Consider the following 112,276-nt stretch of genomic DNA (forward strand, 5'->3'; position numbering starts at 1 on the left):
ACTTCGCGTTCCCCGTTCCCGGCTCCTCGGCGAGCGGCCTTCCGAGTAGTTTCCCGGCGGCGTGATGACCGAACCTGTGCTGACCTCGCACCGGCCCGTCCGGCAGTGGACCGGACCGCGCAGCGACACTCTCGCCGATGTGCTGGAGCGTGTGCTCGACAAGGGCGTGGTGATTGTCGGCGATGTGGTCGTCAGCGTGTTGGACGTTGAGCTGCTCACTCTCAGGCTCCGGTTGTTCATCGCGTCCGCTGACACCGCCCGGGAGATGGGCCTCGACTGGTGGCTGAATGATCCCTTCTTCTCTTCCAAGGCTCCCGCGCGCAGGTCCGAGCAGGGAGCGGATGACCTGGCCGAGGAGAACCGTCAACTGCGCGAGCGCCTCGACAAGCTGGAACGCGCGTTGGGCCACCACGAACGGCCCGCCGCCCTGGCGGGAGCGCGGAACGAGCGGGACGTGTTGGAGGGCCAGGTCTTGGGCGAGGCCGAGCCGGCCCGCCGGGCCAGCGTGGGCGGTGACCAGACCGGGGCGCCCGAAGACCGGACTGAATCGAGGAGACCGTGATGGGGCCGGTGGGGCCGGTGGTCGGCGGTGCTCGCGCGCTCGCGGCAAGGCTCGCTCCTGACGTTCTCGACGAGGCCGTGGCGGACGCACGGGTGCAGGCCCGCGTGCGGCTGGTCGCGGCGCTGGCGGATGAGATCGTCGCCGCGGCGCTCGCCACTGACACCGCGCCAGACCTCGCCCGCCGCCCGCCGCGGGACCAGGCGCCCACCGAGACGCTCCCCAGCCGTCCGACAAGCGGACGGCCCGCGCCGGCCGAGCCAGTCGCGGAATCGATGGCTACGCCGACTGCCGAGCCGCAGGTCGACGCGACGCCCGCCCGTACCGGGCTGTACGCCTACGGGATCACCGACGCCGCGGCCACCACCGGCGACATCATCGGGCTCGACGACCAGACCCCGGTGGAGACGGTGCGGGTCGGCCCGGCCGCGCTGGTCACCTCGACGATCGACCTGGACCTGCTCGCGGGCCTGGAGCAGGAGGTCTCGGAGGCGGGGCAGCTCTCCGAGTCTGGTCGCCTCGCCGACCTCGCCGGCCGCCACGACCGGGTCATGCGCATGCTCCTCGACCGAGGGCCCGTGCTGCCGCTGCGGTTCGGCACTGTCCTGCCGGACCGGTCGCGGGCCGAGCGGCTGCTGCGGGCGTCGGCCGATGAGCTGGCCGTCGAGCTGGACCATGTCCGCGACCATCACGAGTGGGGCCTGCGAGTCACGCCTCCAGACGAAGGCGTCGCCCGCGAACAGGCCGACGACACGCCGGAAGCGAGTCCACCCACGGAGGGGAGCGCTGCCGGAACCGCCTACCTGTCCGCCCGGCGCGACGAACTGCGCGTCGCCGCGCTGCGAGAGGAACGTCTGACTGGTCTGACCCGGCGCGTCCACGGTGAGCTCGCCGCTCTCGCGTCGGATGTGGCGATGCGGTCTGGCCGTCCGGGTGCTGGCCGGCTCAACGCGGCTTACCTGGTGGCCAGCGCCGCGGAGGACGTCTTCCTCGACGCGGCCGACACCGCGACGCAGGAGCTGGTGGACGCGGGGTGCGAAGCCCGCTTCACCGGCCCCTGGCCGCCCTACTCGTTCGTCCGGCTGACCCTCGGGGAGGCCTCTCATGACTGAGCTGGCCCGCCAGGTCGCGTCGACGGCGGGAGCGACGAATGCTGGGCGCCCCGGTCGCCGTGCGTCGCTTGGCTCCGGGCGCGGGCTGTCCGATCTCCTGGACAGGCTCGTGGACAGCGGCGCTGTGGTCACTGGCGACGTGATCATCGGCCTGGCCGGCGTCGACCTGATCCGGCTCGACCTGCGGCTGCTCCTGATCGGCGCGCAGAGCGCGATCGAGGCCGGCGCAGGGGCCGAGCTCCGACCCGGACCGGCGCCGCCAGGCCGGCCGCGGCCGGACCACGCGGGTGAGGTGGTCGAGGGGGCGGTCGTCCGTCCTGCCGGGGCGGACCGCCGCCAGACCGGTCCGGCGGCCGGCGGGAGGGCCGAGCCGTGACGAAGCGAGGGCGCGCGGTCCGCCTGACCGCCGACCCGCAGGAGGTTGGGCGCGGGCTCGGACAGGTCGTCGTCGTGCTCCTCGAGCTGCTGCGGGACCTGCTCGAACGCCAGGCGGTGCGCCGGGTCGACAGCGGCACGCTGCCGCCGGCGCAGGTGGAGGAGCTCGGCCAGGCGCTGATCGAGGTGCGGGACGCGATCGCGCAGGTGCGGGACTCCCTCGGAGTGAGCGCCGAGCAGACCCGGGCGGCGACCGCGCGAGCCCGGGAGCTGGTCGGGGACTGGCCGCCCGCCGACCTCGCCGCCGACGTCGAGCCGGCCTCTGGCGCCTCCCGCGGCGCGGCCGCCGGCGGTGGCGGCGAGCGCCGGTCGAACCACGCCGGTGGCCACGGCACGCGCCGCCGGCCCAGCGGAACTCCGGCCATCGGCCGCCTGCTCGAAGCCGGCCGGTGGCGCCACGAGCAGGGGCGGCCCGCGGCCGGTGTCCGCGGCCCGGCGCCGCCCGGATAGGACAGGTCATGACGGTCGCGACGCAGTCGATCGGCCGGGCCCCGCGCCCGAGCAGCCTCGCGGACGTGCTCGAGGTGGTCCTCGACAAGGGGATCGTCATCGACGCGTACGTGCGGGTCGCGTTGGTCGGCATCGAGATCCTCACCATCGACGCCCGCATCGTCATCGCGAGTGTCGACACCTACCTGCGCTTCGCCGAGGCGGTGAACCGACTGGACCTGCAGTCGCGCGAGAAGGAGCAGGTCACCGGCGTCCCCGGGCTTGTCCGGTCGGTCAGCGAAAGCGGTTCACGGTACAAGGCGAAGGGCGCGTTGGAAGGGGTCAAGGACACCGCGCAGGACTTCGTCGCGTCGCTGCGCGGAGACGGCGACGAGGACCGCGACGAGTTCGCGGTGAGGCGGGACAGCAGGGCCGAGCTCACTAGCGGTGCCGCGGACCGCGGCCTGCCGCCGGGCCGTGGGGCTCCCGCGGACCGGGCCGGAGCCCGGTCAGGCTCGGACGGGGCCTGACATGGCCGCGCTGCTGCTCTACGCGGTGGTCCGTGCGGGGCATCCGCTCGCCGACCCGCCGCCGCTGGGCGTGGGCGAAGCGCCAGGGCCGGTCCGGCTGATCCGCCGGGGCGACGTCGCTGCCGTCGTGAGCGCTGTCCCCGAGCCGGTGAGCCTCGCCGACCGGGACGCGGAACGCCACCTCGACATCCTTCTCGACCTACTTGCCGACGGCCCGGTCATCCCGCTGCGGCTGGGATCGGTCGCGCCGGACGAGGACGCCGTCCGTGACGAGGTCCTCGGCGAGCTGGCTCCGGACCTGAGCACACGGCTCGACGCGCTCGACGGCTTCGTCGAGGTGCACGTCGACGCGGACGAGGACGAGCTGACGGCGATCCGGGCAGTGCTGGCGACGGATCCGTCGCTCGCCGGGGCCCGGGCCGCCGCCAGGGACGCGGCCGACGTCCAGGTCCGTATGTCGATCGGTGAGCAGGTGGCGGACCGCGTCGTCACCCGCCGGGCCGAGAAGGCGGAGACACTCCTCGAGGAGCTGCGCCCGTTCGCCGTCGGGGACACCGGCCGAGGGCCGATGGGCGGACCGGAGGACCCCGTCCTGCGCTGGGCGTTCCTCGTCCGGCGCGACCCGGAGCCCGGCCACCGTGACCTTGCGCGTTTCGACGAGGCCGTCGAACGCGCCCGCCGTGACCATCCCGAGCTCGTGATCGGGTACGTCGGCCCACTGCCCGCCTTCCACTTCCTGGGTCCCGTCGAGACCGCCGACGAGCCCCAGGCCAGCAGGTGGGGCTGGTGAGCCAACAGGCCCGCCACCGGGCCGGAAGGAGAGCACGATGAACGTCAAGGTGATGCTGGCCGGTGGGGTCGGCTACCTCCTCGGCAGGACCAAGAAGGGCAAGGCCGCCCTGAAGTTCGCGCTGTGGGCCGGCGGGCACGACGCCAACGTCAAGGACCTCGCCCGCGCACAGGCGCTGAAGTTCCTCGACAGCGACGAGGGCCGGAAGCTCGTGGCCCAGCTGCGCGGGCCGATACTCGCCGGTGGCAGGAAGGCTGCCCTGTCGGTATACGAGCGTCGCGTCGGGTCGCTGACCGAGAACCTCTCGCACCGCACCGCCGAGTTGCGGCACTCGCTCGACGAGACGCCCGCCGAGCTGGGCGGAATGGCCGGCACGCTCACCGGCACGCTGAACGACACCCTCAGCCGGTGGAGCACGCCCCACGGCGAGGAGCCCGACGGCGACGCGCCCCGCGCGCAGTCCGAGCAGGCGACGGCGGACTCCGACGAGGAGCGAGAGCAGGAGACGGCCGCTGCCGAGGGCCGCGAAGCGGCCAGCGGCGAGACGCCCGACAGCGAGGCCGTCGACAGCGGCGCTGCCGCGTCCACGGAAGAACCGGACAGCCCGCGGGCGGCCGAGGGTCGTCCGGTGCCACGCCGACAGGCCGCGCTGGCCGGGAGCCGCCGGCCGCCGTCCCGCCACCCCGGCGTGCGACCGGCGTCCGAGCGACCCGAACCGGCGTCGGTAGCGAGCAGGAAGCGAGCCCGAGCCGCCTCGCCGGCCCGGTAGGAGGTCGATCGATCATGACAGCGGCGGACACCGACCGGCACGCAGGCGGCCTCGCGGGCGCGCTCCTGCATGACCAGGCGACCGAACAGCTGATGCGGGAGGTGAAGAGCTTCCTCGCCGCCGAAGGGCAGAAGGCCGTCCGGCAGGTAGGCGAAAAGCTCGGATCCGCGACAGGCGGGCTGGGCCCGGCCGGCGAAGGGATCAAGAAGATCGCCGCCGGCGAGTCGCCGGGCAAGGCAGCGACGTCGACCGCGCTGAGCATGCTGAAGGAGAAGGTGAAGGGCGCCATCGGTCTCGGCGGCGGCGTAGGCAGCGCGGGCGGTTCGGGTGAGGCCGGACCCCCGAAGGTCACCCACATCGCGGAGAGCCTGGACGTCGCGGTGCCCGTCTCCACCGCCTACGACCAGTGGACCCAGTTCCAGGAGTTCCCGAAGTTCATGAAGGGCGTCGAGGGCGTCGACCCGAAGAGCGAGACCGAGCAGAACTGGCGGGTGAAGGTCTTCAAGTCCCGCCGGACCTGGCAGGGCAAGACCCTCGAGCAGATCCCCGACCGCCGGATCAAGTGGACTACCGAGGGCGGTAAGGGCACCACCAAGGGCACGGTCACCTTCCACCCGCTGGCCGACGACCTGACCCGCGTCGTGCTGACGATGGAGTACTACCCGAGCGGATTCATGGAGAAGATCGGCAACATCTGGCGGGCAGGAGGCCGCCGCGCCCGCCTCGACCTGAAGAACTTCCGCCGCTTCATCACCATCCAGGGCGAGGCCACCGGTTCCTGGCGCGGCGAGATCCGCGACGGCGAGGTCATCCACCAGCCCGACGAGGAACCTTCCGGCGCCGAGCCCCGGGAGGACACCCAGGCTGACACGCCCGAAGCAACATCCCAGCAAGAGGGCGAAGAAGGCGAACCCGCGGACAACCCGGACCAGGAAGACCCGGGCAGCCAGACAGCGCAGAGCGCGCAGCCCAAGGAAGATCAAGGCGCTGGCAAGTCCGAGGACGCCTGAGGACTCGCGGCGGTGCTTGGTGGCTCACATGATGCGTCGCTTCGCTCTGCACGGAAGCGATCCCAGAACGTGTCGTGCGCGGTCTGGCCCTGCTCCATACACGCCAACGCGAACCTACATGGACGAGAAAGAATCTACCCCGCAGGTCGAGGGGGCTCGTCGGCAGTGGTTCGCGCTGGCGCTGGGAAGTGGCTGCGCACGACGGTTTCAGGGGGTGCCGGCGTGCGCGAATCGGTTCTGTCAGAAATAGTGCTTACGGCCGCCCACGGCGCGCCCGGTCTGGCCGAGCACGAGCAGGACGAGGCCGACGATGACCAGGATGATACCGATCGTCCACAGAATCGGGATTCCGAGCAGGAACCCGAGGAGCAGGGCGATGATGCCTGCGGCAATCATGGTGATGCCTCCGATGTGACGGTGCCGCCCCCGTGCTTCCAGGAAGCTGCGAGTCGCGAGGGGTGACGACCTTCGCGTCCCCTGACGGTTGGTCGTCGGGGGCCGGGGGACCGGTATGGGCTGCCTGCCCCCTGCGGCGCGCCCTACACCTCGGCCCACCTGCCGATCTCCTTCGGGGCCCTCCAGCCCGCTCACCCGGGCCTCTCCGACCTACCGGAACAGCCTGGGCAGCTGCTGGTTTGACGGAGACGAGCCGCCGTGTTCAGCGCTGACGGGTCACTGATCGCCCCCACCACGACCGCACCGGCAACGCCGACGCCGACGCCGACGGGGCAGGCTCGACTGTGGGTATCGCCGGGGCGCGCCGATGGCGTCAGGCCCGGGTGGGTCGCTTGGTCGACGTGCCGCGACTACCTAAGGACGGCGTCGACAGTCTTCTTGAGCGCGCTCGGCGCGGCGAGGCTGTGCGGGGCCTTCTCCTTGGCCGCCAGCAGCCGTTCGCCGATCTCGGAAAGCTGGCGGCGGCCGAGCTTCTCACGGACCTGGGGAAACCACTCCGTTTCCTCTTCCTCGATGTGGTGGGTGACGTTCTCGATGAGGACCGTCGTCTTCGCGTCGAACCGCTCGGCCTCGGGGGCCAGGGCGGCGAGCTCCATCGCGAGCAGGTCCGCGACGTGGTGCTCCTCGTAGGACTCGAGGATGTCCTCGGTCAACTCGGGTACCAGGCCGCGTACCTCCGGGTACATGACCTCGTTCTCGATGTAGGTGTGCACCGTGAGCAGTTCGATGATCTTGTCGACGAGCTTGCCCTTCGTCGCCGTGGCGCCCTCCCCCGCCTCCTGGAACCGCTTGAACGCGGCCTTGATCTCCTTGTGGTCCGCCTTGAGGAGCACGATCGCATCTGTCGACATGATTCCTCCAGAATCGGTTGCGGTTCGGGCGCCAGACGTAGCGCCCCTCCCCCAGGTCACGACCTTCAAACTCGATCTCCAGTCGCCATGAAAAACATGCGATCAACCGTCGATAGCCTGCGACCTTCCTGATCCGGAAACGTTCGGAGAGAACGGCCACCCTAAAGTAGGTGTGCTCGTAACGGACAGCTCTGACCGTCAGGGCCGCCGCGGGAATGTGAGATGAATTGATCACGGCCGAGCGGGGCCCGGCCGCGCCAGGGCAGGCCCGACAAGAGGGACGCCCGGCGCGGGCGCGGTCGACAGGTGACCCAGGACGTGTCGGGCCGGCCCGGGAGCCGCGCGAGCGAGGCTTCGTAGGCAACCACGAGCGGCATCTCACCAGAATGCCCAGCTACCGGCGGTTGGGAACGTAGGACAGGGGAACGCGACAAGTACGGACTAATCGGCTGGAAATCCAGCGAGAGGAGTCACGACGATGAGTGACGCCGACGTCGAGCGCGCCCGCGCCGCCGTGCTGCCCGAGGATGACGTGGTGGGGATGCTACTCAACCAGCATGCTCGTATCCGTGACCTGTTCGCGGAGGTGCGGACGGAGTCGGGTCAGCACAAGCAGCACGCATTCGACGAGCTGCGGGCCCTGCTCGCGGTGCATGAGACCGCCGAGGAGATGATCGTGCGGCCGGTCACCACCCAGGTCGACAAGTCGGTCGCCGACGCCCGCGACCACGAGGAGGACGAAGCCGGCCACGTGCTGCGGGCGCTGGAGAAGATGGACGTCAACAGCGCCGAGTTCGACCGTGAGCTGGCCGAGTTCGAGCAGGCCGTCTCCCATCATGCCGAGCACGAGGAAAGCGAGGAGTTCCCGCGGGTACGCGGGGTCCGTAACGAGGAGGAGCTCGAGAAGATGGGCCGGCGGCTGCGCACAGCCGAGAAGATCGCCCCAACACATCCGCACCCGTCGACGGCCGGTTCCACCGCGGCGCAGTGGACGGTCGGACCCATCGTGTCGATCATCGACCGCGTCCGCGACGCCGTGCGATAGCCGCACGGCCAGCGAGACCAGGTCTGCCGGTTTGGACGGCCGAGGCCGGCGCCGTGCTTCGCTCGTCTTCTCATCGGCGAGCGGACCGGACGCCGGCCTCACCCACGTCCACCGCGCCTGGTGGCCCAACCGCTCGGTCAAGCGGCGCGACCGGACAGCCGCCGGGGCCTGAGCCACATGGGGCAGGCCTACTGGGATGTCCGTCTCACTACCGGCAGCGATCGGGAGTCAGCCCGGCCGAGCAGCACGTTCACAGCTTCCTGGAAATCCCGCCATTCGCCGCCGTCGCGACTCTCGGCTGCGCCGTCCGGACTAATCGGCCAGCAGATCTGCCAGTTGCCGGGCGTTGACCTGGGCGTAGTCCGTGTAGCAGTTGTTCATCAGCACGTGAGTGGTATCCGCCTGCTCGGCGAGCTCGCGTAGCCGGGGCGCCCATTCCCGTAGCTCCGCGTCGCCGTACCGGTAGCCGAACCGTTCGTGGATGTCCTTGCTGGTCCACCTGTCGCTGTGGCCGTGGAAACGCATGACGGCGAGGTTCGCCGTCGCCGCGACAACGGGCGGGATCGACGTGGGATAGCCCTGGGGCATGTCGACGCAGACGTACGGCACGGCGTAGGAGGACAGAAAGTCCAGTGTCTCGCGCTGGTTGCGGTCCTCCATCCACGTCCGGTTGCGGAACTCCACGCAGACCGGGAGCGGCGCGCAGCGGCGCTGGCATTCGAGGATGTACTTCTTGTTCGCCGATCCGATCGGGAACCACTGCGGGAACTGGAACAGGATCGCACCGATTTTCCCCGCCCGCGCCAACGGCTGCAGCGTCACGAGGAACCGATCCCATACCTCATCGACCAGATCCGCGGGAAGGTCTCGGGCGTAGAGGTTCTTGCGATCGGACGGCACCCTGTCGCGCAGATCGGCGTACAGCGCGGCCGGCCGGGTCGGATGCTGGGTCAGCAGTGAGAACGCCTTGATGTTGAAGGTGAACTCGGCCGGGCTGCGCTCCACCCACGCGCGCACGGCGTTGTCGCTCGGCGGCGCGTAATACGTGGCGTCGACCTCGACCAGCGGGAACTGGCGCGCGTAATAGCGCAGCCGCTGCTCCGCCGTCTTCGCCTCCGGCGGATACCAGCCGGAATCGATCAGAGTCCTGTCCGTCCACGACGCCGTCCCGACGAGAATCTTTCCCATGTCCAGCTCACTGCCACCGTGATCGGGTCTTCTCCGCGTCCTCGTACGGATCGACGTCAGGGACTTCCTGAGAAAGCTGCTCGTCCAGCGACGAGCCGGCCCGTCCTTCCGTGGCCGTCGGCCGCGCCCGGGTCCCAGCGCTCAGCCGGTCGGGCGCTTCCCAGTCATCATCGAGCGGGTCGCGGCCCGCGTCGGTGTCGCCCAGGTCATCGCTGTCCAGGCTCTCCTCGACGCTCAGCGGCACGTCGTCAAGAACGCCAGCCTGGTCGTCATCCGCGGAACGCTTCTCTGTCTCGGTCATCGCTGCCTCTCGCTCCCAGACAAGGGCTTTGATCGGCGGGCGGCCCGGGGGCAGGATCCGCCGTCTGAGGGTCCGGTGCCCTCGCTCCGCCGACGGCAACCGGCGGCGGGCGCCCGACCAGCAAGCCGGTTCTAGGGCATGCCGCGCGAGAATGCGTCGCCTCCGACAGATCGCCGCCAACCCGCCAGCGTGAAGATCGTGCTCAAATCCCAGCTCGCCAGCCTCATGCTCAAGGCGGCGGGGACCCCGCCGGCGGCGTTGATCGTCGCGGGATGAGGATCCGTGCGCTATGCGCGTAGCGATCGTCGGAGCCACCGGGAACATCGGCCACGCCCTGCTGTGCACCCTGCTAGCAGGCACGCCGGCTGGCCCGCCACGCGAGTCAGGCAGGCCCAGCAGGTGCTGCTGACCAAACACCGTGCCCTGCTCGAACAGACCGCCCGGCAGGCGCCCCTGGGACGGCCCGCTGCGTCCAGGATCTCGCGCCGACCGAGGTGCTGGTCACCGCTCTGCTCGCCGATCCCGACGGTTCGCATCTACGCGACGGGGAGCGTCGCTTCGACGCGCCGTGAGGCATCCAGGTCGGGATGGGTTCGGGTAGCTGGGCGCGGCCTCGTCGAGTCAGGGCTCAGCTCAGAGTCATGCCTGGGCGCCGACCGGCCCGGTCGGCGCCCAGGCGTCTGAGGCTGTTACGGCCGGTCGACCTGGCCGCGCCACGCACCGGACTCGGTACCGCGCTGCTCGATGAACGCCTTGAAGCGCTTCAGATCGGCCTTGACCCGTCGGTCATCCGCACCTACCACCGAGCCGACCTTCTCGGCCACACCTTCGGGCTGCCAGTCCAGCTGGACCGTCACCCGGGTCTGGTCCGCGGCCAGCCGGTGGAAAGTCACCACACCGGCGTGGGTCGGCCCATCCGTGCTCTTCCACGCGACCCGCTCGTCCGGCAGCTGCTCGGTGATCGCCGCGTCGAACTCCCGGTCCTGGCCGCCGACCTTCACATGCCAGTGGGTGTGCGTGTCGTCGAGCTGCTCGATCGACTCCACACCGTTCATGAAGTGCGGGAACGACTCGAACTGGGTCCACTGGTTGTAGGCCGTGCGAACCGGTACCGCGACGTCGATCGACTCCGCGACTGTGGTGGCCATCAGATCTCTCCTCCTGTCGCTGATCTAGACCACCCCGGCCTTCCCCCGCCGGCCAGCGACAACACCAGCCGAGGGGTGCCGTTCGGAACGCGACGGTCGCGAAGCATCGCAAGATGGCCAGCCGTGCGGCTTCCGGGGCGGCCCGGACCAGCGCCGAACTGCGGTGTCGCTGGGGAGCGCGGCCGCCGTACCCACTGGGCTGCGGACGATCTGATTAACGCAGCCCGCAGACGGGTACTGCGCCCTCACTGACATCGGAGGTTTACGACGGCTCTCATTCTGCCGCCTCTGCCTTTCGGCGGTTTGGGCTTGCTTTCCACGCGAGCCGTCTGGGGGCGGTCAGAAACCCCGACCCGCCCGCTGCGTCTAATCAGTCGGGGGGCCGTGCCGGAATTCCGGACGTCGGCGCTGTCAGATAGAGCCAGGCCCGTCTTGAACTGTTCACCTACGCCCGCATGTGCCACTGCACGAGCGGCCACGACCGGAAGGTGCGAAATGGTCGGGACGACCGAAACCGATGACAAGGCCGTGGCCACCGGCCAACATCCGGAGCGCCACGATGGCAGCCTCGCCGCGCAGTTCGCGGCCCGCCCAGAGGCAACTGACGGACCTCGGGCACCGTACCGAGGGAACGCAGGGTCCTGGGTCGCGGTCTCCCTGATCATTGTCGGGTTCGCGCTCGGCGCGGTCGCTCTCCCGGTCCACTCACTGATCCTCTGGATCGCCACAGGCCTGGTCCTGATAGCAGGCGGTGTACTGGCGCTCAGCTCGCGAATCATGGAGCAGGCGCACTAATGCCCGAGTGCGAGGCCCACCGGTGAGCGCGAGGCCCTTCTGACCGAGCTGCGCGATGTCGCCCCGACCCTGGTCGCGATCTGCGGCGACCTGACCCAGACCGCGCGGGCGCAGGAATTTCAGGCCGCCCGCGTTTTCCTCGACGCCCGCTCCGGCGCTCGTCGTGCCCGGCAACCACGACCTGCCTGGATGGCCGGTCTGGACCCGGCTTGCCCAGCCGTGGCGACCGTGGCGACGGCACATCGGCACCGATCCACGCGAGGCCACGACGTACGCGGCCGAGGGGTTGATCGGTGTAGGAGTCACCACCGCCCGGCGAGGAAGCGTGCATCTCGACTGGTCGCGAGGCCGGATCAACCTCCGACAGGTCGACACGACCGTCCAGGCGTTCGAGGACGCCCCCGACTGCGACCTGCGGGTGCATGTCGCGCACCATCCGTTTCTGCTGACCGGGTCGGGCGTCAGCCGCGGCTTGGTGGGCCGGTCCCAGCTGGCCCTGCGACAGCTGCGCCGGCGCGCGGACCTGCTGCTCGGCGGCCATCTCCACCAGGCCTACAGCGGCGTGGTCGACGGCCTGGTCGTCGCGCAGTGCGGCACCACATTCTCCAACCGGCTCAAAGGCGAACCGAACAGCTACAACGTCATCGACGCCGAGGGCGACCGAATCTCGATCTCGACCCGGCGATGGAACGGCGACCGATTCGACACCGACCAGCACTGGCAGTACACCCGTCACGACCACACCTGGGCCCCTGCCTAGCCTTCGGAGCGACTCGGTCGGGCTGCCTGTGGTTTTTCATCCGCATGCTGTGGGAATGCGCCGTCCAACACCGATCACGGGACCCGCCAACGGGCGGGCGACGGCACGGTCCTGGACATGCAGGTAAGGCGGTTCGCGTTGGCCGTTGTCGAGCTGAGGGGGCGGCCGGCGCCGCGGACTCGGACGAGAAGAAGGTCGCGCCAGGCACAGCGTTCAGCTGTCTGTCGGGAGTCCGTGGTGACCGCGGCGGATGGGGTGCGGCTGCATGTCGAGGAGACCGGACCACCGGACGCGGAACTCACGGTGGTGTTCGTGCACGGCTTCTGCATGACCTCCGACGCGTGGGTCTTCCAGCGACGGGGCCTGGCTGATCTGGGACGCCTGGTTTGCTACGACCAGCGCGCCCATGGCCGCTCCGGCCCGTCCGAGGCCGGGCAGTGCACCATCACGCAGCTCGCCGACGACCTGTACCGGGTGCTGAACGACCGGGTGGCGACGGGGCCGGTCGTACTCGTCGGCCATTCCATGGGTGGCATGACGATCCTCGGTCTCGCCGACGCACATCCGGATCTGTTCCGCGACCGGATCGTCGCGGTCGCCCTGCTGTCGACCAGTGCCGGCGAACTGCCGCGGCTGGCGTTCGGGCTGCCCGCCGCGATGACGACGGCGGTACGGCACGTCCTGTCGCCGATGGCCGTAGGCCTGCGCCACACGCCGTCAGTACTGGAACGGCTGCGTGGCAAGGGCGGCACGGTGTCGCGGGCGCTGACCCGGCGGTTCGGGTTCGGCCCGGACGCCGTGCCGGAGTCGACCGTCGACCGCCTGGAGAAAATGATCGCGGCGACGCCGGTCCCCGTCCTCGGCGCGTTCCTTTCGACCCTGCTAGACCATGATCGCCTAGAGGCCGTCGGGGCGTTACGCGCACTGCCGACCCTGCTGCTCGTCGGAGACGCCGACGTCATGACGCCGATCGAACACAGCAAGGTTCTGGCCGACGCCCTCCCGGACGCCGAACTCGCCATCGAGAAAGGCGCCGGGCACGCGGTGATCCTCGAACGCCCAGACGCCGTCAACGCCCACCTCCGAGCCCTCGTCCACCGGGCACAGCACGCGACCCGCCGCCCCAACCGCGCCTCCTGACAGAAGACAGCCCTTCTCGCCTACACCGTCGGACGGACATCAGGGAGTGGCTCGAATGAATGGTCGCGCAAAGCCGCGGCGCGGTTCGTGGGCACGGAACGTCACCCGGGTCGCTGCGGGTGCCGCGATGGTGACCGCCGGGACCGGCCATCTCTCGTTCGCCCGCGAGGACTTCCAGGCTCAGGTCCCCGACTGGGTTCCGCTGGACAAGGACACGACCGTCCTCGCCTCCGGCGTCGTCGAGATCGCCATGGGCGCGGCCCTGATCGGCCTCCCACGCCACCGGCGTCTCGTCGGCGCGACCTTGGCCGCCTTCCTCGTCGCTGTCTTTCCGGGCAACATCAGCCAGTACACCGGTCACCGCGACGGACTCGGTCTCGACACCGACCGCAAACGCGCGGTCCGTCTGCTGTTCCAACCATTGATGGTCGCCGTGGCGTGGTGGTCCACCCACGACAGCGGCGCGTCCTGAACGGACGATCACGGCCCGACCCGGGCGCCGGCGACCGACCCCTGTCCAACCGCCCCACCGTCGTCCTAGCGGCCGCCCCACCGTCGCTGTTGGCCCCAGCGACCGCCACATTCCTGAGCCATGTGCGACGTTGCGCCAAAGTGGGATTTAGGCGGACCCGCGCGGGCAAGTGGGGGTTCGTGAAGACGATTCGGGCCTCCGCTCAACACGTCGCCGATCAGGTTGCGGGCCTCGTCCGCTCGGAGGCGGGCGAGTACTCCGGTGCAGAACCCCGTCCGCTCGGTGGCTACGTCGTCACCCTCGCGGCCTACGGAGGGCTCTGCGCCTCCATGGTCGGGGTCGCGAAGCTGGCCGGCGCCACACCCCCCGAACGCACCAGCCCCGCGGATCTTCTGCTGATCGCGACCGCGACGCACAAGCTCAGCCGGATCCTCACCAAGGATCCGGTCACGAGTCCGCTGCGGGCGCCGTTCACCCGCTTTCGCGGCGTCTCCGGTCCCGCCGAGCTGACCGAGGACGCCCGCGAGTCCCCCTCCCTGGTGCACAGCACCGGAGAACTGCTGACCTGCCCGTTCTGCACGGCGCAGTGGGTGGCGACCGGATTCTTCTTCGGGCTCGTCGTCGCCCCGCGCTTCACCAGGCTGGCCGCCTCCGTCTTCACCGCCGTCGCCGGAGCCGACGTCCTCCAGTTCGCCTACAGCCGCCTCGAACAGACCGCCGAATAGGACCAGCCGGGTGGTCGTCCGGACTGGGAGAGGACGCGGCGTCGAGACGCACGCTGGGTGGGCCGGCAGGCGCGATGCTGGGCGGCAGGGCGGCGGACACGGAGTGAGGCGGGCGTGAGGCGGGACCGACGGTGGATCGGCGCCGCGGTGTGGGTGTTCGTCGGCGCCGCGGTCTGGTTGGTCTCCCTGGCGTCCCTCGCCGCGGTGTCGGTAGCCGAGTGTGTCGCCGCGCTGGTGGCGGGCGTTCTCGGCGCGACGGCCGCGGCCCTGGGCCGTCGCGCGATCGGACAGGCCGGCCCGGGCTCCGACGCAAGGGGGCGGCGGGAGCCGCACCCGCGGGCTCGTTGGCGGCTGGTGGCCCGGCTGCCGGCCGCTGTCCTGGCCGATACGGGACGCGTCTTCGTCCAGGCGGCGCGGCGCGACTCCGTCGGCGGGCTTCGGGTCCTGTACCTCGACGCGGCCGGCGAGGGCGCCCATGCCGCGAGAAATCGCGTCGCGGCCACGATGCTGCTCGGGGTCACGCCTGGCACCTACGTCACCGACGTCGACCGCGACACGGGCGTCGTGACGATCCACGCGCTCGTCCCGCCGTCGGCGACCGAACGCGCCCTGGATCGGTCGGCGACCGGACCGCCGGCCGATGGCGAACGAAGGGAGACACGGTGAGCGGATTCGGCTGGTGCGCCTGCGCGCTGCTGATCGGCGGGGTCGGCCCGGCGGTGGTGCTCGCGTCCCGGGGCGACGCGGCCCGACGGATGGTCGGCCTGCAGCTCGGATCCGCGGTGACGGTTCTGCTGTTGATGCTGCTGGCGCAGGCGTTCGGTCAGCCGTCCTATCTGGTGGTGCCGTTCGTGGCGGTGCCGTTGTCGGTCGCGGGGACCTTCGTGTTCACCCGGCTGCTCCCGTCGCGGCGGTCCTGATGCACGTCGGGGCGCTGTGCTGTGTCGCCGTCGGCACCGGGGTGATCGTCGTGACCGCGATGCTGGCGCTGGTGACCAGGGGCCGGTTCTTCGTCCGGCTGCATCTGGTGACGCCGGTGACGTCGTTGGCCGGGCCGCTGATCGGCCTGGGGCTGGTCCTGGAGAACGGTCTCGGCTTCACCGCGGCGCAGATCGCCGTGATCGTGCTCGCGTTGGCGGTGGCCAGTCCGGCGATGCAGGCGGCGACCGCCCGGCTCGGGGCGATCGAGGCGGGCAGCGCGGCCCCGGAGCCGGCCGAGTGAGCGCGCTCGACGTGCTGCTGCCCGCGGTGCTGACGCTGCTGGTCGTGGGCGCGTTGGCGGTGGTGCTGACCGACGACCCGGCGAGGCAGGCGGTCACTCTCTCGGTCTATGGGCTGCTGCTGACGATCCTGTTCGTGCTGGTCCAGGCGCCTGACGTCGCGTTGAGCCAGGTGGCGGTCGGGACGGCGGTGGTGCCGCTGCTGATCCTGCTCACCCTCCGCAAGATCCGGAGCCGGCGTTGAGTGGCGAGGCGGCCGGCCGGGGGCGGCGCGCCCGGTTGGCGATCTTCTGCGTGGGTGGCGCGGGGGTGGCTGTGCTGTTCGGGCTGGCGGTCTTCGGGCTGCCGGCGCCGGGTGGGGACGACCATCCCTACCGGGATCGGGCGGTGCCGGCGGCGGTGTCGCACGGGACCGCGAACGTGGTGTCGTCGGTCAATTTCGACCTGCGCGCGATGGACACCCTCGGGGAGGAGGCGATCCTGTTCGCGAGCGTGCTCGGGGTCGCGGCGCTGGCGCGTCCCACCACCGGGGAGAACGAACGACGGCTGCGTGCCCCGCGCGAGCAGGTCCTGGACGCCGCCCGGGCGACGGCGGCGGTGTTCTTCCCGGTGACGCTGGTCGTCGGGCTGGATGTCGTCCTGCACGGCGCGCTGACCCCGGGCGGCGGTTTCCAGGGCGGGGTGATCCTGGGCACCGGCATCCATCTCGTCTACATCGCCGGCGGCTACCGGGCGCTGCTGCGGGTCCGCCCGCTGGACGTGTTCGAGCACGGCGAGGCGGTCGGCATGGGCGCGTTCGTCGCCGCCGGTGTCGCCGCGCTGCTCGTCGGCGGGTCGTTCCTGGGCAACGTCGTGCCGACCGGCCGGCTGGGGAGCCTGACCTCGTCGGGAACCGTCGAGCTGCTCAGCCTCGCGGTGGGGGTGGAGGTCGCCTCGGCGGTCGTCGTCCTGCTCGCCGCTTTCCTGACCCAGCTCCTCGAGATCGGCGACCGCCCGGAGGCCGACCAGTGATCAGATACGCGTATCTCGTCGCGGTGGCGATCATGCTGATCGGCGCGTTCGGGATGGTCCGGGCCAAGAACCTGATCAGTCTCGTCACCTGCCTGTCCGTCGCGCAGTCGGGCACCTACGTGCTGCTCGTCGCGGTCGGGTTCCAGCGCGGCGCGCCGGCGCCGGTGTTCGGCGAGCCGGCGAGCCCGCCGACGATCAGGGTCACCGACCCGCTCGTGCAGGCGATGGCGCTGACCGACGTCGTCGTCTCCGCGACCGTCACCGCCCTGCTGCTCGCCCTGACGATCCAGGTCGCGAAGACGCACGGGACGATCGACCCGGACGAGCTGTCCTCGCTGCGCGGCTGAGCCGCGGGCAGACCGACGCCGTGCCATGAGCTGGGCCGATCCCGCGCACCTCGCGCCGCTGACCGTCGCGCTGCCGCTGTTCGTCGCGGCCTTGGTCGTCGGCCTGCACCGCTGGCTGCCACGGTGGGCGCTCGACGGCCTGACGCTGCTGGGCGCCGCCGGGGCTGGGCTGATGGCGCTGCGGCTGGCGTTCGCCGCGGCCCACGCACCTGTCGTCGCATGGATCGGCGGCTGGACCCCGGTCGACGGGTACAGCGTCGGGATCGTCCTCGTCGCCGACCGGGCGGGCGCCTGCGCGGCCGTGGGCGCGGCGGTGCTGGTGTGCGCGTCGCTGATCTACGGCTGGCGGTACTTCGACGCCGTCGAGGGCCGCTACCACGGCCTCGTGCTGCTCCTGCTCGCCGGTATGGAGGGCTTCGCGCTCACCGGGGACCTGTTCGACCTGTTCGTGTTCTTCGAGCTGATGGGCGCGGCGTCCTACGCGCTGACCGGCCTGAAGATCGAGGACCCGCCCGCCGTGCAGGGCGCGCTGTCGTTCGGCGTCGTGAACAGCCTCGGCGCGTACATCGGGCTGATGGGCATCGCGCTGCTCTACGGCCGGACCGGGACGGTGACGCTGGCGAACCTGGGCCCGGCGCTGGGCCGCCATCCCGCCGACGCGCTGACCCTCGCCGCGTGCGCCGCGGTCCTGACCGCGTTCCTGGTCAAGGCGGCGGCGGTGCCGTTCCACTTCTGGCTCGCGGACGCGCACGCCGTCGCGCCGAGCCCGGTGTGTGTGCTGCTGTCCGGGGCGCTGGTGCCGCTCGGCCTTTACGGCGCGTTCCGGGTGTACTGGACGACGTTCAGCACGGTTCTCCCGCCGGGGCACATCCGGGTCGTGTTCCTCGTCCTGGGCACGGTGACGGCGCTGGTCGGCGCGGTCATGTGCCCGTTGCAGCGGCATGCGAAGCGGCTGCTGGCCTACTCGACGATCGCCCACGTCGGCCTGCTGCTGCTCGCCGCCGGCTGCCTGACCGGGATCGGCACCGCCGGCGCCGCGATCTACGTCGCCGGGCATTCGGCGGTGAAGGCGGCGCTGTTCCTGATCGTCGGGACGCTGCTCAACCGCTACGGCACCGTCGACGAGCACGATTTGCACGGCCGGGGGCGTGCCATGCGGGTGCTGCCCTGGCTCGCCGTCGCCGGGGGCCTGGCCCTGGCCGGGCTGCCGCCGTTCGCTACCGCGCTGGGAAAGCAGTTCGGTGAGGAGGCGGTCGGCGAGGTCGGCCAGCCGTGGCTGGCCGCTGTGTTCGTCGTCGTGTCGGCGCTGACCGGGGGCGCCGTGCTGCGCCTGGCCGGACGGGTGTTCTTCGGCTTCGGCCCCCGTCCCGAGACCTCAGTCGACCCGGAGGAGACCAGCGGCGCCGAAGAACCGGAGGCGGCGACCTCGACGATCCGGGTCACGATGCTCGTCCCGATCGTCGTGCTGCTGGCGGTCGCCCTGGTCCTCGGGGTCCTGCCCGCGACAGGCGGCGCCGCCGGGCGGCTCGCCGCGGCGTTCACCGACCCCGCCGGCTACGCGACCTGGGTACTGCACGGGCACGCACCCGCAGGACGACCCGACCCGACGACGGCGAACAACGTCGGCGCGGGCTGGACCATCGCCGGGATCCTCGCTGGCGGCCTGTCCACGCTGCTGGCCTTGGCGTTCGCTGCCTGCGCGCTGTGGCTGCCGGCCGCGGCGCGGCGATCGGAGCCGGTGCGGGCCGCACTCCAGGGCCTCGACGGTGCCAGCCGGCTCGTCGTCGGTCCGCTGCGCCGGGCACATTCCGGCCATGTCGGTGACTACGTCGCGTGGCTGATCAGCGGCGTCGCGGCCCTCGGCACGCTGCTCGGCCTCGCGGCCCACTGACCGCCTTGGCCCCGCCGGGTACTGTAGGCAGTCGGCTCGCCTTGCAACACAGCAGGAATGACCGGCAACTGCGCGCTGTCGGGCGGCTGGCGCAGGGGCATGGCGTGAGGCGTCCCGATCGTCGCTGACGAAGGAGCGGTGTGGCGAACTCGCTTTCCGAGTCGGTGATTCCGATCGAGGTGCTCCTCGTCCAGGACGACCCCGGCGACGTGTTCATGGCCCAGGCCGCGTTCGACGACCACAAGGTCATGAACAACCTGCACGTGGTCGCCGACCGCGTGGCGGCGCTGAGCTTCCTGCGCGGCCAGGGCGAGTACCGCGACAGGCCGCGGCCGGATCTGATCCTGCTCGATCTGAACCTGGGAGACAGTCGACAGCTCCTGGCCGAGGTGCGGTCCGACGACGAGCTGCGCCACCTCCCGGTCGTGGGCCTGACCTCCTCCAAAGCGGAACAGGAAGCGCTCCGCGACGACCTGCACGCCGACGCCTACATGACCAAGCCGGTCGACTTCGAACGGTTCGTCGACGTCGTCTGCCGTCTCGACGCGTTCTTCCTCAGCGTCGTCCGCCTTCCCCGCCGCTGACCCTCACCCCGTCACCGCGCGGCGACGGCCTTTCCTCATGCGAGGGAGGCGGCGCCGGCGCGGGAGCGCAGAGGGCCGGCCAGTTCGGAGTGGAAGAAGTCCAGGAAGTCGTCCGGGTCGGGGCCGGCGTTGAGCAGGACCAGCGTGTCGAACCCGGCGTCGAGGAACTGGTCGGCGACCGCGAGATGGCGGGCCGGGTCCGGGCCGCAGGCGAAACGTTCGGCCACGTCGTGCTCGGTGATTGTCGTCGTCGCGGCGGCGAAGTTCACTGGGTTGGGCAGTTCGCTCATCACCTTCCAGCCGGTCAGCGCCCAGCGGGTGGTTTCCAGCGCGGCCCGGGCCGCGGTCGTCTCGTCGGGCGCGTAGGCCAGCGGGATCTCGGCGTAACGCGGACCGTCGCCACCGGCGGCGCGGTAATGGTCGACGATGGCGGCCTTCGGCTCGGTCGCGAACAGCGCGTCGCCGCATTCGGCGGCCAGCCGGGCTGACGGCTCGCCGCTGGCCGCGACGGCGATCCGCGGTGGAACCGGCGGCAGGTCGAAGACCCGGGCGTCCTCCAGGCGCAGGTAGCGGCCTTCGTAGGACTGGTAGCCGCCGCTCCACAGCAGCCGGATGATCTCGATCGCCTCGCGCAGCATCGCGTGTCGCCGCGTCACCGCCGGGTAGCCCTGGCCCACCACGTGCTCGTTGAGGCGCTCCCCCGAGCCGAGCCCGAGCATGAAGCGGCCATCGGAGAGCAGGGCGACCGTCGCCGCGGCCTGCGCGATCACCGCCGGGTGGTAGCGGATCGTCGGGCAGGTCACCCCGGTCGCGAGCCCGATGCGGTCGGTGGCCTGCGCGATCGCGCCGAGCAGCGACCAGGTGAAGGCCGAGTGTCCCTGACTGTCGAGCCAGGGATGGAAGTGGTCGCTGAGCTCGACGAAGTCGAAGCCGGCGGCCTCCGCGGCGACGGCCTGCCGGATGATCTCCTTCGGCCCGAACGGCTCGGTCGCCAGTTTGTAGCCGATCCGCATCGAAGCTCTCCCTCCGCCGGTCGCGTGCCTGGATGGCACTCCCTAGCCGCCACCGTTCCCAGCAGGAGCGTGGGAAATCAGGTCTGGGATGGGGCGCCGGGTGGCCATCGCCGCGCGGCATGCGCCAGCGGCTCGGACACACGACACGGGCCGTATCGGTCAGCAGGCGTCAGGCCGGCCGCGCGGGGGAAGATGACCGATCATGACGGGCGCGGACGAGGCAGCGTCGGGCGACGACCGGACACCGCCGGACGGGGGTTCCGGCCGCGAGCGCGGCGAGTCTCCGGAGGCGCGGCGTAACCGGAACTGGGGGGAGATCCTCCAGGAGCTGCGGGTCGTGCAGACCGGGGTGCAGCTGATCACCGCTTTTCTGCTCGCGCTGCCGTTCCAGAGCCGGTTCGCGACGCTGACCCGTTCCCAGCAGTCGCTGTACCTCGCCGTCGTGAGCCTGTCCATCCTCGCGACCGGCCTGCTGGTGACCCCGGTCGGGCTGCATCGCGCAATGTTCCGCAAGAAGGAGAAGGAAACCCTCGTCATCGTCGCCAACCGCCTCGCGCAGGCCGGTCTGGCCGTGTTCGCCGTCGCGGTCGCCGGCGTCGCGGCCCTCATCTTCGACGTCACGCAGGGCCGCACCGCCGGCGCCGTCGCCGGCGGAGTCACGCTGCTGCTGCTCGGAACGCTGTGGGCCGGCGTGCCCGCCATGATCCGGTCGACGCAGGCGGAAGCGGAGGAACAGCCCCGGCCGCGCTGATCGGGGGAGGGCAGGTCTTGCCCCGACCGGCTGCTACGCCTGGGCCGGTGTGCTGACGTCGACAGGGTTGACCCGCAGCGCCCTCTCTTCGCGGCGGCGGACCTGGAGGCGGCCGTCCCGCGCGCGCACCTCGTACCGCGGCTGCGGGCGGGTCGCCGGCCCGCGTCGGACCGCGCCGGTGCCGAGCGCGAAGCGGCTGCCGTGCCAGGGGCAGACGACACAGTCGCCGTCGCGCTTGCCTTCGGACAGCGAGCCGCCACGATGGGTGCACCGGTCGGCCAGCACCACGATCCGGCCCTCCAGGCGAGTCACCAGCAGCGGGACCCCGCCGACGTCGACCCGTCGCGGGACGTCGGTGACGTCGGCGGCGGACCCGGCGTCCGTCCATTCGGTCGGACCGGCCTGGAAGGCTGTGGTGTCCACGCCGACACCCTGCGCGTAGGCGAGATGACCGCCAAGCCAGCCGCCGACACCGAGCACGCCGGCCCCCGCCAGGCCGGCGAGACGCCCGGACCTGCCCTGCCGGCGCTGCCACCACGACAGGGCGTAGGCACTCAGGCCGACGGCGTTGGACGCCGCGTGCACGACACCGACACGGCGTTCCGCCTCCTGCGTGTCCAGCCAGTCCGACCAGCCCGCCAGCGCCGCCGGCCCGGCCGCGAGCAATCCGAGGCCGACAAGTCGCCGCGCGCCACGGCGAGCGTCGGGTCCCCCGACCAGGTCCAGGGCGGTGGCGCTCAGGAGGGTGCCGGCCGGCACCAGCACGGCGGCCGGGTGCAACGGATGACCGAGCTGGCGGCCGCTCAGCAGATCGCGCAGCCGCTCTGAGGACAACGTCCGCGACCAGAAGCCGGCGAGCCGCTCGGCGAGGGGGTCGATTACTCGCGCTCCTTCGACTGCCTCGACGAGCCGTTCGGTCCGCGGGCCGGCCATGTCCACGTCCGTTCCCCTCTCTTCGCGCGGCGTCGACGTCTGCTCCCAAACGGCGCCTACCCGTTGGAATCCCGCGCACACTTCAGCAGCCGGCCGATCGGGGAGTCGTCGAGGTGGGCCAGCAGGTCGTCCGGACCTGTGTAGACGGCGCTCGCTCCGGCCTCGGTGAGCTCGTCGGCGCCGATCCCACCGGTCAGGACGGCCACACAGCCCAGGCCCGCCCGCCTGGCGGCCAGGACGTCCCAGCGGCTGTCGCCGACCATCACCGCGTTCGCCGGGTCGGCACCCGAACGCTCCAGCGCGACCTCGAGGATGTCCGGCGCCGGTTTCGAGCTGTCCGCGTCGGCCGGCGACGTCACCGCGCTCAGACAGTCCTCCACGTCGAGCGCGGAACGCAGCGCACGCAGCTCGGCGGCGGGCGCTGACGTCGCCAGCACGACCCGAACGCCGCGGCGCGCGACCTCGCGGACCAGCTCGCGAGCCCCCGGCAGCGGCTGGATCAGGCCGATGAACGGACGGTAGTGCTCGCTGCGCGCGGCGGTCAGGATCTCGTCCCGGGCGCGGTCGCGGTCCGGGAGCAGGGCGTCGAGCAGCCGGTCGGAACCCATGCCGATGTGACGGTGGATCGCCGCCATCGTCGGATGGTGGCCCTCCTGAGCGAAGGCGCGCGACCAGGCGATGGTGTGGCCGTAGTTGGTGTCGGTGAGCGTGCCGTCCAGGTCGAACAACACAGCACGAACGGGATCTGTCACAGCCATGGCCCTACCCCGCCGACCGGCGAATACCTCCCGGATTGCGGCAGGTCCGCGCGGACGGCGCTCACGGGACGAGAGTGCGTAGCGTGTCGCCGAAGCCGCCGGCGGCCCTGGCGTCGCGGCGAGCGCTGGTGACGACCCGCGGGCCGCGGGTCCGTAGGACGCGGTGGCCGGTCGCGACCAGGGCGTCGACGAGGCCGTGGTCCTCGGCGACGGCCAGCGGTGGGTAGCCGCCCGCCCGCTGGTACGCCAGGGCCGTCACTCCGAGGTTGGCGCCGTGAACGTGTGGGTGACCTGGACGCCGGTGGTAGTGGCGCGCGAAGACTCCCGGCAGGTCGGGCGAGTGCTCGCTCCAGTCGACGACCTTGATCTCGCCGACGACGGCGTCGGCCCCGCGAGCCGCGAGCGCGCACTGCCAGGTCAGCCACCCGGGTGGCACGACGCTGTCGGCGTCGGTCGTGGCCAGCCACGTGCCGGCCAGGTCGTCGGGCCAGCCGGCGAGGATCTCCCGCAGACCCGCCGCGCGGGCGAGGCCGACGTTACGACCGGTGACGCTGATCGACCGAACCCGAGGTGGACGGGCCCGGCCGGCGGCGGCCAGTACCGCGGCCGTCCGCGCCGCCGACCGCACGACGAGCCCTGTCTCGTCGGTGCAGGCATCGAGGACGACGACGATCTCGACGGGGACCGGTGTCGCGATCGCGGCGACGATCAGCCCTCCCAGACAGGCCGGCAGCAGGTCCTGCTCGTTGTGGGCCGGAACGGCGACACCGATGCGGCGCACCCGGCGGCTGCGCCTATGCCTGGTCATGCGGGCCGCGGGTGACGAACACGTCGAGCAGGAAGTCACGCTCCACGTGCTGGGACACCCGGGTCAGCCCGTCGGCGGCGGCGAGGGTCTCGTGCACGTCGTCGCCGGTCAGCGGGTATTCGGCGACCGGATGCCGCCAGTGCACGGCGACGAGGCAGCCGTCCGGGTCAAGCGACTGGGTCGTGGCCGCTACGACGCGGTCGAGGTCGTGGCGCTCGAAGTAGTAGCCGATCTCGCTGAGCACGACGAGGTCGAAGGTCTGTGTGGGCCACTGCTCCGGCACGACCAGCCGCCGGATCTCGACGTGATCGAGGGCGGCGACCCGCTGGCGCGCCGCGGCGAGCGGTGCCTCGACGATGTCGGTGGCCAGCAGCCGGTCGCACCGTGCCGCGAGCAGGCCGGTGAGCACTCCGATCGAGCAGCCTGGCTCGAACGCGGACCGGAATCGGGGGTTCGGCAGCGCGGCGAGGGTGAGCGCGTACTTGCGTTCCTCGTACCAGCGGGACGCGAAGCCCCACGGGTCGTCGGCGGCGGCGTACATCCGCTCGAAGTAGTCCAGCCGGACGCCGGGAGCACGAGCGGTGTCGCCCGAGAGGCCGTCGCTCACCGCGCCCTCCCCCGTGCCGACAACGCGGCGGGCCAGCCGTCGCCGGCGCCCCGGAGGCGAGCGGGAAGGAAGAGGGTCTCCTCGTCGCGTAGCAGCCGGGCGAGCGTCGCGGGGGTCAGGATCGTCTCGTCTCCGGGCTGGTCGGACAGTGGTTCCACCTGGCTGCGGAAACACGCGGCGGCCCGGCGCTTGGCCTGGGCCACCCGCGGTGGCAGCCGGACCTGGACGGCCCGGTCCCAGGGCACGCGAGGGTCGCCCGGAGTCGCCCAGTGCCAGGTCCACACCGGGTACTCGACCAGCGGGACCCGGCGAGCGAGGCAGGCGCGGGCCGCGGCGGCACCGACCGCGTCGTGATCGGGATGCCCGTCCGCGGCGAACGTGGCCAGGCAGGTCATGCCCGGGCGCAGCAGCTCCTCGATCAGGCCCGCGACCTGGTGGACGTGGCGGTCGACCGTGCCGTCCGGGATGCCGAGGCGGTGGACCTCGACGTCCGCCAGGCCGAGTTCGGCGAGCGCGTCCCGCCGCTCCCGGGCCCGCCTGCCGACCAGCTCCGTGGGTCGCACCGTCGGCGATCTCGGATGGGACGCGTCGCCGTCGGTCACGGCCACGACGGTCACTGTCGCCCCCGCGGCGCGCGCCAGGGCCATCAGGCCACCGACGCCCAGCGTCTCGTCGTCCGGATGCGGCGCGACGACGAGCAGGTCGGCTGTCCCGTCGATCCCGATGCTCTGGCACAGGGTTGGCCAATCCAGGGACGGCCAGCTCCGCGCGGACAGCCAGGTCTGCCAGACCGCTTCGGCGGTGCCCGCCTCGGTCAGCACCATCCCGGCTCCCCGGCGGCGACCAGGCCGCCAAGCGTGGCCAGATCCCGCTCCGCGTGGCTCTGCCGCAGGTAGATCGTCAGGTCCTCGACCCGTCGCGCGTGCTCCAGATCGCCCACCAACGGCCCGGGGCCCAGCGCTCGCCCCACTCGGCGCAGGACCTCGTCCGCCGCTCGCTCCACCACCGCCCGTACGCGCAGAGCCCGGCGCTGCGCCTGGCCGGCCTCGTCGCCCGGGTCGGCGTCGATCTGGGCGGCGGCCTCGCGCAGCAGGCTGGCCGCGGCGCCGAGTTCCGCGTCCACCGCGCCGAGGTGCGCCAGCGCGTGCGGGTCAAGCTCACGGCGGCCCGCGGCCCCGGACAGCGCCCGCGCGACACCGACCGCACCGCCGAACCAACAGGCGGCGACCCCCACCGCGCCATGCCAGAAACCGGGCCGCTCGAGATAGGCGCCCGGCGGCCCGACGGGCCTGGCCGCCACCTCGTCGAACGTCACCGTCGACGTGCCGGACGCTCGCATCCCGCTGAACGCCCACGCATCGTCCGCCACCCGAACCCCCGGCTCCGCCAACGAGACCGCGAGCAACCGGTTCCCGTCGGCAGCGGCGGCGGTGACCAGCGCGTGCGTGAGAAACGGTGCGCCGGAACACCAGGCCTTCGCTCCGGACACCCGCCACGACGCGTCCGGCGCCACCCGGCCAGGACCTGCTTCCGGCCCAGCTGACGACGTCGGTGCCGCCGAGAGCGTCGCGGCCGGGTGCTCGGCGGCCCACACGCCCCAGCACGCTTCCTGCCCGGCCCAGCTGGCGGTCGCCCCGCCGTCGTCGAGCTCGGCGAGGATCGCCACCGCGTCGGCGTGCGCCTCCACCAGGCGGCCCAGCGTCACATCCGCCGCGCACGTCCTGGCGAACGCGGCGAACCGGGCCGCGCTGTCACCACTTCCCGGCAACGGCAGATCGCCGATCCAGCCCGCGCGGACGGCAGCGGCCAACGCCGTCCCGACCTCCGCCGACGACGGGCGGCCAGTCGGCGCCGGGCCTTCGAGATCATCGTTGGTCCGGCCAGCGGACGAGGCCGGGCCGGGGAACACCGAGAGGCTCCCAGGAGGCGGCGGGAGCTGTCTCAACGTCGTCATGCCCGTCCCCTAGCCGGCCGGACGCTGGCCAAACCGAACGGCCGCTCCGAACTCTCGGCCTTCTCCGGCCAGATCACTACCCGGCCTCTATCGCGATGTAGAAGGAATGGGCCGCCGACGTGCGGATTCATGCTGTTTGACGGCCAATAGGTCGGGTAGCGACCGGGTCGAGACGTGTATCCGCGCAATGGCCGTCGTTCCCCTTTCATGACTGGACTACGGGCTGGGCAGGCCGAAGGTCGGGCGACTGTCCACGCCCCGGATCGCCTGGCGCGTGGCTGGGGCGATTTCCCGGCTACGCGCGGTGTACTGATCCGACGGATTTGACGTGGAGAGGAATCACCTCGTGGCGCAGACAGTCGCGGACATTCTGCTGGCCCGGTTGCGGGAGTGGGGCGTCCGCCAGGTGTTCGGCTATCCGGGCGACGGCATCAACGGGCTGCTGGCGGCGTGGGGCCGGGCGGACAATGATCCGCAGTTCGTGCAGGCCCGCCACGAGGAGATGGCCGCGTTCGAGGCGGTCGGTTTCGCGAAGTTCAGCGGCCAGGTGGGGGTGTGCGCGGCCACGAGCGGCCCGGGCGCGATTCATCTGCTCAATGGCCTGTACGACGCGAAGCTCGACCATGTTCCGGTCGTGGCGCTGGTCGGTCAGACCGAGCGTTCCGCGATGGGTGGTTCCTACCAGCAGGAAGTCGACCTGCTCAGCCTCTACAAGGACGTCTGTAGCGACTATGTGCAGATGTGCACGGTCCCGAAGCAGCTGCCCAATCTGCTGGACCGGGCGATCAGGATCGCGCAGCAGGAGCACGCCCCGACCGCGATCATCTTCCCTTCGGACGTGTTCGACCTTCCGTATGAGGCACCGGAGCACGCGTTCAAGCAGGTTCCGTCCAGCGTCGGGACGACACCGGCGACGGTGACGCCTGATGCGGCGGGCCTGCAGCGTGCCGCGGACATCCTCAACGCCGGCGAGAAGGTCGCGCTGCTGGTGGGCCAAGGCGCCCGTGGCTGCGCCCAGGAGCTGACCGAGCTCGCCGAGCTGCTCGGCGCGGGCGCGGCGAAGGCGCTGCTCGGTAAGGACGTCCTGTCCGACGAGCTGGGGTGGGTGACGGGCTCGATCGGCCTGCTGGGCACGACGGCGTCGGAGAAGATGATGCGGGGCTGCGACACGCTGCTCACGGTCGGCTCGAACTTCCCGTACACGCAGTTCCTGCCGGACTTCGGCCAGGCGCGCGGCATCCAGATCGACCGCTCGGCCAAGTGGATCGGCATGCGCTATCCGTACGAGCTGAACCTGGTCGGCGACGCGAAAGCCACGCTGCGCGCCCTCCTACCGCTGATCGTCCGTAAGGACGACCGCGGCTGGCGGGAGACGATCGAGAAGAACACCGCCTCCTGGTGGAACACCTGTGAACGCCAGGCCATGACGGGCGCCGACCCGGTCAACCCCATGCGCATCTTCCACGAGCTCTCCCCGCGGCTGCCCGGTAACGCGATCGTGGCGGCCGACTCGGGCAGCGCCGCCAACTGGTACGCGCGCCATCTTCGTTTCCACGGGAACATCCGCGGCTCGCTGTCCGGAACCCTGGCGACGATGGGCCCCGGGGTTCCGTACGTGATCGGCGCGAAGTGGGCGCACCCGGACCGGCCGGGAATCGCGCTCGTCGGCGACGGCGCCATGCAGATGAACGGCCTTGCCGAGCTGATCACGGTCGCGCACTACTACCACCAGTGGACCGACCCCCGGCTGGTCGTCGCGATCCTGCACAACAACGATCTCAACCAGGTCACCTGGGAGATGCGCGCGATGGAGGGCTCCCCGAAGTTCGCCGAGTCCCAGAACCTGCCCGACGTCGACTACGCCGGCTTCGCCCGGTCACTCGGCCTGATCGGCCTGTCGGTGTCCACGCCCGACGCGGTCGGCCCCGCCTGGGACGAGGCGCTGACCGCCGACCGGCCGGCGGTCCTCGACATCCGCTGCGACCCCGACGTCCCGCCGATCCCGCCGCGGGCGACCGCCGAGCAGGCCCTGAACACGGCCAAGGCCGTCCTGCACGGCGACGAGAACCGGTGGGGATTCGTCCGCCAGGGCGTCAAGGACAAGGTCCAGCAGTACCTGCCCGGCACGAAGGAGAACTGACGTGACCGTGGCCGCGGATCTCCCGGACGTCGCGCAGACCGTGCTGGCGGACGTCCGGTCGGGGCGGTTCGAACGCAGCCTGTCGGCGTTGACCGCCGTCGGCGCCGCCGTGACGGCCGGGGAGATCTACCTGTCGCACGACGGGGCGAGTTTCGGCAACAAGATGATGTGGTGGCCGATCGTGATCGTCCCGGCGGCGATCCCGGCCGGGATCGCCGCGGTGTTCTCCCGGCGGGCCGCCCGGACCGTGCTGCCGCTGGCGTCGGCCGCGATCGTCGTGAACGGACTGCAGGGCACCTACCTGCACTGGCGCGGAGTGCGGCAGCGGCCCGGCGGCGTCACCCGCTACAACCTGGAGTCCGGTCCGCCGGTGTTCGCGCCGCTGCTGGCGTCGGTCGTGGGCGGGATGGGGCTGCTCGCCTCGGTCCTGCGCCGTGAGGGACACCCGCCGCAGGGAGACCGGTAGATGCCGTTCCGAGCACCGGACCAACACGGCGTCACCCCGCAGCGCAAGGGCCGTTTCCCCGGCTTCAACGTCCTCGACAGCGTCGACGCCTGGGACGACGTCACCGCCGGGGTCGTCCTGCACCGGCTCGTGCCGCCGGCGGACCTGACGTTCTTCACACCACCCGAGGCGGCGATCGCCGGGCGGCTGCTCGACCTGCTCCTGGCCCAGGACGGCGAGCCGCGCGTCCCCGTGCTGGCGCTGGTCGACGGACGCCTCGCCGCAGGCGAGACCGACGGCTGGCACTACGACGACCTACCGCAAGACGCCCAGGCCTGGCGCGACACGCTCGGCTTCCTCGACGCCGACGCCCGCGACGCCCACGGCCTCGGCTTCGCGGAACTCGACGAGCCGGCGCAGGCAGCGATCATCCAGGCCGTGCAGGACCGGACCCGGGACGGGCAGGACTGGCACCGCTGGGCGGCGGCCCGCAGCTGGAGCCTGTGGACCCGCTACGCCTGCACAGCCTTCTACTCCCACCCGTGGGCCTGGAACGAGATCGGCTTCCCCGGGCCGGCCTACCCGCGCGGCTACCTCAACCCGGGCGTCAACGCGCGGGAGCACTGGGAGGTCGCCGAGCAGGACGCCCTCGACCCGGTGCCCTTCGCCGCACGGGTCGAACGCGAACGCCACGAACACCAGCGCCTCCTCACCCCGGAGGAATCCCCGTGAGGCGGCGGGAGAACGTGCGGGACCGCAACGCCTCGGCCTGGCTGCTGCCGAACGACGGCAGCCGCACCGACCACCGGCTGCGCGCGGACATGCGCCGGTTCGACGGCGACGACGAGGTCGACCTCGTCGTGGTCGGCGCGGGCGCGGGCGGCGGCGTGCTGACCCAGCGGCTGGCCCGGGCCGGCTGGCGGGTCGTCTGCCTCGACGCCGGGCCGTTCTGGGACCCCGACACCGACTGGGTCAGCGACGAGCGCGGCGCCCACGTCCTGTACTGGACCGAACCGCGCCAGATCGGCGGCGGCGACCCGGTGCCGCTGGGCTCGAACAACTCCGGCCGAGGCGTCGGCGGCTCGATGGTCCACTACGCCGGGTACACGCCCCGGCTGCACCCGTCGGACTTCACGACCCGCAGCGTCGACGGCGTCGGCGCGGACTGGCCGATCGGCTACCAGGACCTGCGGCCGTACTACGAGGCGATCGAGGCAGAGCTGCCCGTCGCCGGCCAGTCCTGGCCCTGGGGCGACCCCCACCGCTACCCCCATAGCCCGCATCCGGTCGGCGGCAACGGCGAGATCTTCCTACGCGGCGCAGCCGCGCTCGGGATCGAGGCGCGGGTCGGCCCGGTCGCGATCGCCAACGGCCGGTTCGGGAACCGCCCGCACTGCATCTACCGGGGCTTCTGCCTGCAGGGCTGCAAGGTCAACGCCAAGGCGAGCCCGCTGATCACCCACATCCCCGACGCCCTCGCGCACGGAGCGGAGATCCGCCCGGACAGCCACGTCAGCCGCATCCTGGTCGACGACCGAGCCGGCCGGGTCACCGGCGTGACCTACCTGCGCGACGGGCGCGAGCACGTCCAGCGGGCCCGGGCCGTCGCCGTCGCCGGCTACTCGATCGAGACGCCACGGCTGCTGCTGCTCTCGACAAGCCGCCGCTGGCCCGCCGGGCTCGGCAACGACCACGACCAGGTCGGCCGCTACCTGATGGTCCAGGGCGCGCCGCAGACCGCCGGCCGGTTCGACGACGAGATCCGGATGTACAAGACACCGCCGCCGGAGGTGTCCAGCGAGCACTACTACGAGACCGACCCGACCAGGCCCTACCGGCGCGGCTGGTCGATCCAGAACGTCAGCCCCCTGCCCATCACCTGGGCCGAACACGTCATCGCCCAAGGCCACTGGGGCGCGCCCCTGCGGGAGTACATGCGCGACTACGTCCACTGGGCCACCCTCGGCGCCCTGTGCGAGTACCTGCCCCGGGCCGACAACCGGGTGACCCTCGCCGACGAGACCGACCGGCACGGACTGCCCGTCGCGCACTTCTCCTACACCCGCTGCGACAACGACCAGCTCCTGCACAAAGCGGCGACACGCTCGATGGAGGCCATCCTGACCGCGGCGGGTGCGACCGAGGTGATGACGATCGACCGGTACGCCCACCTGGTCGGCGGCGCGCGGATGGCGACCCACGCGGCGGACGGTGTCGTCGACGCCGAGCACCGGGTCTTCGGCCTGCCCAACCTCTACGTCGTCGACGGCAGCGTCCTGCCGACCCAGGGCGCGGCCAACCCGGCCCTGACCATCATGGCGCTCGCGGCGCGAGCAGCCGACCGGCTCGCGGCGCACAGCCGGCGCGGCCTCACCGAGCACGAGCTGAGCCACGCATGACCCGCGACGACCCCCGCCTGGAGGGCCTGACCGCCGCCGTCTACCGGTTCCCGACCGACCGGCCGGAAGCCGACGGCACCCTGACCTGGGACGCCACCACCGCCGTCGCCGTGACCCTGCGCGCCGGCGGGCGGACCGGCGTGGGCTGGACGTACGGCGCGCCCGCCGCCGCCACCGTGATCGCCGACCACCTCGCCGAGGCCTTGCACGGCCTACGCGTCTGGGACATCGCGGCCGGCTGGTCGGCGATGCACCGCGCCTGCCGCAACATCGGCACCCGCGGCGTCACGATGATGGCGATCAGCGCCGTCGACGTCGCCTGGTGGGACCTGAAGGCCCGGATGCTCGGCGTGCCGCTCACCACCCTGTTCGGCCAGTGCCGGGAGGCCGTGCCGGTCTACGGCTCCGGCGGCTTCACCACGCTCGACGACGCCCAACTCGCCGAGCAGGTCGCCGGCTGGCAGGCCGCCGGCACCACCAGCCTGAAGATCAAGATCGGGGAGGCGGGCGGCACGCGGATCGACCGTGACCTGGCCCGGGTCGCCAGGCTGCGGGAGCTCGCCGGAGACAGCGCGCAGCTGATGGTCGACGCGAACGGCGGCTACACGGTCGGGCAGGCGCGCCGGGTCGGCGGGTGGCTCGACGATCTGGGCGTCACCTGGTTCGAGGAACCGGTCAGCAGCGACGACCTCGCGGGGCTGGCCGCCGTGCGCGCCGCGGTGCGCTGCGACGTCGCTGCCGGGGAGTACGCCGCCGACCTCTACGACGTCCAGGCGCTGCTTCCCGTCGTCGACTGCGTCCAACTGGACGTCACCCGCTGCGGTGGCTACACCGGTTGGCTGCGCGCCGCCGCCCTCGCCCAGGCCCGCAATCTGGAGGTCTCCGCCCACTGCGCGCCCGCGCTGCACGCCCCGGTCGCCGCGGCCGTCCCGAACCTGCGCCACGTCGAATGGTTCGCCGACCACGCCCGCCTCGAACCCCTGCTCGCCGACGGCGTCCCGCCCGTCGCCGCCGGAGCCCTCCAGCTCGCCGACCGCGACGCGGGCCACGGCCTGACGCTCGCGGCCGGCGCGGAACGGTGGCGCGTTGGCTGAGCAGACCGACCCCCGCGTGCTCTACCCGCCACGCGCGCTGCGTGACTACGCCTTCCTCGGCGACGGCGAACGCGGCGCGCTGCTCGGCCCGGACGGCGACCTCGCCTGGATGTGCGCCCCGGCGTGGGACTCCGACGCCGTGTTCGCCACCCTGATCGGCGGCGCCGGCTGCTACGCCGTCACACCGGTCGGCCGCTTCACCTGGGGCGGCTCCTACAACCCGCGATCGCTGATCTGGACCAGCCGCTGGGTCCTCACCGACGGCGTCGTCGAATGCCGCGACGCGCTGGCGCTGCCCGCCGACCCGCACACGGCGGTGGTCCTGCGCCGGATCCGGGTGGTCGAGGGCTCCGTGCGCCTGCGCGTCGTGCTCGACGTCCGCGCCGGCTTCGGCCAGCAGGCCATGGCCGCCGCCGCGGACACCGGCCGCGGCCGAACGGGCGGCGTGTGGACCGGCCAGTCCGGTCCGCTGGCCTTCCGCTGGTGGGGCGCGTCCGAGGCGACCCGCACCGGCGACGGCCCCCTGATGCTCACCCTGAACCTCCTGACCGCCGGCGACCAGCACGACCTGTGCCTGGAGATCAGCGACCGGCCACTCCCCCGCCGCCGGCGCGGCATCCGCCCCGACCAGCTGTGGGCGGCGACCGAGAGCGGCTGGCGGGAGCGGGCCGGCGTCCCGGCGGCGGGCACGCTCGCCCGCCGCGACGCCGAGCAGGCACTGGCAACCCTCACCGGACTGACCAGCTCCGTCGGCGGCATGGCGGCCGCGGCCACGATGAGCCTGCCCGAACACGCCGGCGCCGGACGTAACTACGACTACCGCTACGCCTGGATCCGCGACCAGTGCTACGCCGGCCGAGCCGCCGCGGCCCACGGCCAGCTCGCCCTGCTGGACACGACCGTCGACTTCGTCGCGCAACGCCTGCTGGCCGACGGGCCGGATCTGAGGCCGACCTACACCACCCGCGGCGGCCCGGTCCCGGCCGAACGCGCCCTGACCCACCTGGCCGGCTACCCCGGCGGCACGGACAGGGCCGGCAACCAGGCCAACCACCAGTTCCAACTCGACACGTTCGGCGAGGCCCTCGAGCTGTTCGCCCTCGCCGCCGGACACGACCGGCTCGACCTCGACGGCTGGAAGGCGATCCAGACCGCCGTCGACGCGATCACCCAGCGCGGACACGAGCCGGACGCCGGCATCTGGGAGCTCGACGACCGCCGCTGGGCCCATTCCCGGCTGACCTGCGTCGGCGGCCTGCGCGCCGTCGCCGGCCACGCGCCCGCCCGGCTCGCCCGCCGCTACACCGACCTGGCCGACGCGCTGCTCGCCGACGTCACCGCCGACTGCGTACATCCCACTGGCCGCTGGCAACGCTCCCCCGACGACCCCCGCGTCGACGCCGCCCTCCTGCTGCCCGCCCTGCGCGGCGCCCTGCCACCCACCGACCCACGATCGCGGGCGACGGTCGCGGCGGTCGAGGCCGACCTCGTCCACGACGACTACGTCTACCGCTTCCGCCTCGACGGCAAGCCCCTCGGCGAGGCCGAAGGCGCGTTCCTGCTCTGCGGGTTCCTGCTCGCGCTCGCCCGCCACTCCCTCGGCGACCCGGTCGGAGCCCGGGCCCTGTTCGAACGCGGCCGGGCCAGCTGCGGCAGCCCCGGCCTGTTCGCCGAGGAGTTCGACGTCGACCAGCGCCAGCTACGCGGCAACCTGCCCCAGGCGTTCGTCCACGCCCTCCTGCTCGAAACCGCCGCCACCCTCGCCACAGACCCGCCATCAGCAAGAAAAAGGTGAAGCCATGACCGAACGTCGCGTCGCGCTCGTGACCGGAGCCTCCGCGGGCGTCGGGCGCGCGACCGCCCTCGCCCTGGCCGACCACGGCTTCGACGTCGCGCTCCTCGCCCGCGGCGACGCCGGCCTACAGGCAGCCGCCCGCGACGTGCGCGACCGGGGCCGCCGTGCCCTCGTCCTGCCCGCCGACGTCGCCGACCACAAGGCCGTCGACGCGGCGGCGACCGCCGCCGAGGACGAGCTCGGTCCCCTCGACGTCTGGGTCAACAACGCCATGACCACGACGTTCGCACCACTCGCCGACACCGCACCCGAGGACCTCCGCCGGGCCATCGAGGTCACCTTCCTCGGCCAGGTCTGGGGCACGATGGCCGCACTCGATCGGATGCGCCCCCGCGACCGCGGCTCGATCGTCAACATCGGCTCGGCGCTCGCCTTCCTGGGCATCCCCCTGCAGGCCCCCTACTGCGCCGCGAAGTTCGCCTGCCGGGGCTTCTTCGAGGCCGCCCGGGCCGAACTGCTGCACGACGGCAGCCGGGTACGCCTCTCGATGGTCCACCTGCCCGCCGTCAACACCCCGCAGTTCAGCTGGTGCCACACGACGATGACCCGCCAGCCCCAGCCCGTCCCACCGATCTACGAGCCCGAAGTCTGCGCGAAGCACATCGTGCGCGTCGCCCTCGACGGCCGCCACTCCATGATCATCGGCTCGTGGAACAAGGCACTGGTCGCGGCCGGCTCGATCGCCCCCGGTTTCGGCAACCACTACGCCGCGCTCGGCGCCTGGGACACCCAGCTCACCGACGCCCCGCTGCCCACCAACCGGCCCGACAACCTGCGCCAGCCCGCCGACGACACCCACGACCACGGCGCGCACGGCATCTTCGACACCCAGGCCCACGGCGTCCGAACGCCAGCCTTCCTCAAGTCGCTGCCCCAGACCGGGCGCACCTTCGTCCGCGCGCTGCGCGCCACGGCCCACGACCGCCGCCGCCCCGGCGCCCACCAGGCGATCCGGGCCTGACGCACACCAGCTTGAACCGCCGGCCCACAAGGACCTGGCAGCTCGGACGCGACGCGGACGGAAGCGGAGGTGCGGGCCGCTGATGGCGAACCTGTACATCGGAACGTCCGGGTGGAGCTACGACCACTGGGACGGTGTCCTCTACCCCGCGGGAACGCCACCGCGACAGCGGCTGGAGATCTACACCCGCCACTTCGACACCGTCGAGCTCAACGCCAGCTTCTACCGGTGGCCATCCGACGCGGCGTTCGCGTCCTGGCGACGACGCCTGCCGGCCGGATTCACGATGTCGGTGAAGGCACCCCGCGGCCTCACCCACGCCAAGCGCCTGCACAGCCCCGAAGCCTGGACCGGGCGCATCATCGCCGGCTGGCACGAGCTGGGTGAACGCCGCGCTGTCGTCCTCGTCCAGCTCGATGCCCGCCAGACCAGGGACGACGCCCGGCTGGAGTACTTCCTCGCCGGCATCCCGCCCTGGCTCCGGCTCGCCGTGGAGCTGCGGCACGCGTCCTGGCACACCGAACCCGTCTATGCACTGCTGGAGCGACATCAGGCCGCCTACTGCGTCGTCAGCGGCGCGGGCCTGCCCTGCGTCCTGCGGGCCACGACGTCGTTCGTCTACGTCCGGCTGCACGGACCCGACCACGACGCGCTCTACGCGGGCTCCTACAGCGACGACGACCTACGGTGGTGGCGCGACCGGATCGCCGAGTGGCGCGCCGGCGGCCTCGACGTCTACGCCTACTTCAACAACGACGGACACGGCCACGCCGTCCGCAACGCCCGCACCCTGTCCGCACTGTGCGGTGTCCCCGCCCCCACCACGTAAAGGGCCCCCGTACTGCGGAAGCCCGCGTTCAGACCGCTACTCGACGGGTACGGCCTGATTCAGTGCGTTACCGATGGTACCCGCGCCCGGCCGCCCGATTTCGTACTCACGGGGCAGCTGTGCCGGCCAATCGGGAGGTGATGGCACATGGGTGTTTCGCTCGCTGGATCCACGCAGGGGCGGGTCATCACGAACGCCGTGGGATGGTTCGGACGGGCCGCGGGATCTCGCGGTGATCCCGGCGCCGACCGGCTGCTCGGGATCTATCTCAACGATCACCTGGCGGGTTCCACTGCCGGCCTGCGGCTCGCTCGCCGACTGGCGGAAGGGCACGACAGCACGGCACTCGGCCCAGCGCTCGCGTCGATCTCGCGGGAGATCGACACCGACCGGGCGGCGTTCATCGCGATACTGACGCGGCTGGGGATCTCGCGGCGCCGCTACAAGATGGTGGCCGGCTGGCTCGCCGAGTTCTTCGCACGCGCGAAGGCCAACGGCCGGATCCTCAGACGTTCGCCGCTCAGCTCGGTCGTCGAACTGGAGATGCTGCGCCTCGGCGTCGAGGGCAAGTCGCTCGGCTGGCAGACGCTGCGCACGGTCGCGCTGCATGACCCGGCCCTGGACCTGGACAGTGACGAACTCGACGTTCTCGCGTCACGCGCTCGCCATCAGGCAAGCCGTCTGGAGGAGCTGCGCACCGCGGCCATACGCGAGGCCCTGAGCCGGAACGCGGCCCACCTCGCCTAGCTGGTCACCGCTGGCGGGCGAGCCGGACGAGGTCCAGGAAGAAGTCGTCGATCGCGTGGACCGCGCCGAGGAAGCCGTCCAGCTCCCTGGGCTTGCAGACATAGGCGTTCGCGTGCAGCCCGTAGGCAGCCATCAGGTCATCGGGAGCGTCCGAGGTCGTGAGCACCACAACAGGGATCGCCCGCAACGCCGGATCGCTCTTGATAGCCGCCAAGGTCTCCCGGCCGTCCATGCGCGGCATGTTCAGATCGAGAATGATCAGATCCGGCCTCGGGCGCGCGGGGTCGCGCAGATACGCCATCGCCTCGACGCCATCGCCCACGACCTGGACATTCTGTCCGAGGCCGCGGATCTCGAAGGCCTCCTCGACCAGCAGGGCGTCGCCCGGGTCGTCCTCAGCGAGCAGAACCGTGTAGGGGCGGCTGGGCGCAGCGAGCATCAACAGGAATCTCCACAGATCGTTCGTATTACTCGCGCGACCCCCGAGCGCCGCGCCATCGTTGCACATCACGATCACCCACCCGATACCACCATGACCCTTTGCCTGGCTGATCGGCTGGGTAGGGCCTGGCTCATGTTCGAGGACTTCGTCGACGAGCGGATCGACGTGGGCGAGGTGGAGCTTCGGGTCAGGCACGCCGGCGACGGGCCGCCGCTGCTGCTGATCCACGGTCATCCGCGCACCGCCGCCACCTGGCATCGCGTCGCGCCCCCACTCGTCGAGCGAGGGTTCACCGTGGTCTGCCCGGACATGCGCGGCTACGGCGCCTCGGACGCGGCACCGGTGCGTCCCGACCACGCGCAGCAGTCCAAGCGCACCGTCGCCCAGGACCTGCTGCGCCTCATGCGATCCCTGGGACACCCGACATTCGCGGTTGCCGGTCACGACCGCGGCTGCTACGTCGCGTTCCGCCTCGCCCTCGACCATCCGCACGCGGTCAGCCGGCTGGTGGTCATGGACGGCGTCCCCATCAGCGAAGCCCTCGCCCGGTGTGACGCCACGTTCGCCCACGACTGGTACCACTGGTTCTTCTTCGCCCAGCCCGACAAGCCGGAACGAGCCATCCTGGCCGACCCCGACGCCTGGTACACCAGCGACCCGCAGGCCATGGGAGAGGCGAACTACCAGGAGTTCCACGCCGCCATCCACGACCCGGCGACCGTGCGGGCGATGCTGGAGGACTACCGGGCCGGCCTCGGCCTCGACCGAGAACACGAGGAAGCCGACCGCCGAGCCGGCCACGCCGTCCAATGCCCGACCCTGCTCCTGTGGTCGACCCGCGACGACCTCGAACGCCTCTACGGCGACCCCCTGGCGATTTGGAGCCCCTGGGCACCACGACTGCGGGGCCTGCCGATCGACTCCGGCCACCACATGGCTGAGGAGAACCCAGCAGCCGTCATCAACGCCCTCCACTACTTCCTCACCTGACCGCCCCACCGACCCGGTCGCCACCCGCCGCACGGGGCGCGCCAGGGTGAGCAGCCAGCCAAGGCATACGACCCACGCGACCGGGGAAGCGTTGACGTAGAACTGATCGCCCGCGCGGACGACGAGGAGGCTCGCATGTCCGTCACCCCGTTCAAGGACCTGCCGATGACCGATCGAAAGCGCGCCTGGAACGGTGCGGCGGCCGAGAAGCGGGTCCGCCGGTGGGCCGAGGCGCAGAACGCCCCGAACGGCAGGTACCGCGAAGCGCACCTCTGGTACGACCGTGACAAGAAAGACGAGTTCACCGGCTACAAGATGCTCATCGCCGACGTCATCGACGGGGAGCTGACCGTGGTACCGCGGGCGGTGATGGCGGCCGCGGCGGTCATGCAGGGTTCACGCGGCGGCGTCGACCTACCCACGGCCGATATCACCCGAGTCAAGAACCACCTGGCCAAGTACTACAAGAAGATGGGCGACCAAGCCCCCTGGGAATAACCTCGAAGATTCGTTACCGCCGCGGCCGAAATCTCAATGGGGGTACGTTGGCGTGGCGACGACGGCCGGAGCATAGTGAAGCAGGTGCGCCGGCCGCCCGCGTGACGGTTGGCCGTCGAGGGCTGGGTGGGCCGTTACCGCTCGCCTGCCCGACTCGGCGCGCCGTACACCTCGGCCCCCTCGGAATCCCATCAAGGCCCTCCAGCCTGCTCGCCCAGAACTCCCGACCCTCCCGGAACGCCTTGGCGAGGGCTCGCACGGCGGAGACGACTCGGTGATCAACGCGATGGCGATCACTATGGCCGAACGGGCCGGAGAGCGGTGAAGCCGAACCACATCAACGGTCATCTCCGTTCTGGTCAGATATCTGGCCAGCTGACAGGCGACCAACAGGTTGCCGGCGTGACGCAAGGAATCAGCGCGTGCTTGCCATGTAGCCGGCGACCTAGATCGCGATCATGTGGAAGACCCCGGCTCTGGTAGGTTCGGTCCTGCAGCACAGCGCTTTGCGGACGCGCAGGACGTCCACGGCGAGATCCGGTCGGATGCGGGTCGGCCGGTTGGGGTTCGATTCCCCTAGAGTGCGCGCCTGGTTGAGGCAGGTCAGGGCCCCGCAGCCGCCGACGGGTGGCGCGGGGCTCTGGCATTTTCGGACCTGCCACTACCTCCATCCGGCCAGGCTTTCAGGTCTCAGCAGTCCGATCTTGGATCTCAGTCGGTGTCGCCGGGTGGCCCGGCCGTGTCTTCGATTTTGGTGTGTGTGTCGCTGCGGAGCTGGCCGACGAGGGTGCGGGCGGTGCCGGCGCTGACGTGGAGTCGATCGCGCAGCGTCGCGGCGGAGATCGGGCGCCGATGGTGCTGCCAGTGCAGGACGTCCTCCGCGCGGGCGCGGTGCAGGAGATCCTGTTCCCGAGCCCCCGGCTCGGCCTGAGGCCCCGTCTCACCAGACGACGGGGCTTTCACCTGCCCGTTCCGACGAGCCTGTGCGGATACCGCCCGCTGATCGGACGGCATGGCGGTGGCGCCGACCACTGGCGGGCCTGGCGGGTGCGTGCTTGCCCTAGTCGCGTGCATGGCTTGGATCAGGCCAGGGGCGACCTCGGCCCAGCCGATCATCAGCAACGGGCCGACGGCGTCGAACGCCGCCTTGCCATACCGGCCAGCCAGCAGCGGCTCCGCGATATTCAGAGCCAACGTCACCAGACTGGCAAACACCAACAACCGCCGCGCCGACCGCCCCACCCCCGCCGGGTCACCGTGCACGGCCAGCTGGCGGAGTCCCAGCAGCAGGCCGACCACCGACAGATCCACCGCCGGCGCCACCAGAGGAGCGATGAAAACCGGCACCCCCAGCCGCAGACCCAGAGCGAACGAGTTCCCGAACCCGAACAGAAACGTCAGCCCCACAACGACCACGACCATCGCGGTGACGAGCCGCGCCGCATGGGGACTCCCAGCGATAGCCGGAGCAGTCTCGCGGGGCAGGACCGCCGATTCTTCTCTGTGCCGGTTCACCGGGTGACACCCTCGACTGGCCGCGAGACGGCGAACCCGATCGGCGAGACCCAGCAGACCGGCCCGCAATCATGGCCGACGAACCGACCGGCCTTACGTGCCGCGACGACCACGCACGCCAGAGGCCGATATTCCACCGCGACACACCCGCCGAGGTCGGCACTCCGGTCGACTCGGCCGTTGAGCTGGCGGCCCACGCGGATCGGCGCCACCATAGAAGCCGTGAACCGGCCCAGGTGTGCGCGACGTGTGCGCGCACACGCCATCCCTGCCCGGCACACACCGGCACCGACCGGCACCGGGAAGCGCTGACCACCGGACACATCGGGATAGGTCAGCACCAGACATCACCGACAAACACAACAATCAGCGCACTACGGATCAGAAGGTTGGGGGTTCGAGTCCCTCCGAGCGCACCGTGTGATGTCTCAGGACATCGGAGACAGCTGAACCCTCATCTCGGGGGTTCGGCTGTTTGGGTTTTGGGGGCGGGTCCGCGGGGTCGGCCCGTGGGCTGGTAGTCGCGGGTCGGGTCGATGGTGAGCTCGCGGATGATCTCGCCGGTGGTGGCGTGGATGATCCGGGCGTGCAGGTCGTGGACGAGCAGGAGTACGGGGGTTCGGGCGTGGGTTCGTCCGATCCCGATGTGGTGCAGCCGGCCGTTCACGCGCAGGGTGAGTTTCCCGTTGGCGTCGACGTGGTCGCGCCGGACGCGGTCATGGCTGTCGGCGCTGCGGTCGGTGTTCGGTCGGGCTTTCGGCCGGGCCTGATAGGCGACGGCAGGCGTGCAGCGGCCTGGTAGCGATCGATGCGGCCGGTGCTGGTTATAAGTCTCGACGAACTGGTCGATCAGCGTCTGCAGCGCGTAAGTGCTGGCCGGTTGAACGGGCTGCGCGGCCAGCCATTTTTTCAACGTCTGTTGGAAGCGTTCGACTTTCCCGCAGGTCGTGGGATGGTTCGGCCGGGAGTTCTTCTGCACGATCCCGAGGCGGCGTAGCTCTGCTTCGAACCCGGTCCGCCCGCCCGCGACACCGGCGCTGGCGAGCCGGACCGTGTAGACCATCCCGTTGTCCGTGAGCGTCGAGGCGGGGTAGCCGTGCAGGTCAGCGGCCTGCCGGAAGCTCGCGACCACGATCCTCCCAGTGATCTTCAGGTGAGCTGAGACTCGTAGGGCGAACCGGGAATGATCGTCCAGCCAGGTGAGAATTTCGGTGTCGATGCCGATTTTGCCGTTCGGCCGGGTCAGCCGGTAATGGGTGAAGTCTGACTGCCAGCATTCGTTCGGCTGGTCCGCCTGGAAACGGATGTAGGACGAGCGGGGCCGTTTCGCAGGCTCGGGTGTGACCGCCCCGGCACGGTTCAGAATCCGGTTGATCGTCGCCCGCGACAGCGTCGTGTCGTGGTGATGGGCGAGATGCCAGCCGATTGTGTCCGCGCCGGCGTCCAGGCCGGCTTCGGCCAACTCCTTACGTAACCGCAGCACGAGGTCAACCATCGCCACCGACGTTGCGGTCGGAGACGAGACCGGCCGTCGCGACCGCGGCTCGAACGCCACCTCCCCCTCAGCGTCGTAGCGGGCTTTCAGCTTGTAGACCCAGCCCCGACTCACCTCGTACCGGCGGGCGACCTGCGCCGCCGTCTGCCCCTCCACGACCAGAGCCGTGATCACCAACCGCGCCTTCGACATCGACCATGATCGAACTAGTCGGTCTCGTCTCCGATGACCCGAGACACGTGTCGCCTATGTCCTGAGACACCTGTCTCCTATGTCCTGAGACACCTGTCTCCTATGTCCTGAGCCAGCACACCTCCGAGCGCACCGGGGCGGGTTTGTGTGGTCGGTGACCTTCGGTCGCCTTCCCACGGCCCGCAATATTGCCCCGGGGGCGACCCCCGGACCCTACGGCCTGGGACTTCGTCCCAGGAAACAGGGCCGCTGAGCAATCCCGCAGTGTCTGGTTGAGACAGGTCAGAGCCCCGCAGCCGCCGACGGGTGGCGCGGGGCTCTGTTCTTTCCAGGGTCCGTACCGCAATGGGTTCGATCAAGGTCTTTGTCTGGGCAAGGTCCCGCCGCGTCATCGCTCGGCGTAGCGCCGCCGGGCAAGCCGAATCCTGATGGCGTCTTGTCAGAAGGTCATGGACTCGAACCGCATCGATCTGCCAACCGATCGGCCGGAAGGTCCGTACTTGCGCCCAACCCTCTACACAGTCGACCGTCCAGGTCCAGGCAGCTTGAGCATCACGGCGAGGCCCCGAGGGCTCGACTGGATCGACGATGAGATGGTCGCGCTGGCTACGAGCGGCGTTGACATCCTCATCTGCGCGCTCACCCAACCTGAACTCGACGCGCTCGGCCTCGCCGGAGAAGCGCAGGCAGCGCGCACATCGCCACGCACTGCCGCTACGGGATCGGGCGATCATCGTTGATCACAGCTGCACTCCTGGTTTTCGACGGCGCTTCCGCCCAGATCGCCTGGACGCAAGTCGAACAGGCTCGCGGTCTGCCCGTACCCGACACCGCAGACCAACGGGAATGCACGCACCAGCTGACTCCCCGCCCGTGAGTCGCGGCTGAGCACCAGACCGTCATCCGCCCACAGCACTTTGGAGTCGAGGCCGAACCTTTCGGCCTTCTCCTTGGCTTCCTGCTTGACCTGGTCCTGTCGGCGCCCGTGTTCGCGGAGCACCGCGACGAGCATTTCGGGCAACGCGAGGACCGCTTTCGAACCTCTGGTCTTGAGGTTCTCGTCTTCGATCAGTCCCAGCGCTGTTTGCCGGTTTCCGGGTGACGAAGGCCCGCCGCCGCTGCCTGCGGACGATAGCGACCGTGCCCGGGTCCAGACCGAGCGCGTCCCAGCGCAGCGCGAGCGCCTCCCCTTTTCGCAACCCGCGCAACCCCGCGCAACCCGAGGGCCAAGAGCACGAGCCACAGCGGCGCCATCCGGTCGACGAGCGCGAGCGCGACCGCGACGACCTTCCGTGCCTCCTGGTCATCGACTGACCGGATCGGCGCGTCTGCCTTCCCGGGCGGTTGCACGAGCGCCGCGACGTTCCGCGTGATGGGTTCGTCGCCGAGCGCCGCCGTGCGGATCGGGAGTCGGTGAGACGATCAGCTCGGCTCGGTGGCTCTGGGTGTTGAGCCGCCGCAGGGCGCGTTCGGTGGAGGAGGCGGATAACGCACGGTCACCAACACGAGCAAGAAGAGTAGTGGCGCACAATGGTGTCGACATCGTGCGCCATTGTCTGTGCGTGGACAAGAAGGGCTAACGAGCAGGGTTTTCCGGCGTTTCACGCCCTTGCGCCTAACCAAGCCCAATGATATATGCTCTGCATACATTTTTGGATACCGAGCGTCACCGCTTGTTGAGGATGGTGCTGGCCGGGTGGGTCAACGGAGGAAAAAGACGGTGTTCGTTCCGGTGCTCGCGAGATCGTAGGGCCAACTGTGCCACAGGGACTTTCCCTCCTTGACCCCGTACAGCCCGACGGTGTATGGCACCTGCGCGGCGTCGTCGAGAATCACCAGGTAAAAGCGCCCCTGGGTCGTCTTCACTGGCAGATCGGCCCGCATTTCTTCGGTATCGACGACTCCTACGGTCAGCCGATCCTCGCGCGCGCCTACTACGATCCGTATCAGGACGACGACCCTCGGGCGCGTGGTGACGTCGACTTTCTGGGCTACCAGCAGTTCGTACAGGTTCTCTTCGACGGGGTACCGGTCCCGCCGGACTCCTACGGGGGCCAGTTCGCCGACCGCGGGCCCTACGCCGCCGCCGATCTCAGCTTCGTGGACTACATGGGCCCCGCCGACGCCGTGGCCTCGGCCCATGCGACGCGCCAGCCGTTCTACGCGCTCACCGGGGCGCTGCCCGTACCGGTCGCCAGCGCGCGGGACTTCGGGACCTACCCACGGCGCAACGGCGTGCTGCTGTTCCCGTCGGCGCCGGCGACCCCGAACCAGGCGCGGTGCGCGTCGCTGGTCAGCGCCGTCTCGCCGGGGCTGCTCACCGCCGGCGACCTACGCGACCTGCTCGCGCCCATCGCGCCCTACCGCTCGCTGAGACCGACGGCGGCCGACGTGGCGCTGCGGGGCGTCTTCGACATCGCGCTGTCCGAGCTGGTCCCGAAGGGCCAGTCCGGGCAGCGGTACAGGGACCTGGCCGGCGAGGTCGTCGGTCCGTATCTCCTTGTCCGGCAGGGCGCGCAGTGTTTCTGCGTCGCGCCGGATCCGGCGGGCACCCGGATCGAGATCTACCGGCTGGACCCGGCGGACGTCGAGTCGGCCCGGCAGTCGGCGGTGCTGCGCGGCATGTGGAAGATGGCCGAGCTCGTCCCGCTCGGCGACGGGGTGGACAGCCGGCGGGTGGTCGCCGACCTCGACAACTCGGTGCTGCCCGAGCTCGGGCCGATGTGGACGCCCCGGTCTCCGGCCGCGGGCGGAGTCACGATCGCGCCGTTGGAGTTCGGCCCGACGGATCTCGCGGTCGAGTGGCGGTATACGACCTATCTGTTCGCCGCGAGGTCCCACCCACCGGGTTCAGCCGGAAACCCGCTCGGCGAGCTGATCGGCCTGCACGGCTTCACCTGGTCGATCCTTCAGAGTTTCGACATCTTCGCCAACGAACTGGTCGCGACCTCGGTCCGCGCACCGCGTCTCCTGACCGAGTTCCCGGCGCTGCCGGCGCTGCGGCACTACCACGAGCAGATCGCGCGCTGGTCCACCGACCCGTCGGCTGTCCCCGGCATCGGCGTCGACGCCTTCACGGCCGCCGGAGTCACGCCGCTGGACTTCGGCGCTGGACGGAAGCTGACCGCCCTCGACGAGAGAGCCGCCGGATGAGTGACGACCTGCCGGCCCCGGACCTGCGCGTGACGTCGTACAAGAGCGGCGTGCTGCTCAGCTGGACGCCGCTCGCCGGCGTCAACTCCCACATTCTCAGGAGCGATGCCCCCGACGGCACCATCAACATGGGACCGGCCGGAGGGACGTCGGTCTACTTCGCGATCGACCCCTCGTCGCAGCAGGTCGGCGTGTACCACACCATGGTCCAGGCCGTGCGCCACGTCACGCTCAGCCCCTGGAGCGCTCGTGTGGCGTTCGACCTGTGGTCGCCCGAGCCGCCCCTCGAGCTGCTGCGTGATCGGCTGATCGCCCATCGCACCAGCGTCGACGGGTCAGGTACGTCGCACCGGTACGCCTTCGACGCAGAGGTCTTCCTCGCCGGGCAGCCCGCGCAGGCGGACAGGGTGGCCACCGAGCTGGCCGCGGCGTTCGGGCGGCTGATCGTGATCGACTCGTCGACGGGCCCGACGCTGGCCGACGACGGCACCACCCTCACGTTGCACGGCGCCCTCACCCCGCCGACGGACGAGGCGGTGACGTTCGGATCGGCGCCCCTGATCTGCACGTTCACCGCCGCCGTCGGGACGGACCGGGCTCTGCGCGGCCGCCTCACCGTGAGCCTTCCCGCCGGCTGGACCTGGGGCGCGGGCTTCGGTGTGCTTGCCGGCGATGCCGCCGACGGTGTCGTCTTCCGGTCCGCGACCCTCACGGCCTCGACGAGTCCCGGCGCCGCCGCGGACCTCCAGTTCGAGGGCGTGACTACCATCCGCACCAGGGTGGGCGTGGCCGTCGATGCCGCCACGGCGGCCAAACGGACGCCGGTCACGCTGCGCGGCGCGGTACGGCTCGACGCGCACGGCCGTCCGGCGTTCGCCCTGACCTCCACCAGCCAGCTCGACCTCGTCCTCGGCCGCGCCGGCCAGGACCCGCTCACCCTGACGGCCGCGACCGTGACGTTGCGCACCGACCCCCCGGGCGAGAGCGCGGCGCCGGGAGCCCCGAACACCAGCACCTTCCTGGCTGTCGGCGTGCTGTCCGGCCTGGGCGGGGAACCGGTGCGGGCCGAGGTCGACCTGCCGCATGCCTGGTCGGGCACCGTCGTCGTCCGGGTCGGTACCGAGGCGGGATTCCCGGCGTTCGGGTCCGTCGGTGCCGCGCTCGCGGTCACGGCCACGCCCGACCCGGTGCTGACCGCGCTGCGGACCCTGCCGGCGCTGCCCGGCCCCGCGACGATCAACGGTCTTACGATCACCACCGACGCGAGCGGTCGCGGGCCGACCCGTACCGAGTTCTCGGTCGCGGTGCCGCGGACACCCTGGCGGATCGTCTCGGCTCCCGAGCTGCACGTCGAGGGCACCGCGTTGGCGCTCACGGTCACCAGGCGACCCTGGTCCGCCGGGACTGCGGAGGTCTCGCGGACGACGTTCGCCGCCGCCGCCACCGGCACGGTCACCCTGGGCGGCGCCTCGTATCCGGTCAGGGTGCGGTTCGGCGCCCAGGCACCGGCGACGGTGGAGTTCACCGAGCCCGCGCGGCTGCCGGCGCTCGCGACCGCCGCGGCCAGCGCCGGGCTCACCGACGGCGCGGCGCTGGGCTCGCTGCCGGCGACCCTGGTGGCCCGCGGCCCGATCACGCTCGACCAGGTCGTCCTCGACGTCGACCTGAACGCGCGGACGGTCACGGGCGTCCTGCCGCGCTTCCGCCAGTCCCAGCCGTGGAAGTTCGCCGGCAGAGGCACCGATGGTTTCGAGCTGTCCGACTGGACGGTCGATCTGTCGCTGCAGCGCGGCGGCGGCCGTTGGTCGCCGTACGGCACGATCACCGGCACGGTCGCCTTCCGCCGTGGGGCCCGGCGGGTTTCGCGGTTCGGCCTCGAGGCGAGGATTCCCGCCGATGCCGAGACGGGCCTGTGGACCTTCGCCCTGGCCTCGGGCGAGAAGATCCAGCTTCCGTCGATCGGTGACCTGACGAGGCTGCTGGGCGGTGGGAGCACCACCCTGCCGACCGGCCTCGCGAGCCTTGGCAGTCTCGACATCGTCCAGCTCGCGCTCGACCACGACCCCGCGGCCGGCCAGCTGGCCTCGCTGAGCGTCGGCATCCGGCAGTCGGCACCCTGGACGATCATCATGGGCCAGCTGGTCGTGTCGGACCTGGAGGCGAGCCTCGCGCTGCGGCGCACCACCGCGGTCGGCACCCGGCAGGGCAGCGGCATGCTCTCCGGCGTCGTCACGCTGGGCGGGCACTCCGTCGACGCCGCGATGATCAAACCCGACTTCGACGCCGACTGGTACCTGCGGATCGCCTGGAACAAGCCCGCCGTCTTCGCCCGCACGGGTAGCCTCGACGGCTTCGCGCAGCTGGACCACTGGATGGCCCCGGCGGAGATCCGCCGGTATCTGCCCGCCACGCTCCCGCTGGCGCAGGGGTTCGAGCTGTCGAAGGTCGTCGTCCGGTTCCGCGGTACCGACGGTGCGCTGGCCGGATTCGCCGCGCAGATCGCCGTCCCCGACCTGTGGACGGTCATCCCGGGCAGGCTGTCGATCACCGAGGTGCGGGCCGAGATCGACGCCGACTTCCCGGTTCGCCCGGGACGGCTCACCGGCGCGGTGGTCGGCACCGTGACGGTCGGCGCCGTCACCTTCCAGGTCCGGGCGGCCAAACCGGCCAGGCAGGGGCCCTGGGAGTTCGCCGGCTCGCTCACCGAGGAGGTCGAGCTCGACCTCGTGGCAACGGCGAACGACCTGTCCGACCAGGCGTTCGCCGTGGCCGCCGGAAACGGGTCGCCAGGCGCGCTCCCCGCCAGGATCACCCTGCGGACCGCCGACCTGGTTGCCGTCCCCGACACCGGCCGGTTCCACGTCGCGGGAAAGGCCGGCTTCGACTGGCATCCGCGACTGGGCGCGATGACGCTGGCCGTCGAGGAGCTGCGCGGGGCGGTCGACGTCGCGCGCACCGGCGCCCCGGTGCAGGTCACCCTCGCCGGAGCGCTGAGCTTCGCGGGCCTGCGGACCACGGTCGGCCTGCGGCTCGGGACCGCGGCGACACCGCTGATCCTCACCGGCACGGTCGCCCCGGCCGAGGCGGCCCAGCTCAGCCTGCCCACGCTCACCGACGACGTCTCCGGTGCCGCGCCGGGCCGGCGCTGGGCGGACGTGCTGCCCGTCGGCCTCACCGCGCCGGCCTTCAGCTCGGCGACGCTGTGGGCCAACCTCACCGCGGGTGATCTGGTGCTGCACGGCCGGCTCGCGAGCTCTGGCGACGCGGTGCTGCTGACGACGGACGCGAGCTTCGTGCTGGCGGTGGCGCTCGACGACGGGTTCGTGTTCAGCCGGCTGTTTCCGAGCCTGGGGGTCGACGACGTTCTCATGGTCCGCGACGCCCGGCTGATCGTCGCGAGCCTACCGACCGGCGAGACGCTCAGCGCGGTGGCCGCGCGCATCGGCACCGCCCTGGCCGCGGCCGCGCCCGAGCTCCCCTCGCCGGTCGCCGACCTGGTGGGCTCGCCGCTGGAGCTGACCGACGGAACGCTGTTCACCGCCGAGCTCGACGTGCGCAACGCGGCACCGGGGACGCTGTTGCGGTCGGTCATGGAGATCTCCGGGACGGGCGGGACGCCCTCGATCCGGCTCTTCGCCCGGATCGACCACGCCGACGCGGCGAACACGCTCTTCCTCGCCGAGCTCGCGGACATCGCCCTGTTCGGCGGGCGAGTGCGGATCACTCATCGGGCCAGCCTGCCCGCGGTCCGCCTCGCCTACCGGCCCGCCGCCGCGCACGAGTTCACCCTCGACGCCCGCGTGGTGCTGACCCTGTTCGACCGCTCCTACGGCTTCGACGTCACGCTGCTGGGCGACGACGACCACCTGACCACCGCCGCGGAGCTCGCGCCCACCGGCCAGTCGGTCGTGCCGTTCGGCCTGCCCGGCACCGAGATCGACGGACTCGCGCTGGTCCTGCGCATCGACTACGCGAGACCCGCCGCCGCGGCGACGCCCGACACACCGGCGGTCCGGGCGAGGGGCCGGTCGGTCCGGCTGGCGCTGCGGGGGCGAGCCCTCCTCGGCCCCAGGCCCTCAGCCGGGCGTCCCGACACCCGGCTCGCGCTCGCCGCCGAGCTGGACACGGTCAACGGGCTCCCGGCGCTCGCCAGCCTCACCGTCGAGAGCCGCTTCTCGTTCGCGTCGTTCCTGGAAGACTGCGTGCCCGGCCCCGGCGCAGGCTGGGGCTCGTTCGTCGACATCGCCCTGCTACCCGGCTCGCGGATCTACTACTACCGGGCCAGCGCCGACCCGTTCCGCGCGCTCACCGGGCCCGACGGCAAACACCTGCTCGACGGCTACCACCTGGCCGCGCGGGTGGCCGTCCGGCTGGTCGCCGAGGTCACCGTCGACGCGGCGATCACCGTGGCGACGGACCGGACGACCGGCGCTCCGGTCGGGGTGAGCGGCACCCTCGCGTTGACGGAGCCGGTGGACCTGCGGTTCGCGCAGCTCGCCGGTTCCCGGCAGGACACGGCACGGCTCGCCTACCTCGGCGGGCCCGAGATCACGTTCGCCACCGGAACGCACGCCTCGTTCGTGCTCGCGACCGGCGTCAACTTCCTAGGCGCGGCGTTCGGCACCGTCACGGTCGGCGTCGCCCAGGATGCCCACGGCACGCGAACCTTCACCGGACAGCTCGCGTCCGCCCGTCGGCTCCCCGTCTTCGGGAAGCTGACCTGCGGATTCACCTACACCGTTCACGCGGACGGCACCGACCGCTTCGAGATCGCGGACTGGCCCACCTTCACCTGGGCCCGCGACCTGGTCGACGTCCTCGCGGCGATCCGCTCGGTGTTCGACGCCGCCCTTGGGGACGGGTGCGGGGCGTTGGCGGACTTCGCCGTGGACCAGGCGTTCCGCACCTCCTGGACGCTCACCCCGACGGTGCGTTCGGACGGGGACTTCCTGGTCTTCTCCTGCACCGGTACGTGCGCGTTCACGCTGACCGGCCAGGCGAAGCCCTTCCTGACCATGGACTTCGCGCCGTTCGAGGCCCGGGTGGCGAGCGCCACCCGTTTCCACGACCTGCCCGACGCGCTGGCGAGCGCGGCGGCGGGCGGGGCAGCGGACCTCGTGTCGAGGCTGCTCCGGGATCCAGCGAAGATCGCCATCTTCGCGGGCCTGGTCTTCGGCCCGCGGGCGGCCGGCTATGTCTCGACCCTGCTCTGCAAGGGCCTCGTCGACGCGGCCGCGGTGGCCGCGGCGGAGGCCGCCGCGACCGCGCTGGCCACCGCCGCGACCATCGCCGCGGGAACCGCGGCGGCGGTGGTGGCGGTCGCGACCAGCGTCGCCGCGGCCGGCGGCGGCGGGGAAAGCACGGGGGGAGAGCCGCCGACAGCCACGCCGACGCCGGCGACGCCGACGGACGTCCACCTCACGTACGCGGACGGTCAGTTCAGCCTGAGCTGGCCGCCGGAACGCTACGCGGGCGGCTATGAGGCCGAGCTGCGGTCACACGACGCCGCCGGGCCGCTCCTCGCCCGCGTGACGCGCCGTGCCGAGGACTGGCCGCTCCAGCTGACCCACGCGGCACCCGCCGCCAGCCTGCCCGCCGGCGACTTCCTCGGCCGGGTCCGCGCGCAGCGCGCCGAGGCGCGCAGCGACTGGGCGACCAGGTCGTTGACCAAACTGTCCTCACCCGCGGCTCGCGCCGCCGTCCGCGACGGCCACCTCACCGTCACCTGGGACGGCCCCGCTGGCGACTACGAGGTCGAGGTGACCGGTCCGGACGGCGTGGTGTCCACGGCGACCGACACCGTCGCCGAGCCCGGGCCAGGCGGCGCGGCCCCCCAGGGCGAGGCGATCGTCCCGGTCGACGACCCGGTCGCCGGCGACTACACGGCCCAGGTGTCGCGCCGCGGCGGCGACATCCCGGCGGACCCTGGTGCGCCCGCGACCGTGACCGTCCGGGTCCTCGCGGCCCCCGCGGGCCTGACCGTCGACGCCCTTGACGGCGCGCTGAACGTCGCCTTCTCAGCCGTGCCAGGCGCGGCGGACTACCGCATCGAGGTGACCAGGGTGGACGGCGTCGACTTCAAGCCGGTGACGAGCGTCGTGGAGCCGGCCGGCAGGTCCGACCCGTCCACCGGCGGGTCCGGCCGCGTGACCGTCGCGGTGCGGGCGCCGGCCAGGCTGCCCTACCAGCGGGGCGTGACCTACGCCGTACGGGTCCGGGCCGATCGTTCGGACAGCCTGAGCACCTGGGCCGCCCGCGTGACCGTCGTGTACCTGCCCACGCCCCAGTCCTGACCCCCGGTTCTGACGGACGGTGCCAGGAGAACGGTAGACGATGTCAATACCAACCGTACCCGCGGATATCTCGGCGTTGGACCGGCCTGCGCTCCTGGCGAGCTATCGCACCATGGTGGACGCACGACTGCGGTACATGGATCGCAACAAGCCACCGGGCATGGGTGACAACCCGGGTTTCTCGACCCAAATGCAGTATGTGGCTGACGGGTGGCGTTCGCTGAACCCGAACGTGCCGCCGGGCGAGCTGCAGCAGGGGCTGACACGTGGCGTGGCCATGCTCCTGCGCCTTCAGGGCATCTTTGCCAACTGGAGTCCCCTGCCGGAGACGCCCCCTAGGAATGCCTTGGAGAAGGGTCATCTCGACGTCCTGACCGAGGCCGTCGACCTGATCAAAAAGATGAACGAGAGCCTTCACAGTAGCAGTACCTTCAGCGGCTGGAAATCTCTCGTCCACGAGGCGTTCGGTCCGCAGAGCGACCATGCGCTGCACGTTTTTCGGGAGACAACGAAATCCCTCGAAAGGCTACTCAAAGACTCCGAGGTGGGCAAGGAGAACGCCGAAAAAGGATTCGTACTGTCGTCGGGACTGCCGAAAAGCATGGCGGCGCTCGCGGTAGGGGCGGGAGCCAATGCCTACATCCGAATAAGACCGTTCGCGCCGACCGGGGTAAACAGGTCGGAACTGGTCAATAAGCTGGTCCCTTCGCTGGTGCACGAAGGTACTCACACCATCAAGCCAGGGGCGACGGCCGACCTCGTCTACCGCAAGAACGGCCTGCATGCCGCGCTGCCGTACCTGTTGCGCCCCGCGAACGCGGCTAACTTCGAGCAGCTCGCGATCGACTGGATCGCCCCGAGCCGCGAGCAATGGGCCGGTATCGCCGCCAAACCGCCGACGCTCAGCCGCGCGGACAAAGCGTTGGCGATTATGCGAATCAAGGTTTCCAGAGCGTGGGTATGCGCCTACAACATTCGGCAGGCGACGTACGGCGACGAGGGCGCGGTTACCTTCAAGTACCCGGAGTGGCAGTCGAGCGTCTCCAGCCTGATCGGCGCGGAGGCCGACGTCGTCGGCGCCTTGATGGCGCAGGGTCGCCTCGACGAGCTCAACGACGCTGCCGACGCCCTGATGAAAGTGGTGGGCGACGAGGAGTTCGTCCTGACAGACCCGCCCCACGCCAAGATCAAGATGTCTGGTCGCGAGCTCGGCGTCGTTCCGGATCCCGTGGCGACGGCCGGTCAGCTGGCCTCAGCCGCCCTGCAGGTCGTCGTGGCGGACCTGACCAGCCGAGGCCTCGTCGCCTTTCCCGAGGAACTTCTGACCTGGGTCAGCGTGGTCATGCAGAGCGACAAACTCCTGAACGAGGCCCTGCTCGGTGCTGTCAACGACTTTCTCGCGGAGCTGGCGGCGAGCTAGTGCCTGGGAACCTTTTCCATTGCCGCCCGCGGGCAGGTGCGATCCTGAACATTCGACCTGTAGATGGAAAAGGTTCACTATGAGGCTGTCCACCGTGCCCCCGGTACCCGCGGATCTCTCGGGGCTGGATCTGTCGGTTCTCCTGGAGAACTACCGTGCCATCGTCGGCGCGAGGCTGCGGTACATGGACGACAGGATGAGCGACTCCACGTCGTTCCCCGGCGCTTCTCGGACAGTGTCCGACTGGTGGAGCTCGCTGGACGCGAGCGGATCGGCCGCCGGACTTCGGCGCGGCTTGGACGATGGAATGAAAAGGCTGGCGCGCCTCCAGCACCTGTACGTTACCCGGCATCCCGCGGCAGCCCCGGCCGCGGCAGCGCTCACCGAGGAGCACCTGAACGTCCTGCGGGAAGCCGTGGCGTGGATCTCCATGATGGACGAGAACCTGCAGAGCGACTGGAGACACCTGGGCTGGAGAAGCCTCGTGGAAGAGGCGTTCGGCAAGGGCGTCGGCACCACCGCCGCCCTCGCGTGCTTTTCGGAGACCGCCGCGACCCTCGAGCGGCTGGTGCTCGAGTCCGAGGTCGGCAAGGTCAACAGCGGGAAGGGGTTCGTACTCGATCCGGGACTGCCGGACAGCATGGCGGCACTCGCGGTGGGGAGAGGACCAGAGTCGTACATCAAGCTGAGGCCGTTCATGGTGACCGCGGCGACCAGGGCGCAAGTGGTGGCGGGACTGATCCCCCCGCTGGTGCACGAAGGTACCCACGCCAACGAAGGACGCTATACGGTCGACCTGATCTACCGAAAGCAGGGCCTGCAGGCCGCGCTGACACCAGATCTTCGCCTCAAGAACGCGGCCAACTACGAGCAGCTCGCGGTCGACTGGCTGAACGCAGGCATCTGGCAGAGGATTGTCGGCGCCAGCCCCCCGAAGCTGACCCGCACAGAACGAGCAGTCGTCATCATGAGACTGAAGGTCGCTCGCGCGTGGGTGTGTGCGGACAACGTGAAGGTATATGAGGTCCGCGATGGGAGGATGCGCTTCAAATACAAGAACTTTCGGGCGGTAGCCGCCCAGTTGATCGGAGCAGAGGCGGCCACGGTCGGCGAGGTCCTGTCGCAGGTCCTGTTCGAGGAACTAAGTGACGCCGCCGATACTCTGATGAAGATAGTCGGCGACGTCAGGCTCGAAATCACCGACCCTCCCACTGTCATGGTGAGCGTGGACGGCCGCGTCCTCGGCTCCATTCCAGATTACATCTCGACGGCCGGTGAAATAGCCTCGATCGCGCTGCGGCTGGTGGTGACGGACCTGGCCAGGCAGGGATGCGTTGCCTTCCCCGTCGCCCTTCTGCGGTGGGTTGATAAAGTCGTCGACGAAGATCCTTTTATCGCTAGCTTCAGCACCGCCGTCACCGATTTCATCAACGGCCTGGCGACGAGCTGAGTCCGCCGAGGCGCAGACAGATTCCCGGTAGGAACGTCATGGGCGTGGGTGGCTCGACCGGCTGGGCTCCGCGTCACGACATCGACGTCTCTGCACGGGGTCCTGGTACCGGGGGACCTGCACGGGGAATTGTGACCAGACCACGACGCCGCCGCACTGCGCAGGTAGGTATCCCATCGCCTTGTGAGCACTTCGATGAGTGGCGAGGTCACGGCTATGCTCGTCGACCGACCATCCGTCGGTGTCTGGACCATCCTCGCGAGCACGATCGGGACGGTCGCGGTGGTCGGCGCGAAGCGCACCATGGACACACGTGGTGGGGGTCGGTCGGGTCGTCAAGGGCCCTCCCGTACCGCGAGGCCTGAGAACCCCTTTGGAATACGATTTGCCGCCGGTTGGTGCCGGGCTGTGGGCGCAGATAAACGACCGGTATATCGTGATCGCCAGGCTCAGCGATCCGGAGAGTGGGATCCCGTTCTTCCAGATTCGGGTCGTCACGGGCCGTGCAGGATGCTTCGAGCCCGGCGCGAGGGAGGCCTTCGACGGCCGAGACCCGCGGGTTCCCGGGACCGAGCACCTCTCCAGCGAGTTGTACCCCACGTCTGCCCCGGACCGGCGGCCGGCGGAGCGCCTGCTGGCGTTCACGGTGGACACCGCCATCGACGGCGCCCACTTCGGCCGCGTGCCCGCGGCGCCGAACGTTATTGCCGGCCGCCGTGGAGGCTCCCGGGCTGTCTTCACACGAACTGTGACCAAAAGGCCACGGTCGCCACGGACCCGTGGTGGATTGGTTCGCCCTGGAATTCGAACTGGAACTCGGCGGCTAGGTAGTCGGCGAGGTCGGCGCCGTAGATGATGATGTCGGTCTGGTGCATGGAGAGCACCGGGTGCCCAGTGACGGCGCCTGACGGAAGGTACCGATGGCCGTAGACCGGCACCATGACCGGCACCTGGCGGAGACAATCGCGGGCGACATCGACAGCTCGCGCCATCTCTTTCGGCCGAGGACCCCAAGATTCATCCCAGAAGCCATTGCGCTCAACGTCGAAGAGCGTGCCGTCGACGGGCCACGCCAGCCGGTCGCGTAGAGAACTCTCAGAGCCGTGGCGCCAGTTCGGCCACGCTTGCCCGACAGGCAGGCCAGCGGTCAGCAAGGTCCGATGCTCGGGCGCGAACTGGAGGCCGTACCGGGACTCGACCGCGTCGAACTCGGCCGGGCTCAGCCCCGGTTCGAGGCGGGTGGGCAGCCGCGCCAACAGCGCGACGGCCTCCTCATCGGTGAGCGGATCGTCCGCGGTGATCGGATGCACCGCACGACCGTAGCCAGGGTCCCGCTCTCGCGCTGCCGGGCCGCGACCCGAGGGCCTCGTCCGGCATGACAGCCAACCTGCAAGGCAAGCCCACCGACGACGGTCCGCTGCGCACCGGCTCGGGTTGGTCGCATCAACCTGCCGCTACGCCCATCCGCGTCCCGAGCTTGCTCGCGCTGACAGCCAACGATCGCGGTGGTCCTCTCGACGGCCATGTCGGTCCTCTCGTCGCTGAAGCGCGGCTTGACACTGGCCGAGTGTGGCGCGCACCATCCCATTAATCAAACGATTGATTTGGGACACCGGCACGATCGGTCCAGTGCTGGGCTTGGCATGGACGTGATCGGCGCGGTGCCGCCCGCTGCCTCCGAGGCGCGGCGCCGGCCCCGCCGTAGCGCGGCGGTCCGGACCTGCCCCCGCCTGTCCGCGGTCTGCGCCGCGCCGCACGGCCCCCCGCACAGCACCTTCGACCCGCTGACTCGCCCCCGCGTGAGGAGAACGGACTGATGACGATCGAGGCGACACGACCGACCCTGCCGGGCGACTGGCTGGACGATGCCGAGCTCGGCCTGTCCGGCCTGGACTGCGAGGCGGGCGAGCTCTCCTGGAAGATCACGACCGAGCGGTACACGTCGCCCCAGATCGCCGCCCGCGAGCGGGACCTGATCTGGATGAGGACCTGGCAGGTCGTCGGCCGGGTGGACGAACTGGCGAAGGCCGGCGACTGGAAGACCTACCAGCTCTTCGACCAGTCGTTCATCATCGTGCGCGGCCGCGACGACGTCATCCGCGGCTTCGTGAACGCCTGCCGCCACCGCGGCAACCTGCTCTGCGCGCAGCGCAAAGGCAACTCACGACAGTTCCTCTGCCAGTACCACCTGTGGTCCTACGACCTGCGGGGCGACTGCCGGGGCATCCTGCGCGAAAGCCGCGCCGGCGTCGACAGAAACGACGTCTCGCTACTGCCAGTGCCGGTGGACACGTTCGGCGGGTTCATCTTCCTCAACCCGGACCCGGACGCGAAACCCCTGGCCGAATACCTCGGCCCCGAGGTAGTGGAACTGCTCCAGCCGTACCGGATGGAGCAGTTCGTGACGGTGATGGACGTCGAGGAGGCGCTGGAGTGCAACTGGAAGGTCGTCATGGACGCCTTCCAGGAGGGCTACCACCTCTGGGGCGTGCATCCGCAGCTGCTGAACGTGATCTACCCGGACCCCGAGAAGGGCCGCTACTGGTTCCTCGGTGACCACGGTGTGGCCACTACGCCGTTCGACGTGCCCAGGCCCGCTTCCGGCCCCGACGGCGCACAGGGCGAGACCTTCGGCCCGGAGGAGCAGGTCGCCGGAATCCGCAAGCTTCCCGACACCTTCCCCGCGGTCCCGTTGATGCTGCCGCGCTTCGAGGAACTCGTCGCCGAGTACCGCGGCGACGACGGCGTATTGGTCTTCCCGGACGGCGTCACGGCGCGCACGCTGCTGCAGCGGGCGACCCGCGACACCCTGACCGGCATGGGGCTGGACGTCGGCGAGCTGACGGACAACCAGATGACCGACAACCAGGGCTGGGTACTGTTCCCGAACTTCTTCATGACCGTCCGTGCCGGCGAGTGCCACATCGTCATGCCCACCCCGCACTCCTCCGGTGACCCGAACAAGTGCGTCTGGCATGTCGCCAGCTACATGTACCTGTCCGATGACCTGGCCGCACTGGCGAAAGCGGAGCCGGTCGTCGTCGAGGAGCCGGGCAGCTACACCTACTTCGAGGCGCTGCAGCAGGACTACGAGCAGATGCAGCGCCAGCAGGCCGGCCTGCGCAACAACAGGCTGACCCACGAGACGATCACCCGCGAGGAGATGGTGGTCGCGAGGTTCCACCACGTCCTCGACCGGTACCTGACCGGCGCCGAATCCTGACGTCTCTCGACGGGACGAGCCAGGCGCGGGTCCCCACCATCCGAAAAGACATCGTGACGAATCCCCACCCGCACCCCCGGAGCAGGGTTATGGCGCCAGCATTACGCGATCTCGATGAGGTCATCGACGACTACACGGGTCTCGCTCGGGTCGTCCTGGACTACACGCAGCTCATGAAGAAGATCGTCGACGGTGGCAAGGATCCCGGGTTCTCGGAGAAGAACTGGGCGCCGGTCGCCGAGCTGGTCGCGGTCGACTCCTTCGAGCGGATCGGCCCGTTCAAGGAGGTCATGAACTGGCCGGAGTACGCCGCCTTCCTCACTCAGTGGGCGCGTTCCTCCGAGTGGGAGTGCTCGTTCCGGCGAGTCACGGAAGTCGGCGATCTGGTTCTGCTGGAGCTCGAGGAACGCAGCACGGTAGGTAGCTTCAGCAGCGCCGTGAACTCCGCGACGACCTACCAGTTCGACGCGGCCGGCAAGGTCGTCCATCTCGCGGTGTACCTGCAGATGCAGCTACCCGACCCCGAGACGCTCAAAAGCTACGAGGGCATCCAGATAACCGAATGAAACAGGTCCCCGGGCGTCGCGGCCAACGGGCCGCGACGCCTGATCTCGCCCGCGCCGAGACCGTCGTGAGCCAGACCCTGCTCTTCGCGCGCACCTCGCGCTTCTGGATCGACGAGGACAGGCACGGCCCGGCGGGTGCCAGGAGGTTCCGTTACCTGCCGACCTTCATGCTCCGGGGATGACTCGCCTGCACATCGCCTACGACGAGTGATTCGCCCGCGTCCATTCGGACCGGGACCACGGCATGGAAGTCGCCCTGGTCCACGTGATAGTCCCCCTGAAGGGAGCGCCCGTATGGCGCGTGTCAACCCGCTGCCGCCGGGCCAGTTCCCGCCCGAGATGCACGCCGCGCTCGCGGCCATGGTCCCCCCGAATCCGCGTCATGACATGCCGGCCGCGGACGGACAGCCCAGGCCGATGGGCATGCTGGGCACCTTCGCGCACCATCCGGAGCTCGCGCGGGCCTTCTTCACGTTCAACGGCCAGGTCCTGCTCGCGACCACGCTGACACCCCGGCAACGCGAGATCCTCGTGCTGCGCGTCGCCGCGCGTCGTTCCTGCGGCTACCTGTGGGCGGAGCACATCCATCTCGCCGCCGCCGCCGGCCTCACGGCCGAGGATGCCGCCCAGATCTCCACCGGCCCGGCCGTTTCGTACTTCGGGCACCTGGACGCTGCCCTCCTGACCGCCGTCGATGAGGTCCTCACCGCCGGAACGGTGACCGACGAAACCTGGTCGGTCCTCAGCGCGGCATTCGACGTGAAACAGCTGCTCGACGTCATCTTCACGATCGGCGCCTACGAGACCGTCGCGTCCATGCTGCGCAGCTTCGGGATCGAGCCCGACGACCCGATCTCGCCGGGGTGAGCGCCGCCTCGCGGCACGACGGCGGCAACCCCGTACAGGGACAGGGTGAGACACCGGACGACTGATCGCGCGTGTGACACTCGGGTGACACGACAGCGAGGAGACCGTGGTGAGCACCCCGCCACTGCTGGGAAGGCCGGTCGGCGCCCGCGGTGACCAGACCCGGCAGCGCCTCATCGACGCGACCCTCCGCTGTGTCGCCGAGGTCGGCTACGCGCGCGCCACCATCCGCCAGATCGCCAGGACCGCGGGCATGACCAGCGGCAGCCTTTACCACTACTTCCCCAACAAGGGAGAACTGGTCAAGGAGACCTTCCGCGAGATCGCCCAGCAGACCGTCCCGCGGTTCACGGCGGCCGTGGCCGCCGCCGACGGCGTCCTCGACAAGCTCATGGCCGTGCTCGACGAAGCCGACCAGATGGTCCACGACAGTCCGTACGCGGTGCCCTTCGACCGCGCGATCCGCGTCGAAAGCGCCGCAGACCTCAACCTGGCGCAGAACAGCGACACCATCGTCGCGTCCATCCACAGCGTCGTGACCGGCATCCTGCGCGACGCCGACGAGCAGCACGTACTGGCCGACGGCATCGACCTCCAGGCCGCCACCAATGTCATCGGCGTACTGCTCATGGGCCTCTACGAACAAGCACTGACGGCACCCACCGCCGAGTACCACAGCACGATCCAGGCGCTGAAGCTGATGATCCAGGGAAAGTTCTGGGCCACGCCCGGCCACCAGACCGCTGACGGCGCGGACCTCGCGCCATCGAGCCGCGCACGGGCACAGTCACCTCCGTTGTAAGCCCGGCCGACGCGGAACAATCGTCGCGGCGACGAGACCAACCGAAGCCCGGCGGGGCCTGCGTCGCGACGCTCTGGTCCGACGGCCGACCCGCGCGTCCTTGCGAGTCGACACGTGCCGCCGTCCGCACAGGGAGCCTGAGCGCACGAGGCCACCCCCGCCGACGGCAGCGACCAGGCGGGGTTGGTTGCGTCAGCGCCGCCCATCTGTTAATCATCTGATGATTAATTCCGACGGCGCGGCGACGCGGAGGACGGACGAGCACACACCCGAGGGACACCCTGAGAAGGAAGGCCGCCATGAATCGGGGCGAGAAGATCGCCTTACACCAGCAGGTGGCGGCCCGCCGCCGGACGGCTACCTCCAGCAGGGCGACATGGACGTGCGAGTTACCACCGGCGGAGGTTCGCAACCGCAGCCAGTGGCGACGGCCGTCCGTTCAAACCCTCCATGACAAAAGGAGCTGAGGCCATGACGGGACGGTTTAAAGGCAAGGTAGCGCTCATCACCGGCGCCGGCTCGGGCATAGGCCGGTCGATCACCGTCCGGCTGGCTTTCGAAGGCGCCGCCGTGCTGGCCGCGGACATCAACGAGGACGGCCTGGTCGAGACGAAGCGCCTCGCTCAGGGGGCGGTCAGCGTCCGCCCGGTCGACGTCGCCGACCCGGAGGCATGCGCGACCGCGGTGGCGGCGGCGGTCGCCGAGTTCGGCCGGCTCGACGTGCTCGGCAATGTCGCGGGTATCTACACCCCGGCGCACACCACCGAGACTTCTGTCGACCTTTACCGGCGGACCCTGGCGGTCAATCTCGACGGCCCGTTCTTCCTCTGCAGGGCCGCGATCCCGCACCTGCTCGCGTCGGGCGGCACCATCATCAACATCGCGTCGAACGCGGGCATCCAGGGTGTGCCGTACTCGGCGGCCTACGCGGCCAGCAAGGGCGGGATCATTGCGCTCACGCGGTCGCTGGCGGTCGAGTTCATCAAGACGCCGATGCGGGTCAACTGCATCGCGCCTGCCGGAACGTTAACGAACATCGCGAAGAGCGTGACATTCCCACAGGACCGCGACGCTGATCTCTCCCGCCGCATGGCCGGCTACCGCGGCGTCGCCATGCCGGACGAGATCGGGGCCCTGTTCGCCTTCCTCGCCTCCGGAGAGGCGAAGTCAATCACCGGAGCCGTCTACGCCGTGGACAACGGCCTGACCATCAGTTGACCCGGCCCACCCGCCGCCCGAGGAAGAGGAAACCCATGGACCTGCAAACGCTCTCGGACAAGCTGGAGATCCAGGAGCAGCTGGCGCGCTACGCCCGCGGGGTGGACACGAACGACTTCGAGCTGTGGAAGTCGGTCTTCACCCCCGACGCCCTCATCGACTACACCTCGACGTCGAGCACGCTGCCCGTCTCCACACGTGACGACATGGCGACCTACCTGGAGCAAGGTCTCGGCAAGATGCCGATGAAAATCCATTACATCACGAACATCGAGATCACTCTTGACGGCGACACAGCCAAGGTGATCGCCCAGTTCTTCAACCCGATGCAAGTGCCCGGGATGGCCGAACAGAGCTCCTGCGGTGGCTACTACTACCACGACTTCGTGCGCACCCCGAACGGCTGGAAGAGCAAGAATCTCGTGGAGAAGCTCGTCTGGTTCATCAACCGGCCCGCGGCGGCCTGAACCGTCCGCGTCGCCGGTAGCGGCCCGTGTTCGAGTCTGGTGCCGCCGGCATTGGCCAGTCCGACCGGCGCGCCGGCCCCGAGGCCGGCCGTGCGGCACCGGGCGGGTCAGGCGGCCTCGCTGGCGCTCACGGTCGGGGTGAGCATCGCGGCGAGCGCAGCCATCGCGTGGGGTACGGGCCGGTAGTAGGCCCAGACGCCGCGTTTCTCGCGGCTGATCAGGCCGGCGTCGACGAGGACCTTCAGGTGGTGGCTGACGGTCGGCTGGGTCAGGCCGAGGGGTTCGGTCAGCTCGCAGACGCACGCCTCGCCACCGTCGCGGGCGTAGATCATCGACAGGATTCGCAGGCGGGCCGGCACGGCGATGGCCTTCAGGACAGCGGCGAGCTGGTCGGCCTCCGCCGCGGACAGTGGCTCACGAGCCAGCGGCGTGCAGCAGGCGGACATCGCCCCGAGCAGGCCGGGTCCCGGCTCGGGCTCGCCGGTCGCGTCGAGCCTCGTCTCCATGGGGGATGTCGTCGCCATGGACCCAGCATGCCTCAAGGCATTGACAGGCGTCTATCTCACCCGCCATCCTCGTGCCGTCAGACATAGACGGTGGTCGATGTTAGGGGTGGTCGTATGGCCAGGGTGCAGCTGGCGTTGAACGTCTCGGACGTGGACGCGGCGGTGCAGTTCTACGGGAAGCTGTTCGGCGTGCAGCCGGCGAAGCGCCGGCCGGGGTACGCGAACTTCGCGATCGACACCCCGCCGCTGAAGCTGGTGCTGATCGAGAACCCCGAGGCCCGGGGCGCCGGCGTCGCGGGCGCGCTGAACCACCTGGGCGTCGAGGTCGAGACCACCGACGAGGTCTCGGCGGCCACCGCCCGGCTGGCGGGGGCGGGGCTGGCGACCGCCGTGCAGGAGAACACCGCCTGCTGCTACGCGCTGCAGGACAAAGTCTGGGTCGACGACCCCGACGGCGCACCCTGGGAGGTCTACACCGTCCTCGCCGACAGCGAGACCGCTCGTCCGGGATCGACCTCGTCCGCGGCCGAGCGGCTCGCCGGGACCGAGCCCGGCGACGTCTGTTGCACGCCGGCCGCCGCGGCGGCGGTGCCGGCGGGCGTGGTGAATCTGCTCGCGGGTGAGCCGGTCTCGACCGGCCACTGCTGCTGAGCGCCCGCCGGTGACAGACCTTCTGGGCGGCCAGCCGCCGCTGGTGCGGCGGGTCGCCGCCGAGGCGATCGGCAGCCTGCTGCTCGCGGCGCTCGTCGTGGGCAGCGGCATCGCGGCGCAGCAGCTGAGCCCCGGCCAGGTGGGTCTGGAGCTGGTCGAGAACGCGGCGGCGACCGCCGCCGGCCTCTACGCGATCATCCTGATGGTCGGCCCGGTGTCCGGAGCGCACTTCAACCCGGTCGTCACCCTGGTCGACGCGGCGCTCGGTGGGCTGTCATGGCGGGATGCCGCCGCGTACCTGCCTGCCCAGGTCGCGGGTTGTGTCGGCGGCGCCGTCCTGGCGAACCTGATGTTCGCCCGGCCGGCGGCGTCGATCTCCACCCACCACCGGGCATCCAGCGCGCACCTGCTCGCCGAGGTGGTCGCGACCGCCGGCCTGATCCTGCTGATCTTCTCGCTGGCCCGGTCCGGCCGTGGCGAGAAGGCCCCGGCAGCGGTCGGCGCCTACATCGGCGCCGCGTACTGGTTCACCAGCTCGACAAGCTTCGCGAACCCGGCGATCAGCGTCGGGCGGATGTTCTCCGACACGTTCGCCGGCATCGCCCCCGCCTCCGTACCGGCCTTCGTGGCCGCCCAGCTGGTCGGCGGCGCGGTCGGCCTGGGCCTGGTCCGCCTGCTCTACAGCTCCACGCCGGCAGGGCAGGAACAGGTCGCCGAGGTGCTGCCGCCCCCGTCCACGGTCGCCGATGACCACGCTCTACCCGCGCCTCACACCGTCTGACCTGCTGCGGCAGCCCGGCCAGGCTGCCTAGAAAGGACTTCGCTGTGTCCGACCTCCCGTCGGTACTGTTCGTCTGCGTCCACAATGCCGGCCGCTCCCAGATGGCCGCCGGCTTCCTGACCCACCTCGCCGCCGGCCGGGTCCAGGTACGTTCCGCCGGGTCCATGCCCGCGGACCAGGTCAACCCGGTCGCGGTCGCCGCGATGGCCGAGGTCGGGATCGACATCGCCGCCGAGATCCCGAAGGTCCTCACCATCGACGCGGTCGAGGCGTCGACGGTCGTCGTCACGATGGGCTGCGGCGATACCTGCCCGGTCTTCCCCGGCATCCGCTACGAGGACTGGAAACTCGACGACCCCGCCGGCCAGGGCCTCGACGCCGTCCGCCCGATCCGCGACGCGATCCGCGCCCGCGTCGAGAAACTGCTCGGCGAACTCCTGCCTGCCGCCTGATCGCGGCATCGCGGTCCCACCCCGCGCGACGAGCAGTGGCCGGCCCGATCCGGGCCCTGGCCAGCGGCGCGGGTGACCCGCGTCCTTGCCGCCGGCCCTGGAAGGGGCTGTTTGTCGCGCACATCGGCGCGATCGGTGGCAGCGGCGCCGGCGTCTCCGCCGCGCCACGTTCCCGCGAGCTCGACCCGTCCGCGGTCATCGACCTCGCCGCACTTGTCGGCGCGATCCGCGGGACGTTCACCCTCGCCGTCGCCGGAAGGCCGCGGCGCTGCGCTCGCGATCGCCGCCACCGCCGCACCGCCGAGATCCACCGCCGCCGGCCCGGTCGAGCACCGCCCGGAAGGTGCCGTGACCGATAGCCACACCGCCGCCGTCTGACGGCCCACCGCCAGGCACGTGCGGTGAACAACGCGAATCCCGGCGCGATGCGCCGGTGATTCGATGGCGGTTTTGTGCGGAGAATTCACCGCGAGGTGTTCTGGTTGGACGCGCTGTTCGGCCCGCCGCTAGGCTCTGCGTGCCGGTCGACGTATGGGCCCCAGGTTGACAACGACGGCTTCTGCGACACGTCGATTCGGAACGACGGGAAACACGCGCAACACGTGGATTCCCGCCGCCTACAGTTGTGCCAATTCGACGACGAACAGCACCGCCGCCTTCCAATCCAGGAGCGCGGCGGTGGTCCTGTCATGCCTGCACGATTCCGTGTCGGAATCATCCGGAGGTGCCCGATGGAGCTGCTGTCGAACCAGAACCACCTGACGAACCGCCAGTTCGCGGAACAGATCATGGAGTCGATCAAGGAGCGGCACGGGGTCGACCTGTACGCGATCTTCTCGAACGACGCGCTCAGCGAGCGCAAGAAGGCCCGCCTGGCCCGCGTCCGGCTCCTGGAAGCGCTGCTGACCGAGGCGAACGAGCCGAACTCCGGCGCGGTCGACCTCGACGCGGCCGACTTCGACCAGGACACCGCGCTGGCGCAGATGCTGGACACCGAGATCGACATCGAGCCGAACCTGTCGCTGACGCGCAGCGACGCGAACTACGTGATGAGCCTGCGCGGTGACGGCGTCCGCGAGTACCTCACGATGCTCACGAAGCGCTTCGAGAACATGCAGACCGCCAAGACCCCCGGCCAGCTCGCGATCGAACTGACCGCCAGCGGCCTGATCAGCGTCGGCGTCCCGATGGCCTGGGAAGTGATCAAGGCGCTGCGGGCCGGGCAGGCGGTCATGGCCGCGATCCGGACCGGTATCTCGAACATCGGTATGAAGACCGCGATCGGCGCCATCGTCGTGGTCCTCGTCGGGTTCCTGCTCTACATGTTCCTCGACAACCCGAAGAAGATCCTCGGGATGGTCATCAACGACACCGACGAGCACCTCGTCGTCAAGAACTGGGAGAAGGGCGTCGACGGGAAGAAGGACGGCGACCTGTACATGGCCTTCGGCCACATGGCGAACTTCATGCAGGACAACGAGAGCGGGCTCGTCTCGCCGAAGGTACAGATCAGGGCCCGGGTGAACTTCGGCCCGGACGAGCCCGACAACCTCGTGTTCGCCGGCATCTACTTCGCCGACCGCAACGTCGGAATCCGCGGCGCCGAAGGTGTCATGATCTTCAGTTCGCCCAAGGTCAGGATCGCCCACCTGTTCGCCGTCCCCTACTTCGAGGACAACGGCACCTGGATGGGCTTCGTCAACGACGGCGAGGACATCGAGAAGATCTACAAGGACTTCTACGCCCGCCGCCAGGTCTCCATGTCCCGCACCGAACGCAACTACAAGCTCGGCGCCAACGTCAACGCCCCCAGGGGCGGCGTCGTGTCCTGTATCGCCTCCATCGTCCAGTAGGCCCCGGCGGCGACTCCTGACGGCCGTGGTCGAAGGCCGTCGGGAGTCGTCATCGCCGGACTCGCGCGACAGCGCGGCCAGGAATGTGAACACATTCCATCCAGGGAATAGAGACGACGGCCTGGCACGGCCTTCATGTTCTGTGTCGAGATCATTCGGAGGTATCTGGTGGAACTCCCGTCGGCGCATGTCCACCTCAGCGACCGGCAGGTCGCGGAACAGATCATGGAGTCGATCAAGGAGCGGCATGGGGTCGACCTGTACGCGATCTTCTCGAACGACGCGCTCAGCGACCGCAAGAAGGCCCGGCTGGCTCGGGTCCGGCTCCTCGAAGCCCTCCTGGACGAGGCGAGCCAGCCCGACGCCGGCACGGTCGGCCTGCACGCCGCCGACTTCGACGAGGACACCGCGCTGGCCAGGATGCTCGACACCGAGGTCGACATCGAGCCGAACCTCGCGTTGACCCGCGGCGACGCCACCCACGTTCTGAGCCTGCGCGGCGACGGTGTGCGCGAGTACCTGCTCGTGCTGGCGAAGCGCTTCGAGACCATGCAGACCGCCAAGACCCCGGAACGGCTCACGATCGAGCTGGCCGCCGCGGGGCTGGCCGGTGTCGGCGCCCCGATGACCTTCGAGGTCATCAAAGAGCTGCGGGCCGGGCAGGCGCTCACCGTCGCGATCCGAAGTGCGATCACCACCATCGGGCTGACGGCCGCGATCGCCGCCGTCGTGGCGGTCCTCACCGGGCTTTTGCACTATCTGTCGCTGGACAATCCGAAGAAGATCCTCGGACTGGTCCTCAACGACACCGACGAACACCTCCTCGTCAAGGGCTGGAAGGAAGGCGTCGACGGCAAGAAGGACGGCGACCTCTACATGGCCTCCGGCCACATGGCCGCCTTCATGCAGGACAACGAACGCGGCCTGCTCTCACCGCGAGTCCAGGTCGGCGCCCGCGTCAGCTACGGACCCGACGAGCCCGACACCATCGTGTTCGCCGGCATCTACGTCGCCACCCGCACCATCGGCCTACGCGGCACCACAGGCGTCATGATCTTCAGCTCGCCCTCGATCAGGGTCGCCCACCTGTTCGCGGTCCCCCCCTTCGACGACAACGGCACCTACATCGGATGCGTCAACGAGGGCGAGGACATCGAGAAGATCTACCAGGACTTCTACGCCCAGCGCCAGGTCTCCGTATCCCGCACCGAACGCGACTACCGGCTCGGCGCGAATGTCAACGCCGCGAAAGGCGGCGTCGTGTCCTGCATCGCCTCGATCGCCCGGTAGGCGACACCATGCACGACAATCACCGCCCCCAGCCCGGCCGCCGCGACGCGCGGTAACACCACCGTGGACGGACACGTCTACACCCAGCCAGCCAATGGAACCTGACACCGATCCTCGGATCGACCGCATGCAGACCGTCGGCGGAGGCACCGGATCCGGTGCCTCCGCCGACAGGTGGCTTTACCAGGCCCTGGAGCCTGGACCGAGCCCGCGGTGATCAATAGCCGGGAAGGGCCGGGGCAATGCGCTGCCAGGACCGTTGACGCGGACATCCGATCATGCTGAACTACCGTTCAACGGGCGCGCTGGTCGAGCCGGCGGGCGATTGCGTGGTGGCGTCGAGCTGTTGGCCGACCGGCGGGCGCCGAGCACCGCCGGCGCGCTACCCCTGCCCGCTGGAACCGTCCACGACCATGAGCACCTGGGGGACACGCAATGACTGACCTCGCGGCGGACGGACCGGAGCTCGTCATCGAGCGGGACCTGATGGTCCCGATGCGGGACGGCGTCCGGTTACGCACCGACGTCTTCCGGCCGGCCGGCCCGGGCCCGTTCCCGACGCTGGTGACCCGCTATCCCTATGTGGCGGACGAGATGACCGACGCCGGAGCCATGCTGGTCGCGCGGCAGGGCTACGCCGTCGTCTGGCAGCACTGCCGGGGCCGATACGGGTCCGAGGGGGTGTTCTACCCGTTCCGCGACGACGGTCCCGACGGTTATGACACGGTCGAGTGGGCTGCGGCGCAGCCGTGGTCGAACGGCCGGGTCGCCAGCTACGGCGCCTCCTACGGCGGGATGCAGGCGTGGGCGACGGCTGTGCTGCGCCCGCCGCACCTGGTGGCGATCGCGCCGGTGTCGTCGGCTCCGTCCTACTTCGGCTGCAACATCATGTACTGGGCTCAGGGCGTGATGGGGCTGGGCTTCGGCCTGATGTGGACCGGCCAGATCACGACGTGGGAGGCCGTCCGCGCCGGCGTCCCGCAGCCGCTGCCGGAGTTCGAGCAGCTCGAGCGGGCCATGAAGGAGATGGCCAGCGACCCGGACGCCTTCCTCAAGGCGGCGATGGACCAGACCGCCCTCATGAGCACCCTGCTGACCCGCAGGCCACTGCGCGAGATCGCCGAACTGGCGGAGCTGGCGCCCTGGTGGCGAGACTGGTGCGACAACGACGACCCCCGCGACGCGTTCTGGCGCCGCCAGAACGCCCTCGACCGGATCGACGACCTGACCGTGCCGATCTTCCACATGACAGGCTGGTACGACCTGTTCACCGGTGCCACGCTCGACGGCTTCGCCGCCCTGAAGCGGTACGGCGCCGACCCGCGGGTCAGCGACGCGCACCGGCTCGTCGTCGGGCCCTGGTCACACGTGCCCGGCGTACCACCCAGGCCAGACCTCCCAGTCGGTCCCGAGCAGACCGACATGTACGACCACAGCCCGGGCTCGCCGCTGATGCAGTTCCTCGGGCACCACCTCAAGGGCGAGAACCCGGACTACGGCGAGCGCCCGCCCGTCCGCGTCTTCGTCATGGGAGCGAACCGCTGGCGAGAGGACTCCCAGTGGCCGCCCGCCGAGGCACGGGCGACCTCCTACTGGCTACGCAGCGGCGGTGGCGCCAACACCCTCGACGGTGACGGGAGCCTTTCGCTGGAGCCACCGGCAGGCGAACCCGCCGACTCCTTCGTCTACGACCCGGCCGACCCGGTGCCCGGGCCAATCGGCGTGGGTCTCGGCGGCGGCCCGGAGATCGAGCCCAGTGCCACCGGGCGCCGCGCCGACGTCCTCGTCTACACCTCCGAGCCGCTGGAGGAGGACCTGGAGGTCGTCGGCCCCGTCGCGGTCAAGCTGTGGGCGTCCTCCTCGGTCGCCGACACCGACTTCACCGCGAAGCTGATCGACGTCTTCCCCGACGGCACCGCCCAGGCGCTCTGCCAGGGTGTCGTGCGCACCCGGTACGCGACCGCGGCGCCCGTGACCCCGGGCGCGGTCCACCAGTTCGACGTCAGCGTCGGAGCGACCGCGAACGTGTTCCGGGCCGGCCATCGGATCCGGCTGCACGTCTCGTCGAGCGAGTTCCCCACCTACGAGCTCAACCCGAATACCGGTGAGCGACTGACCCACGACCCCTCCGGCCGAACCATCACCGCCACCCAGCACGTCTTCCACGACGCCCAGCACCCGTCCAACCTGGTCCTGCCCGTAATTCCGCACTGACCGCCCTGCCTGGAGCAGCTACGGATCAGGAGGCTGGGGGTTCGCGTCCCTCCGAGCGCACCCCGTCTGACCTGGGCGTTCGCCACTTCGCCGGTGTGCGCCCAGGTTACGCTCCCCCGGCGTTTGAGAGATCCGCATCGTCGTCGGCTTCGACCCGGTCCGGCCGTAGCGACACTCCTTCACGCTTCACGGCGACGAACATGCGGCCCAGGCCGGCCGGCGGGAACGGGACGCGCTCGGACTGCTCGATCTTGATGACCTCGGCGCCCAGTCGGCGAGCAGCGCCGAAGCGGCCGGAACGAACGTGTGCTCGGCCACCTCAAGGACGTGGACACCCTTCATGATTGCGGTCACTGCCATCCTCCGGCCGATCTGCACGAGGCACCTGCGGCGAAACAATCGCAACCAATATCCACGTTGACATCGATGTCACTGGAGCGGGGCGCCGCACCAGTAGCCGTCGCGGTCGAGATCCGTCGGCGGAGGGACACCCACGAAGTTGCGGCCCGTCTGGTCGACCCTGATGAAAGCAGCGCAGAGCACCGGCTGTCTGGGCCTGCTCAGGTCGACCGGGGGAATCAAACCGCCGCTGGTGAAGTCGGTCACCTTCCGCAGGTTCTGGATGAACGCCTGACGTGTGGGGCACGCGCCAGCAAGTTCGAGACCCCGAATCATCTCGTCAGCGGCCCCGTAGCCGGCGACGGCGAGCCCATCGGTCGGGTCCGGCAGTTCCGGGGCATAGACATTCATCGCGTTCAGGTATGCCTTCGTTGCCGGGGAGCTATCGGAGGCAAAGGTCGACAGGAAGGACATCCCAGCCATGTCGTCGCCGCGGTGGGCGAGCAGACCGGGGGTGACGCCGCCGGAGTTCAATGCGACCTTGATTTTCGCCCCGAGTGCCCTGGCCTGGGCGTAGACATCGATCACCGCCGTGGGTTGGGTGGCACCGATGAGCGTATCGGCGCCCAGGTCCTTGAACCGCTGGGCGACATAGGCCGTGCTGGTGATCTGCGGAGTGTAGGTAATCTCGCCGACTACGCCGACCCGACGACTCTGCAGGCTGGGAACGAGCTGCATGGCGAAGTTCTGCGAGGCCTGAACGCTCGGGTCGACGACCACCAGCGCCTTTGTCCCGCCTTGTCGACTGACGTAGTCACCATAGACGGAGGTTCCTCCAGCGTTGAACAGATTGGTGCCTGTGAAGAGGTTGTCGTAGTCGCCCCACTTCGCGCTCGTGGCTGTCCCGGTGACCGGTATGCCTTTCTCCTCCAGCCAGTCAGCCGAATCCTCAAGGACGATGGACGTAGCTATCAGGCCGAAAACCTGCTGGTTTTCCACCAGGTCGTGCGCTACCTGGGAGAACTTGTTGACCTCGGACTCGTCGTCGCCCCACACAAGGTGGATCCTGCGACCGCTCACACCGCCCCGGGCGTTCTGCTCGTCGATGCGGGCCTCGACTCCGTTACGAGCCGGCCCGAACGTCCTGGCGATCTCGGCGATGCCACTGTCGGGATAGACAAGGCCGATCTTGATCGACGTCCCTGTCACCCCGGGCACTCGCGTACCGCACCTGGCCGCCCCGTCCGAGGTCGCCTGCGAGGCCGTCCCACAGGCGGTCAGGGTCGCGGGTAATCCGACCAGGGTTGCCGCGATCGCCGCGATACCGGCTCTCGCGCGCAGACGGCGAAGGCTCATAGCCACTGACTCCGATCGGGAGAACTATCTGTCGCGATACCGCGTTCTCGATGCGGCTGCCGAGCAGGTCAAAGAGAACGTTCGGGAGCCCGTTGATCTGTCCCTGGCCGACGGCCTCGCGCACCGATCCGTAGCCGCGGAGAGATTAGATCCTGTCCTCTCCGGGACGTCCGAGGACCGCGCCCAGGACCGCTAGCGCCTCGTCCTTCTCGCGCTGGCTGACCCTCGCCTGTCCCATCAGTGTGGAGCCATGGAAGGTGCCGGGGAACAGATGCAGCTCGGTCGGGACGCCGGCAGCGAGTAGTGCCTGAGCGTAAGCGACCCCCTCGTCACGCAGCGGGTCGAACTCCATCGCCGATATGTAGGCGGGCGGTAGGCCGTTCAGGTCGGTCGCCCGCGCTGGCGCTGCGTACGGCGAGACGTTCTCGGTTCCAGGGACACCGTCACCAAGGTAGGCGTTCCAACTGATGACGGCGTTGGGCCGATTCCATACCGGAGTGTCGACGAACTTGCGCATGCTCGGCGTCGTCAACCTGTCATCGAGCTCAGGGATGGCGAGAAACTGAAAACACAACGCCGGTCCGCCGCGGTCGCGGGTGAGGAGCGCGAGTCCGGCGGCCAGACCACCGCCGGCACTGCGGCCGTAAACGGCGATGCGAGCCGGGTCGACCCCGAGTTGACCGACGTTCTTCGCGGTCCATTCCAGTGCGGCGTAGCAGTCCTCGAGGGCAGCCGGGAACGGGTCCTCCGGCGCGAGCCTGTAGTCGACTGATACCACGACCACGCCTAGCGCGCGGACCAGGTGTCGACAGTTCTCGTCATCGATGTCCACGTTACCGACCATGAAGCCGCCGCCGTGGATGTTGACGATTGCGGCGGTCGTCTCGTTGACCTCGGCCGGGCGGTAGATCCTGACCGCGCAGTCCGGTTCGCCTGGCGGTCCGGGAACACGTAGGTCCGTTGTGTGGACGCCCTCCGTGTCGGGCTGTATCGCGCTCAGAAACTCGTTGATCTCGGACCGGACGGTAGGTAGGTCGGTGTAGTCGCTGGCCGGCAGCACCCTAATGATGTCGGCAAGTTCGGGATCGAAGCGATAGTCCATCTTCACTTCCTTCGTCGGAGTGCCCGGCCGGTGGGCGTTGAGACCTTGGGATTTCAGGAGGCCGGCGACACGGTCCTGCCGGGGACCACTGTGCCGCAGATGGGTTCGGCTCCTGGCACAAGGATGAACTTGGTGCCGCTTAGCTTGGCGACCCACATACAGTTATCCGGACCGTTGACGACGTTCTCACGATCGTTGATGTCGACGGTGTGACTGCCGAACAGACCGAGAGCGTTCCAGTCGTGGATACCGGATAGCGCGTTGATGAGCGACGCCTGGGTAGGGTGGGAACCCGCGGCTTTCAGGGCGCGCACAAGGAGTCCGACGGAGACGTATCCGGTGTACTTGGCAAATGTTGGCTCACTGCCCACGCCGGCGCTTTCCAGGTCAGCGGTGAACGCCTTGGTCGCGGCGGTCTGCATCTCGACGGGCTCGTAGCTGAGTCCGAAGTAGACGTTCTGCGCGGCGTTGAGCGCCCCGGTACCGGCCTGTTGCAGATCACCGCCGTAACCTGTGGGCAGTAGCGAGGCGGCAAGGTTGACGCCTGCGGCGCGCAGGCTCTTGATGAGGGCGAACGCGGTGTTGGGATCGACCGCAGGCAGCAACGCGTCGATCCCGGCGTCCTTCATCTGGAGCACGGTCGGCCCGACATCGGTCGAACCGAAGGGGAACTTGGTGTTCAGGTAGCCGACCTTCAGACCCGCCACCTCCGCCGACACCGCGCCGGACGCGGCTGCCTCCGACGACAGCGGCGACACCGCGTAGCCGAGCGCGGCCAGGTTCTTGGCCCCCAGCAGCTTGAAGAACGCCCCGATCGTCGTTGCCACCTTGGTCTGTTGCAGGGGTCCGGTGACCGAGAACATGTTCTTCGAGGTGATCCACTCGGGGCCGTCCGAGCTGATCCCGATCACCGGTACGTTGTGGGCGGTCAGGTAGCGAGTTGCGACGAACAGCAACGAAGAACTCGCGATGACCGCAAGCACGTGATCCTGAGTCACGAACTTCTGCGCGACCGCGAGGGCCGTCGTCGGATTCGTCGCGGAGTCACCAACGACATACTTGACCGAGTAGCCGCTACGAGCGGCGTAGTACGTCCCGGCTTTCACCCCGTCGGGGAACGTCTTGTTGCTCGACGCGGCCGGCCCAGTCAGGTCGGTGAACACACCGATGGTGACGGTCTGCCCGGCCGTTCCCGAGGCGACAGCTGCTTTCGGTGCCGACGAGCCACAGGCCGCGGCTAAGAAGACAGCTGCCGTTGCGACTGCCGCCGCGAGCACTAGACGTGCTTTAGACATCAACATCTCCCTTATCAAGTCGAAAGGTTCCGGACCAGTAGTCACGTCATACTGGTCATCGGTGCCTGGAAACGCTCGGACTAGCCGGCGTCGAAGCCAGGAAGTCCCCGCTTCGACGCCAGGTCTAAGAGCGCTCTGGTGTAGCGAGAGATTGGCCCATCCGCTGGGGAACAAGCCTGCGGATCGTGCACCAAGGCGGCCAGTTCGGCGCGATAAATCGCGCCACGAAGAGATTTTTGGGCCGTGCCAGGGCCAGCGGATTGCGGAGCCTGGTCGCGCCCAAGCGTTCAGGTCATCGGCACATCCGGCACCGATACCCTTGTGACGAGCAGCCGGACGATCGCCCGGTGGTCCATACTTCGGCTTCGCTCGAAGCGTCAGGCGTGAAGATTCCTCAATCCCAATGACCGCACGACGAACGTGGTCATCTCCTGCACGAATACCTCCAGCTCGAAGCTCATAGTCCGTCGGCCAAGCCAGCCGCCAGCCAACTCGTGGAGCGTTCCGTCAAGCGCGAGGTAGGCGACGTCCGGATTCAGTCGAGGGTCCGCGAGACCGCGATCCTGCGCCATCTTTATGAGCCAGACGCATCGTTCACGGTTCTGCCGCTGGGCCGCCAGCATAACGGCATTCACCCGAGCGTCAAAAAGCGCGATCTCGCCAATGAGAGAGAGGATCGCCGCGTACCGATCGTAGGCGTCAAGGTACCTCAGGAGATGCCTGCGGACACCTGACTCCACCGCGGCCGATGAGACGAAATCGTTCGCGTCGACATCGACCGGCTCCCAGAGGCGACCGGCGGCAAGCCGAGTCACCTCCAGGAAGATCTCCTCCTTCGACCCGAAGTGCCTATAGAAGGAGCTATAGGTAACTCCTCCGAGACGAGCTATGTCAACGACTTTCGCGTCATGGAATCCATCCTGCGTGAAAACCTGCTCAGCGGCCGCGACGAGGCTTGACCGAGAGGCCTGGCACGCCGGAGTCAGTGCCGCGTCGGAGACGTCTTCCTGGCAAGCGCCCAGTGCACGCACGGGACCAGGTCACCTCCTCCGCGGGCTCGCGATCTCGCTGGCAGCGCAGGGCCACCCTGAGATCCGCTACCCGGCACGCGATCTCACCCTGCCTACGAGATCAGCTAGTTACATACAAGATCTCGTTTTTGTGTGATTGCAAGCCGATCGTGGCTCACGGGCGGGGCGGTGTCAAGACGCGGCGGCCGCGCCCTCGACCTCACGCACCGTCGTCACGGCGTGGCGCCACCGCCGGGCCGAACCAGCGGCGCAGGAACGCGCGCAGCTCGGCGCCCTCGCGCTCAGGCTGCGGTGGCGCGACGATCATCGTCTGGATGACCCGGTTGATGACCTCCATCAGCTCCAGGAGCGTGTGGTCGTCGTAGCCCCATGCGGCCCAGTCGATCGGGCTTCGGTCACGGAGCATCGCGACACCGCGCGCGAGAACCTCCGGCGCGACCGCCCCGCGCTGGAAGCGCTCGGAGCGCCCGGTAACCAGGAGCGGCGTGAGGTGCGGCGCCTTCGGAAGCTCCTCGATGACGTACGCCATGAGCTCGATGACGAGTTCCGTCGGATCATGGAATGTTGTGATCATGACGGTCGCCTGGGCGAGCATGGTGTCGACCTCCTGCTCCGTCACCGCGGCGAACAGTTCGTCCGTCCCTTGGTAGTAGCGATAGACCGTCTGACGGGTCACGCCCAGGTCGGTAGCGATGTCGGTGAGATGCGTCCGTGCGGGTCCGACACGGTCGAGGCGCCGAATCGTCGCTTCGACGATCTTCCTGCGGGCTTCCGCGTCGCTGGCGGGCGGCGATCCGCCCCAACCACGTCGTGTCATCGTCGTCCTCGACCTCGCAGGCTCGCCCTCTTAGCGCTGCGCGATCGTATCTATACCCAGGTCGGCGGAGTGATCGAGAAACCGTCATCGGCCCGGCGATGACCTGCCCTGACCGATCATCCAAACGACCGCGCCCGCACCGAGCTCGTGCGGCGGCGAGCGCGGCCCGCCGCCGCACCTGGCGGGTCGTCGCGTCGTCATCAAACGCATCGCCTCGTCATCAAACGCGTCGTGGACGGTGGATGCCGTCTCGTAGGATCGGCACTCGTGTCATCTGGTAGGTCTAGGTCATCCGGTGAGGGCTCTGAGGGCCGGGTGCGGTGGGGTCACGAGACGGCCCTCATCGACGACGAGGAGGCGAGGCGTCGCCTGGTGGCGGCGGCCGGCCGGTGCCTCGTCGCTCGGGGGACGACGCGGCTGACGGTCGACGATGTCGCCCGGGAGGCTGCCGTGGTGCGGTCGACGGTCTATCGCTACTTCAAGTCCCGTGACGACCTGGTCCTCGGTGTCGTCCTGAGCCGTATCGACGCGGGGATGCGGCCGCTTATCGAGACGCTGGAAGCCCCGGAGGACGCGGCGCGGTCCGTGGCCGATCTGCTCATGTTCTCGGTTGGCCTCGTGGCCGGCGATCCGCTCAACGAGGCGCTGTTCGCCCCGGAAAGCGGTGGGTTCGTCACCTCACTGGAGCTGCGGTCCGAGGCGGTCGTCGACGCCTTTCACCGTCACCTTGGTCCGCTGCTGGAGCGTTGGCGGGACGAGGGTCAGCTGCGGGCCGATCTCGACCTGCGGGAGACGAGCCGGTGGATGAACACGGTGGGATTGTTGTTGTTGGGACCGCCGTGGACGGAACGCACCGACGAGGCCAAGCGGGAGTTCGTCGAGCACTATGTGGTGCCAGGCCTGCTCCCCCAGACCGCGGGCCGGTAAGCCGCCGGGCTGGGATTCGTGCCGCTCAGTCGGTCCACGCATCCCACCCGATCATGGATCGAAGTGGCCCGGCGAACAGCGGGCGGACGACTCCCGAGGCCCATCGCTGCTCGATCGCGGGAGCCAGACGTTTGGCGACGGTCAGAGGGTCGTCATCGAGGTAGACGACGGTGATGTACTGCGGCTGACCATGACTGGCCGGGCCCAACTGCCAGAAGTCCGTCGAGCCGTACTGCCAGGCGCCGGCTACTCCGGGCGCCTGGAGAAGCGCCGGGTAGTGCTGGGTGTGCAGCCAGTGCAGCCAGCCCGAGACCTCATGCGACACAGGCTCCTCGATGATCATAAGCACGCCGCGGTGTGGCCGGAAGGGCACCACTTCCGCAGAGACCAGTGCGCGTGGCGCGGCGTACCAGTGCTGCAGCGCGAGCAACCGTAGTTGGAGCGAGCGGCGGCGTTCAGGGAAGCGTCCGGCTTCGGCGAGACGCAGTCCGAGTTCCATGAAGTCGTCGTGGGTCTGCTGAACAGGGTCCCCGACGAGGTAGTTCACGACGTTGCCGACATCGGCCAACGGACCGGTGCCGGCGATGCGGGCCTCGCGATAGCTGCCGTCGGCGATCCAGCGTGTCGCGTGGATGATCCCCGGGAGCTGGTACTGCTCGGGCATGTGATCAAGCAGGTGCCAGCGCAGGTAGCTGCCGTCGTCGCCCTCGGGAGCTGGCCCTGTCGCGCTGAAGAACGCCGCCTTCACTCTGATCACAAGACCGCCTCCGTTGCTGGTTCGTTCGCGTTCGTGCCGGTTCGTCGGCATCATGCTGGAGGATCGGACGTTCACGCAATAGTGTCCGATCTGCCGGCTACGCCCAGGTCGGGCCGCCGGCCAGCGTCAGCTCACCACGATCGAGGATCGGACGTTTCTGCCGTAACGTCCGATCCTCGGGTACGCTCCGGCCCGGAAGGCCAGGCGCGCGGCCCTGCGCAGGAGTGGATCCGGGTGGTGGCTGGCGCCGACTTCGGAGGAGGTGGCTGATGGGCGCGAACGGAGAGCTGGCTGCGCTGGAGGCGCGGTTACGCCGGGTGGAGGACGAGGGCGCGATCGGGCGACTGATCCTGACCTACGGTCCCGCGGCGGACGCGGGGCTCGCCGACCTGGCGGCGTCGGTGTGGCGGGAGGACGGCGTTTACGACTGGGACGCGGATGGCCCGCCACACGACGGCCGGTCCGCGATCGCGACCATGCTGCGGACGGAAGGTCACCAGGGTCTGATCCAGGCGGGAGCGGCCCATGTGGCGGGCCCACCGCTGATCGACGTCGACGGTGACACCGCAACCGCGATCACCTACTCGTTGATCATGCGTCGTGAGGGTGCGAACGGCCGGTACTACCTGTGGCGCGTGAGTGCCGCGCGCTGGGACCTCGCCCGTGACGACGGCCGGTGGGCGGTGCGCCGTCGGACGAACCGGCTGCTCGATGACACCGGCGCCGGCCGCGACCTGCTCGGCGACACGATGCGGCACCTGTCCGAGACGGCGGCCCGGTGACGCAGGGACGCCTCGCCGGGAAGGTCGCCATCATCACCGGCGCGAGCACCGGCCTCGGCCCGGTCATGGCGAAGCTCTTCGTCGACCAGGGAGCGAAGGTCCTGCTCTGCGCCCGGCGCGAGAACCTGGTGCGCGAGGCCGCGGCGGCCTGCGGCCCGAACGCGGTCGCGATCCGGGCGGACGTGACTGACGAGGACGACGTCGCCGCGCTGGTCACCCACGCCGTGGGCGAGTTCGGGCAGGTCGACATCATGTGCAACAACGCGGCCGCCCCGGGCAGCGACACCTGGGTCTGGGAACAGACGCTGGAGAACTGGAACGCGACGATCGGCGTCGACGTCACGGCGGCGATGCTGTGTACGCGCGAGGTCCTCAGGCAGTCGATGCTGGAACGCCGAACCGGTGTCATCCTGAACTTCTCCTCGACCGCGGCGTTGCGCGGGATGCCCCGCAAGACCCACTACGTGACCGCGAAGGCGGCGCTACGCGCCTTCACCCAGTCGGTCGCCAACGAGGTCGGCCCCTACGGCATCCGCTGCAACTGTCTCGTGCCCGGCAGCATCGCCACCGACCTGTGGCAGGGCTGGGTTCAGCGCACGGCCACCGAACAGGGCATCGGCTACGACGCGCGCCGCACCGCACTGCTGTCCGCGACCGCGTTGCGCGACATCTCGACGACCGACGACGTCGCCAACGCCGCGCTGTTCCTCGCCAGCGACGAGAGCAGGACCATCACCGGCCAGTCGATCATCATCGACGCGGGTGGCGTGATGCTCGGATGAGCGGAAAGCCAGCGCTGAGACTCTCCGTTCCGACTCCCGTCGTCACGATGCTTCCCGGTGCGCACGCGCGCTGGGAGGAGAGCGCCGGCATCGAGGAGGTGGCGCGGATAGCCCAGGCCGCCGACTGGCTGGGCTATCACCACCTGACCTGCAGCGAGCATGTCGGCGTTCCGGCCGCTGAGGCGGTTCGCCGCGGCGCGCGTTACTTCGACCCACTGGCGACCTTCGGCTATCTGGCCGCGCGTACCGAGCGGATCCGGCTGGCGACGAACGTGCTGGTCCTCGGCTACCACCACCCCCTGGAGATCGCCAAGAGGTACGGCACTCTCGACGTCGTCAGTGGCGGCCGGGTCATCCTCGGCGTCGGGGTCGGCACGCTCAGGGACGAGTTCGACCTGCTCGACGCGCCGTTCGAGGACCGTGGGGCCCGCGCGGACGACGCGCTGCGGGCGCTACGGGCATCCCTTTCACAGGCAGAGCCGGCCTACCGGGGCGAGTACTACAGCTTCGGCGGACTCGTCGTCGATCCCTGCGCCGTGCAGGACCGGCTGCCGTTGTGGGTCGGCGGGCGAACCCTACGGTCCCTTCGCCGCGCGATCGCCCTGGCCGACGGATGGAGCCCTTTCGGCGTCACACCGGCCCAGGCGCGCGGATGGATTCAGCGGGAAGAGCTTCCCGCGGGCTTCGAGATCGTGCTCGGACCGGGACGCCCTCTCGACCCGATCGCGGACCCGGACGCGGCCGCCGAAGAGCTCGCCGAACTCGCCGCCGCCGGCGCCACCATCGCCTCGGCCAGGCTCGTCCACCACTCCCTCCAGCACTACCTCGACCAACTCGAAGCGCTCGCCGCGCTTCACGCCGATATCTCGTCACCGAAGACATGAACGAGAGGCAGATCCAGTGGCGCTGATGAACGACAGTGATGTCTACTACGACCCGTTCGACTTCGCGATCGACGACGACCCCTATCCGGTCTGGCAGCGGATGCGGGATGAGAAGCCGCTCTACTACAACGAGCGGTACGACTTCTTCGCTCTGAGCCGGTACGAGGACGTCTCTCCCGCCCTGACCGACTGGCAGACCTACCGCTCGGGAAAGGGCTCTGTCCTCGAGATCATAAGGGCCAACGTCGAGATCCCGCCCGGCGTCATCCTCTTTGAGGACCCACCCCGGCATGACATCCACCGATCGCTGCTCGCCCGGGTGTTCACACCAAAGAAGATGACGGCGCTGGAGCCCAAGGTTCGCGAGTTCACGACCAGGTGCCTGGACCCGCTCGTCGAGGGTGGCGAGTTCGACTTCGTCCGCCATCTTGGCGCGCAGATGCCCATGCGCACGATCGGCTTCCTCCTCGGGATCCCTGAAAGCGACCAGGAAGCGATCAGAGACCAGATCGACAGAAGCATGAACCTCGAACACTCGACAGCTCAGGACGTCTACGACGACGAGTTTCTGAGTGGCTCGATGTTCGCCGACTACATCGACTGGCGGGCCAGACACCCGTCCGACGATCTCATGACCGAGCTGCTCACCGCCGAGTTCGAAGACGAGACCGGAACGGTCCGCCGACTCACCCGCGCGGAGATCCTCACCTACGTCACGCTGCTCACGGGCGCCGGGAACGAGACGACGACCCGCCTCATCGGATGGACAGGCAAGCTGCTCGCCGCGCACCCGGACCAGCGCCGTCAGCTGGCGGCCGACCACTCACTGATCCCGAACGCCATCGAGGAGATCCTGCGGTACGAGGCGCCCTCCCCGATCCAGGCACGCTACGTGGCACAGGATGTCGAGCTCCACGGACAGACAGTCCCCGAGGGCAGCGTCATGGCTCTGCTCAACGCGTCGGCCAACCGCGACGATCGGCATTTCGACAGCGGGGACACCTTCGACATCCGTAGGAAGATCGACCGACACCTGACCTTCGGCTACGGAATTCACTTCTGCCTCGGCGCCGCACTGGCCCGGCTGGAGGGACGCGTCGCCCTCGACGAGGTCCTGAACCGGTGGGCCGACTGGGAGATCGACTGGCCGAACGCCAAGATGGCCCACACCTCGACGACCCGCGGCTGGGAACGCCTGCCCGCTCTCGTACGCTGACAGCCACCTTCGGGTTTCCTCCGTGAACAGGCGGGCGCGCTAGGCGCCACCTGCACCGCAACCGCGGTCCGGCCGGCCAGGTTGGTAGACGACAAGTCCACCACCCGCCTGTCGTTTTGCCGCATACATGGCAAGGTCAGCGTCATGTAACAGGGCGTCGGGATCAGCGGGACGATCGCCGTCGGCGATCACGACTCCGAGACTGACCCCCACCGGCTTGAGCCGATCAGCCAGCAGTGTGGGTGCGCGGATCGCGTCGGCCAGGCGTTCGCAGAATCGCCGTGGATCCTCATTCCTGTCGTCGAGAAGGATCGCGAACTCATCGCCACCGAGCCGCGCGACCGTGTCGACGGGGCGGACGCCCGCGCGGAGTCGATCCGCCGTGGTCCGCAACAGGGCGTCTCCGACAGCGTGGCCGAAGGTGTCATTGACTTGCTTGAAGTTGTCGAGGTCGCAGTACACCAGTGCGAACGGCTGGCTGCCACGACGTGCCAGCGCCGCACGGACGCGCTCAGTGAACAGCGCGCGATTCGCGAGGCCGGTCAGCGGGTCATGGAAAGCCTGGTAGCGCAACTGGCGCCGACTGATCTGGACTGCCTTCAGGAGCCGGGTGTTCTCAGACTGGATCATCATCTGTCGCACGATCACCAGCAGGAGAAGGCCGATCAGACCGGCGCGCTCGGCGTTGTCGATCGGGGTCTTCGCAATCAACTGGCCGACGACCAGCAGACCGGCCGTGCCGAGCGCCACGTAGGGCAACGACATGCGGAGGCGCAGCGTGCGCGGGCTTCCGCTCCGGCGTTCCGGCGGTGCCGACCCGGGGACTGGTACAAGGCTGGCGAGCAGCAGCATCAGCCACCCTGCCGTCGCGATGACATCGACGATCGGCGTGCTCCTGTGTCCGCCCGAGGCGGTGATGGTGAGGTAGCTCGCCGTCGAGACAGCCATCGCGCCCATACCAGCGGCCAGCAGAGCGAGTGCCTGACCAGAACGCGGCTGACGGAACGTCGCCAGAAGGAGGCAGGCGGCCAGCAGGATCAAGTCTCCGACGAGGGCGCCCGTGTTGGCGATGATCCCCGCGGTATTGACGTGGCGCGTTCCCAGTGATGAGCCGAGAACCGTCGCCCAGGTGAGAAGGAACATCGAATCGACCAGGAGCAGGCTGTCCAACGCCGTTATCGCGTACCAGTGGTAGCCCTCCCACGGCACGGCGCGTTCGTCCGTCTCCGTCTCGAGCGGATCCGAGGGGAACAAAAGAATTCCGACCAGATTGACGACGACGACGGCTAAGAAGAGCGTACTGGGCCAGGGTACATAAGCCGGGAGAGTCGACTGGTGGTCAACGATCCAACGGACATGCCAGGCACTGACGAAGACGGTTGGAAGCGTTGCGATCCCAAGCGCCACCCGCCAGCGCCGATCGGCTCCACGCGCGCGCCAGCCGGTCCACAGCATGCATAACCCCGCGGCCGCGCAGGCGACCGCCGCCGCGGCGCCGGCCACGAGGACGCTCTGCGCATTGGGCGCAAACAACCCGAACACGGCGAGGACGAGCACGAAAGCCGCACAAGACAGTGCTGATGGTCGCACCTTCGACCGACCGCCGAGCACGGGGACGCACCTCCTCGAAGGCATCGAGCATCACCTCGCCAGCCACGTCCCCCGACGGTTCTAGAGCACTACTCCGTGAAAGCACTACCCAGACGGCGAACGTCGTCACCTCTCGGACGCGCTCGCGCCGGCCAGGGCGCCAGCCCGACCCACGACAAGGATCGGACGTTCTAGCGGAAATGTCCGATCCTCTGATACGCTCCGGCTGGTCGAAGGTCGGGGCCACCGCCCGCGACCATCCTTCGACGCCGGCGCCCTCATGATCTTGGGTCCGGCGGCCTGTGGCGGCCTGCTGCTCGGCGCGCGAGGCGAAGCAGTGGCCTGGAAGCCCTCGAAGCTGTCGGCCGCGGATTCTGTCCGCCGCGCCGCGAAGGGACGGAACGAATGGCGCTCAAGGACATCGGCGCGCTGCGGGGTGCCGACGAGACCCTGAACCATCAGTTGGCGGACACGTTCGCCACCGTGGCCGAGTCCGATCTGGCCTGGACCGAGAAGATCTGGGGCTCGCTGGCGAGCACCGACGGTTCGTTACAGGTGAGCTTCGGGCTGGGCAAATATCACAACCGGGGCATCGTGGACGGCTTCGCCGGCGTCTCCCGAGGACGGGAGCAGTGGACCGTCCGCGGGAGCCGGGAACTTCGGACCGACCCGGAGGAGACCGCCGTCGGCCCGATCCGCTACGAGATCGTCGCGCCGCTGAACCAGGTGCGGTTCCAGCTGGAGCCCAACGACGTACAGCCGATCTCCTTCGATCTCGTCCTGTCGGGAGTGACCCCTCCCTTCTTCGAGAACCGCAACCTCGTCCGCAACCGCCGCACCGGCCGCGTGGACGTCAACGTCGTCCGCTATCACCAGGGCGGGTGGGTCTCGGGCACCGTCACGGTCCGCGGTGAGACGCACGCGGTCCGGCCGGAGGCATGGTTCGGCTACCGGGACCACTCCTGGGGAGTCCGGCAGGCTGTCGGCGCGCCGCCCTCCGACCTGATCCGTGGCAGGCCCCGGGCGGACTCGGCACCCATCAAGGGCAGCATGAAATGGACGCCGGCTTTCCTGCGCCGCCCGGACGGCTCGTACTACGAGACCGCGGTTTCGATCGCGGAGGGCGCCTGGGGTTACACCTCCGCGTATCTGAACGAGTCCGACGGCACCCAGCTGAGGGTTCGCGAGGCCGAGCCGCGTATCGAGTACGACCCGCGGACACGGTTCGTGAAGGGCGGGGAGCTGCACCTCACGATGGAGTCTGGTGAGAAACGGGTCGTCGAGGTCGAGGCGCTGGGCGAGTCCGGCTTCTTCCTGAAGACCGGGGGATATGGCTCCTGGAACGGGCATATTCATGGGTCGTGGCTGGGCAGGCTGCATCTCGATGGCGAGTACTTCGAGGACTGCTGGAGCGAAGACAGCCGGCGGGTACTCGGGCAGTTGCGGGACACGCCCATCCGGGTGCGGGAGGGCGACGCGGTGGGCTACGGAGTCATGGAGAGCATCATCCAGGGCGAGTGGCCTGAGCTGGGCCTGACCGCGGAGTCCGATTTTCAGGTGTCATTCGGATGATGACCGCGGCGGCCGCCGAAACCCGCCTGACCGGGCGCGAAGGGAGCAGGCAATGCGAACCGAGAACGCCCTCGAGCGGCTGACCTCCTGGCTCCAGGATCGAATGCCGGCCAGGACCGACCTCCAGGTCGAGAACTCCAGCCGCGTCACCTTCGGCCACTCGGCGGAGATGCTGGCGCTGACGCTCGCCTGGCCCACCGCCACCGGACGGCGGCGCCAGGACGTCGTCGTGCGCCTGCGCCCGCCCTTCCCCGGCCTGCTGGAGCCGTACGACATGGCCCGGCAGTTCACCATCCTGCGGGCACTGGAGAAGACCGACGTCCGCAGCCCGGCCGTCCTGTGGCTCGACGAGTCGGGCGAGGTGCTGGGACGGCCGTTCTATGTGATGGAGCGAATCGCCGGGGACGTCTACGAGCAGCAGATGCCCGCCGAACTGGACGCTCGGCCGGCGACGGTCCACCGGATGACGCGGGCGCTGGTCGAACAGCTCGCGGCTATCCACCTGGTGGATCTGTCCGGCACAGGCCTCGTGGCGCTCGGCGACGGCCGTTCGTATCTCGACCACCAGCTCGACCGCTGGACGGCCGAGATGCGCCGGGTCCAGCGCGGCGAGCTCCCGGGCCTCGAGCGGCTCCTCGCCGAGTTGCGGGACCGCAGGCCGACGGCGTCAGAGCGGGTCACCCTCGTGCACGGCGACCCAAAGCCGGGGAACTTCGCGTTCGTCGACGGCGAGGTCACAGGTGTGTTCGACTGGGAGATGGCAGGAATCGGCGATCCCCTCGCCGACGTCGGCTATCTCGACCTTCTCTGGAAGACACCCGTCTTCTTCACGAGCCGGCCGGCGGCACTGACCTCCGACGAGGCGGTCGCGTACTACGAGGAGCTGACCGGAATTCCGGTCCGGCATCGCGAGTGGTACCGCGCGCTGCAGGCGTTCAAGACCTCCGTGATCCTCCTCGTCGGCGCCATGCTGTTCGACGCGGGCCACACCGACGACCCGCGGTTCGGGATGATGGGTAGAGCTATCACGCCCTACGTCCGGCGGTCGCTAAGCGATTTCGGCATCAACGAGCCGCCGCCGTCTGGACCCGTCGAGCCGCGACCGGAGCGGCTCCTGAAGCCGGACCCGGCCCGGTCCGGAGACCGCACTGGGCGGTAGGCACCGACGGAACAACCCTGCGGTGGCCGCGTCCGCTTACCAGACCAGCGTCAGTCCCTCCCGGCCGCCGATCGTCTCCAGCCGGTGGGTGAGCGCCGCCTTGATCTGTCGCAGGCTGTCGGCGTCCGTGGCGTCGACTGAGAGGACGAGCGCGTCGTCGTTGGCTTCGAGCCGGCAGGTCCCGCGGTCGAACTCGATCAGGGCGGCGTCTCCGCTGCGGGTCACGGTCCGGATCCGCGGGAGGCCAGCGCCGCCGTGCCCGGCCTCGTGGCGGTGGTGGATGGCGCTCAGGTGGCCGCACAACTGGGCGAGATAGCGGTCCGCCCGGTCCGTGGCCGCGCGCCCGTCGGCACTGGGCAGATCAGGCGACATCGCGCCGGGAGGTCGCCAGCGTGGCGGCGGCGAGCGCCACGACGGTGTAGGCCGCCAGGAGCGCGGCGGCCGTGCCGGGCGTGCGCAGTGCGCCCGCGCGGTCCTGCCCGGCGAGGGCCTGGGCGAGCGCGCCGGGAGCGAACCGGTGCACCGCTGGCAGGTCGGTCAGCAGGTTCTCCACGAACAGCAGCCAGGCGAACAGCGCGACGAGGGACGGTACCTGCGCGCGGATGACCGCGCCGACCGCCAGTCCCACGACGGCGAGCAGCCCTCCTCCGAGCGCCCCACCGCCGAGGAGTTGCGCGTAGTCCCCAGCGGTGAGCCGGACGCTCAGCCCGCGCAGGTCCAGGGCCAGGGCGCCGATGCCCGCGACGGTGCCGGTCGCGACCAGCCCGACGAGCAGACCGGCGGCGAACACCGACACCGCCTTCGCCCTGATCACCGTCGCGCGTCGCGGAGTCGCGAGGAAGGTCGGGCGGATGGTTCCGGTGCGGATCTCGGCCGTGATCGACAACGCGCCGAGCAGGGCGGCGAACAGTGCGCCGAGGTTGCCGGCGACGTCGATGAAGATGCCGCGTTGGTCGGATCGGTTGGCGAGCTGGCTCGTCGAGAGACCGTAGGCGTGCAGCGCGACGGCGAGCGCGGCGAGCCCGGCGAGGGCGGCGAGGATGGCCGCCGTCGTCGGCGTCGTGGTGAGCTTGGCGAGTTCGGAACGCAGCTGTCGTCTCATGCCGTCGCCGCCGAGGTGAGCGTGAGGTAGGCGTGTTCCAGGGAGCCGTCCCGGGTGAAGTCGGCGATCGGCTGGTCCGCGACGAGCTTGCCGCGGCTGATGATGAGCACACGGTCGACGGTCTGGGTGACCTCGGCCAGCACGTGACTGGAGACGAGCACGGTTCCTCCCTGGTCGGCGAAGGTGCGGAGCAGAGCACGCAGCCAGTGCACGCCGGCCGGGTCCAGCCCGTTGATGGGCTCGTCGAGGACGAGAAGCGCCGGGTCGCCGAGCAGGGCGGCGGCGAGCCCGAGCCGCTGGCGCATCCCCAGCGAATAGGTCCGCACCGGTCGGCGAGCGGCGTCGGTCAGTTCCACGGCCTCCAGCGCCCGCTCGACCCGGGCGTGGTCGATGCCGGCGGCGAAGGCGAGCACGCGCAGGTGGTCGCGGCCGTTCCGAGCCGGGTGGAAATCAGCGGACTCAAGTACGGCACCGACGGTGCCCACGGGGTCGGTGAGCTCGGCGAACGGGCGGCCCAGGACGTGGGCGGTACCGCTGGAGGGGGCGGCGAGTCCGAGCAGGAGGCGCAGGGTGGTCGACTTGCCGGCGCCGTTGGGCCCGAGGAACCCGGTGATCTGGCCTCGGTCGAGGGCGAACGTCAGGTCGTCGACGACGGGCCGGCCGCCGTACCTCTTGGTGAGGCGCTCGACGGCGACGACCGGCGCAGAGCCGTTCATGGACGCCGCCGCCGCATCACGAGGACCACGACGATGGCGACGACGACGAGGGCGCCGATGATCGCGATGTGCAGGACGGGGTGGTCCGCGAACCCGGAGGCGGTCGTGGAGGCCGTCGAAGCCGAAGTCATCACCCCGCGAACGCTAGGCACGCGGGTAGCGGCGGAAAACGCCCCGACGGCTGATCTTCAACGTCCCCGCCGCGTCCACGGGCATCCCCCCACAGGGGGATTCGGGAACCGACGAAGCGAACTACGCTCGCCAGGTGGCGACCGAGGCCGACGTGTGGCATTTCTTCACCTACCCGGCCGCCGCGTCAGACCGGCGTCGCCCGCGGGTCGTCGACACGGTGATCGCGGCCGCGACGTTCGCCGGCTGGTTCGTTCTGCTGTCCCACGGTGATCGTTTCGAGACGGCGGATCTGGTCCTGCTGGTGGCCTCGACGCTTCCGTTGGCCGGGTGGCGGATCTCGCCGACGAGCGCGTTCGCGGCCAGCACCATCGTGGCGCTCGGCCTGGCCGCCCGCGGCCAGGTGCTGTGGCCGCCACTCGGGCCCGCCGTGGCGCTCTATCTCCTGGCGGCAAGCAGGGACGCGGCCACGCCGTGGTCGCGGCGCGGTGCGGCCACCGTGCTGGGCCTGCTCGCCGGCTACCTCACGATCCTGGTCACCGCGGTCGGCTGGGTGGCGAGCGACCTCGCCCATCTGGTCCTCGGCGCCACGGCCGCCTGGTTCGCCGGCGAACGCAGCCGGCTACGCCGCCAGCAGATCACCGACCTGCACGACCGAGCGCACCGCGCCGCCGAGTCGGCGGCGGCGCAGCTGCGGCTCGCCGTCGCCGAGGAACGTGCCCGGATCGCCCGCGACCTGCACGACTCGGCCGGACATGCACTGAACGTCATCGCGGTCCGCGCCGGCGCGGCACGGCTGCGCGGCGACCCGCACCGCGCGCTGACCGCGCTGACCGACATCGAGACCGTCGCCCGCGACACGGTCGCCGACATCGACCAGATCATCGGCTCCCTGCGCGCGAGCGAGACACGGCCCGCCGCCGACGAACCACCGATCGGCCTGGCCTCCGCGGACGCACTCATCGCCCAGCACCAGGCGGCCGGCCTGCGGGTAGCCATCTTCCTGCAGGGCGACCCGGGCACCCTCGGCAGAGCGGTCGACCAGGCGGCGTACCGCATCCTGCAGGAAGCGCTGACCAACGCCGCGCGCCACGGCACCGGATCCGCATCGGTCACGATCCGCGCCGACGCCGCGGGCTGCGCGTTGACCGTGACCAACCCAGCGGGCGACCCCCGGCGCGGCACCCTCGGCGGACACGGCATCCCCGGCATGCGCGAACGCGCCCACCTGCTCGGCGGCACACTGACGGCCGCCCCCAGCGGCGACGAGTTCCAGGTCGTCCTGCGGCTGCCCCAGTCCAGGCGAGCACCGTGACCAGGATCGTCATCGCGGACGACGACCATCTCATGCGGGCGGGACTCGTCGAGCTCGTCACCGTCGACCCGTCCATCCAGGTGGTTGGCGAGGCCGCCACGGGCCGCGAGGCCGTGACGCAGACCCAACGGCTACGGCCAGACGTCGTGCTCATGGACGTCCGCATGCCCGATCTCGACGGCATCGCGGCCACCCGCGAGCTGGCCACCCGCGTGCCCGAGACCCGGGTCCTGATCCTGACCACCTTCGAACAGGACGACTACGTGTTCGGCGCGCTGCGGGCCGGCGCCTCGGGCTTCCTGCTGAAACGGACGCGCCCCGAGGACCTCATCGCCGCCGTACACACCGTCGCCGCCGGCGACGCCCTGCTGTCCCCGTCCGTGACGCGCCGCGTCATCGACCGCCTCACCCGCCAACCCGTGCCAGACCTGGCGGGCACACGGGCGCTGGCCGACCTCACCCCCCGCGAGCGCGAGGTCCTCGAACTGATGGCCCAAGGCCTGTCCAACCGCGAAATCGCGCGGCACCTGGTCGTCGAGGAGTCCACCGTCCGCACCCACGCCAAACGGGTCCTGGCCAAGCTCGGCCTCCGCGACCGCATCCAGGCAGTGATCTTCGCCTACGAGAACGGCATCAACCAGCCCGGCCGCAGATGACCAAGGCGAGCATCTACTACGCACGGACGTAAGACAGCGCGTCAAGGTCCGGCGCCGCAGTAGGGGCCGCGCCGGCCACCTCGCTGGCCGGCCGACGCCCGCAACCAAGCCCGTCGGCCGCCAGGAGCCACGTGACGCCAGGTTCGCCACGCTGTCATCTCGGAGGCCGGTACACCGTCCACCAACGGCGGTAACCCGCGCCAGATCCGGATTCCAGCCAGGACCGCCGTCGAAGACCACCTCTATCTACTACGCACCATAGTGGTCTAAGGTGGCCTCGCAGGCGACGCTGGGCCGCGTCACTCCCGCCCCAGGGCCGCGGTCTCCAGCCATCGCGGCACGGCGCGAGCGCAGGCCCACCCTGGGCCGGCCCTGCGGCGCTCGGCCGTTTCCACTCCCGGAAGAGCCGAAGCCGGGCCGGGCGGGACCAGCTCGCGCGCCTTGACGACCAGCTCACGGAAGGACGTTGCGTTGCCCGCTCCCCACACGGACCGCCTGCCGGTCGACGGACCGCGGCCACGGCGGGACCAGCCGCCCCGACGCCCTTCTGACGAGCCCACGCGCCCGACGACGAGCTGGCGGCCACGGTTCACGGGACGACGGCAGGTGGCCACGGTTGTCGCCCTGGCCACGAGCAGCCTCGCGGTGTCGACCGCGGGCTTCGCCGCGACGACCTCGACCGCCGGGACCGGGAGCGACGGCGCCTTGGCCGACGCCGGTTCGGTTGCCCAGGCGTCGATCTTCGGGGGTGGCGGGGCCGCGGTCTCGCCGCACCCGGCCGCCTCACTGGCCGAGGCGCTCGCCAACCCGACGCCCGACTTCACCAGCACGACGATCGAGGCCGCGAAGTCCACGATCAGCCCGAACGCGGAGGCACGCTTCACGATCACCGTGCGCGACGCCCTGTCGGGAACGCCGGTCGTGGACGAGGACGTGCACGTCGTCGTCGTGACCGGAACGCGCTGGTCGACGAGCGCGACACTGCGGACGGACGAGCACGGGGCCGCGCAGATCGGCGCGCGGCTACTCTCGACGACCACGGTGACCGCTGTCTTCGACGGCTCGGTGGCGCTACGCCCGTCGGTCGCCAGCGCCACGACCGTCACCGTGGCCAGTTCCCCGGGCGCGGGCAGCACAAGTGGCAGCGTGTCGGTGATCCCGGGCAGCACTATCGGGGCCAGAGCGGTCTATCTGGCGTCCCTGCAAAAGGGCAAGCCGTACGTCTGGGGTGCCACCGGCCCGTATGCGTTCGACTGTTCCGGCTTCTCGCAGTACATCTACAAACAGCTTGGCCGCTATTTGCCCCGCACCGCCCAGGAGCAGTTCTACGCGACACTGCGCGTGCCCCAGTCCGCCAAACAGCCAGGCGATCTGATCTTCTTCGGGACGCCGAACAACATCTACCACATGGGTATCTACGCCGGTAACGGCTACATGTGGGCGGCGCCCCAGACCGGCGACGTGGTCAAGCTGGAGCCGATCTACACCAGCAGGTACTACGTGGGCCGAGTCCTGTAGATCCGTGTGACGGACATCCCGGAATACACGGTGTATCGGTGTTCGAGCCGGGCTTGGACGGTCCGCGCTCGCGGGCGATGACGCGTTCCCGTCCAATGAACGGACACCCAGACGACTACCTCTTGCGAGGGATTCATGAAACGACTGTTTCTGCTGCTCGCCGGCGTGCTGGCCGCTCTCGTGGTCGCCGCCTGCGGCGCCACGTCGACCGGCAACACCGCGAACGCCTCCACCACCACGGGCGGCACGGCCGCCGGTGCCGGCCACGACACCGCGGATGTGAGCTTCGCGCAGGGCATGATCGCCCACCACCGGCAGGCCATCGAGATGGCCGACCTGGCTGGGACCCGGGCGTCCTCGCCGGATGTGAAGACGCTGGCGCGGAAGATCCGCGAAGCCCAGGCCCCGGAGATCACCACGATGACCGGCTGGCTGACCAGCTGGGGCGAACCGACAGCCGGGCCCAGCCCCCACGGGGGGATGGGCAACGGCGCCATGCCGCCCACGCCCACGACGCCCATGCACTCGGTGCCGATGGCCACGTCGACTGCGTCGATGGGCGGCATGATGAGCGACGCGGACATGGCCCTGCTGGGCAACGCCTCGGGCCGTGACTTCGACCGGATGTTCCTCACCATGATGATCCAGCACCACCGGGGCGCGATCGCCATGGCGACCACCGAGCAACGCGACGGCCGCTACAGCCCGGCCACCCAGCTGGCCAGCTCGATCATCACCAGCCAGACCGCCGAGATCACCACCATGCAGACACTTCTCCAGAAGGTCTGACCCTCCCGCCCAGGCGGCTGGCCCCTAGCGAGCCCCGGCCGGCCGCTTGGGCGATGCGGGCCGACCACCCAATGGCCGGCCACTCGAGAGCTCACCTGCCACTCGAAGGCTCAGCAGTGCGCGGAAGAACGGCGACACTCCAGGGAGACCGCGAGAACCGCGCACGGCGACACATGGCCGCTCGAACGAGGACGCGCCAACCGTGGCAGCATCGCAACGTCTAGGACCCGCTGGACCATGTGCACGCGGACGGCGGTAGGGAGGTGGGATGGAGCTGCTCGGCGACCTTGAGGCCGAGGTGATGGACCGGATGTGGGCACGGATCGAGCCGGCCACGGTCCGCGACATCCTCGAGGAACTGCGGCCTGTCCGCCCACTCGCGTACACCACCGTCATGACCGTGATGGACCGGCTTTTCCAGAAGGGCTGGCTGACCCGCGAACGCGCCGGCCGGGGATACGCCTACACCACCACCCTCTCGCGTAGCGAGTACACCGCCCGGCAGCTGAGCGAGGTGCTGTCCACCACCGACAACCGCGGTATGGCGCTCCTGCACTTCGTCCGGGCGATGGACACCGCCGAGGCCGAAGCGCTCAGCGACGCACTGCGCTGGCGGGCACAGGAGAAGGGCCCCAGCTGACGTGGTGACCCCTCTGCTCCTCGGCTACCTGTTCACCATGCTGTTCCTCACGCCGCGGCTGCTGCGGGGCGCCTCCTGGACGCGCCGGGCACCCCGGCTCGGCATCACCCTGTGGCTCGCAGCCTGTCTGTCCACCATCGCCGCCTTCTGCCTCGTCGGCGTCGTGCTGGTCCTACCGGTGACGACCGTCGGCCACGCGATCATTTCGCTGGTCCTGACGTGCGCGATCTCCCTGCATCATGTGTCCCGAACCGCGGCCTCGCTGGCGATGGACGCGGCCGGAGCCAGCGCGCTGGCGGCCGTCGCCGCCCGCCTGCTGTACGCGACAGCCACCGTCGCGCTGCCCAGACGGCGGCTGCGCCGACAGCACGCAGCCACGCTGCGCCTGCTCGGCCGGCACCATCCCAGCCACGACGGTGTCCTCGTCGTCGCGCATCCCGTCCCAGCGGTCTACTGCCTACCCGCCCGAGGCCGGCTCGTCGTCGTCTCCGAAGGCGCCCTGTCGCTGCTCGACCCACCGCTTCTCGACGCGGTCATCGCCCACGAGCACGCCCACCTACGCGGACGCCACTACCTGATCACCACCGTCAGCGCGGTTCTCGCCCGAGCCTTCCCGGGACTGCCGCTGTTCGCCGCAGCAGACATCGAGATCCACTGTCTGGTCGAGATGGCCGCCGACGACAGCGCCGCCCGACGCTCCACGCCGGGCACGGTCGCCCGCGCTCTGCTCGACCTGGTGGCCGGACAGCCACCCGCATCGGTGCTCGCGATGGCCGGCGGCAGCACAGCCGAACGGGTACGCCGCCTGCTCAGCCCGCACCCGCCACTCAGCCTCGCCGGCCGCTACCTCGCCGCCAGCAGCGCCCTCACCCTGTTGGTCCTACCCATCGCCCTACCAGCCGTCCCCGCATACGTCGACCACACGACTCACTGCCCACCAGCCGCCACCGCAACGAGCATGACGGCGCCCGATCACCGCGTCGACGGGCCGGACCACGGCTCCTGGTCGCGTCTTTTCACCCTCATATAGGCGGGTACCTGTCGCCACCGGCCGTTTCCAAAGACCATGGGCCGCTGTATCGGTTGAAGGCTGAGAGGCTGGAGCGCTGGGAACGTTGACTGACGCGATCTAGACGCCAGCCAACGCGGGGCGGGGCCGGCTGGCGCCGGGCGGCTCGGACAGCAGCGCGGCAGCGAGCTGGCGGCGTGAGGTGATGGCTAGCTTCCGGAAGACTTTGCGCAGGTGGTAGTCGATGGTGTTCGGGCTGAGGTAGAGCTTCGCCGCGATCTCGGCGTTGGTCTCACCGGCGGCGGCAAGCCGGGCGATGTGCGCTTCCTGCGTCGTCAGTTCAGTGGCCGTCGGGAGCGGCCGCGCCCGCAGGTGCGATTGCGCGCCGGTAGCACCGAGTTCCACGCGGGCGCGCTCGGCGAACCCGGCTGAACCGAGCGACTCGAACAGCTCCAGGGCGCGCCGAAGCTGGTCGCGCGCCTGGTTGCGGTGTTTCTGGCGACGCAGCCACTCGCCGTAGAGGAGGTGCGTGCGGGCGGTCTCGAGTCCGTTCGTCGCGTCGGTGCACAGGTGGTCGAGCGCCTCGCGGTAGAGCGCGTCGGCATCAAGGCCTGTCGCGAGCACTGCGCGGGAGCGGGCGAGCAGACCACGGGCGGCCGTGGTACCGGCCGCCGTCGCGGCCTCGGTCAGCGTCGTCAATGCCGCCTGTGCCGCGGCCCGGTCACCAGCGCGGGCGGCGGCTTCGACGGCGTCGGGGAGCACTTCGGTGCGCGCGATCGGGCAGCCGCTCGCCATCGCCGAGCGGGCGTGCCGCAGCGCCAGCGGGTAGTCCCTATGGCCGAGGTGAAACGTGGTCAGGACGCGGTCCAAGGAGGCTTGCAGCGGCGGGTCGGCCGGTAGTGCCCGCAGGGACACCGCGGCCGCCATCGTGGCCTGCCGGTCGCCGAGCCAGGCGTGGTATTCGGCCGCGGTGAGTTCGGCGGCGCCTGGGCCGCCGGCTGCCTTGCATGCCTCCAGCGCCCGTGCGTGCCAGACGTCGGCGCCTTCTCGATCTCCCTTCCATATGGCCGCGCGCGTGCGGGCACGCAGCACGACGACGTGGGCGGCGAGGCTCTGCGGTTCCCGGGTGCTCGCGTCGAGGCGGGTCATGACGACGTCGAGTCCGTCGTGGTCCCAGGCCATCCGAAAGACGCCGGAGACCAGCCAGGCCCAGCGGGCCAGCGCGCGGTCGGGGATCGCGCCCGCGACGATCGCGGATCGGCTCGCCTCGAGCGCGCGCGCCGCTTCCCGATAGCCGTCGCGCAAGAGAAGGAGTAGGCAGGGCAGCAGAACGGCGATGGCGGTGGGCGACGGGGTAATGACCTCGCCGACGGGTGTGGGCAGGGCGAGCTCGGCCGCCACGTCGTCGATCCCGCCGCCGATGAGCGCCGCCTGGAGCGTCTCGAGTGCGGCCGGCGGGCCGAGCAGGGCGGCCGCCGTCGCGCCGGCCGCCGCGCCCAGCAGAACGGCCGCCTCGCGGTAGCGGTGGCGGGCGAACAGCACCAGACCGCGCACCCGGGTGAGTCTGGCTTGTTCGAGGTCGCCCCGCAGGTGCGGTTCGGCCAGTTTGACCAGGTCGGCAGCGCGGTCTTGCTGACCTGAGAGAACGGCTGCCTCGGCTGCCGCGGCGCGGCGCTCGGCCGCGTGCCCGGGCCGGGGGGTGAGCTCGGCCGCGCGCTCCAGCAGGGCGATCTGCTCGACCGGACGGTTGGTCCGCGCGGCGTGCTCGGCCTGGTCCGCGAGCAGGCGTGCGACGTCCTCGTCGGTTCCGGCGCTCGCCGCGGCGCTGTGCCACGCGGTCCGCTCCAGGTCACCGACCGTCGCCGCCGCGGCGGCGAGGGTTTGGTGAGCGGCTCGGCGGTCTGCCGGGTTCGCCCCGGCGTAGGCGATGGCGCGTAGGAGGGGTCGGCGGAACCCCGGTGTGGCATCGACCACGGTCAGTCCGGCCGCCTCGGCGGCGTCCAGGGCGTCGACCCCGAGCTTTAGGCGTTCAGCGGCGTCTCGGATGAGGTGGCTGTTGCTGGCCGGCTCGGCCGCCGCCAGTAGCAGTAGTTTTCGTGCCGCTTCCGGCAGGTCCTGGGTCTCGCGGGCGAACTCGGCTGTGAGCTGCGCCGGTACGGGTAGCGGCTGGAAGCCAGCCGAGGCCCGAACGAGGTCGACGGCGCTCAGCCTGCTGGCGACGTCGACCAGGGCGAGCGGGTGACCGCCGAGGTCGGTGAGTGTCCGGGCCACCACCTCGGCGGGCAGCGGGCCGGCGGCGGAGTGCCGGAGCAGGGTCTCAGCGTCGGGTCCGGCCAGCTCGCCGACCTGAAGCGCCGGGAGGTCCGCGAGCGGATGCGTTCCGTCGAGGCCGGGCCGTCTGGTCAGCGGAACGCGGAAGGCAAAGACGACGACAGCCTTGCCGCGGTGCGGCCGACGTGCGCAGAACGCCAGCGCATCCAGCGATTCTCGGTCGATCCACTGCGCGTCGTCGACGACGGCCAGCAGCGGTCGGTCGTCCGACGCCAGGCGTGTCAGGAGCCCGAGGGCGGCCAGACCGACCAGGAACCGGTCCACCGCGGCGGTCTCGCCGTCGCCCAGCGCCGCCTCCAGTGCGGCGCGCCGGGTCGACGGGAGGTCGCCGACATCGCCGAGCACGGGCGCGAGGAAGCGATGCAGCGCCGCGTACGCGAGCCCGTGTTCGTGTTCCACGCCGCGCAGCCTGACGACGGTGAAATCACGGGCCTGGCCGACCAGGTGCTCGAGCAGCGCGGTCTTGCCGATGCCTGCTTCCCCTCGGATGACCAGCGCCTCGCCATGTCCGGCGCGCGCCGCGCCGAGCAGGGCCTCGAGCCGGCGGCGCTCGCGTGCACGGCCAACGAGTCCGCGCGCTGTCGGGACGTCCCGACTGAACGGTTCGGCAACTGGCTCGCGGGGCGTCGGGCCGGGGCGCCGCACCTCCATCCTGACGTTGCCGGAATCGGCGAGACCGGAGTCCTGTCGGCGCAGGGCGACACCGCGCACTCCTCTGTTGGGAAGGCGGTCGGGACACTGCGGAGCAAGCGAAGCCATCGCGGGATCGGCTGCCTTTCTCGTCCGGACTCGGTCCGGCCGGCGAGAATCACCGGCACATAACGAGAATCGCCCTCCATCCGTGTTCTGTCGCTGCCGCTGGCCACCGATTCCGCTGCCGCTGGCCGGTCCTTGTCGGTAGTGCTAGCGGTAGTGCCGAAGGGCGGGCCAAGAAGATCAGGCTAACCGGTGGTCGCTGGAGCCCGCTCGGTTCCCGAGGCAGTGGCGTCGCGGCCGGGGAACCGCAGCGCGGCCAGGTAGAACACCACCCCTGCGACACCGCCGACCACCCACGAGATATCGATATCCCCCATCGGGCCGACGAGCGGGCCGGTGTAGAAGGCCTGGTCGATGAACGGCACCTGGACGGCGACCGCCAGCACGTACGCGACGAGCCCGCGCCAGAGGAATCCGCCGTAGCTCCCGCGCGGGGTGAAGAACGAGGCGACGTCGTAGTGGCCACGTTTGACCAGGAAGTAGTCGGTCAGGTTCAGGGCGCTCCACGGGATGAACACGTACAGCAGCACGTTGAGGAAGTTCGACAGGTTGTTGACGAAGTGCCGGTAGCCGAGCAGGGCGCAGATCGTGCCAGCGGCGACCAGCAGCAACGAGCCGAGTACCCGGACGGCCACGGAGCGGCCGACGTCGCGAAAGCAGCTGACGATGCTCGCCACCGCCAGCATCCCGGTGTAGCAGTTCGCCACGTCGGAACCGATGAGGCTGATGGCCATGACCAGCAGCGCCCAGTCCCCGGACACCTGGCCGACGGCCGCGACGGTCGAGGTCTGGTCCGGCAGCGACGCGGCCAGGTACGCGCCGAGGATCGCGCAGAAGACGGCGGGGATCGCGGAGCCCAGTGCGACAGCCCAGAAGGTCCGGGCCCGCCCGACGTTCTCCGGCAGGTAGCGCGAGTAGTCCGACACATAGGGCGCCCAGCTGGCCAGCGAGATGACGAAGAGCCCGGTGCCGCCCAGGAACAACGCGATCGACGGCGGGTGGCCGGAGGCCGCGGCGCCGGTCGGCGAGCCGTGCACGAGGGCCTGGATGAAGACGACGACGAACGTGGCGGCGAGGAGCACGGTCATCCACCGTTGCCAGCGGTGGATCCAGTCATAGCCGTAGATCGTGAGCACGATGACGGGAAGTGCCAGGATCGCGATCCAGACGGGCATGCTGACGCTACCGACCACGAGGTTCAGCGCCTCCGCCTGGATGACCAACTGCGCGGCGAAGAAGCCGAAGTCCAGCACGATCGAGAGCGCGAAGACCAGGACCGCGCCGTAGAACCCGAACTGGCCGCGGCTCTGGATCATCTGGGGTACGCCCAGTCGTGGGCCCTGCAGCGCGTGGAGGCCGAGCAGGAGCAGGCCGATGGCCACGCCGAGCACGATCGCCGCGCACGCCCAGGGAAAGCTCAGGCCCATGAACACCGTGACCCCGCCGACCACGACGGGGAAGATGTTCGCGTTCAGCGCGAACCACAGGGTGAACTGGTCCCGGACCCTGCCATGCCGTTCCTCGGCCGGGATCCGGTCGATCGAGCGGACCTCGATCCGCCCGGCACGGCCGAATCGGGTCACCGCTGTTGTATCGGCTGTCACCGGTTCCTCTTCGACGGACGATCAGGTTGTAGGCACAACGGGGGCATCGTGCGGCAAGTCTCCTGGGCAGGCCGTCTGGCGGCGAATCCCGCTGGCGGGCGGAACCCTGGTAGTGCCAGCTGCATTGCGCGGTCCGCGCCGGATTGCGACGCTGGGGTGCTAGTCCTCCGCCACCAAGGCGCAGCCAGGACGTCGCCGCGGTCACCTGCGACCACGGCGGCCGGGTGAGCTGGGAGCCCAGGATGCGGGAGCCGCGGAGACGGCCGTCGGCTGGTCGTCCGGCGCGCGCGCGGAGGGCCGGGCTGCTCAGTGTTGGGTGAGACGGATCGCAACCTGGCGCGGTCGCTGTGCGAGGAGCAGGCGTTGCGGCGGGTGGCCACACTGATCGCCGAAGGCTCGGCCGACGACGTGGCACTCGCCGCGGTCGTGGCCGAGGCCGCCGAGCTGTACGCCCCGGCGCACGTCCAGGTCGTGCACCCAGCGGGCGTCGCGACGACCGAAGCCCGGTTCGCGGTCGAGGCTCCCGTCCTCGTCGATGGCACGCTGTGGGGAGTGCTGGTCGCCGCTTCGGACGAGCCGCTGGCACCCAGCTGCGCGGCCCGACTGGCCGATTTCGCCCACCTGATGGCCACCGCGATCGCCAACGGCAGGACCCGCGATGAGCTGCGGGCCGTCGCGGAGGCGCAGGGCTCGCTGCGCAAGGTCGCGACGCTGGTGGCGCAGGATGCGAGCCCGCAGGCGGTCTTCGCCGCGGTCGCCGTCGAAGCTGCCCGCATCCTGCGCGTAGGCGCGGTCAGCCTGGTCAAGTTCGACGCCGACACGCTGATCTACACCAAGATCTATGGAACGCACGGCGAGCGTGCCGCGGTGGTCGACGGCGGTACCTGGCCGATCGAGGACTGCCCGGAGGGCGCGCTGATCCTCCAGACCGGGCAGCCGGTTCGGATCGACGACTGGACCTTCCTGCCCGGCCCGGTCGCGGCCCGGCACCGGGAACAGGGATTCGGCCAGTGCGTCGCCGCGCCGGTCCACCTCGACGGCGCGCTGTGGGGCCACATCGCCGCCTTCGGTGAGGCCGACGACGTGCTCCCGGATGGTTCCGAGACCCGGCTCGCCGACTTCACCCAGCTGATGGCCAGCGCTATCGCGAACGCACAGGCCCGGGAGCATCTGCGGTCGCTGGCCGAGCAGCAGGGCGCGGCGCTGCGGCGGGTGGCGACCCTCGTCGGCCAGCGCGCCTCACCTGGAATGATCTTCGATGCCGTCGCGGCCGAGGCCAGTCGCGCACTGAGGGTGTCTCGGGTCGACGTCGGTCGCTGTCATGGTGACGGCCGGGTGACACTGCTCGGCTCGACCGACGACCTGGTCCGGTCCAACGGGCGGGCCTTCTCCCGCGGCGGCGAGCTGGTCACGGCACGGGTGCGCGAGACGGGCAGCGCCGCCCGGATCGACGACTGGGCGGCGCTGCCCACCGAGGCCGCCGGCGTGGCGGCGCGGGAGGGTTTCCGGTCGGTCGTCGGCGCACCGATCCGCGTGGACTCGACGCTGTGGGGCGTGATCGTCGTGCTGGCGGAGGAGCCGCTGGCTGCCGGCATCGAGACCCGGCTGACCGACTTCACCCACCTGGTCGCGAGCTCGGTCGCCAACGTGCAGGCCCGGGACAATCTGATCGCGTCGCGGGCGCGGATCGTCGCCGCGAGCGACGAGGTCCGCCGCAGGATCGAGCGCGACCTCCATGACGGCCTGCAGCAGCGGCTCATCGCCCTGGGCCTCGGCCTGCGCGCGGCTCGGGCGAAGTCCGCGCTCCCGGCCGATCTCCATGACGCGCTGACGGATGTGGCGCGTGGGCTGGACGACGTGCTGGAGGAGGTCCGGATCTACTCCCAGGGCCTGCACCCGCCGTTGCTGTCCCGCTCCGGCCTCGGCCCGGCGTTGCGTACCCTGGCGCGCCGCGCGCCGATTCCCGTCGCGCTCACGGCTGACGGCGTCCCACGGCTACCCGAACCGGTCGAGACGGCCGTCTATTACACGGTTTCCGAGGCACTCGCGAACGCGGCCAAGCACTCCCAGGCGCCAGAGGTGACGGTCTCGGTCGAGGCCGACGCCGGCACCGTCCGGGCAACCATCGCCGACCAGGGCGTCGGCGGAGCGGCGATCGGGCCGGGATCGGGTCTGGTCGGCCTCGTCGACCGCATCGAGGCCCTTGGCGGACGGTTCACCCTGGTAAGCCCAATCGGGCAGGGAACCCGGATTGACATCGAACTGCCGCTGACCGCCCAGACGATAGGCGACCTACCCACACCATGAACGACGACGCTAGCCGCGCTTCAGACCCGAAAGTATCCTCACTGGCCATGCCCGACCTGGCCCAGGACAGCCGCGGCCACGGCCGGGTCGTCGTCGCCGACGACGACGTGCTGCTGCGCGAGGGCATCGCCAGCGTGCTCCGTGACGAGGGTTTCCAGGTCGTCGGCCAGGCCGGAGACCCCACATCGCTGACGGAGCTCGTGCGGGACACGGAACCGGATCTCGCCATCGTCGACATCCGGATGCCGCCGACCCACATGTGGGAGGGCATCGACGTCGCCCGCGCGATTCGTCGGGACTTCCCGCAGGTCGGGATCCTGCTGCTGTCGGCCCATGTCGAGCTCGAGACCGCGATGGATCTGCTCGGCGGCGGAGAGCGGGTCGGCTACCTGCTCAAGAGCCGGGTCACCCACGTCGCCGAGCTGGTCGACGCGCTCGAGCGCATCGCGGGCGGCGGGTCGGTGATCGACCCCGCGTTGGTCCAGGAGCTGTTCGCCCGCCGATCTCGGGTGGACCCGCTGGCTCAGTTGACCGCCCGCGAGCGCGAGGTGCTGGCACTGGTCGCCGAGGGCCGCTCCAACGCGGGCATCGCGCGCCGGCTGTGGATCTCCGAAGGCGCCGTCGAGAAGCACGTCCGCAGCATTCTGGCGAAGCTGCAGCTGCCGGCCGGCGAAGAGGACCACCGCCGGGTGCTGGCCGTGCTCACCTTTCTCGACAACCGCTGACCGCGAGGCCAGAGCCGGTGCGCTGCCGGCCAGCCGCCCGACGTGACGGCCGCCCGGAGGATCAGCTCAGCAGCCGCGTGATCGCCTCGGCGGTCAGGTCCTGCTTCGTGAGGAAGCCGAGCCCCGAGTCGGACGGCACCAGCTCGCGCAGCGCCTGCCGGTCGTGGCTGGAGATCAGGATGACCGTCGGCGAGGCCGGGTGCGCGGCGAGCCGGCCCGCCACGCCGATGCCGTCCTCGTCGCCGAGTTCCACATCGACGAGCACCACGTCCGGGGCGAGCGCGTCCACGAGCTCCAGCGCGTCGGCGCCCGTGCGGGAGCGGCCGACGACCGTCAGGCCCTGCGCCTCGAGCAGGCGAGTGGCCGCATCCAGGAACTCCTGGCTGTCGTCGACGATCAAGCAGTGAACAGGCACGGTCTGGCCATCCTGGCAGAACGCGGCGAGCGAGCACAACGCCAGCTAGCGCTACCTTGTCGGCTTCTTCGCCACCGAGAGGCGGCCGCCAGCGGCGACTCGACCGTCTACCGTCAGCACGCCGGCGCCCGCTGCACCAGCGCGTCCCGTAGGGCAGCCCGGGACGTGATCCCAAGTTTCGGGAAGACGCGGTGAAGGTGGGCACCCACCGTGCGGGGCGAGACGAACAGCCGCTCGGCGATCTGCCTGTTCGTCAGGCCCGACGCGGCGAGCTCGGCGATCTGGAGCTCCTGCGGGGTGAGACCACCCTGCCCGGGCCGCCTGCCCTGGCCGGTCGCGGCGAGCTCCTTGTTCGCGCGCCGCGCCCAGGCGTGCGCGCCGAGAGCGGTGAAGGCCTCCTCTGCGAGCTTCAGCTGGCCGGCCGCGCGCACGGTGGAACGCCGCCGGCGCAGCCACTCCCCGCAGGCGAGCCGGGCCCGCGCCCGTTCGAAGGGCCAGAGCTCGGCCTGAGGCCCGCCCGGCCACCGCGGCGACGGATCGTCGACAAGCCGCAGCGCCGCCTCGAACAGGGGGCCGGCGGCGTCGACCGGCGCGACGAGGGCCTGCGACACGGCCGCGACGAGCGCCAGCCGCGTCGACCCGCCGACCGCCTCGTCATCGGCGAGCGCCGCGACCCGCAAGCGGGCCAGCTCGGGTCGGCCAAGCCTGGCGGCCGCGTCGGCGAGGTCGAGCGTCGCCGCCATCCGTTCACCCGCCAGCACCGCGCCCGCGACCGGCGCCGCACCGACGACCAGGGCGTGGCGCAGCGCGTCTTCCGCGTCGCCGGCCGCGAGTGCCGCCAGGGCTCGCAGCCGGGACGCGAGCAGGTTCACCGCGCCGGCGGCCCGCGACGCCGACCACCCGGCCAGCTCGCCGGCCGCGGTGGATGCCGCGTCGACGTCGCCGCGGGCCGCCGCGAGCATCCCGTCGACATAGTGAAACGGCCAGGCCTCGGCGGCGAGGCCCGCCGCCTCGATCAGCGCCAGGCCTTCGGCGACGAGAAGGCCCGCCTGGTCCCAGTGGCCGCTCCACAGCTGGTCCAGACAGAGGTGTCCAAGTGACGCCAGGCGTCCCCGGGTGATCGGCAGCTCGCGCCCGTTGACCACCGCGCGGACAACCCAGTGGCGCAGCCCGGCGAGCTGGTCGATGCTCGCGAGGACGAACCCCGCGTGGCGGACCAGCTCCTGATCGGGCCGTTCCGCGCAGCCGGCCAGCAACGCCGCCACCTGACGCGGCAAGGGCTCCGCTGGTGGAAGCTCACCGGTCGCGGCGCTTATGCCGGCCTGCGCGAGCGTGGCTGTGGCACGCAGGAAAGCCGGCGGCTGGGGGCGGACGAGGCGCAGCAGGCGGTCATGCTCAGCCCAGTGGTCGGCGCGGCCGGTGAGCGCGCAGAGCCGGGCCAGTTGGCGCAGCCCCGCGAACAACGCGTCATCAGCCGGCTCGTCGACCGCCGTCGCCAGTGCGCCGGCGAGCAGCCGATACGCGGCATCCAGGTCGCCACCGCCCTCGATGACGATCTGAACCGCGACACACGCATACAGCGGTGTCTGTGTGATGGCGGGGTGTGCCCAGCGTGCCCGGCTCAGCAGCGTCGCCGCGCCCGTGCAGTCGCCGGTGAACGCGCGGAGCCCAGCCGTCCTGGCGAGCCTCGTGGCCCGCCCGGCCGGATCGGTGCTCAGGTCGGCAGCCCGGGAGTACACGCGCTCCGCGGTGGTCGCGTCGCCATCCTGGGCGGCGAGGGCTCCGACGTCGTCGAGCCGACGAGCGACGAGTTCGTCCGGGCCGACGGCCGCCTCGGCCAGGTGCCAGGCATGACGGGCTGGGTGCGCGGACAGCACCGACGCCAAGGCCGCATGGGCCTGCCTGCGCCGCTCGCCACCCGACGCCGCGACGACCGCCGCCTGGATGACGGGGTCTACGAAGCTCACGCGGTCCTGGGCCACGACGAGCCCGACCCGGCGGCTGGGCTCCGCCCGCACCGTCTGCTCGCCGCGCAGCACCGTCAACGCCGCCTCGACCATGCGGAGGTCACCGACACCTTCAAGGGCGGTGATCAACGCGAAGTCACGGTCGGCCGGTGCCAGCCCGGCCAGCCGCGCCTCGACCAGCCGACGAAACGCGTCCGTGACCGTCGGCCCACTCCCCTGCCGATCGGCCACCCGTTCGGCGAGCGCCGCGGCCGCGATCTCGAGCAGGCCGCGCGGATTGCCCTCGGCCAGGACGACCGCTCGGCGCCGCCAGACCGGCGCGAGGTCGGGGAACTCCCGGTCGACCAGCTCGGCCGCGGCGTGCTCGTCCAGGCCGGTCAGTGTCCATTCCTCGGCGGCGAGGTCCAGTCCATCGGGCCGGGCGGCGAAGGCGAACACGATGCCCACGGGCACGGCGGCGAGCCGTGCCGCGGTGAACGTGAGGGCGGCGGCCGTCGGGCCGTCGAGCCGGGCGGCGTCGTCCACGACGAGCAGCACCGGCCGGCTGGCGGACAGACGCCACATCAGCTCAAGCAACGCGGTCCCGACCACGAGCGGCGTGGGACTCGGTCCCTCGCGCAGCCCGATCGCGGTCTCGAGCGTCCGGCGCGGGCCGGGTGGCACCACGACCAGCTCGCCGGCGACGGGCAGCAGCAGCCGGTTGAGCCCGGCGTACCCGAGATCGGCTTCGGCAGCGGCGCCGCGCGTCCGCAGGACCGTCAGGCCGGCGGCCGCCGCCAGCCGCGCGCCGGCCGTGAGCAGCGCCGACTTTCCTATCCCGCGGTCACCCGTGACGAGCCGCACCTCGCTCTCGGTCCGCACACGGCCGACGAAATCGGCGAGCTCGGCGAGCTCGTGGTCACGCCCGACCAACCCGGCCGGTGCTCTCCGGCTTCCGGCTGGCGCCGGCCGCGCACCACGGTGCGGCGCCGGCCGCGCCGGCCAGAGCTGATCCATCGCCTGGTCCCCTCGTCCCGGCCGCCGGGCGCGGCCTCCAGACCAGCGTCGGGCCACCGGCGACGGCGCGAATCCCGCGTCGCACGTAGTCCACGCCCGGCCGGTTCGTAGCGCCGTCCACGCGATCGGCTTCCGGTGTCGTCCGGCCGCGGCGCGCAGGACTACGGACATACGTCGCCGACTGCCGGTCATCTGACCGATGTAGCGGCGCAGTGCGTGGAGCGACGCTTCGCGTTGTCCACACGCCGCTCCGCCGAGCCCGGACCGCAGGTCATCGGCGGCATCTCCGAGCGGGGTCGCCGTTCATGCGTACCGCCCCTGACCATCCGCCGCACGCACGCACCGCCGGTCTCACCCGGCGCATACCGCTCAACTTCTTCGGGATGCCCTTCGGCCTGACCGGGCTTGCCACCTGCTGGTCCACCGCGGCCGGCTACGGTCTCGTGCCCGCCGCCGTCGGCGAGGCGCTCGCCGCCTTGGCAGGTCTCGTCTGGCTCGTTCTCGTCACCGCCTACCTGCGTTGCGCGGTCGCCATCCGCGGTGCGCTGCGCCGTGACCTGGGCGATCGGCTTCTCAGCCCGTTCGCGGCGCTCGTCCCGCTCACGCCGATGCTGCTGTGCGCCACGGCGCTGCGCCCGCACGCGGCGATGCCGGCGCGGGTCGCCGTCGACGTGCTCGTCGCGGCCGTCGTGCTGCTCGGCGGCTGGCTCACCGGCGACTGGATCTACGGCCCGTTGCGGGTGGACCAGGTCCACCCCGGCTACCTGCTGCCGACGGTCGCGGGCGGTCTGATCGCCGGCGCCGCGGCGGCCATGGTCGGCCAGCCCCGGCTGGGTTACGTGCTGGCTGGACTCGGCGGAGTCTGCTGGCTGGCGCTGGGGTCGATCGTGCTCGCCCGGCTGCTCACCCGACCCCTGCCGCCCGTGGCGCTGCTGCCGACGCTGGCGATCGAGATGGCGCCGCCCGCGGTCGCGAGCCTCGCCTGGTTCGCGCTGGCCGGAGACCGCCTCGGCCCGGTCGCCGAGGCCCTCGGCGGCTACACACTGCTGATGGTGCTGGCCCAGCTGCGCCTGGTGCCGTGCTACCTGCGGCTGCGCTTCACCCCCGGGTTCTGGGCGTTCGCCTTCAGCTCGGCGGCGGTGGCGACGATCGGGCTGCACTGGCTGCACGACGCGGCCCCGCCCGGTGGGCGCTGGGGCGCGTACGCGGTCCTGGTCGTCATCAGCGTGTTCATCGGCGGCCTCGCGGCCAGGACCACCCGTGCATTCGTCGGCGGACAGCTGCTGCCGCCCGTCACCGCCCTATTCCCCGACCCGAACCTGTCCGACAGGGAGCCCGCGCATGTCTGACCTGACCAGTACCCGTATCGACCTGCCCGCCCGGCACGTCACCGTGCCGGGCGGCCTCACCCGGGCCGGCCGCGGGCTCGCACTGACCGCCATGATCTTCGCGGTGGCGATGACGTTCATCGACCAGACCATCGTCGCCGTCGCCGCACCGAAGATCCAGACCGATCTGGGCCTGTCCAGCACCGGGCTGCAGTGGGCGGTGAACGCCTATCTGCTGGCGCTCGCGGCGCTGTTCGCCTTCGGTGGCCGGCTCGCCGACACGGTCGGCCACCGGCGGATGGTCGTGATCGGGGTCGTCGTGTTCGCCGCCGCCTCCGCGCTGTGCGGGCTGACGCCGTCGGGACCGGCCGCCGAGGGCTGGCTGGTGGCCTTCCGCGCGGTGCAGGGAGCGGGCGGAGCGCTGATGTACCCGGCCGCCCTCGCGATCGTCGTGGGCTCCTACGACGTGCGCACCCGCGGCCGGGCCCTCGCGCTGTTCTTCGGCATCGCCGGCGGGCTCACCGCCGTCGGCCCCGGCTTCGGCGGGTATCTGACCGCGTGGACCTGGCGGGCGATCTTCTGGGTGAACATCCCGATCGCGCTGATCGCGCTGGTGCTGATCGCCGTGGCCCGCCCCGAGAACGAACGGCGACCCGCCCCGATGGACTACCGCGGTCTCGTGCTGATCGTCAGCGGGGTCGGGCTGAGCGTCTTCGGCCTCCAGCAGTCAGCCCGCTGGGGCTGGTCGAGCCCGTCGACCTGGCTGTGCGTCGCCCTCGGCCTCGTACTGATCGCCGCTTTCACTCGCGTCGAGCTGCACGCCGACGCTCCGCTGATCAACGTGCGCGCCTTCCGTGACCGGGTCTTCCTCACGGACAACGCGATCTTGACGATCGCCATGACGGTGTTCGTCCCCGTCTTCTTCTTCGCCAGCGAGTACGCGCAGATCTCCCTGGACGAGTCGCCGTCACAGGCGAGCCTGCTGCTGCTCTACTTCTTCGCCGGGTACGTGGTCGCCGCCCAGCTCGGCGGACGGATGCTCGACCGGTCCGGCGCCCGGCGACCGGTCGTGATCGGCTGCGCGCTGGCCTGCGCCGGGCTCGCCCTGTGGGGGCAGCGGGTGACGACGCTCGACGTCGGCCAGCAGGTCTGGTGCATCGTGCTCGCCGGCGCGGGCATGGGCCTGATGCTCGGCCAGGCGAACACCGACGCGCTCAACCACTCACCGGCGGACGCCTACGGCGAGTCGACCGGTCTCACCCAGACAGTCCGCAACTACGGCGCCGCGCTCGGCCTCGCGGTGCTCGGGACGATCCTCGTCACCGTCCTGCGCTCGCACCTCGCGACCTCGCTGACGGCTCTCGGCGTGCCGGCGGGTCAGGCACAGCGGGAGGCGGCCTCGATCGCGCAACAGGCGAGCTCCGGCGGAGGCGGGCGACACGGCTCCTCGATCCCGGCGTTCGTGCGGACCGACTTCGCGGCGGCCACCCAGGCGGTCCTGTACACGATGGCCGGCGTCATGGGCTTCGCCGGTCTCGTCGGGCTGCGCGGCCTCGCCCGGCTCAGCGGCACCCGGCGATCCCGGACGGGCAGGCGGGCCTCCCCGCACAACGCAGAGCTGGGAGAGGACTCCAGGGCGAGTGGCGCATGACGGGCCGTCCGGGGACGACGGCCGCCCTCGTCCTCGACGCGTTCGGCGGGGCGCTGGTGCCGCGAGACGTCCCGCGCCCGGTGCCCACCCTGCGCCCCTGCCGACCGGACGGCGGCGCCCGCATCACGGGGAGATCCTCGCCGCCGCGGCCGACCTCGTCGACGCCGGGCAGATAGGCCCCCACCTGGACGAGACGGTCTACGGCTGGGCGGACGTCGAGCACGCCCACCGCCGAGTGGGCTCCGGCAGTGCCCGAGGCAAGGTCGTCATCGATCTCACCAGGCCTTAAAGCCCCTCCCCGAGCGCCCCCGGCAAACCGCCTACAGAGCGAATTCTTCGCCGCGCGGACACGAAAGAGGACCTTGATGAACCGGCAGATCGCCGACAAGGATCTGATCGACCCAGCCCCCGATCTCGTCAAACCACTGTCCCTGACCGTCGACGGCAACCACACCGAGAAGTCGGCCCGCTATCTGGTGCGGATCGCCCAGCTCCTCTACACCTTCTGGCACACCGGCGACGCCTACTACCTCGACCGAGCCGTCGACCTGGCGTTCGTGGACAACACCCTGCCACCAGGTCGCGTCCAGGGCCCGCAGGGCCTGATAGCAGCATCGACGGCCTTCCGGGCAGCCGTCCCAGACCTCACCTGTGAACTGTCTGACCTGCTCATCGCAGGCGACAAGCTGGCGGTACGGCTCCGGTTCCACGGGTCTTTCACTGGCGTGTTCAACGGGATCGCGGGCTCGGGGCAAGAAATCGACTTCATTGCCTTCGATATTCAACATGTCGGCTCGGTCCGGATCACCGAGGACTGGCACCTCGAGGACAACCTCACCTTTCTGTCCCAGGCGGGCCTCGTTACCGTCGCCCACGGCTGACCGTGACGACTCGCCCGCCGCGCGACGGCTGGCACTGGGCCGAGTGGGCCGCGGAACTCGCCGGCACCGCGGTGCTGATGTTCGCGGTCGTCAGTGCCAAGTACCTGGCGGTTCGAGCGGGAGCGCCCTACGGCGACCTGTGGGCCCGCATCATCATCGTCGGCGCAGTCGCCGGAGCCGTCGTCGTGGCCGTCGCCGCCAGCCCGCTCGGCCGCCGATCAGGAGCGCACCTCAACCCGGCCGTGACGTTCGGCCTGTGGCTGCAGCGTGCCGTCGGCGACGGCGACCTGATCGGCTACACCCTCGCGCAGACCGCCGGCGGGATCTGCGGGTTCGCCGCCGGTGCCATGTGGGGCGCCGGCGTCGGCCGGGCACCCGTCAGCTGGGCCGTGATCGCGCCGTCGGTCAACGAGCTGGCCAGCGCGCTGATCGAGGCGGCGGCGACCGCGGCGCAGCTCGGCCTCGTCTTCTGGCTGGGCGCGATGGGCAGCGCCCGCTGCCGCGGCCCTGCTCACCTTCGCGGTGATCGGCCTCGCCACAACCAGCGGTGCCGGGTTCAACCCGGTGCGTGGACTCGCCCCCGACGTCATCGCGGGAAGGTACCCGGGCATCTGGACCTTTGTGGCCGGCCCACTGGCCGGGGGCGCTCTCGCCGGCGGCGTGTTCCGCCTCGCGCACGCCCGACAACCCGTCACCGGCAAGCTGCGCCACGACCCCGAGAAGCCCTGCTATCTCAGCTGCGATCTGCCCCACCACGCCGCCCGCTCGATGAACCCCGACAGCGACCTCGTCCCCGTGGAGATGCGGTCACCCGGGTGACCGCACCGACTCTCGACGAGATCAGCGCCCTTCGACGTCGCCGGGACGCCGTGGCTGCCGCCGCCTGACTTCCCATCCTCATCGTCGAACGCGCCCCCGCGCCCATCAGCGGACTCCCCGGCCGGACGACCTGACGCCCCGACTCCGGCCATCAAGGCCGCCACCAGCCCGGCGGAGAGGCTGACCGTCTCGGTGAGACCGTGGCCGTTGGGCCGAAGCCTCCTTTCGTCCAGGTTGGCCGTCGCGCCGTGGACGTCGTTGTCGGCGCGGCGCGACGGCACCTGGAATGCGCGATGCGGTCAGGTCGTGGCCGGGGTCGCGAGGTGGGCGAGGGCCCAGTCGAGGGCGTAGTCCGCGACGTTCTCCCAGCCCTCCTGGCCAATGGTGAAGTGGGCGCGGCCGGGGAATTCCCGGTAGTCGGTGACCGCCGCGGATCTGCGGTAATGCCTGGACGCCGACCGGTCGACGGAGGCGGGGACGGTGTGGTCCGCGCCGCCGGCGATCAGGAGCAGGGGGGCGCGGTCGTCGTTGCCGAAGTCGACCTGGGTGGGCGCGTGTGGGTTGAAGTTGGCGAACGCGCCCTGGAAGAGCACGCGGCCCGGGCCGGGCACCGCATAGCGCTCGTACGCCGCCCGGGCCCCGTCCTCGGTCATCGCGTTGGCGAAGGCGTACCGGAACTCCTCGAAGGTCAGCGCGACCGAGCGGTGGGCGTTGGCCGGGTTCTTCAGGACGGGGAACGCCGATCGCAGCTGCGCGAGCGGGAGCCGGGTGATGCCCTTGACGGCGGCGGCGTCGATCGCCACGCCGGCGGCGCCGAGGCCGCGGTCGAGCAGGATCTCCGTGAACGCGCCACCGAAGGAGTGGCCCATGATGATCGGCGGGGTGTCCAGCTCGCGGATGATGGCGTCGTAATGGTCGACGATCTCCTCGATGCCGAGATGGTCCACGACACTCGGGTCGGCGCGCAGTTGCTCGACGCCCGTGTCCATGCCGGGCCAGGCCGGCGCCAGGACCCGGTGGCCGCGGGCGCGGTACCGGTCGATCCAGTGCTCCCAGCTCAGCGGTGTCATCCACAGGCCGTGGATCAGCACGATCGTCTGGGTCGGGTCGGTGTTCATCGGTGCTCCTCCTGTCACGTGGTTGTGATGAGGCCGCCGCCGATCACCCAGTTCGCTCCGGTGACGTTGGCGGTGAAGTTCAGCTGCAAGGTCGCCTCGAAATCGCCGTCCCGGACGCCGAGGAATCCGCCGATCCGGCTCCAGGTCCATGCGCAGCAAGTTAGGCGTTTCGGTGCGCGAGTCGCTTCAGCACGATGACTGCACCGACGACGTAGGAATGCGGGCGCGACCGCCGTCCGGCGGCATTGAAATCATGGTGCCCGCTTCGGGGGACCGTTCCCTTTCGCAGTCGAATGACGCAAGCCGTCCGTCAGTCCGCTGTCTACCGTCTACGAGGACAGGTGATCATTAGGTCGATCCCCGATTTGGAGGCCGGCCGACAATCCGACGGGAAGGTGCGCCCATGTCGGGTCGCGACGTCCTCGCCGCTCCCTCCGGCGACGTGTCCGCGAAGACGGCGGAACCGGCGGCGCGGTCGCGCCGGGTCAGGTCGGGCGGCGAAAGACGACCGATCGTGCTGGTCCTCGGCAGCGACCTGACCCGCCCGGCCGGAACACGGGTGCGCCCCCGCGACGGTGCGCGCCGCGGCCCGGCGGCTACCGGAGCGGCCCGCACCGTCGCCGGCCGGCCCGCCGCCCCGGACGAAGGCCGTCACTTCCCGCCGACGCCGAACATGCTCGCCGCCGGCCGAAGCCGGGCGGCGTACGAAGGCGACCCGGGCGACTTCCTGGACCTGTTTCCCACCGGCCCCGGCCGGTGGGGCCTCGTCCTTGGCGACGTCTGCGGCCACGATGCCAAGGCCGCCGGCCTCGCGGCGTGGGCGCGCACGACCGTCCGCCAGGCAGCCGGCCCCGGCCAGGGCCCGCGCGGCGTCCTCGGGCTGCTCAACACGGGCCTGCTCCGCCAGGCGCCGGACGACGAACGTTTCCTCACCGCCGTCTACCTCGACCTGCGACCGGCGCGAGACGGCTGTCGCGCCGTTCTGTGCTCGGCCGGCCATCTACCCGCTCTGATCCGCCGCCGGGACGGCACCCTCCACGAGGCCGGCACCGGCGGCATCGTCCTCGGGGTGACCGCCGACCCTCGGCTCACCGAGACGTCGCTGTTCCTCGAACCCGGCGACACGGTCCTGCTCTACACCGACGGCGTGACCGAGGCCTGCCGCGGCGGCGAGCGGTACGGCGAACAGAGACTGCGCCAGCTACTGTCCCGCGTCGGCCATCGCCAGCCCGACGTCCTCGCGCGGACCATCGAACGCACCGCCCTGGAGTTCGGCGACCGCGACCATCGCGACGACATCACCGTCGCCGTCCTGCGGATCACCTGACCTCCGCGGCGAGGGAGGGCGACCGGGGGAGGTAGCAGGGCGCCGACTCCGTCGCGCCTCGCCGATCAGACGTTGTCGAGGCGGGTGGCGAGCTGGTTTCGGGACGTTATGTCGAGCTTGGGGAACAGGCGGTAGAGGTGCGAGCCCACCGTCCGAGGGGACAGGTAGAGACGTTCGCCGATCTCCTTGTTCGACAGGCCCTCCGCGGCCAGCCGGGCGATCTGCATCTCCTGCGCGGTGAGCACGCTGACCGGGGAGGCCGCGCCGGCCGTGGTCCGTTCGCCGGCGGCGCGCAGTTCCGTCCGCGCCTGCTCGGCCCAGGACCTCGCGCCGATCAGTTCGAACGTCCTGAGCGCGGACCGCAGCGGAACGCGGGCCTCGCTGGCCCGCCGCTGGCGGCGCAGCCAGGCGCCGTAGGCGAACTCCAGGCGGGATCTGGCCCAGGGCCAGCGGACCAGGTCCTGGCGCAGCGCGTCGGTGAACCGGGCCTCGGCCTCGTCGTCGGGGGCGAGGACGGCGCGCGCGTAGGAGAGGTGGATGTGCAGGGTCGTCGACGGCGTCGTCGTGGCGGTGTCCTCCAGCTCGGCGATGACGGCCTCGGCGTCGGCTCGCTGGTCGGCGTGCACGGCGGCCTCGGCGAGGCACATGATCCCGTGGAACCGCTCGGTGGCGTGGTAGGCGGAGTCATGCGGGTCGAACAGGCGGCGCAGCTCGTGGTAGGCGCGGCTGTGCTGCCCGGCGCTGAGCCAGCCGTACCCGCGGGCGAGCTGCACGCAGGCCAGCAGGTTGTTCAGCCGGCGGTTGCCCGCGTCCCGCTCGGCGTCGTCGGCCATCTTCTGGGCACGGTCGTTGTCGCCGCCCAGGGCGATGGCCATCGCCGCGAGCGTGCGCGTTCCCGTGTCCCAGATGGGCTGGCCGGTGTCCTGGGCGAGGCGTGCCGCGTCCTCCAGGGCGAAGTCCGCCCGCTGCCACTCACCGAGCTCGATCCGGTCGACGGCGCCCATGGTCAGGACGTGGGACAGCAGGCCGAGCCGGCCCTGTTCGCGCAGCTTCGACTCGGCCCGGTCCAGGAAGTCCAAGGCCCGGTCCGCCATCCCGATGGCATGGGCGGCCATCCCGAGCAGCCGCAGCGCGTCGGCGTCCACGACGGTCTCCACCGCGATCCGCGTCAGCTTCGCCGCCACCGGCACCGCGCGCAGCAGCGGCTCGGAGACCGCGAGCGCCGCGAGATACCGCGGGTCGTGGTCGGCGCCGACCAGCTCCTCGGTGACGGCCGCGACCCGCGCACGGGCGAGCGGGCCGGTGTCGGCCCACCAGCAGCGCAGGGCAGCGCCCAGCAGAAGGTTCAGCGCCAGATCGTTGTTGCCG

At 70.5% G+C, this 112,276-nt stretch carries 108 protein-coding genes and 2 pseudogenes (1 of these 110 cut by a window edge); 73 read left to right on the top strand and 37 right to left on the bottom strand.

All coding sequences use genetic code 11. The annotated features are described in order from the left end of the window. The first annotated feature begins 64 nt into the window (after positions 1-64). The 8 genes from FRAEUI1C_RS32310 to FRAEUI1C_RS32345 are packed head-to-tail and all read left to right on the top strand — an operon-like array spanning position 65 to position 5,634. Positions 65-562: a gas vesicle protein gene (locus FRAEUI1C_RS32310; RefSeq protein ID WP_013427592.1), complete on the top strand. Its 498-nt coding sequence runs from the start codon at positions 65-67 to the stop codon at positions 560-562. Then, positions 562-1,671 (top strand): GvpL/GvpF family gas vesicle protein, encoded by a 1,110-nt coding sequence (locus FRAEUI1C_RS32315; RefSeq protein WP_013427593.1) that lies wholly within the window; start codon positions 562-564, stop codon positions 1,669-1,671. The genes FRAEUI1C_RS32310 and FRAEUI1C_RS32315 overlap by 1 nt, the downstream gene beginning before the upstream one ends. Next, entirely contained in the window at positions 1,664-2,047 is a 384-nt protein-coding gene (locus FRAEUI1C_RS38760) for a gas vesicle protein (RefSeq protein ID WP_013427594.1), read from the top strand. Before FRAEUI1C_RS32315 ends, FRAEUI1C_RS38760 begins: the two co-directional genes overlap by 8 nt. Further along, a complete protein-coding gene (gvpK, locus tag FRAEUI1C_RS32325) occupies positions 2,044-2,556 on the top strand; it encodes a gas vesicle protein GvpK (protein WP_013427595.1) in 513 nt (170 codons plus the stop codon). Before FRAEUI1C_RS38760 ends, gvpK begins: the two co-directional genes overlap by 4 nt. A gap of 8 nt (positions 2,557-2,564) precedes the next feature. Then, entirely contained in the window at positions 2,565-3,065 is a 501-nt protein-coding gene (locus tag FRAEUI1C_RS32330) for a gas vesicle structural protein GvpA (protein WP_013427596.1), read from the top strand. Between the two features lies 1 nt (position 3,066). Further along, positions 3,067-3,855 (top strand): GvpL/GvpF family gas vesicle protein, encoded by a 789-nt coding sequence (locus FRAEUI1C_RS32335; protein ID WP_013427597.1) that lies wholly within the window; start codon positions 3,067-3,069, stop codon positions 3,853-3,855. A 37-nt stretch (positions 3,856-3,892) separates the two neighbouring features. After that, positions 3,893-4,624 (top strand): hypothetical protein, encoded by a 732-nt coding sequence (locus FRAEUI1C_RS32340; protein ID WP_013427598.1) that lies wholly within the window; start codon positions 3,893-3,895, stop codon positions 4,622-4,624. A gap of 14 nt (positions 4,625-4,638) precedes the next feature. After that, complete coding sequence (locus FRAEUI1C_RS32345; protein WP_013427599.1) at positions 4,639-5,634, top strand: SRPBCC family protein; 996 nt, start codon at positions 4,639-4,641, stop codon at positions 5,632-5,634. A gap of 240 nt (positions 5,635-5,874) precedes the next feature. On the opposite strand, the gene FRAEUI1C_RS40520 is transcribed toward FRAEUI1C_RS32345, so the two are convergent. Next, positions 5,875-6,030, bottom strand: a complete 156-nt coding sequence (locus tag FRAEUI1C_RS40520) for a DUF6131 family protein (RefSeq protein WP_013427600.1) — start codon at positions 6,028-6,030, stop codon at positions 5,875-5,877. Between the two features lie 410 nt (positions 6,031-6,440). Then, positions 6,441-6,941, bottom strand: coding sequence for a hemerythrin domain-containing protein (locus FRAEUI1C_RS32350; protein ID WP_013427601.1), 501 nt, complete (start codon positions 6,939-6,941; stop codon positions 6,441-6,443). Positions 6,942-7,419: 478 nt separating this feature from the next. Between FRAEUI1C_RS32350 and FRAEUI1C_RS32355 the strand changes: the two genes are divergently transcribed. Continuing rightward, positions 7,420-7,986, top strand: coding sequence for a hemerythrin domain-containing protein (locus FRAEUI1C_RS32355; protein WP_013427602.1), 567 nt, complete (start codon positions 7,420-7,422; stop codon positions 7,984-7,986). A 312-nt stretch (positions 7,987-8,298) separates the two neighbouring features. On the opposite strand, the gene FRAEUI1C_RS32360 is transcribed toward FRAEUI1C_RS32355, so the two are convergent. The 4 genes from FRAEUI1C_RS32360 to FRAEUI1C_RS39910 all read right to left on the bottom strand — a co-directional run bounded on the left by FRAEUI1C_RS32360 (position 8,299) and on the right by FRAEUI1C_RS39910 (position 11,592). After that, complete coding sequence (locus tag FRAEUI1C_RS32360; protein WP_013427603.1) at positions 8,299-9,174, bottom strand: DUF72 domain-containing protein; 876 nt, start codon at positions 9,172-9,174, stop codon at positions 8,299-8,301. A 7-nt stretch (positions 9,175-9,181) separates the two neighbouring features. Continuing rightward, positions 9,182-9,475 (bottom strand): hypothetical protein, encoded by a 294-nt coding sequence (locus tag FRAEUI1C_RS32365; RefSeq protein ID WP_013427604.1) that lies wholly within the window; start codon positions 9,473-9,475, stop codon positions 9,182-9,184. Positions 9,476-10,164: 689 nt separating this feature from the next. Further along, a complete protein-coding gene (locus FRAEUI1C_RS32370; protein WP_013427605.1) occupies positions 10,165-10,623 on the bottom strand; it encodes an SRPBCC family protein in 459 nt (152 codons plus the stop codon). Between the two features lie 705 nt (positions 10,624-11,328). Further along, entirely contained in the window at positions 11,329-11,592 is a 264-nt protein-coding gene (locus FRAEUI1C_RS39910; RefSeq protein WP_157735124.1) for a hypothetical protein, read from the bottom strand. Between FRAEUI1C_RS39910 and FRAEUI1C_RS32380 the strand changes: the two genes are divergently transcribed. The 12 genes from FRAEUI1C_RS32380 (at position 11,582) to FRAEUI1C_RS32435 (ending at position 19,568) form a co-directional block, all read left to right on the top strand. Continuing rightward, positions 11,582-12,178, top strand: a complete 597-nt coding sequence (locus FRAEUI1C_RS32380; protein ID WP_049807048.1) for a metallophosphoesterase family protein — start codon at positions 11,582-11,584, stop codon at positions 12,176-12,178. The genes FRAEUI1C_RS39910 and FRAEUI1C_RS32380 overlap by 11 nt on opposite strands. 237 nt (positions 12,179-12,415) lie before the next feature. Beyond that, complete coding sequence (locus tag FRAEUI1C_RS32385; RefSeq protein WP_368411142.1) at positions 12,416-13,318, top strand: alpha/beta fold hydrolase; 903 nt, start codon at positions 12,416-12,418, stop codon at positions 13,316-13,318. Between the two features lie 127 nt (positions 13,319-13,445). Next, the gene (locus FRAEUI1C_RS32390) at positions 13,446-13,790 is read left to right on the top strand and encodes a DoxX family protein (RefSeq protein ID WP_198318663.1); all 345 of its coding nucleotides are present in this window, start codon (positions 13,446-13,448) and stop codon (positions 13,788-13,790) included. 179 nt (positions 13,791-13,969) lie between these two features. Beyond that, positions 13,970-14,515, top strand: coding sequence for a DUF1360 domain-containing protein (locus FRAEUI1C_RS32395; RefSeq protein WP_198318664.1), 546 nt, complete (start codon positions 13,970-13,972; stop codon positions 14,513-14,515). Between the two features lie 114 nt (positions 14,516-14,629). Then, positions 14,630-15,181 carry a Na+/H+ antiporter subunit E gene (locus FRAEUI1C_RS32400; protein ID WP_013427610.1) on the top strand — a complete coding sequence of 184 codons (552 nt, stop codon included), beginning with the start codon at positions 14,630-14,632 and terminating at the stop codon, positions 15,179-15,181. Beyond that, complete coding sequence (locus tag FRAEUI1C_RS40525) at positions 15,178-15,435, top strand: monovalent cation/H+ antiporter complex subunit F (RefSeq protein ID WP_013427611.1); 258 nt, start codon at positions 15,178-15,180, stop codon at positions 15,433-15,435. The genes FRAEUI1C_RS32400 and FRAEUI1C_RS40525 overlap by 4 nt, the downstream gene beginning before the upstream one ends. Further along, positions 15,435-15,737 (top strand): monovalent cation/H(+) antiporter subunit G, encoded by a 303-nt coding sequence (locus FRAEUI1C_RS40530; RefSeq protein WP_013427612.1) that lies wholly within the window; start codon positions 15,435-15,437, stop codon positions 15,735-15,737. Before FRAEUI1C_RS40525 ends, FRAEUI1C_RS40530 begins: the two co-directional genes overlap by 1 nt. Further along, positions 15,734-15,979, top strand: coding sequence for a Na(+)/H(+) antiporter subunit B (locus tag FRAEUI1C_RS40535; protein WP_013427613.1), 246 nt, complete (start codon positions 15,734-15,736; stop codon positions 15,977-15,979). The genes FRAEUI1C_RS40530 and FRAEUI1C_RS40535 overlap by 4 nt, the downstream gene beginning before the upstream one ends. Then, positions 15,976-16,746, top strand: coding sequence for an MnhB domain-containing protein (locus FRAEUI1C_RS32420; RefSeq protein WP_013427614.1), 771 nt, complete (start codon positions 15,976-15,978; stop codon positions 16,744-16,746). Before FRAEUI1C_RS40535 ends, FRAEUI1C_RS32420 begins: the two co-directional genes overlap by 4 nt. Continuing rightward, positions 16,743-17,093 (top strand): sodium:proton antiporter, encoded by a 351-nt coding sequence (locus FRAEUI1C_RS32425; RefSeq protein WP_013427615.1) that lies wholly within the window; start codon positions 16,743-16,745, stop codon positions 17,091-17,093. Before FRAEUI1C_RS32420 ends, FRAEUI1C_RS32425 begins: the two co-directional genes overlap by 4 nt. A gap of 25 nt (positions 17,094-17,118) precedes the next feature. Continuing rightward, on the top strand, positions 17,119-18,984 hold the full coding sequence (locus tag FRAEUI1C_RS32430; protein WP_013427616.1) for a complex I subunit 5 family protein: 1,866 nt from the start codon (positions 17,119-17,121) through the stop codon (positions 18,982-18,984). 140 nt (positions 18,985-19,124) lie between these two features. Continuing rightward, complete coding sequence (locus FRAEUI1C_RS32435) at positions 19,125-19,568, top strand: response regulator (RefSeq protein ID WP_013427617.1); 444 nt, start codon at positions 19,125-19,127, stop codon at positions 19,566-19,568. Between the two features lie 35 nt (positions 19,569-19,603). On the opposite strand, the gene FRAEUI1C_RS32440 is transcribed toward FRAEUI1C_RS32435, so the two are convergent. After that, entirely contained in the window at positions 19,604-20,581 is a 978-nt protein-coding gene (locus FRAEUI1C_RS32440) for a TIGR03557 family F420-dependent LLM class oxidoreductase (RefSeq protein ID WP_013427618.1), read from the bottom strand. Between the two features lie 202 nt (positions 20,582-20,783). On the opposite strand from FRAEUI1C_RS32440, the gene FRAEUI1C_RS32445 reads away from it, so the two are divergent. Beyond that, positions 20,784-21,332, top strand: a complete 549-nt coding sequence (locus FRAEUI1C_RS32445; protein WP_013427619.1) for a DUF6328 family protein — start codon at positions 20,784-20,786, stop codon at positions 21,330-21,332. A 33-nt stretch (positions 21,333-21,365) separates the two neighbouring features. On the opposite strand, the gene FRAEUI1C_RS32450 is transcribed toward FRAEUI1C_RS32445, so the two are convergent. The 6 genes from FRAEUI1C_RS32450 to FRAEUI1C_RS32475 all read right to left on the bottom strand — a co-directional run bounded on the left by FRAEUI1C_RS32450 (position 21,366) and on the right by FRAEUI1C_RS32475 (position 26,392). Next, positions 21,366-22,265, bottom strand: a complete 900-nt coding sequence (locus tag FRAEUI1C_RS32450; RefSeq protein ID WP_041259793.1) for a Rieske (2Fe-2S) protein — start codon at positions 22,263-22,265, stop codon at positions 21,366-21,368. Positions 22,266-22,321: 56 nt separating this feature from the next. Then, the gene (locus tag FRAEUI1C_RS32455; RefSeq protein WP_232425201.1) at positions 22,322-22,996 is read right to left on the bottom strand and encodes an HAD family hydrolase; all 675 of its coding nucleotides are present in this window, start codon (positions 22,994-22,996) and stop codon (positions 22,322-22,324) included. Between the two features lie 88 nt (positions 22,997-23,084). Further along, positions 23,085-23,831, bottom strand: coding sequence for a glycosyltransferase family 2 protein (locus FRAEUI1C_RS32460; protein WP_049807049.1), 747 nt, complete (start codon positions 23,829-23,831; stop codon positions 23,085-23,087). Further along, the gene (locus FRAEUI1C_RS32465) at positions 23,818-24,438 is read right to left on the bottom strand and encodes a class I SAM-dependent DNA methyltransferase (RefSeq protein WP_013427623.1); all 621 of its coding nucleotides are present in this window, start codon (positions 24,436-24,438) and stop codon (positions 23,818-23,820) included. Before FRAEUI1C_RS32465 ends, FRAEUI1C_RS32460 begins: the two co-directional genes overlap by 14 nt. Then, positions 24,435-25,262 (bottom strand): PIG-L deacetylase family protein, encoded by an 828-nt coding sequence (locus FRAEUI1C_RS32470; protein ID WP_013427624.1) that lies wholly within the window; start codon positions 25,260-25,262, stop codon positions 24,435-24,437. Before FRAEUI1C_RS32470 ends, FRAEUI1C_RS32465 begins: the two co-directional genes overlap by 4 nt. After that, on the bottom strand, positions 25,253-26,392 hold the full coding sequence (locus tag FRAEUI1C_RS32475) for an acyl-CoA dehydrogenase family protein (protein WP_198318665.1): 1,140 nt from the start codon (positions 26,390-26,392) through the stop codon (positions 25,253-25,255). Before FRAEUI1C_RS32475 ends, FRAEUI1C_RS32470 begins: the two co-directional genes overlap by 10 nt. Positions 26,393-26,738: 346 nt before the next feature. Here FRAEUI1C_RS32475 and FRAEUI1C_RS32480 point away from each other — a divergent pair, with 346 nt between their 5' ends. The 9 genes from FRAEUI1C_RS32480 (at position 26,739) to FRAEUI1C_RS32520 (ending at position 36,862) form a co-directional block, all read left to right on the top strand. Then, a complete protein-coding gene (locus tag FRAEUI1C_RS32480) occupies positions 26,739-28,532 on the top strand; it encodes a thiamine pyrophosphate-requiring protein (protein WP_013427626.1) in 1,794 nt (597 codons plus the stop codon). 1 nt (position 28,533) lies between these two features. Beyond that, positions 28,534-28,998, top strand: a complete 465-nt coding sequence (locus tag FRAEUI1C_RS32485; RefSeq protein ID WP_013427627.1) for a hypothetical protein — start codon at positions 28,534-28,536, stop codon at positions 28,996-28,998. Beyond that, a complete protein-coding gene (locus FRAEUI1C_RS32490; protein ID WP_013427628.1) occupies positions 28,999-29,709 on the top strand; it encodes a gluconate 2-dehydrogenase subunit 3 family protein in 711 nt (236 codons plus the stop codon). Continuing rightward, a complete protein-coding gene (locus FRAEUI1C_RS32495) occupies positions 29,706-31,376 on the top strand; it encodes a GMC family oxidoreductase (RefSeq protein WP_013427629.1) in 1,671 nt (556 codons plus the stop codon). Before FRAEUI1C_RS32490 ends, FRAEUI1C_RS32495 begins: the two co-directional genes overlap by 4 nt. Continuing rightward, positions 31,373-32,470, top strand: a complete 1,098-nt coding sequence (locus FRAEUI1C_RS32500; protein WP_013427630.1) for an enolase C-terminal domain-like protein — start codon at positions 31,373-31,375, stop codon at positions 32,468-32,470. Before FRAEUI1C_RS32495 ends, FRAEUI1C_RS32500 begins: the two co-directional genes overlap by 4 nt. Continuing rightward, positions 32,463-34,265: a glycoside hydrolase family 15 protein gene (locus FRAEUI1C_RS32505; protein ID WP_013427631.1), complete on the top strand. Its 1,803-nt coding sequence runs from the start codon at positions 32,463-32,465 to the stop codon at positions 34,263-34,265. Before FRAEUI1C_RS32500 ends, FRAEUI1C_RS32505 begins: the two co-directional genes overlap by 8 nt. A 4-nt stretch (positions 34,266-34,269) precedes the next feature. Continuing rightward, a complete protein-coding gene (locus tag FRAEUI1C_RS32510; protein WP_013427632.1) occupies positions 34,270-35,286 on the top strand; it encodes an SDR family oxidoreductase in 1,017 nt (338 codons plus the stop codon). A gap of 82 nt (positions 35,287-35,368) precedes the next feature. Continuing rightward, positions 35,369-36,115: a DUF72 domain-containing protein gene (locus FRAEUI1C_RS32515; RefSeq protein ID WP_013427633.1), complete on the top strand. Its 747-nt coding sequence runs from the start codon at positions 35,369-35,371 to the stop codon at positions 36,113-36,115. A gap of 147 nt (positions 36,116-36,262) precedes the next feature. Continuing rightward, a complete protein-coding gene (locus FRAEUI1C_RS32520) occupies positions 36,263-36,862 on the top strand; it encodes a hypothetical protein (RefSeq protein WP_013427634.1) in 600 nt (199 codons plus the stop codon). Between the two features lie 4 nt (positions 36,863-36,866). Here FRAEUI1C_RS32520 and FRAEUI1C_RS32525 read toward each other — a convergent pair whose 3' ends face one another. Continuing rightward, positions 36,867-37,301, bottom strand: a complete 435-nt coding sequence (locus FRAEUI1C_RS32525; RefSeq protein WP_013427635.1) for a response regulator — start codon at positions 37,299-37,301, stop codon at positions 36,867-36,869. Positions 37,302-37,436: 135 nt separating this feature from the next. Between FRAEUI1C_RS32525 and FRAEUI1C_RS32530 the strand changes: the two genes are divergently transcribed. Beyond that, complete coding sequence (locus tag FRAEUI1C_RS32530) at positions 37,437-38,294, top strand: alpha/beta fold hydrolase (RefSeq protein WP_013427636.1); 858 nt, start codon at positions 37,437-37,439, stop codon at positions 38,292-38,294. A 135-nt stretch (positions 38,295-38,429) separates the two neighbouring features. Beyond that, a complete protein-coding gene (locus FRAEUI1C_RS32535) occupies positions 38,430-38,792 on the top strand; it encodes a hypothetical protein (protein ID WP_013427637.1) in 363 nt (120 codons plus the stop codon). Between the two features lie 711 nt (positions 38,793-39,503). Here the strand turns inward: FRAEUI1C_RS32535 and FRAEUI1C_RS32540 are convergent. Both FRAEUI1C_RS32540 and FRAEUI1C_RS32550 read right to left on the bottom strand, forming a co-directional pair. Further along, positions 39,504-40,214, bottom strand: a complete 711-nt coding sequence (locus FRAEUI1C_RS32540; RefSeq protein WP_232425202.1) for a hypothetical protein — start codon at positions 40,212-40,214, stop codon at positions 39,504-39,506. A 547-nt stretch (positions 40,215-40,761) separates the two neighbouring features. After that, positions 40,762-41,994, bottom strand: a complete 1,233-nt coding sequence (locus FRAEUI1C_RS32550; protein WP_013426945.1) for an IS481 family transposase — start codon at positions 41,992-41,994, stop codon at positions 40,762-40,764. Positions 41,995-42,539: 545 nt separating this feature from the next. On the opposite strand from FRAEUI1C_RS32550, the gene FRAEUI1C_RS40540 reads away from it, so the two are divergent. Beyond that, entirely contained in the window at positions 42,540-42,734 is a 195-nt protein-coding gene (locus tag FRAEUI1C_RS40540) for a hypothetical protein (RefSeq protein ID WP_198318666.1), read from the top strand. Here the strand turns inward: FRAEUI1C_RS40540 and FRAEUI1C_RS40545 are convergent. Next, entirely contained in the window at positions 42,725-43,006 is a 282-nt protein-coding gene (locus FRAEUI1C_RS40545; RefSeq protein ID WP_013427639.1) for a hypothetical protein, read from the bottom strand. The two genes, FRAEUI1C_RS40540 and FRAEUI1C_RS40545, sit on opposite strands and share 10 nt — an antisense overlap. Positions 43,007-43,752: 746 nt before the next feature. On the opposite strand from FRAEUI1C_RS40545, the gene FRAEUI1C_RS32560 reads away from it, so the two are divergent. From FRAEUI1C_RS32560 to FRAEUI1C_RS32575, 4 genes are all read left to right on the top strand, one after another. Further along, positions 43,753-45,147 carry a hypothetical protein gene (locus FRAEUI1C_RS32560; RefSeq protein WP_013427640.1) on the top strand — a complete coding sequence of 465 codons (1,395 nt, stop codon included), beginning with the start codon at positions 43,753-43,755 and terminating at the stop codon, positions 45,145-45,147. Further along, positions 45,144-51,440 (top strand): hypothetical protein, encoded by a 6,297-nt coding sequence (locus FRAEUI1C_RS32565; RefSeq protein WP_013427641.1) that lies wholly within the window; start codon positions 45,144-45,146, stop codon positions 51,438-51,440. The genes FRAEUI1C_RS32560 and FRAEUI1C_RS32565 overlap by 4 nt, the downstream gene beginning before the upstream one ends. A gap of 136 nt (positions 51,441-51,576) precedes the next feature. Continuing rightward, a complete protein-coding gene (locus FRAEUI1C_RS32570) occupies positions 51,577-52,860 on the top strand; it encodes a hypothetical protein (protein WP_157735125.1) in 1,284 nt (427 codons plus the stop codon). Between the two features lie 79 nt (positions 52,861-52,939). Then, a complete protein-coding gene (locus FRAEUI1C_RS32575; RefSeq protein WP_013427643.1) occupies positions 52,940-54,310 on the top strand; it encodes a M35 family metalloendopeptidase in 1,371 nt (456 codons plus the stop codon). Between the two features lie 737 nt (positions 54,311-55,047). Here FRAEUI1C_RS32575 and FRAEUI1C_RS32580 read toward each other — a convergent pair. Next, positions 55,048-55,620 (bottom strand): hypothetical protein, encoded by a 573-nt coding sequence (locus tag FRAEUI1C_RS32580; RefSeq protein ID WP_013427644.1) that lies wholly within the window; start codon positions 55,618-55,620, stop codon positions 55,048-55,050. 506 nt (positions 55,621-56,126) lie between these two features. Between FRAEUI1C_RS32580 and FRAEUI1C_RS32590 the strand changes: the two genes are divergently transcribed. From FRAEUI1C_RS32590 to FRAEUI1C_RS32620, 7 genes are all read left to right on the top strand, one after another. Next, on the top strand, positions 56,127-57,533 hold the full coding sequence (locus FRAEUI1C_RS32590; protein ID WP_013427645.1) for an aromatic ring-hydroxylating oxygenase subunit alpha: 1,407 nt from the start codon (positions 56,127-56,129) through the stop codon (positions 57,531-57,533). 89 nt (positions 57,534-57,622) lie between these two features. Then, entirely contained in the window at positions 57,623-58,099 is a 477-nt protein-coding gene (locus FRAEUI1C_RS32595) for a hypothetical protein (RefSeq protein ID WP_013427646.1), read from the top strand. After that, positions 58,096-58,281, top strand: coding sequence for a hypothetical protein (locus tag FRAEUI1C_RS39200; protein WP_041259797.1), 186 nt, complete (start codon positions 58,096-58,098; stop codon positions 58,279-58,281). The genes FRAEUI1C_RS32595 and FRAEUI1C_RS39200 overlap by 4 nt, the downstream gene beginning before the upstream one ends. 112 nt (positions 58,282-58,393) lie before the next feature. Further along, complete coding sequence (locus FRAEUI1C_RS32605; protein WP_013427647.1) at positions 58,394-58,966, top strand: carboxymuconolactone decarboxylase family protein; 573 nt, start codon at positions 58,394-58,396, stop codon at positions 58,964-58,966. A 109-nt stretch (positions 58,967-59,075) separates the two neighbouring features. Then, positions 59,076-59,768, top strand: coding sequence for a TetR/AcrR family transcriptional regulator (locus tag FRAEUI1C_RS32610; RefSeq protein ID WP_013427648.1), 693 nt, complete (start codon positions 59,076-59,078; stop codon positions 59,766-59,768). Positions 59,769-60,239: 471 nt separating this feature from the next. Then, on the top strand, positions 60,240-60,986 hold the full coding sequence (locus FRAEUI1C_RS32615) for an SDR family NAD(P)-dependent oxidoreductase (RefSeq protein WP_013427649.1): 747 nt from the start codon (positions 60,240-60,242) through the stop codon (positions 60,984-60,986). A 35-nt stretch (positions 60,987-61,021) separates the two neighbouring features. After that, complete coding sequence (locus FRAEUI1C_RS32620; protein ID WP_013427650.1) at positions 61,022-61,453, top strand: nuclear transport factor 2 family protein; 432 nt, start codon at positions 61,022-61,024, stop codon at positions 61,451-61,453. Between the two features lie 107 nt (positions 61,454-61,560). Here the strand turns inward: FRAEUI1C_RS32620 and FRAEUI1C_RS32625 are convergent, their stop codons facing one another. Then, the gene (locus FRAEUI1C_RS32625) at positions 61,561-61,977 is read right to left on the bottom strand and encodes an ArsR/SmtB family transcription factor (protein WP_013427651.1); all 417 of its coding nucleotides are present in this window, start codon (positions 61,975-61,977) and stop codon (positions 61,561-61,563) included. A gap of 96 nt (positions 61,978-62,073) precedes the next feature. Here FRAEUI1C_RS32625 and FRAEUI1C_RS32630 point away from each other — a divergent pair, with 96 nt between their 5' ends. From FRAEUI1C_RS32630 to FRAEUI1C_RS32660, 6 genes are all read left to right on the top strand, one after another. Next, a complete protein-coding gene (locus FRAEUI1C_RS32630) occupies positions 62,074-62,610 on the top strand; it encodes an ArsI/CadI family heavy metal resistance metalloenzyme (RefSeq protein WP_013427652.1) in 537 nt (178 codons plus the stop codon). A gap of 10 nt (positions 62,611-62,620) precedes the next feature. Further along, positions 62,621-63,391 carry an aquaporin gene (locus tag FRAEUI1C_RS32635; protein ID WP_013427653.1) on the top strand — a complete coding sequence of 257 codons (771 nt, stop codon included), beginning with the start codon at positions 62,621-62,623 and terminating at the stop codon, positions 63,389-63,391. A 44-nt stretch (positions 63,392-63,435) separates the two neighbouring features. Continuing rightward, positions 63,436-63,843, top strand: a complete 408-nt coding sequence (locus tag FRAEUI1C_RS32640; protein WP_013427654.1) for an arsenate reductase ArsC — start codon at positions 63,436-63,438, stop codon at positions 63,841-63,843. Between the two features lie 731 nt (positions 63,844-64,574). Beyond that, positions 64,575-65,696 (top strand): hypothetical protein, encoded by a 1,122-nt coding sequence (locus tag FRAEUI1C_RS32650; RefSeq protein ID WP_013427655.1) that lies wholly within the window; start codon positions 64,575-64,577, stop codon positions 65,694-65,696. A gap of 168 nt (positions 65,697-65,864) precedes the next feature. Continuing rightward, positions 65,865-66,986 carry a hypothetical protein gene (locus tag FRAEUI1C_RS32655; protein ID WP_013427656.1) on the top strand — a complete coding sequence of 374 codons (1,122 nt, stop codon included), beginning with the start codon at positions 65,865-65,867 and terminating at the stop codon, positions 66,984-66,986. Positions 66,987-67,421: 435 nt separating this feature from the next. After that, positions 67,422-69,200, top strand: a complete 1,779-nt coding sequence (locus FRAEUI1C_RS32660; RefSeq protein ID WP_013427657.1) for a CocE/NonD family hydrolase — start codon at positions 67,422-67,424, stop codon at positions 69,198-69,200. A 232-nt stretch (positions 69,201-69,432) separates the two neighbouring features. Here the strand turns inward: FRAEUI1C_RS32660 and FRAEUI1C_RS42255 are convergent. From FRAEUI1C_RS42255 to FRAEUI1C_RS32685, 6 genes and pseudogenes are all read right to left on the bottom strand, one after another. Continuing rightward, a pseudogene (locus FRAEUI1C_RS42255) lies at positions 69,433-69,554 on the bottom strand (CoA transferase); the annotation flags it as partial. 75 nt (positions 69,555-69,629) lie between these two features. Then, the gene (locus FRAEUI1C_RS32665; RefSeq protein ID WP_013427658.1) at positions 69,630-70,895 is read right to left on the bottom strand and encodes an ABC transporter substrate-binding protein; all 1,266 of its coding nucleotides are present in this window, start codon (positions 70,893-70,895) and stop codon (positions 69,630-69,632) included. A gap of 145 nt (positions 70,896-71,040) precedes the next feature. After that, positions 71,041-71,997: an alpha/beta hydrolase gene (locus tag FRAEUI1C_RS32670; protein ID WP_013427659.1), complete on the bottom strand. Its 957-nt coding sequence runs from the start codon at positions 71,995-71,997 to the stop codon at positions 71,041-71,043. 53 nt (positions 71,998-72,050) lie between these two features. Further along, positions 72,051-73,292 (bottom strand): ABC transporter substrate-binding protein, encoded by a 1,242-nt coding sequence (locus tag FRAEUI1C_RS32675; protein WP_013427660.1) that lies wholly within the window; start codon positions 73,290-73,292, stop codon positions 72,051-72,053. Between the two features lie 377 nt (positions 73,293-73,669). Then, positions 73,670-74,323 (bottom strand): TetR/AcrR family transcriptional regulator, encoded by a 654-nt coding sequence (locus FRAEUI1C_RS32680; RefSeq protein WP_013427661.1) that lies wholly within the window; start codon positions 74,321-74,323, stop codon positions 73,670-73,672. 199 nt (positions 74,324-74,522) lie between these two features. Further along, entirely contained in the window at positions 74,523-75,140 is a 618-nt protein-coding gene (locus tag FRAEUI1C_RS32685) for a TetR/AcrR family transcriptional regulator (protein WP_013427662.1), read from the bottom strand. A 315-nt stretch (positions 75,141-75,455) separates the two neighbouring features. Between FRAEUI1C_RS32685 and FRAEUI1C_RS32690 the strand changes: the two genes are divergently transcribed. Further along, positions 75,456-76,067, top strand: a complete 612-nt coding sequence (locus FRAEUI1C_RS32690; protein WP_013427663.1) for a TetR/AcrR family transcriptional regulator — start codon at positions 75,456-75,458, stop codon at positions 76,065-76,067. 25 nt (positions 76,068-76,092) lie between these two features. Here the strand turns inward: FRAEUI1C_RS32690 and FRAEUI1C_RS32695 are convergent, their stop codons facing one another. Continuing rightward, a complete protein-coding gene (locus FRAEUI1C_RS32695) occupies positions 76,093-76,815 on the bottom strand; it encodes a hypothetical protein (RefSeq protein ID WP_198318667.1) in 723 nt (240 codons plus the stop codon). A gap of 278 nt (positions 76,816-77,093) precedes the next feature. Here FRAEUI1C_RS32695 and FRAEUI1C_RS32700 point away from each other — a divergent pair, with 278 nt between their 5' ends. The 4 genes from FRAEUI1C_RS32700 to FRAEUI1C_RS32715 are packed head-to-tail and all read left to right on the top strand — an operon-like array spanning position 77,094 to position 80,488. Beyond that, the gene (locus tag FRAEUI1C_RS32700) at positions 77,094-77,606 is read left to right on the top strand and encodes a nuclear transport factor 2 family protein (protein ID WP_013427665.1); all 513 of its coding nucleotides are present in this window, start codon (positions 77,094-77,096) and stop codon (positions 77,604-77,606) included. Further along, the gene (locus FRAEUI1C_RS32705) at positions 77,603-78,388 is read left to right on the top strand and encodes an SDR family NAD(P)-dependent oxidoreductase (protein WP_013427666.1); all 786 of its coding nucleotides are present in this window, start codon (positions 77,603-77,605) and stop codon (positions 78,386-78,388) included. The genes FRAEUI1C_RS32700 and FRAEUI1C_RS32705 overlap by 4 nt, the downstream gene beginning before the upstream one ends. Continuing rightward, positions 78,385-79,272, top strand: a complete 888-nt coding sequence (locus FRAEUI1C_RS32710; protein ID WP_013427667.1) for a TIGR03619 family F420-dependent LLM class oxidoreductase — start codon at positions 78,385-78,387, stop codon at positions 79,270-79,272. The genes FRAEUI1C_RS32705 and FRAEUI1C_RS32710 overlap by 4 nt, the downstream gene beginning before the upstream one ends. A gap of 25 nt (positions 79,273-79,297) precedes the next feature. Continuing rightward, a complete protein-coding gene (locus FRAEUI1C_RS32715; protein WP_041262015.1) occupies positions 79,298-80,488 on the top strand; it encodes a cytochrome P450 in 1,191 nt (396 codons plus the stop codon). Positions 80,489-80,527: 39 nt separating this feature from the next. Here the strand turns inward: FRAEUI1C_RS32715 and FRAEUI1C_RS32720 are convergent, their stop codons facing one another. Beyond that, entirely contained in the window at positions 80,528-82,045 is a 1,518-nt protein-coding gene (locus FRAEUI1C_RS32720) for a GGDEF domain-containing protein (RefSeq protein WP_049807050.1), read from the bottom strand. Positions 82,046-82,483: 438 nt separating this feature from the next. Here FRAEUI1C_RS32720 and FRAEUI1C_RS32725 point away from each other — a divergent pair, with 438 nt between their 5' ends. Both FRAEUI1C_RS32725 and FRAEUI1C_RS32730 read left to right on the top strand, forming a co-directional pair. Next, positions 82,484-83,650, top strand: a complete 1,167-nt coding sequence (locus FRAEUI1C_RS32725) for an Rv3169 family protein (protein ID WP_013427670.1) — start codon at positions 82,484-82,486, stop codon at positions 83,648-83,650. A gap of 52 nt (positions 83,651-83,702) precedes the next feature. Next, entirely contained in the window at positions 83,703-84,809 is a 1,107-nt protein-coding gene (locus FRAEUI1C_RS32730) for a phosphotransferase family protein (RefSeq protein WP_013427671.1), read from the top strand. A 36-nt stretch (positions 84,810-84,845) separates the two neighbouring features. Here the strand turns inward: FRAEUI1C_RS32730 and FRAEUI1C_RS32735 are convergent, their stop codons facing one another. The 4 genes from FRAEUI1C_RS32735 to FRAEUI1C_RS41750 are packed head-to-tail and all read right to left on the bottom strand — an operon-like array spanning position 84,846 to position 86,758. Continuing rightward, a complete protein-coding gene (locus FRAEUI1C_RS32735; RefSeq protein WP_013427672.1) occupies positions 84,846-85,181 on the bottom strand; it encodes a DUF2218 domain-containing protein in 336 nt (111 codons plus the stop codon). After that, positions 85,171-85,911, bottom strand: a complete 741-nt coding sequence (locus FRAEUI1C_RS36890) for an ABC transporter permease subunit (RefSeq protein WP_013427673.1) — start codon at positions 85,909-85,911, stop codon at positions 85,171-85,173. The genes FRAEUI1C_RS32735 and FRAEUI1C_RS36890 overlap by 11 nt, the downstream gene beginning before the upstream one ends. Then, on the bottom strand, positions 85,908-86,627 hold the full coding sequence (locus tag FRAEUI1C_RS32745; protein ID WP_013427674.1) for an ABC transporter ATP-binding protein: 720 nt from the start codon (positions 86,625-86,627) through the stop codon (positions 85,908-85,910). Before FRAEUI1C_RS32745 ends, FRAEUI1C_RS36890 begins: the two co-directional genes overlap by 4 nt. Continuing rightward, positions 86,624-86,758: a hypothetical protein gene (locus FRAEUI1C_RS41750; protein ID WP_269724375.1), complete on the bottom strand. Its 135-nt coding sequence runs from the start codon at positions 86,756-86,758 to the stop codon at positions 86,624-86,626. Before FRAEUI1C_RS41750 ends, FRAEUI1C_RS32745 begins: the two co-directional genes overlap by 4 nt. A 134-nt stretch (positions 86,759-86,892) precedes the next feature. Here FRAEUI1C_RS41750 and FRAEUI1C_RS32750 point away from each other — a divergent pair, with 134 nt between their 5' ends. The 6 genes from FRAEUI1C_RS32750 to FRAEUI1C_RS32775 all read left to right on the top strand — a co-directional run bounded on the left by FRAEUI1C_RS32750 (position 86,893) and on the right by FRAEUI1C_RS32775 (position 92,704). Beyond that, positions 86,893-88,071, top strand: a complete 1,179-nt coding sequence (locus FRAEUI1C_RS32750) for a sensor histidine kinase (RefSeq protein ID WP_083819674.1) — start codon at positions 86,893-86,895, stop codon at positions 88,069-88,071. Next, entirely contained in the window at positions 88,068-88,727 is a 660-nt protein-coding gene (locus FRAEUI1C_RS32755; RefSeq protein ID WP_013427676.1) for a response regulator, read from the top strand. The genes FRAEUI1C_RS32750 and FRAEUI1C_RS32755 overlap by 4 nt, the downstream gene beginning before the upstream one ends. Before the next feature lie 606 nt (positions 88,728-89,333). After that, on the top strand, positions 89,334-90,245 hold the full coding sequence (locus FRAEUI1C_RS32760) for a C40 family peptidase (RefSeq protein ID WP_013427677.1): 912 nt from the start codon (positions 89,334-89,336) through the stop codon (positions 90,243-90,245). 135 nt (positions 90,246-90,380) lie between these two features. Beyond that, on the top strand, positions 90,381-91,034 hold the full coding sequence (locus FRAEUI1C_RS32765) for a DUF305 domain-containing protein (protein ID WP_013427678.1): 654 nt from the start codon (positions 90,381-90,383) through the stop codon (positions 91,032-91,034). A gap of 268 nt (positions 91,035-91,302) precedes the next feature. Further along, complete coding sequence (locus tag FRAEUI1C_RS32770) at positions 91,303-91,674, top strand: BlaI/MecI/CopY family transcriptional regulator (RefSeq protein WP_013427679.1); 372 nt, start codon at positions 91,303-91,305, stop codon at positions 91,672-91,674. A gap of 4 nt (positions 91,675-91,678) precedes the next feature. After that, on the top strand, positions 91,679-92,704 hold the full coding sequence (locus FRAEUI1C_RS32775) for a M56 family metallopeptidase (protein ID WP_232425203.1): 1,026 nt from the start codon (positions 91,679-91,681) through the stop codon (positions 92,702-92,704). Positions 92,705-92,803: 99 nt separating this feature from the next. Here FRAEUI1C_RS32775 and FRAEUI1C_RS32780 read toward each other — a convergent pair whose 3' ends face one another. Together FRAEUI1C_RS32780 and FRAEUI1C_RS32785 are read right to left on the bottom strand one after the other, a co-directional pair. Next, positions 92,804-95,773 carry an AAA family ATPase gene (locus FRAEUI1C_RS32780; protein WP_083819675.1) on the bottom strand — a complete coding sequence of 990 codons (2,970 nt, stop codon included), beginning with the start codon at positions 95,771-95,773 and terminating at the stop codon, positions 92,804-92,806. Between the two features lie 182 nt (positions 95,774-95,955). Continuing rightward, a complete protein-coding gene (locus FRAEUI1C_RS32785; RefSeq protein ID WP_041259800.1) occupies positions 95,956-97,353 on the bottom strand; it encodes a purine-cytosine permease family protein in 1,398 nt (465 codons plus the stop codon). Positions 97,354-97,683: 330 nt separating this feature from the next. Between FRAEUI1C_RS32785 and FRAEUI1C_RS32790 the strand changes: the two genes are divergently transcribed. Beyond that, the gene (locus tag FRAEUI1C_RS32790) at positions 97,684-99,681 is read left to right on the top strand and encodes a GAF domain-containing sensor histidine kinase (protein ID WP_013427683.1); all 1,998 of its coding nucleotides are present in this window, start codon (positions 97,684-97,686) and stop codon (positions 99,679-99,681) included. 47 nt (positions 99,682-99,728) lie between these two features. Further along, entirely contained in the window at positions 99,729-100,406 is a 678-nt protein-coding gene (locus tag FRAEUI1C_RS32795) for a response regulator (RefSeq protein ID WP_041259801.1), read from the top strand. A gap of 61 nt (positions 100,407-100,467) precedes the next feature. On the opposite strand, the gene FRAEUI1C_RS32800 is transcribed toward FRAEUI1C_RS32795, so the two are convergent. Then, a complete protein-coding gene (locus tag FRAEUI1C_RS32800) occupies positions 100,468-100,821 on the bottom strand; it encodes a LytR/AlgR family response regulator transcription factor (protein WP_013427685.1) in 354 nt (117 codons plus the stop codon). A gap of 113 nt (positions 100,822-100,934) precedes the next feature. After that, positions 100,935-103,700 carry a helix-turn-helix transcriptional regulator gene (locus FRAEUI1C_RS32805; RefSeq protein ID WP_049807053.1) on the bottom strand — a complete coding sequence of 922 codons (2,766 nt, stop codon included), beginning with the start codon at positions 103,698-103,700 and terminating at the stop codon, positions 100,935-100,937. Positions 103,701-104,089: 389 nt separating this feature from the next. Here FRAEUI1C_RS32805 and FRAEUI1C_RS32810 point away from each other — a divergent pair, with 389 nt between their 5' ends. The 6 genes and pseudogenes from FRAEUI1C_RS32810 (at position 104,090) to FRAEUI1C_RS41760 (ending at position 108,463) form a co-directional block, all read left to right on the top strand. Next, the gene (locus tag FRAEUI1C_RS32810) at positions 104,090-105,133 is read left to right on the top strand and encodes an SLAC1 family transporter (RefSeq protein ID WP_013427687.1); all 1,044 of its coding nucleotides are present in this window, start codon (positions 104,090-104,092) and stop codon (positions 105,131-105,133) included. Beyond that, positions 105,126-106,763, top strand: a complete 1,638-nt coding sequence (locus FRAEUI1C_RS32815; protein WP_013427688.1) for an MFS transporter — start codon at positions 105,126-105,128, stop codon at positions 106,761-106,763. The genes FRAEUI1C_RS32810 and FRAEUI1C_RS32815 overlap by 8 nt, the downstream gene beginning before the upstream one ends. Continuing rightward, complete coding sequence (locus tag FRAEUI1C_RS42075) at positions 106,753-107,052, top strand: zinc-binding dehydrogenase (protein WP_071587972.1); 300 nt, start codon at positions 106,753-106,755, stop codon at positions 107,050-107,052. Before FRAEUI1C_RS32815 ends, FRAEUI1C_RS42075 begins: the two co-directional genes overlap by 11 nt. 76 nt (positions 107,053-107,128) lie before the next feature. Next, the gene (locus FRAEUI1C_RS32820; RefSeq protein ID WP_013427689.1) at positions 107,129-107,644 is read left to right on the top strand and encodes an ester cyclase; all 516 of its coding nucleotides are present in this window, start codon (positions 107,129-107,131) and stop codon (positions 107,642-107,644) included. Between the two features lie 77 nt (positions 107,645-107,721). Beyond that, positions 107,722-108,054 (top strand): annotated as a pseudogene (locus FRAEUI1C_RS42080) (aquaporin); the annotation flags it as partial. A 112-nt stretch (positions 108,055-108,166) separates the two neighbouring features. Next, a complete protein-coding gene (locus FRAEUI1C_RS41760; RefSeq protein ID WP_041259802.1) occupies positions 108,167-108,463 on the top strand; it encodes an aquaporin in 297 nt (98 codons plus the stop codon). 299 nt (positions 108,464-108,762) lie between these two features. Here the strand turns inward: FRAEUI1C_RS41760 and FRAEUI1C_RS32830 are convergent, their stop codons facing one another. Beyond that, the gene (locus tag FRAEUI1C_RS32830) at positions 108,763-109,581 is read right to left on the bottom strand and encodes an alpha/beta hydrolase (protein ID WP_013427690.1); all 819 of its coding nucleotides are present in this window, start codon (positions 109,579-109,581) and stop codon (positions 108,763-108,765) included. Between the two features lie 403 nt (positions 109,582-109,984). Between FRAEUI1C_RS32830 and FRAEUI1C_RS32835 the strand changes: the two genes are divergently transcribed. Then, on the top strand, positions 109,985-110,908 hold the full coding sequence (locus FRAEUI1C_RS32835) for a PP2C family protein-serine/threonine phosphatase (protein WP_013427691.1): 924 nt from the start codon (positions 109,985-109,987) through the stop codon (positions 110,906-110,908). 65 nt (positions 110,909-110,973) lie between these two features. Here FRAEUI1C_RS32835 and FRAEUI1C_RS32840 read toward each other — a convergent pair whose 3' ends face one another. Next, on the bottom strand, positions 110,974-112,276 hold the end of the coding sequence (locus tag FRAEUI1C_RS32840; protein ID WP_013427692.1) for a helix-turn-helix transcriptional regulator. Its footprint extends 1,436 nt past the window's final position; only the last 1,303 of its 2,739 coding nucleotides appear in the window; its start codon lies off the right edge, out of view — the gene reads right to left on this strand; its stop codon occupies positions 110,974-110,976.

It is taken from the genome of Pseudofrankia inefficax (genome assembly GCF_000166135.1).
Lineage (GTDB): Bacteria > Actinomycetota > Actinomycetes > Frankiales > Frankiaceae > Pseudofrankia > Pseudofrankia inefficax.

Excerpts from the sequence above, each read along its gene's own strand:
- FRAEUI1C_RS32780 (WP_083819675.1), bottom strand. The coding sequence starts at position 95,773 with ATGGCTTCGCTTGCTCCGCAGTGTCCCGACCGCCTTCCCAACAGAGGA.
- FRAEUI1C_RS32685 (WP_013427662.1), bottom strand. The coding sequence starts at position 75,140 with ATGACACGACGTGGTTGGGGCGGATCGCCGCCCGCCAGCGACGCGGAA.
- FRAEUI1C_RS32595 (WP_013427646.1), top strand. The coding sequence starts at position 57,623 with ATGGCGCCAGCATTACGCGATCTCGATGAGGTCATCGACGACTACACG.
- FRAEUI1C_RS32625 (WP_013427651.1), bottom strand. The coding sequence starts at position 61,977 with ATGGCGACGACATCCCCCATGGAGACGAGGCTCGACGCGACCGGCGAG.
- FRAEUI1C_RS32525 (WP_013427635.1), bottom strand. The coding sequence starts at position 37,301 with ATGCTCGCTGCGCCCAGCCGCCCCTACACGGTTCTGCTCGCTGAGGAC.
- FRAEUI1C_RS32615 (WP_013427649.1), top strand. The coding sequence starts at position 60,240 with ATGACGGGACGGTTTAAAGGCAAGGTAGCGCTCATCACCGGCGCCGGC.
- FRAEUI1C_RS32770 (WP_013427679.1), top strand. The coding sequence starts at position 91,303 with ATGGAGCTGCTCGGCGACCTTGAGGCCGAGGTGATGGACCGGATGTGG.
- FRAEUI1C_RS32815 (WP_013427688.1), top strand. The coding sequence starts at position 105,126 with ATGTCTGACCTGACCAGTACCCGTATCGACCTGCCCGCCCGGCACGTC.
- FRAEUI1C_RS32735 (WP_013427672.1), bottom strand. The coding sequence starts at position 85,181 with ATGTCGCCTGATCTGCCCAGTGCCGACGGGCGCGCGGCCACGGACCGG.
- FRAEUI1C_RS32700 (WP_013427665.1), top strand. The coding sequence starts at position 77,094 with ATGGGCGCGAACGGAGAGCTGGCTGCGCTGGAGGCGCGGTTACGCCGG.
- FRAEUI1C_RS32675 (WP_013427660.1), bottom strand. The coding sequence starts at position 73,292 with ATGTCTAAAGCACGTCTAGTGCTCGCGGCGGCAGTCGCAACGGCAGCT.
- FRAEUI1C_RS32725 (WP_013427670.1), top strand. The coding sequence starts at position 82,484 with ATGGCGCTCAAGGACATCGGCGCGCTGCGGGGTGCCGACGAGACCCTG.
- FRAEUI1C_RS39200 (WP_041259797.1), top strand. The coding sequence starts at position 58,096 with ATGAAACAGGTCCCCGGGCGTCGCGGCCAACGGGCCGCGACGCCTGAT.
- FRAEUI1C_RS32310 (WP_013427592.1), top strand. The coding sequence starts at position 65 with ATGACCGAACCTGTGCTGACCTCGCACCGGCCCGTCCGGCAGTGGACC.
- FRAEUI1C_RS32350 (WP_013427601.1), bottom strand. The coding sequence starts at position 6,941 with ATGTCGACAGATGCGATCGTGCTCCTCAAGGCGGACCACAAGGAGATC.
- FRAEUI1C_RS38760 (WP_013427594.1), top strand. The coding sequence starts at position 1,664 with ATGACTGAGCTGGCCCGCCAGGTCGCGTCGACGGCGGGAGCGACGAAT.
- FRAEUI1C_RS32535 (WP_013427637.1), top strand. The coding sequence starts at position 38,430 with ATGTCCGTCACCCCGTTCAAGGACCTGCCGATGACCGATCGAAAGCGC.
- FRAEUI1C_RS32540 (WP_232425202.1), bottom strand. The coding sequence starts at position 40,214 with ATGGTCGTGGTCGTTGTGGGGCTGACGTTTCTGTTCGGGTTCGGGAAC.
- FRAEUI1C_RS32810 (WP_013427687.1), top strand. The coding sequence starts at position 104,090 with ATGCGTACCGCCCCTGACCATCCGCCGCACGCACGCACCGCCGGTCTC.
- FRAEUI1C_RS36890 (WP_013427673.1), bottom strand. The coding sequence starts at position 85,911 with ATGAGACGACAGCTGCGTTCCGAACTCGCCAAGCTCACCACGACGCCG.
- FRAEUI1C_RS32710 (WP_013427667.1), top strand. The coding sequence starts at position 78,385 with ATGAGCGGAAAGCCAGCGCTGAGACTCTCCGTTCCGACTCCCGTCGTC.
- FRAEUI1C_RS32440 (WP_013427618.1), bottom strand. The coding sequence starts at position 20,581 with ATGCGGATCGGCTACAAACTGGCGACCGAGCCGTTCGGGCCGAAGGAG.
- FRAEUI1C_RS32660 (WP_013427657.1), top strand. The coding sequence starts at position 67,422 with ATGACTGACCTCGCGGCGGACGGACCGGAGCTCGTCATCGAGCGGGAC.
- FRAEUI1C_RS32835 (WP_013427691.1), top strand. The coding sequence starts at position 109,985 with ATGTCGGGTCGCGACGTCCTCGCCGCTCCCTCCGGCGACGTGTCCGCG.
- FRAEUI1C_RS32515 (WP_013427633.1), top strand. The coding sequence starts at position 35,369 with ATGGCGAACCTGTACATCGGAACGTCCGGGTGGAGCTACGACCACTGG.
- FRAEUI1C_RS32520 (WP_013427634.1), top strand. The coding sequence starts at position 36,263 with ATGGGTGTTTCGCTCGCTGGATCCACGCAGGGGCGGGTCATCACGAAC.
- FRAEUI1C_RS32565 (WP_013427641.1), top strand. The coding sequence starts at position 45,144 with ATGAGTGACGACCTGCCGGCCCCGGACCTGCGCGTGACGTCGTACAAG.
- FRAEUI1C_RS32730 (WP_013427671.1), top strand. The coding sequence starts at position 83,703 with ATGCGAACCGAGAACGCCCTCGAGCGGCTGACCTCCTGGCTCCAGGAT.
- FRAEUI1C_RS32365 (WP_013427604.1), bottom strand. The coding sequence starts at position 9,475 with ATGACCGAGACAGAGAAGCGTTCCGCGGATGACGACCAGGCTGGCGTT.
- FRAEUI1C_RS32765 (WP_013427678.1), top strand. The coding sequence starts at position 90,381 with ATGAAACGACTGTTTCTGCTGCTCGCCGGCGTGCTGGCCGCTCTCGTG.
- FRAEUI1C_RS32470 (WP_013427624.1), bottom strand. The coding sequence starts at position 25,262 with ATGGTGCTGACCGAGGCGGGCACCGCCGAAGCGGTCTGGCAGACCTGG.
- FRAEUI1C_RS32345 (WP_013427599.1), top strand. The coding sequence starts at position 4,639 with ATGACAGCGGCGGACACCGACCGGCACGCAGGCGGCCTCGCGGGCGCG.
- FRAEUI1C_RS32445 (WP_013427619.1), top strand. The coding sequence starts at position 20,784 with ATGACGGGCGCGGACGAGGCAGCGTCGGGCGACGACCGGACACCGCCG.
- FRAEUI1C_RS32630 (WP_013427652.1), top strand. The coding sequence starts at position 62,074 with ATGGCCAGGGTGCAGCTGGCGTTGAACGTCTCGGACGTGGACGCGGCG.
- FRAEUI1C_RS32670 (WP_013427659.1), bottom strand. The coding sequence starts at position 71,997 with ATGGACTATCGCTTCGATCCCGAACTTGCCGACATCATTAGGGTGCTG.
- FRAEUI1C_RS40530 (WP_013427612.1), top strand. The coding sequence starts at position 15,435 with ATGCACGTCGGGGCGCTGTGCTGTGTCGCCGTCGGCACCGGGGTGATC.
- FRAEUI1C_RS32475 (WP_198318665.1), bottom strand. The coding sequence starts at position 26,392 with ATGACGACGTTGAGACAGCTCCCGCCGCCTCCTGGGAGCCTCTCGGTG.
- FRAEUI1C_RS32340 (WP_013427598.1), top strand. The coding sequence starts at position 3,893 with ATGAACGTCAAGGTGATGCTGGCCGGTGGGGTCGGCTACCTCCTCGGC.
- FRAEUI1C_RS32490 (WP_013427628.1), top strand. The coding sequence starts at position 28,999 with ATGCCGTTCCGAGCACCGGACCAACACGGCGTCACCCCGCAGCGCAAG.
- FRAEUI1C_RS32820 (WP_013427689.1), top strand. The coding sequence starts at position 107,129 with ATGAACCGGCAGATCGCCGACAAGGATCTGATCGACCCAGCCCCCGAT.
- FRAEUI1C_RS32510 (WP_013427632.1), top strand. The coding sequence starts at position 34,270 with ATGACCGAACGTCGCGTCGCGCTCGTGACCGGAGCCTCCGCGGGCGTC.
- FRAEUI1C_RS32795 (WP_041259801.1), top strand. The coding sequence starts at position 99,729 with ATGCCCGACCTGGCCCAGGACAGCCGCGGCCACGGCCGGGTCGTCGTC.
- FRAEUI1C_RS40520 (WP_013427600.1), bottom strand. The coding sequence starts at position 6,030 with ATGATTGCCGCAGGCATCATCGCCCTGCTCCTCGGGTTCCTGCTCGGA.
- FRAEUI1C_RS32575 (WP_013427643.1), top strand. The coding sequence starts at position 52,940 with ATGAGGCTGTCCACCGTGCCCCCGGTACCCGCGGATCTCTCGGGGCTG.
- FRAEUI1C_RS32370 (WP_013427605.1), bottom strand. The coding sequence starts at position 10,623 with ATGGCCACCACAGTCGCGGAGTCGATCGACGTCGCGGTACCGGTTCGC.
- FRAEUI1C_RS32460 (WP_049807049.1), bottom strand. The coding sequence starts at position 23,831 with ATGACCAGGCATAGGCGCAGCCGCCGGGTGCGCCGCATCGGTGTCGCC.
- FRAEUI1C_RS32450 (WP_041259793.1), bottom strand. The coding sequence starts at position 22,265 with ATGGCCGGCCCGCGGACCGAACGGCTCGTCGAGGCAGTCGAAGGAGCG.
- FRAEUI1C_RS32590 (WP_013427645.1), top strand. The coding sequence starts at position 56,127 with ATGACGATCGAGGCGACACGACCGACCCTGCCGGGCGACTGGCTGGAC.
- FRAEUI1C_RS32335 (WP_013427597.1), top strand. The coding sequence starts at position 3,067 with ATGGCCGCGCTGCTGCTCTACGCGGTGGTCCGTGCGGGGCATCCGCTC.
- FRAEUI1C_RS32830 (WP_013427690.1), bottom strand. The coding sequence starts at position 109,581 with ATGAACACCGACCCGACCCAGACGATCGTGCTGATCCACGGCCTGTGG.
- FRAEUI1C_RS40545 (WP_013427639.1), bottom strand. The coding sequence starts at position 43,006 with ATGCTCGTCGCGGTGCTCCGCGAACACGGGCGCCGACAGGACCAGGTC.
- FRAEUI1C_RS32360 (WP_013427603.1), bottom strand. The coding sequence starts at position 9,174 with ATGGGAAAGATTCTCGTCGGGACGGCGTCGTGGACGGACAGGACTCTG.
- FRAEUI1C_RS32570 (WP_157735125.1), top strand. The coding sequence starts at position 51,577 with ATGGATCGCAACAAGCCACCGGGCATGGGTGACAACCCGGGTTTCTCG.
- FRAEUI1C_RS32620 (WP_013427650.1), top strand. The coding sequence starts at position 61,022 with ATGGACCTGCAAACGCTCTCGGACAAGCTGGAGATCCAGGAGCAGCTG.
- FRAEUI1C_RS32315 (WP_013427593.1), top strand. The coding sequence starts at position 562 with ATGGGGCCGGTGGGGCCGGTGGTCGGCGGTGCTCGCGCGCTCGCGGCA.
- FRAEUI1C_RS32745 (WP_013427674.1), bottom strand. The coding sequence starts at position 86,627 with ATGAACGGCTCTGCGCCGGTCGTCGCCGTCGAGCGCCTCACCAAGAGG.
- FRAEUI1C_RS32550 (WP_013426945.1), bottom strand. The coding sequence starts at position 41,994 with ATGTCGAAGGCGCGGTTGGTGATCACGGCTCTGGTCGTGGAGGGGCAG.
- FRAEUI1C_RS32500 (WP_013427630.1), top strand. The coding sequence starts at position 31,373 with ATGACCCGCGACGACCCCCGCCTGGAGGGCCTGACCGCCGCCGTCTAC.
- FRAEUI1C_RS32355 (WP_013427602.1), top strand. The coding sequence starts at position 7,420 with ATGAGTGACGCCGACGTCGAGCGCGCCCGCGCCGCCGTGCTGCCCGAG.
- FRAEUI1C_RS32605 (WP_013427647.1), top strand. The coding sequence starts at position 58,394 with ATGGCGCGTGTCAACCCGCTGCCGCCGGGCCAGTTCCCGCCCGAGATG.
- FRAEUI1C_RS41750 (WP_269724375.1), bottom strand. The coding sequence starts at position 86,758 with ATGACTTCGGCTTCGACGGCCTCCACGACCGCCTCCGGGTTCGCGGAC.
- FRAEUI1C_RS32530 (WP_013427636.1), top strand. The coding sequence starts at position 37,437 with ATGTTCGAGGACTTCGTCGACGAGCGGATCGACGTGGGCGAGGTGGAG.
- FRAEUI1C_RS32390 (WP_198318663.1), top strand. The coding sequence starts at position 13,446 with ATGGTGACCGCCGGGACCGGCCATCTCTCGTTCGCCCGCGAGGACTTC.
- FRAEUI1C_RS32650 (WP_013427655.1), top strand. The coding sequence starts at position 64,575 with ATGGAGCTGCTGTCGAACCAGAACCACCTGACGAACCGCCAGTTCGCG.
- FRAEUI1C_RS32330 (WP_013427596.1), top strand. The coding sequence starts at position 2,565 with ATGACGGTCGCGACGCAGTCGATCGGCCGGGCCCCGCGCCCGAGCAGC.
- FRAEUI1C_RS32430 (WP_013427616.1), top strand. The coding sequence starts at position 17,119 with ATGAGCTGGGCCGATCCCGCGCACCTCGCGCCGCTGACCGTCGCGCTG.
- FRAEUI1C_RS32715 (WP_041262015.1), top strand. The coding sequence starts at position 79,298 with ATGAACGACAGTGATGTCTACTACGACCCGTTCGACTTCGCGATCGAC.
- FRAEUI1C_RS32665 (WP_013427658.1), bottom strand. The coding sequence starts at position 70,895 with ATGAGCCTTCGCCGTCTGCGCGCGAGAGCCGGTATCGCGGCGATCGCG.